Annotated in this window: 97 protein-coding genes and 1 pseudogene (1 of these 98 only partly in view); 60 read left to right on the top strand and 38 right to left on the bottom strand. The window is 66.0% G+C overall.

Translation table 11 applies throughout. The features are described 5' to 3' along the window. Window positions 1–515 precede the first annotated feature (515 nt). From DFO68_RS07920 to DFO68_RS07960, 9 genes are all read left to right on the top strand, one after another. Window positions 516–1,163, top strand: a complete 648-nt coding sequence (locus DFO68_RS07920) for a peroxiredoxin (protein WP_133483128.1) — start codon at window positions 516–518, stop codon at window positions 1,161–1,163. A 76-nt stretch (window positions 1,164–1,239) separates the two neighbouring features. Next, window positions 1,240–2,151, top strand: a complete 912-nt coding sequence (locus DFO68_RS07925; protein WP_133483129.1) for an MBL fold metallo-hydrolase — start codon at window positions 1,240–1,242, stop codon at window positions 2,149–2,151. A 184-nt stretch (window positions 2,152–2,335) separates the two neighbouring features. Further along, window positions 2,336–3,202 carry an MBL fold metallo-hydrolase gene (locus DFO68_RS07930; protein WP_133483130.1) on the top strand — a complete coding sequence of 289 codons (867 nt, stop codon included), beginning with the start codon at window positions 2,336–2,338 and terminating at the stop codon, window positions 3,200–3,202. A gap of 33 nt (window positions 3,203–3,235) precedes the next feature. Next, window positions 3,236–3,655, top strand: coding sequence for a TIGR01244 family sulfur transferase (locus tag DFO68_RS07935; protein WP_133483131.1), 420 nt, complete (start codon window positions 3,236–3,238; stop codon window positions 3,653–3,655). Window positions 3,656–3,700: 45 nt separating this feature from the next. Next, complete coding sequence (locus DFO68_RS07940) at window positions 3,701–4,681, top strand: NAD(P)/FAD-dependent oxidoreductase (protein WP_133483132.1); 981 nt, start codon at window positions 3,701–3,703, stop codon at window positions 4,679–4,681. A gap of 24 nt (window positions 4,682–4,705) precedes the next feature. After that, window positions 4,706–6,469, top strand: coding sequence for a SulP family inorganic anion transporter (locus DFO68_RS07945; protein WP_133483133.1), 1,764 nt, complete (start codon window positions 4,706–4,708; stop codon window positions 6,467–6,469). A 62-nt stretch (window positions 6,470–6,531) separates the two neighbouring features. After that, window positions 6,532–7,005, top strand: coding sequence for a YeeE/YedE family protein (locus tag DFO68_RS07950; protein WP_133483134.1), 474 nt, complete (start codon window positions 6,532–6,534; stop codon window positions 7,003–7,005). After that, window positions 7,002–7,430 carry a DUF6691 family protein gene (locus tag DFO68_RS07955; protein ID WP_133483135.1) on the top strand — a complete coding sequence of 143 codons (429 nt, stop codon included), beginning with the start codon at window positions 7,002–7,004 and terminating at the stop codon, window positions 7,428–7,430. The genes DFO68_RS07950 and DFO68_RS07955 overlap by 4 nt, the downstream gene beginning before the upstream one ends. 174 nt (window positions 7,431–7,604) lie before the next feature. Then, window positions 7,605–7,973, top strand: a complete 369-nt coding sequence (locus DFO68_RS07960; RefSeq protein ID WP_133483136.1) for a response regulator — start codon at window positions 7,605–7,607, stop codon at window positions 7,971–7,973. Window positions 7,974–8,082: 109 nt separating this feature from the next. On the opposite strand, the gene DFO68_RS07965 is transcribed toward DFO68_RS07960, so the two are convergent. The 3 genes from DFO68_RS07965 to dctP form a co-directional block, all read right to left on the bottom strand. After that, entirely contained in the window at window positions 8,083–9,411 is a 1,329-nt protein-coding gene (locus tag DFO68_RS07965) for a TRAP transporter large permease (RefSeq protein ID WP_133483137.1), read from the bottom strand. Further along, a complete protein-coding gene (locus tag DFO68_RS07970; RefSeq protein ID WP_133483138.1) occupies window positions 9,408–9,911 on the bottom strand; it encodes a TRAP transporter small permease subunit in 504 nt (167 codons plus the stop codon). The genes DFO68_RS07965 and DFO68_RS07970 overlap by 4 nt, the downstream gene beginning before the upstream one ends. A gap of 97 nt (window positions 9,912–10,008) precedes the next feature. Beyond that, complete coding sequence (gene dctP / locus DFO68_RS07975; RefSeq protein ID WP_133483139.1) at window positions 10,009–11,118, bottom strand: TRAP transporter substrate-binding protein DctP; 1,110 nt, start codon at window positions 11,116–11,118, stop codon at window positions 10,009–10,011. 337 nt (window positions 11,119–11,455) lie between these two features. Between dctP and DFO68_RS07980 the strand changes: the two genes are divergently transcribed. The 3 genes from DFO68_RS07980 to rmuC are packed head-to-tail and all read left to right on the top strand — an operon-like array spanning window position 11,456 to window position 16,572. Beyond that, on the top strand, window positions 11,456–13,639 hold the full coding sequence (locus DFO68_RS07980; RefSeq protein ID WP_243726466.1) for a tRNA(Met) cytidine acetyltransferase TmcA: 2,184 nt from the start codon (window positions 11,456–11,458) through the stop codon (window positions 13,637–13,639). Window positions 13,640–13,672: 33 nt separating this feature from the next. Beyond that, the gene (locus DFO68_RS07985; protein ID WP_133483141.1) at window positions 13,673–15,145 is read left to right on the top strand and encodes an aminoacyl-histidine dipeptidase; all 1,473 of its coding nucleotides are present in this window, start codon (window positions 13,673–13,675) and stop codon (window positions 15,143–15,145) included. Continuing rightward, complete coding sequence (gene rmuC, locus DFO68_RS07990) at window positions 15,142–16,572, top strand: DNA recombination protein RmuC (protein WP_243726467.1); 1,431 nt, start codon at window positions 15,142–15,144, stop codon at window positions 16,570–16,572. Before DFO68_RS07985 ends, rmuC begins: the two co-directional genes overlap by 4 nt. Before the next feature lie 97 nt (window positions 16,573–16,669). Here rmuC and DFO68_RS07995 read toward each other — a convergent pair whose 3' ends face one another. Further along, window positions 16,670–17,809 (bottom strand): glycerate kinase, encoded by a 1,140-nt coding sequence (locus DFO68_RS07995; protein ID WP_133483142.1) that lies wholly within the window; start codon window positions 17,807–17,809, stop codon window positions 16,670–16,672. Window positions 17,810–17,942: 133 nt separating this feature from the next. Between DFO68_RS07995 and DFO68_RS08000 the strand changes: the two genes are divergently transcribed. Both DFO68_RS08000 and DFO68_RS08005 read left to right on the top strand, forming a co-directional pair. Next, window positions 17,943–18,476 (top strand): hypothetical protein, encoded by a 534-nt coding sequence (locus DFO68_RS08000; RefSeq protein WP_133483143.1) that lies wholly within the window; start codon window positions 17,943–17,945, stop codon window positions 18,474–18,476. Further along, window positions 18,473–18,823 carry a hypothetical protein gene (locus DFO68_RS08005; RefSeq protein ID WP_243726468.1) on the top strand — a complete coding sequence of 117 codons (351 nt, stop codon included), beginning with the start codon at window positions 18,473–18,475 and terminating at the stop codon, window positions 18,821–18,823. Before DFO68_RS08000 ends, DFO68_RS08005 begins: the two co-directional genes overlap by 4 nt. Here DFO68_RS08005 and DFO68_RS08010 read toward each other — a convergent pair. Continuing rightward, window positions 18,812–19,243, bottom strand: coding sequence for an HIT domain-containing protein (locus tag DFO68_RS08010; RefSeq protein ID WP_133483144.1), 432 nt, complete (start codon window positions 19,241–19,243; stop codon window positions 18,812–18,814). The two genes, DFO68_RS08005 and DFO68_RS08010, sit on opposite strands and share 12 nt — an antisense overlap. A 137-nt stretch (window positions 19,244–19,380) precedes the next feature. Between DFO68_RS08010 and DFO68_RS08015 the strand changes: the two genes are divergently transcribed. Further along, entirely contained in the window at window positions 19,381–20,127 is a 747-nt protein-coding gene (locus tag DFO68_RS08015; protein WP_133483145.1) for a sulfite exporter TauE/SafE family protein, read from the top strand. A gap of 82 nt (window positions 20,128–20,209) precedes the next feature. Beyond that, window positions 20,210–20,341, top strand: coding sequence for an entericidin A/B family lipoprotein (locus DFO68_RS08020; protein ID WP_133483146.1), 132 nt, complete (start codon window positions 20,210–20,212; stop codon window positions 20,339–20,341). 22 nt (window positions 20,342–20,363) lie between these two features. Here the strand turns inward: DFO68_RS08020 and DFO68_RS08025 are convergent, their stop codons facing one another. From DFO68_RS08025 to DFO68_RS08045, 5 genes are all read right to left on the bottom strand, one after another. Then, window positions 20,364–20,873 (bottom strand): acyl-CoA thioesterase, encoded by a 510-nt coding sequence (locus DFO68_RS08025; RefSeq protein ID WP_133483147.1) that lies wholly within the window; start codon window positions 20,871–20,873, stop codon window positions 20,364–20,366. Between the two features lie 81 nt (window positions 20,874–20,954). After that, window positions 20,955–22,265, bottom strand: coding sequence for a short-chain fatty acid transporter (locus tag DFO68_RS08030; RefSeq protein ID WP_133483148.1), 1,311 nt, complete (start codon window positions 22,263–22,265; stop codon window positions 20,955–20,957). A gap of 208 nt (window positions 22,266–22,473) precedes the next feature. Then, window positions 22,474–22,722 carry a YfhL family 4Fe-4S dicluster ferredoxin gene (locus tag DFO68_RS08035; protein WP_133483149.1) on the bottom strand — a complete coding sequence of 83 codons (249 nt, stop codon included), beginning with the start codon at window positions 22,720–22,722 and terminating at the stop codon, window positions 22,474–22,476. Between the two features lie 68 nt (window positions 22,723–22,790). Then, complete coding sequence (coaD, locus tag DFO68_RS08040) at window positions 22,791–23,270, bottom strand: pantetheine-phosphate adenylyltransferase (protein WP_133483150.1); 480 nt, start codon at window positions 23,268–23,270, stop codon at window positions 22,791–22,793. Beyond that, window positions 23,267–25,159: a beta-ketoacyl synthase gene (locus DFO68_RS08045; protein WP_133483229.1), complete on the bottom strand. Its 1,893-nt coding sequence runs from the start codon at window positions 25,157–25,159 to the stop codon at window positions 23,267–23,269. Before DFO68_RS08045 ends, coaD begins: the two co-directional genes overlap by 4 nt. Window positions 25,160–25,368: 209 nt before the next feature. Between DFO68_RS08045 and trmB the strand changes: the two genes are divergently transcribed. From trmB to aroQ, 9 genes are all read left to right on the top strand, one after another. After that, a complete protein-coding gene (gene trmB / locus DFO68_RS08050) occupies window positions 25,369–26,085 on the top strand; it encodes a tRNA (guanine(46)-N(7))-methyltransferase TrmB (RefSeq protein WP_133483151.1) in 717 nt (238 codons plus the stop codon). Beyond that, window positions 26,082–26,414: a DMT family transporter gene (locus DFO68_RS08055; protein WP_208107390.1), complete on the top strand. Its 333-nt coding sequence runs from the start codon at window positions 26,082–26,084 to the stop codon at window positions 26,412–26,414. The genes trmB and DFO68_RS08055 overlap by 4 nt, the downstream gene beginning before the upstream one ends. A gap of 55 nt (window positions 26,415–26,469) precedes the next feature. Beyond that, window positions 26,470–27,879, top strand: a complete 1,410-nt coding sequence (dacB, locus tag DFO68_RS08060; protein WP_133483230.1) for a D-alanyl-D-alanine carboxypeptidase/D-alanyl-D-alanine endopeptidase — start codon at window positions 26,470–26,472, stop codon at window positions 27,877–27,879. A gap of 18 nt (window positions 27,880–27,897) precedes the next feature. Beyond that, entirely contained in the window at window positions 27,898–28,269 is a 372-nt protein-coding gene (locus DFO68_RS08065) for a diacylglycerol kinase (protein ID WP_133483153.1), read from the top strand. Between the two features lie 67 nt (window positions 28,270–28,336). After that, a complete protein-coding gene (gene glnE / locus DFO68_RS08070) occupies window positions 28,337–31,339 on the top strand; it encodes a bifunctional [glutamate--ammonia ligase]-adenylyl-L-tyrosine phosphorylase/[glutamate--ammonia-ligase] adenylyltransferase (protein WP_133483154.1) in 3,003 nt (1,000 codons plus the stop codon). A gap of 60 nt (window positions 31,340–31,399) precedes the next feature. After that, entirely contained in the window at window positions 31,400–34,678 is a 3,279-nt protein-coding gene (locus DFO68_RS08075; protein WP_133483155.1) for a site-specific DNA-methyltransferase, read from the top strand. A gap of 3 nt (window positions 34,679–34,681) precedes the next feature. After that, window positions 34,682–35,332, top strand: coding sequence for a hypothetical protein (locus tag DFO68_RS08080; protein ID WP_133483156.1), 651 nt, complete (start codon window positions 34,682–34,684; stop codon window positions 35,330–35,332). Further along, window positions 35,329–38,145: a BPTD_3080 family restriction endonuclease gene (locus tag DFO68_RS08085; RefSeq protein WP_133483157.1), complete on the top strand. Its 2,817-nt coding sequence runs from the start codon at window positions 35,329–35,331 to the stop codon at window positions 38,143–38,145. Before DFO68_RS08080 ends, DFO68_RS08085 begins: the two co-directional genes overlap by 4 nt. Window positions 38,146–38,295: 150 nt before the next feature. Continuing rightward, window positions 38,296–38,751: a type II 3-dehydroquinate dehydratase gene (aroQ, locus tag DFO68_RS08090; protein WP_133483158.1), complete on the top strand. Its 456-nt coding sequence runs from the start codon at window positions 38,296–38,298 to the stop codon at window positions 38,749–38,751. A 10-nt stretch (window positions 38,752–38,761) separates the two neighbouring features. Here the strand turns inward: aroQ and DFO68_RS08095 are convergent, their stop codons facing one another. Beyond that, a complete protein-coding gene (locus tag DFO68_RS08095) occupies window positions 38,762–39,712 on the bottom strand; it encodes an AEC family transporter (protein WP_133483159.1) in 951 nt (316 codons plus the stop codon). Between the two features lie 27 nt (window positions 39,713–39,739). Further along, window positions 39,740–40,519, bottom strand: a complete 780-nt coding sequence (locus DFO68_RS08100; RefSeq protein ID WP_133483231.1) for an IclR family transcriptional regulator domain-containing protein — start codon at window positions 40,517–40,519, stop codon at window positions 39,740–39,742. A gap of 172 nt (window positions 40,520–40,691) precedes the next feature. On the opposite strand from DFO68_RS08100, the gene DFO68_RS08105 reads away from it, so the two are divergent. From DFO68_RS08105 to DFO68_RS08115, 3 genes are all read left to right on the top strand, one after another. Then, on the top strand, window positions 40,692–42,050 hold the full coding sequence (locus tag DFO68_RS08105; RefSeq protein ID WP_133483160.1) for a class-II fumarase/aspartase family protein: 1,359 nt from the start codon (window positions 40,692–40,694) through the stop codon (window positions 42,048–42,050). 269 nt (window positions 42,051–42,319) lie between these two features. Continuing rightward, window positions 42,320–43,150: a 3-keto-5-aminohexanoate cleavage protein gene (locus DFO68_RS08110; protein ID WP_133483161.1), complete on the top strand. Its 831-nt coding sequence runs from the start codon at window positions 42,320–42,322 to the stop codon at window positions 43,148–43,150. A gap of 102 nt (window positions 43,151–43,252) precedes the next feature. Further along, window positions 43,253–44,431, top strand: coding sequence for an alpha/beta fold hydrolase (locus tag DFO68_RS08115; RefSeq protein WP_133483162.1), 1,179 nt, complete (start codon window positions 43,253–43,255; stop codon window positions 44,429–44,431). A gap of 71 nt (window positions 44,432–44,502) precedes the next feature. Here the strand turns inward: DFO68_RS08115 and DFO68_RS08120 are convergent, their stop codons facing one another. Continuing rightward, entirely contained in the window at window positions 44,503–46,227 is a 1,725-nt protein-coding gene (locus tag DFO68_RS08120; RefSeq protein ID WP_133483163.1) for a DUF262 domain-containing protein, read from the bottom strand. Window positions 46,228–46,340: 113 nt separating this feature from the next. Here DFO68_RS08120 and DFO68_RS08125 point away from each other — a divergent pair, with 113 nt between their 5' ends. The 4 genes and pseudogenes from DFO68_RS08125 to DFO68_RS08140 all read left to right on the top strand — a co-directional run bounded on the left by DFO68_RS08125 (window position 46,341) and on the right by DFO68_RS08140 (window position 49,587). Continuing rightward, window positions 46,341–46,916: a plasmid pRiA4b ORF-3 family protein gene (locus tag DFO68_RS08125; RefSeq protein WP_133483164.1), complete on the top strand. Its 576-nt coding sequence runs from the start codon at window positions 46,341–46,343 to the stop codon at window positions 46,914–46,916. A gap of 175 nt (window positions 46,917–47,091) precedes the next feature. Next, a pseudogene (gene pcaQ, locus DFO68_RS08130) lies at window positions 47,092–48,017 on the top strand (pca operon transcription factor PcaQ). A gap of 103 nt (window positions 48,018–48,120) precedes the next feature. After that, window positions 48,121–48,855: a protocatechuate 3,4-dioxygenase subunit beta gene (pcaH, locus tag DFO68_RS08135; RefSeq protein ID WP_133483165.1), complete on the top strand. Its 735-nt coding sequence runs from the start codon at window positions 48,121–48,123 to the stop codon at window positions 48,853–48,855. Between the two features lie 39 nt (window positions 48,856–48,894). Further along, on the top strand, window positions 48,895–49,587 hold the full coding sequence (locus tag DFO68_RS08140) for a protocatechuate 3,4-dioxygenase subunit alpha (protein ID WP_133483166.1): 693 nt from the start codon (window positions 48,895–48,897) through the stop codon (window positions 49,585–49,587). Window positions 49,588–49,705: 118 nt separating this feature from the next. Here the strand turns inward: DFO68_RS08140 and DFO68_RS08145 are convergent, their stop codons facing one another. From DFO68_RS08145 to DFO68_RS08165, 5 genes are all read right to left on the bottom strand, one after another. Then, window positions 49,706–50,515: a DODA-type extradiol aromatic ring-opening family dioxygenase gene (locus tag DFO68_RS08145; RefSeq protein ID WP_133483167.1), complete on the bottom strand. Its 810-nt coding sequence runs from the start codon at window positions 50,513–50,515 to the stop codon at window positions 49,706–49,708. A 165-nt stretch (window positions 50,516–50,680) separates the two neighbouring features. After that, entirely contained in the window at window positions 50,681–51,151 is a 471-nt protein-coding gene (locus DFO68_RS08150; RefSeq protein WP_133483168.1) for a MarR family winged helix-turn-helix transcriptional regulator, read from the bottom strand. A 142-nt stretch (window positions 51,152–51,293) separates the two neighbouring features. After that, a complete protein-coding gene (locus tag DFO68_RS08155) occupies window positions 51,294–52,553 on the bottom strand; it encodes a TRAP transporter large permease (RefSeq protein WP_133483169.1) in 1,260 nt (419 codons plus the stop codon). Window positions 52,554–52,557: 4 nt separating this feature from the next. After that, the gene (locus DFO68_RS08160; protein ID WP_133483170.1) at window positions 52,558–53,076 is read right to left on the bottom strand and encodes a TRAP transporter small permease; all 519 of its coding nucleotides are present in this window, start codon (window positions 53,074–53,076) and stop codon (window positions 52,558–52,560) included. Between the two features lie 59 nt (window positions 53,077–53,135). After that, window positions 53,136–54,131, bottom strand: a complete 996-nt coding sequence (locus tag DFO68_RS08165; RefSeq protein ID WP_133483171.1) for a TRAP transporter substrate-binding protein — start codon at window positions 54,129–54,131, stop codon at window positions 53,136–53,138. A 281-nt stretch (window positions 54,132–54,412) separates the two neighbouring features. On the opposite strand from DFO68_RS08165, the gene DFO68_RS08170 reads away from it, so the two are divergent. From DFO68_RS08170 to pobA, 5 genes are all read left to right on the top strand, one after another. Continuing rightward, complete coding sequence (locus DFO68_RS08170) at window positions 54,413–56,311, top strand: FAD-dependent monooxygenase (RefSeq protein WP_133483172.1); 1,899 nt, start codon at window positions 54,413–54,415, stop codon at window positions 56,309–56,311. A gap of 204 nt (window positions 56,312–56,515) precedes the next feature. Beyond that, window positions 56,516–57,544 carry a TRAP transporter substrate-binding protein gene (locus tag DFO68_RS08175; protein WP_133483173.1) on the top strand — a complete coding sequence of 343 codons (1,029 nt, stop codon included), beginning with the start codon at window positions 56,516–56,518 and terminating at the stop codon, window positions 57,542–57,544. A gap of 6 nt (window positions 57,545–57,550) precedes the next feature. Then, the gene (locus DFO68_RS08180) at window positions 57,551–58,078 is read left to right on the top strand and encodes a TRAP transporter small permease subunit (protein ID WP_133483174.1); all 528 of its coding nucleotides are present in this window, start codon (window positions 57,551–57,553) and stop codon (window positions 58,076–58,078) included. Window position 58,079: 1 nt separating this feature from the next. Further along, a complete protein-coding gene (locus tag DFO68_RS08185; protein WP_133483232.1) occupies window positions 58,080–59,369 on the top strand; it encodes a TRAP transporter large permease in 1,290 nt (429 codons plus the stop codon). A gap of 101 nt (window positions 59,370–59,470) precedes the next feature. Then, a complete protein-coding gene (gene pobA / locus DFO68_RS08190) occupies window positions 59,471–60,655 on the top strand; it encodes a 4-hydroxybenzoate 3-monooxygenase (RefSeq protein ID WP_133483175.1) in 1,185 nt (394 codons plus the stop codon). A gap of 2 nt (window positions 60,656–60,657) precedes the next feature. On the opposite strand, the gene DFO68_RS15490 is transcribed toward pobA, so the two are convergent. The 3 genes from DFO68_RS15490 to DFO68_RS08200 form a co-directional block, all read right to left on the bottom strand. Then, on the bottom strand, window positions 60,658–60,795 hold the full coding sequence (locus DFO68_RS15490; protein WP_166637542.1) for a hypothetical protein: 138 nt from the start codon (window positions 60,793–60,795) through the stop codon (window positions 60,658–60,660). Then, window positions 60,795–61,214, bottom strand: coding sequence for a hypothetical protein (locus DFO68_RS08195; protein ID WP_133483176.1), 420 nt, complete (start codon window positions 61,212–61,214; stop codon window positions 60,795–60,797). Before DFO68_RS08195 ends, DFO68_RS15490 begins: the two co-directional genes overlap by 1 nt. 223 nt (window positions 61,215–61,437) lie before the next feature. Further along, a complete protein-coding gene (locus tag DFO68_RS08200) occupies window positions 61,438–62,433 on the bottom strand; it encodes an LLM class flavin-dependent oxidoreductase (protein WP_133483177.1) in 996 nt (331 codons plus the stop codon). A gap of 233 nt (window positions 62,434–62,666) precedes the next feature. Between DFO68_RS08200 and DFO68_RS15495 the strand changes: the two genes are divergently transcribed. The 9 genes from DFO68_RS15495 (at window position 62,667) to DFO68_RS08240 (ending at window position 74,626) form a co-directional block, all read left to right on the top strand. Then, window positions 62,667–62,843, top strand: coding sequence for a hypothetical protein (locus tag DFO68_RS15495; RefSeq protein WP_166637541.1), 177 nt, complete (start codon window positions 62,667–62,669; stop codon window positions 62,841–62,843). A 41-nt stretch (window positions 62,844–62,884) separates the two neighbouring features. After that, the gene (locus DFO68_RS08205) at window positions 62,885–63,829 is read left to right on the top strand and encodes a cobyrinic acid a,c-diamide synthase (protein ID WP_133483178.1); all 945 of its coding nucleotides are present in this window, start codon (window positions 62,885–62,887) and stop codon (window positions 63,827–63,829) included. 45 nt (window positions 63,830–63,874) lie between these two features. Further along, window positions 63,875–65,050 carry a toxic anion resistance protein gene (locus tag DFO68_RS08210; RefSeq protein WP_133483179.1) on the top strand — a complete coding sequence of 392 codons (1,176 nt, stop codon included), beginning with the start codon at window positions 63,875–63,877 and terminating at the stop codon, window positions 65,048–65,050. A gap of 76 nt (window positions 65,051–65,126) precedes the next feature. Continuing rightward, on the top strand, window positions 65,127–66,434 hold the full coding sequence (locus DFO68_RS08215) for an ATP-grasp domain-containing protein (RefSeq protein ID WP_243726469.1): 1,308 nt from the start codon (window positions 65,127–65,129) through the stop codon (window positions 66,432–66,434). 49 nt (window positions 66,435–66,483) lie between these two features. Then, the gene (locus DFO68_RS08220; protein WP_133483180.1) at window positions 66,484–68,514 is read left to right on the top strand and encodes a CocE/NonD family hydrolase; all 2,031 of its coding nucleotides are present in this window, start codon (window positions 66,484–66,486) and stop codon (window positions 68,512–68,514) included. A 50-nt stretch (window positions 68,515–68,564) separates the two neighbouring features. Beyond that, the gene (locus tag DFO68_RS08225; RefSeq protein WP_133483181.1) at window positions 68,565–69,959 is read left to right on the top strand and encodes an MFS transporter; all 1,395 of its coding nucleotides are present in this window, start codon (window positions 68,565–68,567) and stop codon (window positions 69,957–69,959) included. 34 nt (window positions 69,960–69,993) lie between these two features. Next, the gene (locus DFO68_RS08230) at window positions 69,994–70,515 is read left to right on the top strand and encodes a retropepsin-like aspartic protease family protein (RefSeq protein WP_133483182.1); all 522 of its coding nucleotides are present in this window, start codon (window positions 69,994–69,996) and stop codon (window positions 70,513–70,515) included. A gap of 95 nt (window positions 70,516–70,610) precedes the next feature. After that, window positions 70,611–72,323, top strand: coding sequence for a VRR-NUC domain-containing protein (locus DFO68_RS08235; RefSeq protein ID WP_133483183.1), 1,713 nt, complete (start codon window positions 70,611–70,613; stop codon window positions 72,321–72,323). Beyond that, window positions 72,320–74,626 (top strand): ATP-dependent DNA helicase, encoded by a 2,307-nt coding sequence (locus DFO68_RS08240; protein WP_133483184.1) that lies wholly within the window; start codon window positions 72,320–72,322, stop codon window positions 74,624–74,626. Before DFO68_RS08235 ends, DFO68_RS08240 begins: the two co-directional genes overlap by 4 nt. A gap of 7 nt (window positions 74,627–74,633) precedes the next feature. On the opposite strand, the gene DFO68_RS08245 is transcribed toward DFO68_RS08240, so the two are convergent. From DFO68_RS08245 to DFO68_RS08255, 3 genes are all read right to left on the bottom strand, one after another. Then, a complete protein-coding gene (locus DFO68_RS08245) occupies window positions 74,634–76,451 on the bottom strand; it encodes a monovalent cation:proton antiporter-2 (CPA2) family protein (protein ID WP_133483185.1) in 1,818 nt (605 codons plus the stop codon). Between the two features lie 164 nt (window positions 76,452–76,615). Then, the gene (locus DFO68_RS08250) at window positions 76,616–77,218 is read right to left on the bottom strand and encodes a DNA polymerase ligase N-terminal domain-containing protein (RefSeq protein WP_133483186.1); all 603 of its coding nucleotides are present in this window, start codon (window positions 77,216–77,218) and stop codon (window positions 76,616–76,618) included. 32 nt (window positions 77,219–77,250) lie between these two features. Further along, on the bottom strand, window positions 77,251–77,466 hold the full coding sequence (locus DFO68_RS08255) for a DUF3565 domain-containing protein (RefSeq protein ID WP_133483187.1): 216 nt from the start codon (window positions 77,464–77,466) through the stop codon (window positions 77,251–77,253). Between the two features lie 325 nt (window positions 77,467–77,791). Here DFO68_RS08255 and DFO68_RS08260 point away from each other — a divergent pair, with 325 nt between their 5' ends. Then, the gene (locus DFO68_RS08260) at window positions 77,792–78,442 is read left to right on the top strand and encodes a rhomboid family intramembrane serine protease (RefSeq protein WP_133483188.1); all 651 of its coding nucleotides are present in this window, start codon (window positions 77,792–77,794) and stop codon (window positions 78,440–78,442) included. A gap of 87 nt (window positions 78,443–78,529) precedes the next feature. Here DFO68_RS08260 and DFO68_RS08265 read toward each other — a convergent pair whose 3' ends face one another. Together DFO68_RS08265 and DFO68_RS15810 are read right to left on the bottom strand one after the other, a co-directional pair. Further along, window positions 78,530–79,771: a ribonucleotide-diphosphate reductase subunit beta gene (locus DFO68_RS08265; RefSeq protein ID WP_133483189.1), complete on the bottom strand. Its 1,242-nt coding sequence runs from the start codon at window positions 79,769–79,771 to the stop codon at window positions 78,530–78,532. Between the two features lie 192 nt (window positions 79,772–79,963). Next, window positions 79,964–83,998, bottom strand: coding sequence for a ribonucleoside-diphosphate reductase subunit alpha (locus tag DFO68_RS15810; RefSeq protein ID WP_133483190.1), 4,035 nt, complete (start codon window positions 83,996–83,998; stop codon window positions 79,964–79,966). A 372-nt stretch (window positions 83,999–84,370) separates the two neighbouring features. Here DFO68_RS15810 and DFO68_RS08275 point away from each other — a divergent pair, with 372 nt between their 5' ends. Beyond that, entirely contained in the window at window positions 84,371–85,084 is a 714-nt protein-coding gene (locus tag DFO68_RS08275; protein WP_208107383.1) for a winged helix-turn-helix domain-containing protein, read from the top strand. A 3-nt stretch (window positions 85,085–85,087) separates the two neighbouring features. After that, window positions 85,088–86,689 (top strand): ATP-binding protein, encoded by a 1,602-nt coding sequence (locus DFO68_RS08280; protein ID WP_133483191.1) that lies wholly within the window; start codon window positions 85,088–85,090, stop codon window positions 86,687–86,689. Here the strand turns inward: DFO68_RS08280 and DFO68_RS08285 are convergent. Then, on the bottom strand, window positions 86,676–87,590 hold the full coding sequence (locus DFO68_RS08285; protein ID WP_133483192.1) for a LysR family transcriptional regulator: 915 nt from the start codon (window positions 87,588–87,590) through the stop codon (window positions 86,676–86,678). The two genes, DFO68_RS08280 and DFO68_RS08285, sit on opposite strands and share 14 nt — an antisense overlap. A 103-nt stretch (window positions 87,591–87,693) precedes the next feature. Here DFO68_RS08285 and metE point away from each other — a divergent pair, with 103 nt between their 5' ends. Together metE and DFO68_RS08295 are read left to right on the top strand one after the other, a co-directional pair. After that, complete coding sequence (metE, locus tag DFO68_RS08290) at window positions 87,694–90,000, top strand: 5-methyltetrahydropteroyltriglutamate--homocysteine S-methyltransferase (RefSeq protein WP_133483193.1); 2,307 nt, start codon at window positions 87,694–87,696, stop codon at window positions 89,998–90,000. Window positions 90,001–90,087: 87 nt separating this feature from the next. Further along, the gene (locus DFO68_RS08295) at window positions 90,088–90,852 is read left to right on the top strand and encodes an MliC family protein (protein ID WP_133483194.1); all 765 of its coding nucleotides are present in this window, start codon (window positions 90,088–90,090) and stop codon (window positions 90,850–90,852) included. Between the two features lie 25 nt (window positions 90,853–90,877). Here DFO68_RS08295 and DFO68_RS08300 read toward each other — a convergent pair whose 3' ends face one another. Continuing rightward, complete coding sequence (locus tag DFO68_RS08300; protein WP_133483195.1) at window positions 90,878–91,423, bottom strand: DNA-3-methyladenine glycosylase I; 546 nt, start codon at window positions 91,421–91,423, stop codon at window positions 90,878–90,880. 95 nt (window positions 91,424–91,518) lie between these two features. On the opposite strand from DFO68_RS08300, the gene DFO68_RS08305 reads away from it, so the two are divergent. Next, complete coding sequence (locus DFO68_RS08305; protein WP_133483196.1) at window positions 91,519–91,959, top strand: VOC family protein; 441 nt, start codon at window positions 91,519–91,521, stop codon at window positions 91,957–91,959. Between the two features lie 135 nt (window positions 91,960–92,094). After that, on the top strand, window positions 92,095–92,544 hold the full coding sequence (locus DFO68_RS08310) for an META domain-containing protein (protein WP_373190703.1): 450 nt from the start codon (window positions 92,095–92,097) through the stop codon (window positions 92,542–92,544). Between the two features lie 75 nt (window positions 92,545–92,619). On the opposite strand, the gene DFO68_RS08315 is transcribed toward DFO68_RS08310, so the two are convergent. The 4 genes from DFO68_RS08315 to DFO68_RS08330 all read right to left on the bottom strand — a co-directional run bounded on the left by DFO68_RS08315 (window position 92,620) and on the right by DFO68_RS08330 (window position 98,845). Continuing rightward, complete coding sequence (locus DFO68_RS08315) at window positions 92,620–95,481, bottom strand: valine--tRNA ligase (RefSeq protein WP_133483198.1); 2,862 nt, start codon at window positions 95,479–95,481, stop codon at window positions 92,620–92,622. Window positions 95,482–95,599: 118 nt separating this feature from the next. Then, on the bottom strand, window positions 95,600–96,058 hold the full coding sequence (locus tag DFO68_RS08320; protein ID WP_133483199.1) for a DNA polymerase III subunit chi: 459 nt from the start codon (window positions 96,056–96,058) through the stop codon (window positions 95,600–95,602). A gap of 10 nt (window positions 96,059–96,068) precedes the next feature. Continuing rightward, window positions 96,069–97,169: a branched-chain amino acid aminotransferase gene (locus DFO68_RS08325; RefSeq protein ID WP_133483200.1), complete on the bottom strand. Its 1,101-nt coding sequence runs from the start codon at window positions 97,167–97,169 to the stop codon at window positions 96,069–96,071. Between the two features lie 155 nt (window positions 97,170–97,324). Continuing rightward, the gene (locus DFO68_RS08330) at window positions 97,325–98,845 is read right to left on the bottom strand and encodes a leucyl aminopeptidase (RefSeq protein WP_133483201.1); all 1,521 of its coding nucleotides are present in this window, start codon (window positions 98,843–98,845) and stop codon (window positions 97,325–97,327) included. Between the two features lie 180 nt (window positions 98,846–99,025). On the opposite strand from DFO68_RS08330, the gene lptF reads away from it, so the two are divergent. After that, entirely contained in the window at window positions 99,026–100,099 is a 1,074-nt protein-coding gene (lptF, locus tag DFO68_RS08335; RefSeq protein WP_208107384.1) for an LPS export ABC transporter permease LptF, read from the top strand. Beyond that, a complete protein-coding gene (gene lptG / locus DFO68_RS08340; protein WP_133483235.1) occupies window positions 100,096–101,157 on the top strand; it encodes an LPS export ABC transporter permease LptG in 1,062 nt (353 codons plus the stop codon). The genes lptF and lptG overlap by 4 nt, the downstream gene beginning before the upstream one ends. A 127-nt stretch (window positions 101,158–101,284) precedes the next feature. Here the strand turns inward: lptG and DFO68_RS08345 are convergent, their stop codons facing one another. Continuing rightward, complete coding sequence (locus DFO68_RS08345) at window positions 101,285–102,001, bottom strand: hypothetical protein (protein WP_133483203.1); 717 nt, start codon at window positions 101,999–102,001, stop codon at window positions 101,285–101,287. Window positions 102,002–102,154: 153 nt separating this feature from the next. Next, on the bottom strand, window positions 102,155–104,578 hold the full coding sequence (locus DFO68_RS08350; RefSeq protein ID WP_133483204.1) for a mitochondrial fission ELM1 family protein: 2,424 nt from the start codon (window positions 104,576–104,578) through the stop codon (window positions 102,155–102,157). Between the two features lie 378 nt (window positions 104,579–104,956). Between DFO68_RS08350 and DFO68_RS08355 the strand changes: the two genes are divergently transcribed. The 5 genes from DFO68_RS08355 (at window position 104,957) to DFO68_RS08375 (ending at window position 110,651) form a co-directional block, all read left to right on the top strand. Then, a complete protein-coding gene (locus DFO68_RS08355; RefSeq protein WP_133483205.1) occupies window positions 104,957–105,952 on the top strand; it encodes a sulfotransferase family protein in 996 nt (331 codons plus the stop codon). Window positions 105,953–106,024: 72 nt separating this feature from the next. Continuing rightward, on the top strand, window positions 106,025–107,020 hold the full coding sequence (locus DFO68_RS08360; RefSeq protein ID WP_133483206.1) for a sulfotransferase: 996 nt from the start codon (window positions 106,025–106,027) through the stop codon (window positions 107,018–107,020). Further along, window positions 107,013–108,215 carry a glycosyltransferase gene (locus DFO68_RS08365; RefSeq protein ID WP_133483207.1) on the top strand — a complete coding sequence of 401 codons (1,203 nt, stop codon included), beginning with the start codon at window positions 107,013–107,015 and terminating at the stop codon, window positions 108,213–108,215. The genes DFO68_RS08360 and DFO68_RS08365 overlap by 8 nt, the downstream gene beginning before the upstream one ends. Before the next feature lie 74 nt (window positions 108,216–108,289). Then, window positions 108,290–109,339 (top strand): glycosyltransferase family 2 protein, encoded by a 1,050-nt coding sequence (locus DFO68_RS08370; protein ID WP_133483208.1) that lies wholly within the window; start codon window positions 108,290–108,292, stop codon window positions 109,337–109,339. A gap of 73 nt (window positions 109,340–109,412) precedes the next feature. After that, on the top strand, window positions 109,413–110,651 hold the full coding sequence (locus DFO68_RS08375) for a glycosyltransferase (RefSeq protein WP_208107385.1): 1,239 nt from the start codon (window positions 109,413–109,415) through the stop codon (window positions 110,649–110,651). 110 nt (window positions 110,652–110,761) lie between these two features. Here DFO68_RS08375 and DFO68_RS08380 read toward each other — a convergent pair whose 3' ends face one another. The 4 genes in view from DFO68_RS08380 to DFO68_RS08395 are tightly spaced (at most 54 nt apart) and all read right to left on the bottom strand, a layout consistent with a single transcriptional unit that may run on beyond the window. Beyond that, entirely contained in the window at window positions 110,762–112,474 is a 1,713-nt protein-coding gene (locus DFO68_RS08380; protein ID WP_133483210.1) for an ABC transporter ATP-binding protein, read from the bottom strand. A gap of 54 nt (window positions 112,475–112,528) precedes the next feature. After that, window positions 112,529–113,728: a serine palmitoyltransferase gene (gene spt, locus DFO68_RS08385; RefSeq protein WP_133483211.1), complete on the bottom strand. Its 1,200-nt coding sequence runs from the start codon at window positions 113,726–113,728 to the stop codon at window positions 112,529–112,531. Then, entirely contained in the window at window positions 113,728–113,973 is a 246-nt protein-coding gene (locus DFO68_RS08390) for an acyl carrier protein (protein ID WP_133483212.1), read from the bottom strand. The genes spt and DFO68_RS08390 overlap by 1 nt, the downstream gene beginning before the upstream one ends. Before the next feature lie 10 nt (window positions 113,974–113,983). Beyond that, window positions 113,984–114,750, bottom strand: partial view of an NAD-dependent epimerase/dehydratase family protein gene (locus tag DFO68_RS08395; RefSeq protein ID WP_208107386.1) — the 3' portion only. Its footprint extends 181 nt past the window's final position; the window shows 767 of its 948 coding nt (coding positions 182–948); the start codon falls outside the window, past its right edge; the stop codon is at window positions 113,984–113,986.

Below are 114,750 nucleotides of genomic sequence, written 5' to 3' on the forward strand. Positions count from 1 at the left end.
ATGTCATCGCATTGATGTACCGAAGGATCAGGCACACTATGCCAGAAGAATCAGGTGGTTGGCGACAGGCTATCCGCAGCTACCTGAATAGTTACGTCGAATCTTCGGCTACCCCGAAGCGCCCGACTCACCCGGTGAGTCGGGCGCTCTTTTTTTGGTTCTTCACAGACTGGCGTGATAGTTGACCGCCCGACATCGGCTGGCCACCCAACCTCCGTAGGCCCGGTAAGCGCCAGCGCACCGGGCGTGGAGAGGGCGCCATCGTCACGCCGGATGCGCCTTCGGCTTATCCGGCCTGGTATGGATTGATCCGTCAAGGGCTCGGTTGTCTCTACGCGAAATTCCCACCGTTTTCACGCCGAATTGCGAAGACCTTTTTTGTGAGGCGAAGCGATTCCGCCGGCGCTATCGGCACCATCGAGTGACTCAATTGGTTATATATGTGAAATAGGTATAAATTTATAACTGTAGAGGCAGTGAGATATTCTCACCCTAATCCCCAAAGGAGAACGATCATGGAAACTCAAGCTCAACAGCCCGCCATGCCCCAGCTGAACCGTCCGGCGCCGGACTTTACCGCCAAGACCACCCATGGCGAGAAGTCACTTGCCGACTACAAGGGCAGGTGGCTGGTGCTTTTCGCTCACCCGGCCGACTTCACGCCGGTGTGCACCACCGAGTTCTCGGCCTTCGCCACCCGTGCCGACCAGTTCAAGGCACTCGATACCGAGCTGCTGGGGCTCTCCATCGACAGCGTGCACGCCCATATCGCCTGGACGCGCAGCATCAAGGAGAATTTCGGCATCGAGATTCCCTTCCCGATCATCGCCGATCTGAGCATGCAGGTGGCCAACGCCTACGGCATGATTCAGCCAGGTGCTAGTGACACCGCTGCTGTGCGTGCCACCTTCGTGATCGATCCCGAAGGCATCCTGCGCGCCATGGTCTACTACCCGATGTCCAATGGCCGCTCCGTCGACGAGATCCTGCGCCTGGTCAAGGCCCTGCAGACCAGCGATGCTCATGGCGTGGCCACGCCCGAGAACTGGCAGCCGGGCGAGAAGGTCATCGTGCCGCCGCCCGCCACCGATGCCGAAGCCGAGACGCGCAAGGACCAGGGCTACGACTACGTCGACTGGTACTTCTGCAAGAAGGACCTGTAAGTCCAACACTCCAGGCCCCGGCATTCGCCGGGGCCCCCAGGCCATACACCACGTTTTCCAACGTCAGGAGGCCAACATGAAGACCTTTGAGCTCTCTCACAGCAGCGGTGCCAGCAAGCCCGACGTGGCCGGCTTCTTCGATCCGCGCACCTTCTCCGTGCAGTACGTGGTCAGTGATCCGGCGACCAGGAAGTGCGCGATCATTGACCCGGTCCATGACTTCGACGAGAAATCCGGCGCGACCGCTACTCACCATGCCGACGAACTGCTCGCCTATGTGCAGAAGCAGGGGCTCGAGGTGGAATGGGTGCTGGATACGCATCCCCACGCCGACCATTTCTCGGCGGCACAGTATCTGCGCGAGAAGACCGGGGCTCCCACCGCCATCGGCGACAAGGTGGTGGATGTCCAGAAACTGTGGAAGGAGATCTACCACTGGCCAGACTTTCCTGCCGACGGCTCCCAGTGGGATCGGCTGTTCGCCGAAGGGGATACCTTCCGCATTGGCGAACTGGACACGCGCGTGATGTTCTCGCCGGGCCATACCCTGGCCTCCATCACCTACGTGATCGGCGACGCGGCCTTTATTCACGACACCATCTTCCAGCCGGATTTCGGTACCGCGCGGGCCGACTTCCCCGGCGGCGATGCCCATCAGCTCTGGCAGTCCATCCAGGACATCCTGGCACTGCCCGACGAGACGCGCCTGTTTACCGGCCACGACTATATGCCGGATGGCCGTGAGCCCCAGTGGGAGAGCACAGTGGGCGAGCAGCGCGAGACCAACAAGCACCTGGCCGGTGGCGTCACCGAGGATGACTATGCGGCCATGCGTAACCAGCGTGACAGCGAGCTGCCGATGCCCAAGTTGATCCTGCACTCGCTGCAGATCAACACTCGCGGCGGTCGGCTGCCGGCGCCCGAGGCCAACGGCAAGCGCTACCTGAAGATTCCCCTTGACGCCCTCGAAGGCGACGCCTGGGAGTAAGCCAGGCGGGCTATCAATGCCAATGCCTGAAATGGACGGTACCAAAGGCGGCCTGTGCGCGCCGTTATCAACTCGCGGCGTGTCAGGCGGGCTTGATATTCTAAATCAATCTATCTTTAGAATTACATTTGCTTTACGCTGAGGACATCGCTGCAAGTCAGCACACTGACGGAGGACGTTTGCCATGTCTCATCCCATCGTGACCCATTTCTTCGACGAGCCCACCAACACCTTCAGCTATGTGGTGCAGGATCCCGCCAGTAAGGCATGTGCGATTCTCGACTCGGTGCTCGATTTCGATTACGCCGCCGGGCGCACCGACGTGCGCTCCGCCGACGCGATCATCGCCTTCGTGCAAGATAACGCCCTCGAGGTGGAGTGGATCCTCGAAACCCACGTCCATGCCGATCATCTCTCCGCCGCGCCCTATCTGCACGAGACGCTGGGTGGCAAGACCGGCATCGGCGCCAATATCACTGTGGTGCAGGACGTCTTCGGCAAGGCCTTCAATGCCGGCACCGAGTTCGCCCGCGACGGCAGCCAGTTCGACCGTCTCTTCGAGGAAGGCGACAGCTTCACCATCGGCAACCTGGAAGGGCGGGTGCTGCATACCCCGGGTCACACTCCGGCCTGCCTGACCTACGTGATCGGCGATGCCGCCTTCGTCGGCGATACTCTGTTTATGCCTGACTACGGCACCGCCCGCTGTGATTTCCCGGGCGGTGACGCACGCACCCTCTACCGCTCCATCCAGAAGGTGCTGGCGCTGCCGAGCGAGACGCGCCTCTTCCTGTGCCATGATTACAAGGCCCCCGAGCGCGAGGAATACCAGCACGAGACCAGCGTAGCCGAGCAGCGTGCCCACAACATCCATGTGCATGAGGGCGTCAGCGAGGAAGCGTTCGTCAAGATGCGCACCGAGCGCGACGCGACCCTGGATATGCCGCGACTGATCCTGCCCTCGGTGCAGGTCAACATGCGTGCCGGCCACATGCCTCCCGCCGAGGACAACGGCCAGGTCTACCTCAAGGTGCCCATCAACAAGTTTTGAGCCAACGTCGATCCAAAGAGGAGTTCTCCCCTGATGCAGATTCATGAACTCGAATCCGGCTTCGCCATCACCGATGCCGTGACCCCCGCCGATCTCGACGAGGTCGCCCATCGCGGCTTTCGCTCGGTGATCTGCAACCGCCGTCCCGGCGAAGCCGAGGACCATCCCGACGACCGCGCCCTGAGGGCTCGAGCCGCCGAACTGGGCCTCGAATGGTGCTGTATCCCGGTCACCCCGGGCGAATACTCGCAGGCCGACATCGAGGCCTTCAGTCAGGCACTGGAGACCCTGCCGGCGCCGATCCTCGCCTTCTGCAAGACCGGCAAGCGGGCCGTGCATCTCTGGGCCCACGCCCGCTCCCGGGAGGCCGGTTGCGACATTCCTGCGCTGCTGGCGGCAGCTCATGACGCAGGCCATGACCCCCAGCCTATCCGCGAGATGCTCCAGGTCTGACCGGCGTTTACCATCACAATGACAACCTCTCCTCTGGAGCACGCCATGCAACATTCGCCCCCTGAAACGACAACGCGCCACCACGACGTGGTGGTGATCGGCGGCGGTGCCGCGGGCATCGCGGTCACTGCCAGCCTGCTAAGGCGTCGCGGAGATCTAGATATCGCCATCATCGAGCCGGCCGAACAGCACAGTTATCAGCCCGGCTGGACGCTGGTGGGCGGCGGTGTCTTCTCCGCCGATATCACTCGCCGGCCGATGCGCGATGTCATGCCTGACAAGGCGACCTGGTACGCGTCGCTGGCCGAGATGATCGATCCGGAGCGTGCCACGGTCACGCTGGCCGACGGCTCCTGTCTGGGCTATCAGCGCCTGGTGGTGGCTCCGGGGCTGGTCGTCGACTGGGGCGCTATCGACGGGCTGGAGGCTACACTGGGCGAGAATGGCGTGACCTCCAATTATCGCGTCGATCTGGCCCCTTACACCTGGAAGCTGGTGCAGTCCCTCAAGCAGGGCAAGGCGCTATTCACCCAGCCGCCGATGCCCATCAAGTGTGCTGGCGCACCGCAGAAAGCGCCGGCCTTCATTGCTGGGTCCCGGCTGGGTAACGACGCCGGCTGGCTGGATATCGACGCCGAGACGCTGCAGCACGTTCGCCACCCGGCCATCTTCGGTCTGGGCGATGCCAGCGGCACGAGTAATGCCAAGACCGCGGCGGCAGTGCGCAAGCAGGCGCCGGTGGTTGCCGAGAATCTGCTGTCCTCGCTGGAAGATCAGCCGCTGAAGGCGGCCTACCTGGGCTATGGCTCCTGTCCGCTGGCCGTGGAGAAAGGGCGTGTTGTGCTGGCCGAGTTTGGTTACGGCGGGGTGCTGCAACCGACCTTCCCAAGCTGGCTCAACGATGGCACCCAGCCCACGCGCCGCGCCTGGTGGCTCAAGGCCAGGCAGCTACCCTGGCTCTACTGGAACGGCATGCTCAAGGGGCGTGAATGGCTGGCGGCCCCGGTATGCCGCGATGGTGCCTGATGGACCCGAAATAATGAGACACTCATGACCCTTTCACGCTGGATTCCCCTGATCGGTTGGTTGCGTGGCTATCGCCGCGACATCCTGGCCAGTGATCTGCTGGCCGCCGTCATCGTTACCCTGATGCTGGTGCCCCAGGCGCTGGCCTATGCGCTGCTGGCTGGTTTGCCTCCTGAGGTGGGGCTCTATGCCAGCATGCTGCCGCTGGTGCTCTATGCCCTCTTCGGCACCAGCGCCACCCTGGCGGTAGGGCCGGTGGCCGTAGCCTCGCTGATGACCGCCTCGGCGCTATCAGGCATCGCGGCGCCCGGCAGCGCCGAATACGTCGGTGCGGCCCTGGTGCTGGCCGCACTCTCCGGCCTGGTCCTTTTGACCATGGGGCTGCTGCGGCTGGGGTTTCTGGCCAACTTCCTGAGCCATCCGGTGATCTCGGGCTTCGTTACCGCTTCGGGCATCCTGATCGCTGCCAGTCAGCTGCGTCATATCCTCGGCGTGGAAGCGTCCGGTCACAACCTGGTGGAGATGGGGTCGGCGCTGATTGCGGGGCTTGATGACATCAATGTCATCACCCTGGTGATCGGCCTGGGCGTCTGGGGGTTCCTTCTCGTGTGCCGGCGCTATCTCAAGAGCGGCCTGAGGCGCCTGGGGCTGTCGGCGACCGTCGCCGACCTGGTGGCCAAGGCCGCGCCGGTCTCGGCGGTAATCGCCACCACCCTGCTGGCTTGGGGGCTTGGGCTCGGTGCGCAGGGCGTCGCCCTGGTCGGCGAGGTGCCCAGTGGCCTGCCGTCCCTGGCCCTGCCGAGTTTGGATCCCGAGCTGTGGTCGAGCCTGCTCCCGGCAGCGGTGCTGATCAGCCTGGTAGGCTTCGTAGAGTCGGTCTCGGTGGCTCAGACCCTGGCCGCCAAGCGGCGTCAGCGGATCGATCCCAACCAGGAGCTGATCGCCATGGGGCTGGCCAATATCGGGGCGGGGACGAGCGGCGGCTCGCCGGTATCCGGCGGTTTCTCCCGCTCGGTGGTCAACTTCGAAGCCGGCGCCGCCACGCCACTCGCCGGTGCCTTCACCGCGCTGGGTATCGCCCTGGCGACGCTGACCCTGACCACCCCTCTGGCCTTCCTGCCCAAGGCGACACTGGCCGCCACCATCATCGTCGCCGTGGGTACCCTGATCGACCTGCCGGCTATCAAGCGCACCTGGGCGTATTCCCGTGCCGACGGCGTCGCCATGCTGGCGACTCTGGCGCTGACCCTGCTGCATGGCGTGGAGAGCGGCATCCTGGCCGGCGTCGCGCTGTCGCTGGGGCTGCATCTGTATCGCACCAGCCAGCCGCACAGTGCGGTGGTGGGGCGGGTCCCCGGCAGCGAGCATTTTCGTAACGTGCGTCGCCACACAGTGGAAACCGACGACCGGCTGGCGATCCTGCGGGTCGATGAGAGCCTCTATTTCGCCAACGCCCGCTATCTGGAGGACACTGTCATGACTCTGGCGGCCCACCAGCCGGCGCTTAAGCACATCGTGCTGGCCTGCCAGGCGGTCAACGTCATCGATGCCTCGGCGCTCGAGAGCCTGGAGGCGATCAATGCGCGGCTCAAGGACGCCGACGTCGCCCTGCATCTAGCCGAGGTCAAGGGCCCGGTGATGGACCGGCTGCAGCACACCGAGTTCTGCCATGAGCTGACCGGACGGGTGTTTCTGAGCACCTATGATGCCTGGCGGGCATTGCACGAGAATGTCGACGCGGTCTCGAACCGGGTCTGCGGCGAAGCCGGGCTGGCCGCCAGCAAGTAGGGCTGGCGTGTGCAAGCGACCCGGATAGATGATCAATACCCTGATACTCGAGGAGATATGACGTGGATTGGACGGCAAGCCTTCAGGGGCTGATCGGCGGGGTGCTGATCGGCCTCTCGGCCACCTGGTTGATGGCCACCCTGGGCCGCATCGCCGGCATCAGCGGGATTATCGGCACCCTGCTTACCGCGCGGCCCCAGGGGGACAGCACCTGGCGCCTGGCCTTCGTGCTGGGGCTGATCAGCGGCCCTGTCGTGCTGATGCTGCTGGGTGGCAGCCTGGGCAATGTCGCCGGCAACGGGGTGGACGTCACCGGCGAGGTGATCGGCGAGCCCGCGGGCGGTGTGGCGCTGATGCTCGTCGCCGGCCTGCTGGTGGGCCTGGGCACGGGCCTGGGCAGCGGCTGCACCAGCGGCCACGGCGTCTGTGGCCTCGCCCGGCTGTCGGTGCGCTCGATGGTGGCGACCCTCACCTTCCTGGTGGTGGCGATCGTCACCGTCTTCGTGGTCCGGCATATGATCGGAGGTGGCGCATGAAGCGCGAAACCATCAAGACGATAATGGGCTATATCGCGGGGCTGATCTTCGGCCTGGGCCTGGCCATCTCCGGCATGACTGACCCGGCCCGGGTACTGGGCTTCCTGGATCTCGCCGGCGCCTGGGACCCGACCCTGATGTTCGTGCTGGGCGCCGCCGTAGTCACCAACTTCATCGGCTACCGGCTGGTGCTCAGGCGCCCCCACCCGCTCTTCGCCGAGCGTTTCCAGCTGCCCACCCGTCAGGACATCGACGGCCGCCTGATCGGTGGTGCCGCGCTGTTCGGCATCGGCTGGGGCCTCTCCGGCTACTGCCCGGGACCGGCCTTCGCCTCCATCGCCGGGCTCACCGGTCCGCTTGTCGCCATGCTGGTGGCCATGGTGGCCGGCTGGTTCCTGGCCCGGGCCATCCCTGCCAGGGGATGACACCGCCTGAACTCTCGCCATCGTCCCTCGTCGGCCGCTGCCAGCGGGGGGATGTTTTTTCCGGTCATGAATTTGCGACCAATGGACGAGCGCGAATCGTTCTAGCCTTATGACAGGCTTAATGCCTGTTCAATGGTCGAGTGACACGATGCCGCACCTCACGAGGATTCCCCCATGAGCGAGGCACGCTCGGCCATGGAAACGGTGTCGAGCGATGTGGTCGTCCTTGACCAGGGCCTGTCCAACGGCGACGGCATGCTACTCCTCGAGGGGTGGCGCCGGGCGGGTATCGATACCCCGGTGCTGATCCTCACCGCCCGCGACACGGTGAGCGATCGCATCGAGGGGCTGCAAGTTCAGCTTCCATCAGGCTGCCCACTGGCTCATGAGGGAGTTGACAATCCTGCCCTGCGTCTCGCCAGGACGTGTGCCCGGCTTGATTCAGTCGATGCTGGATATGGCACCGTCTTTCGTTTTACCAGAACGACGCGAGCATTCTTATCTCCGAGCGGCCAGGCGCCGACCACAGAAAGACCCCACTAAGAAAAATGCCAGTCAGCGTTATCTGACTGGATTACGCCGGAATGGCCGCTTAAAGATAAACGCCCGCCGCTCATCAAGCGGGGCGGGCGTCATGGGCATGGGCAGCGGCTCAGTAACCGATCAGCACGGCGGGCAGGCCGGTGATCAGCACCGGGAAGAAAGCCATCAGCAGACAGGCCAGCACGATCAGCGCACAGAAGGGAATCACCGCCTTGTAGAGGTCGAGGGTCTCCACACCGGGCGGTGCCACCCCCTTGAGGTAGAAGAGCGCATAGCCGAATGGCGGGGTGAGGAAGGAGGTCTGCAGCACCACGGCGACCATCACCACGAACCACAGCACGTCGACGCCCATGCTGTCGATGATCGGCAGCATGATCGGGAAGCTCAGCAGCACGATGCCGGTCCAGTCCAGGAACATGCCCAGGATGAACACCAGGAAGAACATCAGGATCAACGCGCCGGTGGTGCCGCCGGGCATCGCCATCACCACATTATGGATGACCTCCATGCCGCCACCGATGGAGAACACCCCGGTGAAGGCGGTGGCGCCCACCAGTACCAGCATCACCATGGTGGTGGTCTTGCTGGCCTCGATCAGGGTGCGATAGCAGGTCGAGGCCTTGCGGTCGCCGAAGATCAGGAACAGCAGGAAGGCAATGGCGACGCCGATGGCCGAGGCTTCGGTGGCGGTGGCGATGCCGGTGAACAGCGACCCCAGCACACCGAGGATCAGCGACATCGGCGGCAGCACGTACTTGGCCAGCATCACCAGCAGCTCGCGGGTGCTGGTCTCGGCGCGCTCGGCGGCGGGAACCAGGGGGCCATATTCGGGCTTGAGATGGCAGATGATCAGCACGTAAAGCGCATACATGGCACCCAGCATGAGCCCGGGGACGAGCGCACCGGCGAACAGCGCACCCACCGAGACTGGCGAGTAGCTGGCCATCAGGATCAGCATGATGCTGGGTGGGATGAGGATGCCCAGGCAGCCGCTGGCCATGATCACACCGGTGCTGAGCTGCTTGTTGTAGCCGTACTTGAGCATCGGTACCAGCGCGATCATGCCCATCACCGCGATCGAGGCGCCGACGATCCCGGTGGTGGCGGCCAGCAGCACGGACACCACGACGACCGTCAGGGCCAGCCCCCCGCGCAGGTTGGCGAGCAGCAGGCGCATCGACTCGAACATCTTCTCGGTGACGCCGGAATCGTTGAGGAAGCGTGCCATCAGGATGAACAACGGGATGGCCACCAGGACATAGTTGTCCATGGAATTGCCGTAGATGTTGTTGATCAGGATGCCCAGGGTATTGGCCCCGGGGCCGAGCCAGGCGCCCAGCACCGCTACGCCGCCGAGCACGAAGGCCAGCGGATGGCCCATGAACAGGCCGACCAGCAGGCCGCCGAACATGAACAGAGTGAGCATCTCGGCACTCATGCGCGCTCCTCCTCGCCCATTGCCTGCACGGCGCGGATGACGATAGCGATGGCCTGCAGCAGCATCAGTGCGGCGGCCACGACGATCACCGCCTTCACCGGATAGACGGGGATGGCGACCATTCCGTAGGTGGTTTCGCCGCGGCTGATGGAGCGCTCGAAGAAGGCCCAGCCGAAGGTCAGCAACATCCAGATGAAGGGTACGAAGAAGATCAGATAGCCCAGGATCTCGAGCGCGGCCTGCTTGCGGCGCGACAGCAGCCTCTTGAGGACGTCGACCTCGACGTGGGCGTGATGGCGCAGGCCGAAGGCGGCCATCAGCATGAAGTGGGCGCCGAACAGCATCTTGGTGACATCGAAGGCCCAGTCACTGGGGCGTCCGATGAAGAAGCGCATGGCGATGTCGTAGATCACGATCAGCGTGATCACGGCGAGCAGCGGAGCGATCAGGCGTCCGAATCCCTCGTTGAGGGCGTCTATGAGCCTGGCAATGGCATTCATGATGGGAGCTCTCGGAATCGGGCGAAGCGTTCGGAAGGGAGGTCATTGGTACGGTCGGCGGCAAGGCCGGCCCCCGGAGGAGGCCGGCCGCCAGCGCTTACTGGTTCATGCAGGATTCGAGGACTTCCAGAGACGGCAGGTTATCGATGGGTCGGCTCATGTTGAATGGCACGGTGATATCGCGCCAGTTGGCGTAGTGCTCCATGTAGCTGACCATGGAATGATAGACCTTGGCATGCATCGGATCCTCGCAGGCGCCGCGCTCGATCACCTCGTTGGTGGCCTCCTGGATGCGCGCCAGCTCCTCATCGGTAAGCTGATTGATCTCGACGCCGGCTTCCTGGAAATTGATGGTGCCTTCGGTGGCGCCGCGTTCGGACCAGGCCAGCGACCAGGCCAGGGTGGCATCGGCGGCAATCTTGAGCTTCTCCTGGGTTTCCTTGGAGAGGGCGTCCCAGGCGTCCTGGTTGATCATCACGCCGAAGACACTCGCCGACTGGTGCCAGCCGGGCATGGACCAGTATTCGACCACTTCGGCAAAGCCCGCATCGTAGTTCACCCCCGGGGTGGAGAACTCGCCGGCATCGATCACGCCACGTTCGAGGGCCTGGTAGATCTCGCCCCCGGCCAGGGTGACCTGGGAGCCACCGAGTTTCTCGAGCACACGACCCTGATCCCGTCCGGACAGGCGGATGCGCTTGCCCTTCAGGTCGGCCAGGCTCTCGATGGGCGTGCGGCCCATGAAGCCGGCCTCGTTATTGGTGATACCGTAGGGCAGGTAGACCATGTTGTAGTCGCCGTAGACTTCCTGATAAAGCTCGAAGCCCCCCCACTGCTGGATCCAGTTCAGATAGTCCACGCCGTTGAACAGGCTGGTAGTGGTGGCCAACGGCGAGAAGGCCGGACTCAGGCCTGCCCAGTAACCCGGCCAGTCGCCGGCGGCCTGGATGGCGCCGGTCTGGGTGGCATCGAACACCTCGGTGCCAGGCATCAGGGTACCGCCGGCGCGGAAGTTGATCGTGAGCTCGTCCCCGGTCAGGGTGTTAGCCAGCTCGACCCAGTGGCGGTCGATCTCGATCAGCGCCAGGTTGTCCGGCCAGGTGGTGGTCATGGTCCACTGCTCCTGGGCCTGGGCGGTGGAGCTCATGGCAGCCAGGGCGATGCCCGCGGCCAGCCCGGTGAGGGCGAACTTGGTCTTCTTCTTCATTGCGGTGCTCCCTTGGTGGGTTGTTCTGCTTGTCGAGACGTCGATGGAACAGCCGTCGGTGGCCGGAAGCGGCCGCCTGCGATGCGAGCCTGACCATCCGGGCAACTCGGCAACACGCATCAAGCTAGCATGGGATGATGGACAGGTTCGACTGGCACCATGAGCCCCGAGGTTTGCACACAGACCCGCAAGCTTCCTGCAAGAAGACCAGGAACTCATTGTTAGCCAAGGCGTTAAAACGATCGTATGGCAGCCATATTGCAGCGTCGAAATGTCCGGCAACATTGAAAATTCACGCCCCTCTTAGACCAAAGTTCAGCCTCGAATGGAGCCCCAGATGACCCACGACCGCCTCGCTTCTCTGTGGGAGACCCGGCGTTGGCTGCACCGATCCCGCTGGCGCAGCCTGGTGTGGCTGAGCGGCACGGCCGATGCCTGCCGCCGGGAGGCGCTGGCCCTGTGGTGGCAGGGCGGCTGGGCCTCGCCGCTGTGGATCGCCGCCGAGCCGGTGGAGGGCATCGAGGCGTCGTGCTGGCTGCCGGCGGCCAAGGCCCGCACGCGGTTGGGAGGCGAGCAGGATCTGGTGGTGCTGGACGCCGTCTCGGCCGGCAGCGGTTTCGATCCCGAGGCCTGCGGCGTCCTGGCCGGCACCCTGCGCGCCGGTGGGCTGCTGGTGCTGATGACCCCGCCCGACTGGGGGGCGCATCCCGATGCCGACTATCGTCGCTTGGCCGAGTACCCTTGGCGCGCCGAGCAGCTCAGTGCGCGCTACCTGGCCAGGCTGGCCCGCTTGCTCGAGGCCGACGCGCGGGTGATCCATTGGCCGGCGGGCCAGGTGCCGTCTCGCCCTCGGCTGCCCGAGGTTCCCCCCGCTGCCGTGTCATCGACCGGCGGCGACCCCGACTGTCTGACCCGCGACCAGGCGGAAGCGGTAGCGCGACTCACCCGGCTGCGTCGCCGGCGACCGCTGGTGCTGACCGCCGACCGTGGCCGCGGCAAGACGGCGGCCCTGGGCATCGCTTGTGCGCGATTGCTGGCGGCAGGGGAGACGGATATCCTGGTCACCGCACCGCGCCCTTCGGCCGTGGCAGGGCTCTTCGAACGGCTGGCGGCTCTGTGCCCCAAGGGGCAGCGGCACGACAACGCCTTCGTGGCGCCCGGGGGGCGAGTGCGCTTCCTGCCCCCTGACGCTCTGACCCAACTGGCCGAGCGGGGCGAGGTCGGAGGGCCCGGCCGGCTGCTGCTGGTCGACGAGGCGGCGGCGATTCCCGCGCCGCTGCTGGGCCGCTGGCTCGATGCTTTCCCTCGTATCGCCTTCGCCACCACGCTGCACGGCTACGAGGGGTCGGGGCGCGGCTTTGCGCTGCGCTTCCGGGAACGGCTCGCGCGCCAGACGCCCGACTGGCGGGAGTGCCACCTGGCCGAGCCGGTGCGCTGGGCCGCGGGCGACCCGCTCGAGGCGCTGATCGCGCGCCTGCTGCTGCTGGATGCCGAACCGGCCGTCTGCCCGCAGGCCGGTCAAGTTCCCGTCTTGCGGCGCCTGGATCGCGAGGCCCTGGCCCATGACGAGCCGCGGCTGCGGGCGCTGTTCGGCCTGCTGGTGCAGGCTCACTACCGCACCACCCCCGCCGACCTGCGCCGCCTGCTGGATGGCCCGACGATCACCCTTAGCGTCCTCGAGGCCGGGCGAGTCGTGCATGGGGTCGTGGTGAGTGGCGACGAGGGGGGCTTCCCGGCCGGGCTCGCCGAGCAGGTGGCGCGAGGCGAGCGGCGCCCGCGTGGTCATCTGTTGGCCCAGTCGCTGGCCGCCCATGCCGGTGAGCGTGAGGCGCTAACCGCGTGCCTGCGGCGCATCCTGCGCATTGCCGTTCCGGCCGAGCGGCGCCGCCACGGAATGGGGCGACGACTGCTCGAGGGCGAGATCAGGCGCGCCCATTGCGATGGCATCGACCTGCTGGGGGTGAGCTTCGGCGCCGAGCCGGGGCTGCAGGCCTTCTGGCAGGCGGCGGGCTTTCGGGCGGTGCGGCTGGGGCTGACTCGGGAGACGGCCACCGGCGAGCATGCGCTGATGGTGGTGCGGCCCATCGGCCCGGCGGGGGCGGGGCTTACCGAGCGCCTTCAGGCACGCTTCCAGCGTCAGTTGCCGGGGCTGCTAGCCTTTGAACTGGCCGAGCTGGCGCCGGCGGTGGTGGTGGCCCTGCTCGCCGAGGGGCCGGCGGCTCCGCTGGATGACACGGATCGTCGCGACCTCGATGACCTGGCCTTCGGCCACCGTGAGCCCGCCCTGGTCCGCCCGGCGATCCAGGCCCTGGTGAGGTGCCATGCTGCACGCCTGGCGGGCCGCCAGGACGAGGCGCTGGCGCTGCTCGCCGCCTGGGCCTTTCAGGGGCGAGCAACGACCTGGCTGGCAGCGCAGCTGGGGGTGTCGGGCAAGCGTGGCGTGCAGGCCTGGCTGCGTCAGCTCGTGGCACGGCTGCTCGATGGCGAGTACGGACTTTCCCCCGGTGCGGCCGGCCGGTAGAGTTCCCGGATCAATCGCGAGACAGAACCCGCCATGAATGCACATCTCGAGCAGCTCTCCCCCCGGGCGCTGTGGCGCCACTTCCGCACCCTGTGCAATACGCCGCGCCCTTCCGGCCACGAGGCCGCCCTGGTGGCGACTCTCGAGCGCTGGGCCGATGGCCTGGGGTTGGCCCACGACCGCGACGCCTTCGGCAACCTGCGCATCCGCAAGACGGCCACGCCGGGTTTCGAGGCGGCGCCGGGGGTGATCCTGCAGAGCCACCTGGACATGGTGGCCCAGGCCAATGCCGACTATCCCCACGACTTCACCTGCGATCCCATCGAGACCTGGGTGGGCGATGACGGCTGGCTGCATGCCCGCCATACCACCCTGGGGGCAGACAACGGCCTGGGGGTGGCGGCGGCGCTGGCGATCCTCGAGGACGAGACCCTGGTGCATGGCCCGCTGGAGGCGCTGTTCACCCTGGAGGAGGAGTCCTCCATGGGCGGAGCCCTGAACCTGGACGAGGACTGGCTCGAGGGGCGTCTGCTACTCAACCTGGACTCAGAGGATCGCGGCCAGGTCTACATCGGCTGCGCCGGCGGTGCCGACGTCATCGTCGAGGCACGGCTGCCCAGCGCACCGCTGGTCGACCACGAGGTCGCGCTGCGGCTGTCGCTGACCGGCCTCTCGGGCGGCCATTCCGGCATCGATATCGACAAGGGACTGGGCAACGCCAACCGGCTGCTGGTGCGCGTACTGCGCGCCCTCGAGCCCTTCGGAGCGCGGCTGGTCGACTACCACGGCGGCACGCTGCGCAATGCCCTGCCGCGGGAGGCCTTCGCCACCCTGGCGCTGCCCGACGACGAGCAGGCATCCGCCAGCAAGCGAGTGGCCGTGTTGCAGGAGGTGCTGCGCGCTGAGCTGGCCGGCGTCGACGAGGGGCTTACCCTGACGCTATCGCCTATGGCGACGCGCCCCGCCGAGGCGTTGACCGAGCCGGCCAGCCAACAATGGATACGCGCCCTGCATGTGGCACCTTGCGGGGTCGAGCGCATGAGCGTGGCGGTGCCGGGAGTGGTGGAGACCTCCAATAACCTGGGCGTGGTCAGTCTTGAGGGCGGACGCTTCCACCTCTGTGCCCTGGTGCGCTCGCTACGCGACAGCGCCACCCAGGACCTCGCCGACCGCTTCCGGGCGCTGTTCGAGCTGGTCGGGGCGCGCACCCGGGTCGAGAACGCCTACCCGGGCTGGACACCGAACCCGGATAGCCCGCTGCTGGCGCGCTTCTGTCGACTGCACCGCGAGCAGCTGGGCAGCGAGGCCGAGGTGAAGGTGATCCATGCCGGCCTTGAGTGCGGCATCCTCGGCGGCAAGTACCCCAAGCTGGACATGATCTCCTTCGGGCCGCTGATCCGCGGCGCCCACTCCCCCGACGAGCGGGTGGAGCTTGCCTCGGTGGCGGAGTTCTGGACGCTACTGCGCGCCCTAATCGAGGATCTGGCGCGGGACGATGCGTGGTGATCTCACCACTGCCGAACGACCTGCTGCAGGGAAGCGCCCCGGTCTGGCTGGTCTGGGGGCTGGCCGGGCTGCTGCTGGCGATGGCATGGGCGGGGCTATCCTGGCGCAGGCGCCTGGTCGTCGCCGAGACACGTCTTTTCGCCCGGGAGCAGGCGGTGGCCGAGGGCGAGGCCAGCGTGCGGCGCCTGGAGCAGGAATTGGCCCAGAGCGATGCGCAGCTGGACGCCAGCCGCGAGCGCCTGGCCGCCCTGGAGGTTGAGCTTTCCGCGACGCGTGAGCGGCTGGCCGAGCGGCGCGAGCATGCTGCCCGCCTGGAGGTCGAGCGCGAGCAGCTGGCCCTGCGGCATCGCGAGCAGCTGGCCCTGCTGGAGGAGGCCCGGGAGCGGCTCAAGGCGGAGTTCCGCGAGCTCGCCGGGCGCATCTTCGAGGAGCGCCAGCAGGCCTTCTCGGTGCATAGTCGCGACAGCCTTGAGGCCCTGCTGCGCCCCTTCCGCGAGCAGGTCGAGCAGTTTCGCCGCCGGGTCGAGGAGCTGCATGGTCAGCAGAGTCGCGACAGCGGCTCGCTCAAGGCCCAGCTCGAACAGCTCGCCGGCCTCAATGCGCGGCTCGGGGACGAGGCCGCTGGGCTCGCCCGGGCCCTAAAGGGTGACCAGAAGGCCCAGGGCCAGTGGGGCGAGCTGATGCTCGAGACCGTGCTAGAGCGCAGCGGCCTGCGCCGCGACATCGAATACCGCCGCGAGGTCTCGCTGCACGGCGATCAGGGACGTCAGCGCCCCGATGCGCTGATCTACCTGCCCGATAACCGCCATCTGATCGTCGACGCCAAGGTGTCGCTGGTCGCCTGGACCCGGGTGGTCAACGCCGAGGATGACGCACAACGCGAAGCGGCGATGCGGGCCCATCTGCAGTCGCTGCGCAGTCATGTCGCCAGCCTCGCGGCCAAGGACTATTCGGCGCTGCCGGGGCTCAACTCGCCCGACTTCGTGTTTCTCTTCGTGCCAGTGGAGCCGGCTTTCGCCGCCGCCTTCGAACGCGACCCCACGCTCTTCCAGGAGGCCTTCGATCGTCAGGTGGTGGTGGTCACCCCGACCACCCTGCTGGCCAGCCTGCGCACCGTGGCCGGCCTGTGGAGCCTAGAGCGACAGAACGAGAACGCGCGCCTGATCGGCGAGCGGGCCGAGAAGCTGCTGGCCAAGTTCTCCGGTTTCGTCGAGAGCCTCGAGGAGGTCGGCCGCCACCTGGAACGCGCGGGCGACAGCCATCGCCGGGCCATGGGACGGCTCTCCAGCGGGCAGGGCAGCCTGGTGGCCCAGGCCACCGAGCTGCAGCGCCTGGGGGTGCGCATGAAGAAGCCGCTGCCGACGGAACTGGTGCGCGCCGCCGGCGGGGAGAGTGGTGCGGACGACGAGGCGACGAGGGGGCGCTGAGCCCTGGTCGCGTGTCGCGGCCTGCAACCGACCATGCCGCCCCGAGGGGTGGCGTGGTGAGCCGTGGTCCTGCGATGCCGGTGATCGGGCGTGCGGTTCAAGGCCGGGAGGCGACCCGCCACAGCCGTACCAGGCTCTCGCTGCGCTCGGCCAGCAGCTCGGCGCAGCGCGCGAGGGCCTCGTCGAGCGCCATGGGGCCATCGGCTAGGGCGAAGGCCGCGGTGATGCCCTCGTCGAAGGCGGCCTGCCAGCCCGGGGCCAGGCGTCCGGCCAGCACCACCACCGGCACCCCGTGTCGATGGGCCAGCCGTGCCACGCCCACCGGGGTCTTGCCGGCCAGGCTCTGGCCGTCGAGCTGGCCCTCGCCGGTGATCACCAGCTCGGCATCCGCCAGCAGGGTCTCGACGCCGGCCTGGCCCATCACCAGCTCGATGCCCGGGCGCAGCTCGGCGCCGAGAAAGGCCCGGGCGGCGAAGCCCATGCCGCCGGCGGCGCCGGCCCCGGGCAGTTCGCTGTGATCCTCGCCCAGGGTTGCGGCGCTGACGTCGGCGAAGCGGGCCAGGGCTGCATCGAGACGCGTTACGTCGGCCGGCGTGGCGCCCTTCTGGGGGCCGAAGACCGCACTGGCGCCGCGCTCGCCGAGCAGCGGGTTGTCCACGTCCACTGCAGCCTCGACCTGCAGGCCGGTCAAGCGCGGGTCGAGGCCGTCCAGGTCGAGAACGGCCAGCTCGGCCAGGGCGGCACCGCCCGGGGTCAGGTCGCGGCCCTGGCCGTCACGCAGTCGCGCCCCCAGGGCGGCAAGCATCCCCGTGCCGCCATCATTGGTGGCGCTGCCGCCGAGGGTCAGCAGCAGCCGCTTGGCACCGGCATCCAGTGCCTCGCGGATCAGTTCGCCGACGCCGAAGGTGGTGCTGTGCAGGGCGCTGCGCTCCTCGGGCGCCAGCGCCTGCAGCCCACTGGCCTCGGCCAGCTCCACGTAGGCGGTGCGGCTTTCGGGGTGCCAGCCCCAGTCGGCGCGGCGCAGGCGACCCAGGGCGTCTTGGACCTCGGCCGAGCGGCGCTCGGCGCCGGTGGCGGCCAGCAGGGCATCGAGGCTGCCTTCGCCGCCATCGGCCAGCGGGCATTCCAGGGCCTCGATGTCATCGCCGGCGCGTCGCGCCCCTACGGCGATCGCCTGAGCGGCAGCGGCGGCAGGCAAGGCATCCTTGAAGCTGTCCGGGCAGATCAGGATCTTCATCGCGGTTCTCTCATGTGGCAGGCATCTTCAGCGTAACGGCAGCGTACACCGGACAGAACCCCGAAGGCGCGAAGGCTTCATCGCCGCCGGTTTCGGGCGTAGACTGTTGCTTACCTTCTGCGGAGATCATCCCATGCGTGCATGGCTGCTATTGCCGCTTGCGGCGGCGCTGGCCGGTTGCCAGGTGACACCGACCACCCTGCCTGTGGCCCAACCTGCCCCGTCCGAGGAGTGCCGCTGGCCGGCCGGACCCGACGACAGCCTGAACCGGGTGGTTACGGCCCTGGAGGAACAGGGCTTTCTGATACGCCATACCGATGCGTCGCTGGGGCTGGTCAGCGCCGAGCGTGCCCGTAACACCATCTATCACGACAATGGCGTCGAGCGCCTGCCGCGTCTTGGCGGCTTTGTGCTGGGCGGCAGCGGTGGCCATGTCTCCTCTGGCATGATGATCGGCTTCGGCGGCGGCGACCTGGGCGTCGACGAGGCCTCGCGCATCGAGCGGGTCTCGGTGGTGGTCGATGAAGAGCAGTTGCAGGTCACCCGCAACATCCGCCTGATCGACTGGCGCGGGGATCTTCGCGAGTCGCGCAGTGCCAGCGATGCCGATTTCTGCCGCGAGTTGCGCGCGGCCATCGAGGCCGTGCCGGCCAAGGAGGCGTCATGATGCGACCCACTCTCGTCATTTTGCTGGCCGCCTGGCTGGTCGGCTGTGCCACGTCGCCTTCACCCGAGCCCCGGGTGACGCAACTGGCGGCAGCGCCCGAGGTCACCCTGCGCGAGGCCATGGCGCTGCTGATGGAGCGCGGCTACGTAATCCGCCATGCTGACGGCGAACTGGGGCGCCTGGAGGCAGAGCTGGCGCGTATGCCAGGTTATGGCGTCGCGCTGCGCGTGGCTGGCCAGCAAAATGGCAGCCGGGTCAGCGTGATTGCTACCCGCGGCGGTCGACCCCTGCCCCCCAGCGTGGTGGACCCCCTGCTCACGGACCTGCAGGCGCGGCTACAGCCCTGAGGCGAGGTTCAGGCTCTCCACCACGGCCAGGATACGGGCCCGCATGTCGGCCAGGCGGTCTAGGTCGTAGGCTTCGGCCTGGCCATGGCCCCACACCGGCGCCGGCCAGGCAGCATCGCCACGACGCCGAACGATGACATGCACGTGCAACTGGGCCACGACATTGCCCAGGCTGGCGATGTTGAGCTTGTCACCGCCCAGGGCAGTCAGCATGGCCCTGCCGACCGCAGTGGCCTCCCGCCACAGTTGCTGCTGGGTCTCGGCGTCGAGCTCGAACACCTCGCTGACCTGGGGGCGCCGCGGTATCAGTACCAGCCAGGGAAAGCGCGCATCGTCCATCAGCCTCAGCTGGCACAGCGGCAGTTCGGTGACCGGGTAGCTGTCCTCCACCAAGCGAGCATCGGGTTCGAATTTCGACATCACGGCTCTCCTCTTGCCTAGGCTCTCTGTGTATCCGCCATCATGGCATACCCCACGCCCTCGGGGCAGATTCCCCCGGCAGCGCTGCCCCGGTATGCTGGGCTGCCTATCTTCTACCCGCCACAATGGATGTTGTCATGACGCTGCTTGAGGCACTTGCCCTGTTGGTGATCGGGGCCCTGGCCGGCTTCATCAATGTGCTCTCTGCCGGGGGCTCGATGCTGACCCTGCCACTGCTGATGTTTCTAGGCTTGCCGCCCCAGGCGGCCAATGGCACCAACCGGGTCTCGATCGCGCTGCAGAGCGTCTCCGCGGTGACCAGCTTCTTGCATGCCGGCGCCCGCTATGTGGGGCTTTCGCTGCGCCTCTCGGTGCCGGCGGTGGCCGGCTCGTTGCTCGGTGCCTGGCTGGCCCTGCAGACCGGTGATGCGCTCTTCAAGGCAATCCTGATCACGGTCATGGCCTGCTCAGCGGTGCTGATGCTGCTCCCCCAGCCACGGCTAGAGACCCGCACCCTGACCCCGGCACACCTCACGCCGACGGTCTACCTGGCGATGTTCGCGATCGGTCTCTATGGCGGCTTCATCCAGGTCGGGGTGGGCATCCTGTTCATCGTGGTGCTCTACCGCATGCTGAAGATCGACCTGGCCCAGGTGAACGTCTTCAAGGTGCTGATCGTGCTGGTCTATACGCTGCCGGCACTGGCCATCTTCCTGATCGACGACCAGGTGCGCTGGGGCTACGGCCTGGTGCTGGCCGCCGGCAGCATGCTGGGCGCCTGGCTGGCGGTGAAGGTCAACATGAGCCCGCGCGGGGCGTTCGTGGTCAAGTGGCTGACCATCGCGGTGATCCTGGCGATCATCCTGCGGCTGCTGCTGGGATGAGCAGGGTGGGCATCGCCGACGAACGTGCTAGATTGAAGGAGTCATTCCTGTATACCAACGTAACCATCACGAGGACGCGCCAATGAAACGGACGATTGCACTGATCCTGGTCTCCCTGTTCACCCTTTTCTTGCTCAGCGGCTGCAATACCCTCCGCGGTGCCGGGCAGGATATCGAAGAAGGTGGCGAAGCCGTTCAGGATGCCGCCAGCTAAGCTTCGAGGAACACCGTGCCGTTCAAGGATCGCCGTGCTGGGCCTGGGTACGGCGTTCCTCCTCTTCGGCCTGCTTGCGCAGTTTCTTGCGCAGCGCCGCCTTCTCGAAACGTAGCTTCTGGAGGCGCGTCTCTAGCTTCAAGGGCGGCACCCGCGCCGGCTTGCCGGTGTCGTCCACCGCCACCATGGTCAAGTAGCAACTGTTGGTATGGCGGATCACCTTCCGGCGGATATCCTCGGCGACTACCTTGATGCCGATCTCCATGGATGAACTGCCCACATGATTGACGCTGGCCAGAAAGGTGACCAGCTCGCCGACATGGATCGGCTGCTTGAACAGTACCTGGTCCACGGACAGCGTCACCACGTAATGGCCGGCATAGCGGCTGGCACAGGCGTAGGCCACCTCATCGAGTTTCTTGAGGATGGCGCCACCATGCACCTTGCCACTGAAGTTGGCCATGTCCGGGGTCATCAGTACCGTCATCGACAGCTCGTGCTGGCCGCTCAGCGGCTGGTCATCCATGGTCATGCTCCTTTGAGGTTTCCCATAGCATAACGCCTTGCCCCCACCAGGGGGGCAAGGCGTTAGATGTCGTGGTGGTGACCGGAATCAGAACCAGGTCAAGCCCACGGCGATGATGATACCGGTAATGAACAGCTGGATCAGGCAGAAGCCCATGATGTCCTTGGCCTTGAGGCCGGCGATGCCGAGCACCGGCAGGGCCCAGAAGGGTTGCAGCAGGTTGGTCCAGGCGTCTCCCCAGGCCACGGCCATGGCGATCCGAGGCATGTCCACGCCCAGCGCCTGGGCGGCGGGTATCATCACCGGCGCCTGCACGGCCCACTGGCCACCACCGGAGGGCACGAAGATATTGACGATGCCGGCACTGATGAAGGACCAGAAGGGCAGGGAGGCCTCGGTGGCAAAGGAGACGAGTGCCTGCGACATGCTCTCGGCCAGCCCCGACTGCACCATGATCGCCATGATCCCGGCATAGAAGGGGAACTGGATGACGATGCCGGCGCCGCCCTTGATCGCCTCATGGAGGCTTTCCAGCAGGCTGCGGGGTGTGCGGTGCAGCACGATGGCCAGGAACAGGAACAGGAAATTGACCACGTTCAGGTTGAGGCCGCCGCCACGAAAGACGAAATGGTCGACCAGGAAGAGCAGCCCGGGAATGCCCACCAGCCAGGCCAGGGTGGTGCTGTTCTCCAGTCGCTCGGCGGGACGAGTGATGCGAACGCGTGTCTCTTCGTCCTCACCCAGCAGCTTGGGATCGATATAGACGCTCTCGTTCTCATCAGGGAGCATCAAACGGTTGACCAGCGGTACCGCCACGAACAGGCACAGCACGATGGCGATGTTGAACAGCGAGAAGATCGTCTCGCCGGTGCCGATCACGCCGATCTGCTCGGCGGCGAAGTGCCCCTCGGTAGCGATCACCAGCGGCACGGAGCCGGCCAGGCCGCCGTGCCAGACGACGAAGCCGGAGTAGGCGCTGGCCACCAGCAGGCGATAGTCGACGCGCACCAGGCGGGCCAGCTCCTTGGCGAACAGCGCGCCAACCACCAGGCCGAAGCCCCAGTTGATCCAGCTGGCGACCAGCGAGACCAGGGTCACCAGCAGGATGGCGGCGCCGGCGTTGTTGGCCATGCCGGCCAGCTTCTGCAGCAGGCGCTTGATGGGCGGCGAGCTGGCCAGCATGAAGCCGGTGACCAGCACCAGCAGCATCTGCATCGAGAAGGTCAGCAGGTTCCAGAAGCCATCACCCCAGAAGCGCATCACCGCCAGAGGACTCTGGCGCTCCACGGCGATGGCGGCGGCGGCGGCGATGATCGTCAGCAGCAGGACGAAGATGTAAGGGTCAGGCAGGTACTTATCGACCAGCTTAACGGCTGGCCGCGATAGGGCCTTGAGCATGGGGTTTTCCTTCTTCTGTTGTTGAATCTTCATGTGCCTGACAGAAAGTAGCGCAACCTCAGAGGGTTGCGCTACCCAGCACGGGAGACTTCGTCAACGCACAGACCGCTATAGCCACTCCCTCGACCGGCTGTTTAGGCACGGTATCAGACGACAAGCGCCCCGCTCGATGAGCGGGGCGCCATTGGCCGTGCTAGCGTCGAACGGCTCAGGCCGCGGTGATGAGCTGGTACTTCTCCATCAGCGCGTCACGGCTCTCCTTGCGCGACGGGTCCAGCGGAATGCAGTCCACTGGACAGACCTGCTGGCATTGGGGCTCGTCGTAGTGGCCCACGCACTCGGTGCACAGGCCCGGGTCGATGACATAGATCTCCTCCCCTGGCGAGATGGCGCCGTTGGGGCATTCGGGTTCGCAGACGTCGCAGTTGATGCACTCGTCGGTGATCATCAGGGCCATGGGGGTACCTCACGGATGTCGCTGGCCGGCAAGCGGTCCCGGGATGGGGACAATCCCGAGCTTCATGGTCAGGTATTGTAATGGCTCTTCAGCGTCTCGGCGACCCTGGGATGCACGTGCTTGGAGACATCGCCGCCGAGTCGGGCGATCTCGCGCACCAGGGTCGAGGAGATGTAGGAGTTCTCCACTTCCGGGGTGAGGAAGACCGTCTCCAGCTCCGGCATCTGGGCGCGGTTCATGTTGGCCAGCTGCAGCTCGTACTCGAAGTCCGACACCGCCCTTAGCCCGCGCAGCAGCACGCGGGCCTGCTGCTGCTTCATGAATTCGGTCATCAGCCCCGAGAAGCCCACCACCTCGACGTTGTCAAGGCCCGCCACCACCTCGCGGGTCAGGGCGATACGGGTGTCGATGTCCAGCACAGGCCCCTTGCCGGGGCTGGTGGCGATGGCCACCACCACCTTGTCGAACAGCCGGGCGGCACGTTCGATCAGGTCGAAGTGGCCATTGGTGATGGGGTCAAAGGTGCCGGGATAGATGGCGGTGTTCATCGCGGGTCTCCGTCATCGAGTCGTCCGAAGGGATTGTCCACGGCCAGCGATACCGCCCTGGCATAGCCGGGAATGTGAATGGCGTCTCGGCCCACCTTGAGCTCGGGCCCTTCCAGCACGCCTTCACCGAAGCGGTAGCGGGCCACGAAGTGGCCGCGGTCGGCGGCCTGGTGATAGGCGGCGGCGGTCTCGCGGGTGGCCTCGCGGCGCGCCTGCCAGGCGGCTATGGCGGCCTGGCCGTGACGCTGCACCATCAGCCGCTCGGTCACCGCCGGGGAGAGCACCACGCCGGTGGCATTGTTGCCGCCGAAACCCTTGGCGTTGATGAAGGTGGCGTCGGCCACGAAGGGCAGTGGCTCGCGGAACAGTCTCAGGCGCTCGGCATGGACGTCGTCGGCCACCGCATCCAGGGTGAAGATGCCCGGCAGCAGCCCATGAGCGAAGCTGCCCAGCGCGCTGGCCAGCTGGTCGCCGGCGGCACTGCCCTGGGAGTGGCCGACGAACGCCTTTATCGCCACCACCGGCCACGCCGTGATGCCATGGGCACGGGCCACCTGGTCGAAGACGTGGGATTCGGTGATGCGGTTCTTGGGCGTGCTGGTGCCATGCGCATGCAGAAAAGTGCGCTCGCGCAGGGCCGTCTCGCCCAGCATGTCGCGCACCAATGCCGCCGCCTTGGCCAGCGAGATGTAGTTGCCGATGCCGGGAGCAGAGATCGAACGCTTCCAGCCGTCGGCATTGACGAAAACGCTCGGCACACTGCCGAGGATCTCGGCACCGGTCTCCAGGGCCAGGGCGTCGTCCATCAGCATGATGAACTGGCTAGCCTCGCCCATGGTGAAGCCGCAGTTGCGGGCGAAGGGCCGGCAGGCTCGCTGGTAGTCGGCGTCGGTGAGCAGCTCCAGGGCATCCAGGGCCTTGAGGCCGTCGTCATCGGCCAGCGCCCCCATGGTGCGAAAGCCCTCGATGACCTCGGGGGTGATCGGTGAGTCGGCGGTCCCCACCATCACCACCCGGCGGCGCCCGGCGCGGATGTCCTCGACCCCCAGACGCAGGTTATAGAGGAAGCTGGCACAGGCGCCCAGCGCCGCCCCGGTGCCCCCCACGCTGCCCAGCACATAGGCATTGATGAAGTCGGCGGGCATCTGGCCGTAGCCCAGCGGCATCTGCTTGGAGGTGGCGCGCTTGCCGGAGGTGAAGCTCTTGAGTAGGCCGCCCCAGCCCTCGTCGTCGAGTTGCCCGATGGAGTTGCCGGCATAGACGGCGACCTCGTCGGGGTCCAGGCGGTCGCGCAGGCTTTCCCAGGCCATGCCGCTATCGCCCAGGCAGTCGCTGGCGGCGAACACGGTCATCGCCAGCCCCCGCGGGTGATGCACGCTGCGGTAGAGATGGCTGGGCTCGAAGCCAGATGGCAGCTGGCCGGCGGTGCGTACCTGGGCCTGGCGTGTCTCGGGCAGCAGCACTTCCATGCTGCCGGCCGGAACGGTGACCTCGAGATTGTGGCGGTCCAGTTCCTTGATCTGCCAGGTGGGAGGCAGATCATCGGGCAGCTGGCGACGGCGGATACGGAAGGTCAGGGGGGAGTCCAGCACGAGGCTCGCCTTGCGGTTGCCAGGCAGCCCTTCCTCGTTGAAGCGGGGATCTTCGATGCGCCGGATCAGGGTGTGGTCGAGTACCTGTTGGCGGGTCTGTGCGACGATCCCGGCGGCGTCCAGCGGCCGGCCCTGGGCATCATGCCAGGCACCCTCTGCCTGGCAGTCGGCCAGGCGCATCATCGCCGCCAGGCCCAGCAGGGTGCGGGCCTGGAGGTCGTCGGGCAGGGCATCGAGCACGGTGCGGCGAAACGCCTGATGGCCCGAGGTTCGGCCGGCGGGATTCACGCCGCCCATGCCCACGATCACCGGTAAATGTGGCAAGCCGGGTTCCTCGTTGTGCGATGTCTATCGATGCGATGTATTTCGGGGCTAAATGGTTCGCTTTCTGGTCATGGATCATAGCATCCGGCTCGTGGCGGCGTCATGCCGGCGCTCCTGCGCGGCGGAGCCATGGCTGATAGAATGCGCCTACTTTCTTTGCTATCGCCGCTGAGCCCGCTGCCATGACTGCCTGTTCGCGATCCATCGTCAGCCGCCAGACCCTCCCCCACCAGGACCTGGCCCGCCGCGTCACCCGGGCTCTGGCGCATCCGCTGCGCAAGCCGCTCGCCGCGCACACCCGCGAGGCCTTTGCCCGAGCCCAGCAGTGGCGCCATCGGCGCGGCGCCGCGCCGCTGATCCTCGATGCGGGATGCGGCGTGGGGCTCTCGACGCGCCGGCTGGCCGCGCAACACCCGGCCGCCGCGGTGATCGGCGTGGATCGCAGCGCCGATCGCCTCTCCCGCGACCATGGCCGGCTGCCGGACAATGCCCTGCTGGTACGGGCCGAGCTGGTGGATTTCTGGCGCCTGGCACTGGCCGAGGGCTGGCGGCCGGCGCAGCATTACCTGCTTTATCCCAACCCCTATCCCAAGGCTGCCCACCTCAAGATGCGCTGGCAGGGCCACCCGGTGCTGCCGGTGATCCTGGCGCTGGGCGGACGCCTGGAGCTGCGCTCCAACTGGCGGCTCTACGTGGAGGAGTTCGCCCTGGCGGTGACCCAGGCCACCGGGGTGGCGGCCGAGGCGCAACCCTTCGCACCGGGCGAGGCCTGCCTGACCCCCTTCGAGCACAAGTACCATGCCAGCGGGCAGGCGCTGTGGCGGCTGGTGGTCGAGCTGCCCCACGCTCCCGGGCTGGTGCCCGGCGGCGCGCTGCCCAGCGTGGAGGAGCGCGACTGATGGCCTTCCTGTTCCTGGCCCTGGCGATCGTCGCCGAGGTCATCGCCACCAGTGCGCTCAAGGCCTCGGCGGGCTTCACTCGGCTGTGGCCCAGCGTGGCGGTGGTCATCGGCTACGGGCTGGCCTTCTACCTGCTCGCCCTGGTGCTGCGCAGCATGCCGGTGGGCATCGCCTACGCCTTCTGGGCGGGACTGGGCATCGTGCTGGTGACCCTGGTGGGCATCGTGGTCTATGGCGAGAAGCCGGACCTGCCGGCACTGCTGGGCCTGGCCATGATCGTTGGCGGCGTGGTGGTGATCCAGGTGTTCTCTTCCGTCTCGTCCCATTAAGCTGAGCACTTCCCATCTCGCTGGAGGTTTTGTGCCACGCCGCCCGCTGCTCTGCATGCTGCTGACGCTGCTGCCGCTGTTTGCCCAGGCGAACGGCTTCACCCACCTGGCCAAGCTGGCCGACAAGGGCTTCCTGCTCGGTGCCGAGGCCCGCTTGCTGGACAGCGGCGAGACCCTTGGCGCCATCGCGCCCGAGCGCCAGCTGTCACCGGCCTCGGTATCCAAGCTCTACCTGGCGGCGGCGGCGCTGGATCGCTGGGGGCCGCAGCACCGCTTCACCACCCGGCTGGTGAGCCTGGCCGAGCCCGATGCGCACGGCGTGCTGAACGCCGACCTGGTGTTCGACGGCGGCGGCGACCCGATGCTGACCAGCGAGGATCTGTGGCGGCTCACCCAGCGCCTGCACCAGGCCGGCGTGCGCCGGGTCGCGGGGCGCCTGGTGGTCAGCCAGTGGCGCTATGGCCCGGTGGAGTGCATCACCACCGACCGCTGCCAGGCCCACTCCCGCGCGGCCAATGCCTACAGCGCGCTGCTCTCCTCGGCGGGGGTCAACTATGGCAGCTGGTGTGTCAGCGTGGCGCCCGCCGCCGTGGCCGGCGCGCCTGCCCGCATCACCAGCTGCGACAGCCAGGCGCCGATCGTGGGAGTCGACAACCGCGTCGAGACCCAGCCCGACGACAGCGGTACCCGGATCACGGCCGAGCGCGTGCTGCGCGACAGCGGCGACGTGATGGTGGTGAGCGGGCAGATCTCCACCAATGCCCAGCCCCGCACCCTCTACCGGGCCAGTTCCGACCCGGCGCGCCAGGCGGCGTCCACCCTGCTGGCGATGCTGGAACAGGCGGGTATCGAGGTGCGCGACGGCAGCGCCGTGGCGGCCACCGAGCCACCGGCCGGCGCCCGCTCCCTGGCCGAGGTGGACAGCGAGCCGCTGCAGGAGCTGCTGCTGCGCACCCTCAACTACTCGAACAACTTCATGGCCGACCAGCTGGCGCTCAACCTGGTGGCGTCGCCGCGAGCCAGCCTGGTGCAGGCTGGCGGGGTGCTGGAGGCCTTCGTGGCCGGCCTGCCCGGCCATGGCCCCGTGACCCTGCGCAGCGGCAGTGGCCTGACCCCGGAGAATCGCACCTCGGCGGCGGGCATCACCGTGCTGCTGGAGAGCATGTACCACCGGCCGGCGCTCTTTCCCAGCTTCGTCGCCGCGCTGCAATCGCCGGCCAACGGCGTGATGCGCTTCCTGCGCCGCGGCTCGATGACCTTCCAGCGGCAGGTCATGATCAAGACCGGCACCCTCAACCAGCCGGTGGCGGTACGCGCCGCGGGCGGCTACTTCCGCACCCGCAGCGGGCAGTGGGGCGTGTTCGCCGCGCTCGTCAACGGCACCTCGACGACCCCCTGGCTCAACTGGCAGCAGGTGCTCGATCCGCTTTCCGCCGACCTCGAGGCGATGATCGATGCCCACTGATAGCGCGGAGCGTTCGGCATGAAGTCAAGTCACACCGGCTGGCAGCACCTGTTGCACTCCACTCGCTACTCCCTCAAGGGGCTCGGCGCGGCCTTTCGCCACGAGGCGGCCTTCCGCCATGAGCTCGCGGCTTGCGCGGTGTTGCTGCCGTTCACCGGGTGGCTCGGCCAGGGGCCCGTGGAGTGGATTCTGCTGGTCGGCAGCTGCCTGCTGGTGCTGATCGTGGAGCTGCTCAACAGCGCCATCGAGAGCGTCGTCGACCGCATCGGCAGCGAGCATCACGAGCTCTCGGGCCGCGCCAAGGACATCGGCTCGGCGGCGGTGATGCTCTCGCTGTGCGTCGCCGGCCTGACCTGGGGGCTGCTGGCCTGGCAGAAATTCCTCGCCTAGCCCGGGTTATGGGGCGCGGTCGGCTTCGCTATGCTGGAAGCATCCGCAAACCTGATACGAGACGCCCATGGCCCTGCCCGATGACTTCCTGCCGCTGGATGACATTCCCCAGCCCCTGAGGGCGCCCCTGGCGCACGCCCGTGACCGGCTGGCGAGCGCGCTGGAGCAGGCCGACAACCTGGCCGACATGAACGGCAGCGACTCCCCGCTGGAGGATTGGCTGGCGCTGTCGGATTCACGGCGTCATCAGCTGGCCCGGGTGCTGGCCGTGTCGAGCTTCGCCGTCGAAACCCTGGTGCGCTACCCGGAGTGGCTGCTGTACCTGGATGCCAGCGGCGAGCTGGACGCCACGCCCACCGCAGAGGCGCTGCGCGAGTGGCTTAACGAGCGCCTCGAGGCCGCCGAGGACGAGGCGACCCTGCAGGGCGCCATCCGCCGCTTTCGCCGTGCTCGCCTGCTGGGCATCGTCTGGCGCGACCTGACCCGCCCCCCGGGGATCGACATGTGGGCCACCGGCGCCGCGGTGTCGCGCCTCGCCGAGACCTGCCTGGAGGCGGCCCTGGCCTGGCTCGAGGCCCATGTTGCGCCACGCTGGGGGCGGCCCGCCCCGCGCCGCGACGGCAGCGAGCAGCGGCTGGTGGTGCTGGGCATGGGCAAGCTCGGCGCCGGCGAGCTGAACCTCTCCTCCGATATCGACCTGATCTTCGCCTTCCCCGAGAAGGGTGAGACCGAGGGCGGGCGCAAGTCGCTGGATCACCAGGAGTATTTCACCAAGCTGGGGCAGAAGCTGATCACCGCGCTGGACGCGGTGACCGCCGACGGCTTCGCCTTCCGCGTCGACATGCGCCTGCGCCCGCTGGGCGACGGCGGCCCCTTGGTGGGCAGCTTCTCCTCGCTCACTGGCTACTACCAGGACCAGGGGCGCGAGTGGGAGCGCTACGCCATGCTCAAGGCCCGACCCGTCGCCGGCGACCTGGGCGCGGGCGCCGAGCTGCTCTCCAGCCTGCGGCCCTTCGTCTATCGCAAGTACCTGGACTTCGGCGCCATCGAGTCGCTGCGCGAGCTCAAGTCGATGATCAACCGCGAGGTGCGGCGCAAGGGCATGCAGAGCAACATCAAGCTCGGTCGCGGGGGCATCCGCGAGGTGGAGTTCGTGGTCCAGGCCTTCCAGCTGATCCGCGGCGGTCGTGACACCGAGCTGCAGGTCACCTCGCTGAAGAGCGCCCTGGAGCGTCTGCCCGAGCTGGGCCTGCTGCCCGTGGAGGTGGTCGACGAGCTCGAGCCCGACTACGTCTTCCTGCGCGACCTGGAGCATGTGCTGCAGGCCCTGGAGGATCGCCAGACCCAGACCCTGCCCGACGATGACATCGACCGCGAGCGGGTGGCCCTGGCGCTGGACATGGAGGACTGGCCGGCAGTGATCGCGTGCCTTGACGAGGTGCGCGAACGGGTGCGCCGGCACTTCGATGCGGTGATCGCCGAGCCCGAGGAGGCGCTGGACGAAGGCGCGGACGCCGACCAGGCTTCCGGCGCCGTCGCCCTGGAGGAGTGGCGCGCGCTGTGGCGCGGCGAGCTGGAAGACGACGAGGCCCGGGCACTGCTGGAAGAGGCCGGCCTGGCGGAGCCGCAGGCCGCGCTGCGGCGGCTCGAGGCGCTGCGCCAGTCCCGCCAGGTGCAGGCCATGCAGCGCATCGGCTTCGAGCGACTCGAGGCCCTGATACCGCTGCTGCTCGATGCCGTGGCCGCCAGCGAGACGCCGGACATCGCCCTGGAGCGGGTGCTGCCGCTGGTCGAGGCGGTGTTGCGACGCACCGCCTACCTGGCGCTGCTGCGCGAGAACCCGGATGCCCTGGGACACCTGATGAAGCTGTGCAGCGCCAGTCCCTGGATCGCCGCCCAGCTTGCCCGCCATCCCATCCTGCTCGACGAACTGCTGACGCCCGAGACCCTCTACACCCCGGCCGACAAGGAGCGCCTGGCCGACGAGCTGCGCCAGGCCCTGGGGCGGCTTCCCGAGGATGACGAGGAGGCCCAGCTCGAGGCCCTACGGGTCTTCAAGCATGCTCAGGTGTTGCACGTGGCGGCCTCCGACATCGCCGGCACCCGCCACCTGATGAAGGTCAGCGATTATCTCACCTATATCGCCGAGGTGGTCCTGGAAGCGGTGCTGGCCATGGCCTGGAAGCATCTGACCCGCAAGCACGGCTTTCCGGAACGTCGCGAGGAGGGGCGCTGCGGCAGCGAGCCGGAATTCCTGGTGGTCGGCTACGGCAAGCTCGGCGGCATCGAGCTGAGTTACAGCTCCGACCTGGATCTGGTGTTCCTTCACGACGGCGCGATCCAGGGCACCACCGACGGCCAGCGACCCATCGACAACGCCGTCTTCTTCACCCGGCTGGGCCAGCGCATCATCCACCTGCTCACCGCCGTGACCCCGGCGGGCAGCCTCTTTGATGTGGACATGCGCCTGCGCCCCTCGGGCAACTCGGGGCTGCTGGTCTCGACGCTCTCGGCTTTCGCCGACTACCAGCGCGAGCAGGCCTGGACCTGGGAGCACCAGGCCCTGGTGCGCGCCCGGGTGGTGGCTGGCCAGCCGCGCCTGGCCGAGCGCTTCGACGCGCTTCGCGGCGAGATTCTTGGCCGAAAGCGCGACCTCGAATCGCTGCGCGAGGAAGTGGTCAAGATGCGCCACAAGATGCGCGACCACCTGGGCGGCAAGCGCGGGGAGGGGGAATTCGACCTCAAGCACGACCCCGGCGGCATGGTCGACCTCGAGTTCCTCTGCCAGTACGCCGTGCTGGCCATGGGCCACGAGACGCCGGAGCTGCTGGTCTACAGCGACAACATGCGCATCCTCGAGACTCTCGAGGCCACCGAGCGCCTGCCGGCCGAGACCTGCCGGCGATTGCGCGAGGCCTACCTGGCCCTGCGCAGCGCCGCCCATCGGGCCGCCCTGACCCGCGAGCCCGCCCGCGGCCATAACGAGACCTTCCAGGCGCACCGCCAGGTGGTAATCGAGGCCTGGCAGCAGCTGCTCGAGCCGCAAGCTCGCTCTGCCGATTCACCATGATGGCCTGTATCATCAGCCGGCCAAGCGCATTCATCGCCGCCAGAACGACAGGGACGCCCCATGAGCCAGACCGACGCCCAGCTACGTGAGCTGATTCTCGCCCTCGTGCCCGATGACGGCAGCACCATCGGCAACGCCAGGCTGCTCAAGCGGCTCGGCGAAGAGGCAGGCGAGGTCGACAAGCTCGACTACGAGCAAGTCCGCGACGGCTTGATCGAGGAGGGCGTGCTGGGCAAGGGGCGCGGCCGGGGCGGCTCGGTGTATCGTCTCGCTGCTTCGGCCCCGCAAGAAGCGCCGGCCCCTGAATCCGCGGCCCCCGACCTCACCCTGCAGATGCAGGAGGTCCCCGCCGAGCTGCCGCTGAGCCAGCAGCAGGCCAAACCGAGGCGGACCACCAAGCCGCGCCAGAACAAGCCCGACCACGCTGAGGTGCTCTCCTACCGCTATGACGAGAAGCGCAAGAACAACCCTCACGTGGGCATGGTGGATACCGCCAGCGACGGGGTTGAGGAGACTACCACCTGGGCCTACGACCCCCACCTGGACCCGGAGCTGCAGTTCGACTCCTCCGCCAACCGTGCCCAGGTCGAGGCGCTGATCGACGATGCCCTGGCCTCCGGTGACCAGGAGCAGATGAAGGCCGCGCTCGAGGAGCTCAAGCGTCGGCAGTCCCCCTACCTGCAGTGGAGCGGCAAGGCCGAGCGCACCAGCTTCGAGGTGGATACCGTCTCCCTGCACGTCCACGAGCGCATCGACCCAGCCACCATCCTCGGCGAGGTGCAGAAGCGCATGAAGGCAGGCAAGAAGGGGGGTAGTGCCTTCCAGCCCGACATGTTCCACGCCCCCTTCGAGAATCTGCCGCTGCGTGAGGCCATCGACTTCTACAAGCACGAGCGCGACTGGGCCAACCGCCTGATCGCCGGGGACTCGCTCTTGGTGATGAACTCCATGCTGCAGAAGGAGGGCATGGCGGGGCAGGTGCAGATGATCTATATCGACCCGCCCTACGGCATCAAATACGGCTCCAATTTCCAGCCGTTCACGAACAAGCGGGATGTGAAGGATCGCAAGGACGAGGACCTGACCCAGGAGCCGGAGATGATCAAGGCCTTCCGGGATACCTGGGAGCTCGGCATTCACTCCTATCTCACCTATCTGCGCGACCGGCTGCTGCTGGCGAGGGAACTGCTGAGTGATAGCGGGTCCGTATTTGTGCAGATTTCGGATGAGAACCTGCATCATGTAAGAGAGCTGATGGATGAGGTTTATGGCTATGCAAATAGGGTATCTATCATCCCGTTTGTGAAGACATCGAGCAGTAATAGCCCAGAAGGAAAAACAACCAACCTTCCTGAGGTTGTTGACTACATTGTCTGGTATGCGAAGAATTCAGAAAATGTGAAATTCCGTCACATATTCAGGAAGAAATCAGATAGCAAATCATTTGTGGATTCTTATTCTCTAAAAATTAGCGATAAAGGACAAGTCGTTAGGGCTGAAGAATCTGATGTTGACGGGTTGTTAACTCGATCGGATCTAACTTCCCAAAAGCCTACCACTGTTTATGACTTTCCATGCTTTGGGCAAGAATTTAGCCCATTGCCTAGAGGGTGGAGAACTATTGAGATAGGCCAGGAAAGATTGCGAAGAGCTGGTAGGCTTTGTCAGGCAGGAAACTCTTTAAGGTTTATACAGTTTGCGGATGACTACCCGGCTATTTCCTATACCAACCTTTGGGAAGATACCGGGATTGCTGGTTTTTCTAGTGATAAGAAATATGTTGTAGAGACTTCGCCAAAAGTCGTAGAGCGTTGCCTATTAATGTCTACCGACCCCGGCGATCTAGTACTGGACCCTACCTGCGGCTCCGGCACCACCGCCTATGTGGCCGAGAAGTGGGGCCGCCGCTGGGTCACCTGCGATACCTCTCGGGTGGCCGTCACCCTGGCCAAGCAGCGGCTGATGACCGCCAGCTACGACTATTACGAGCTGAAGTATCCCCACGAGGGGCTGGGTGGCGGCTTTATCTACAAGACGGTCCCGCATATCACCCTGAAGTCGATCGCCAACAACCCGGAGATCGATGAGCTCTACGAGCAGTACCATCCAAGCATCGAGAAAGCTCTGGCCGATCTGAACCTGTCTCTTAAAGACGAGCCCATCACCTTCACCGTGACCGAGGGCGGCCGCAAGGGGGACAAGGTCGACTTCGCCGCACCCGATAGCAAGACGGTCACGCTTCCCTCGGGTGAGACTGCCAAGGTCAACGAGCTGCTCGAGTGGGAGGTCCCTTTCGATTATCCCGACGAGTGGCCGGAGGCCACTAAAACGTTCTTTGACGCTTTCCACAGCGCCCGCCAGGCCATGCAGCGCCGCATGGACGAGAGCATCGCCAACCACGCCGGCCAGGAGGTGCTCTACGACCAGCCCGAGGTGAGCCGCGACAAGCTGCGCATCACCGGCCCCTTCACCGTGGAGGCAGTGCCCTTCGCCACCGTGCTGGGCCTGGACGAGGCCGAGCAGCCCAAGGAGGCCGACGTCGCCGTGGCGCGCTCCGGGGCCACCTCCCGCCATGCTCAGTGGCGTGAGGAGCTGCTCAAGGCCGGCATCCGCGGCAAGGGGGGCCAGCACCTCAAGCTGATGGATCTGGAGACCCTGCCCGGCGCCAAGTACCTGCATGCCGTGGGCACCGTCGCGGAGACCGGTGAACGGGTCGCCGTCAGCTTCGGCCCTGAGTACGCCGCCCTGGAACAGCGCCAGGTGGAGATCGCCAAGAACGAGGCCGGCGACCTCTTCCCGCTGCCCAAGCTGCTGGTGTTCTGTGCCTTCACCTTCGATCCGGAGGCGGCCAAGGATATCGACAGCATCAAGGGCATCCAGGCCCTCAAGGTACAGATGAACACCGATCTGCTCACCGAAGACCTCAAGAAGAACGCGCGCAGTAACGAGTCCTTCTGGCTGATGGGCCAACCGGACGTCGAGGTGCATACCCTCATGGACGGCAAGCTGCAGGTCGAGGTGCATGGTTTTGACTACTTCGATACCAAGAGCGGCGAGCTCAAGTCCGGCGGCAAACGCGACATCGCCGTGTGGGAGCTGGATACCGACTACGACGACCGTTCCCTCTACCCGCGCCAGGTGTTCTTCCCCATGGCTGGCAAGAAGGATGGCTGGTACAAGCTCAAGAAGGATATCCGCGCCGAGCTCAACGAGGAGCTGCTGGGCCAGTATCACGGCACCAGGTCGCTGCCCTTCGAGCCCGGCGACAACCGCTGCATCGCGGTGAAGATCGTCGATAACCGCGGCATCGAATCGCTGAAAGTCGTTCGGCTGGACTGACCCATGACACAGCACACCAGCCTCTTCGAGGTGCTGGCCCTGCATCGGGTCGATATCACCCAGATGCTCAGCGGCCTGGTGGAGAAGGGCATGCTGGTGCCTCATGGACGCAACAGAGGAGCTTACTATACGCTGCCTCTGGTGGCGCCAACGATCCTGCAAGTGGAGGCCAGCTCCCCCCACGAGGACACTAGCTCCCCACACTCCGACACTAGCTCCCCACACTCCGACACTAGCTCCCCACACTCCGACACTAGCTCCCCACACTCCGACACTAGCTCCCTACACTCCGACACTAGCTCCCTACACTCCGACACTAGCTCCCTACACTATGCGGAGCCTGGCCACCCCTTGTGGGAGGAGCTGGCCCAGCAGCTTGGCGCCGACACCGCGGCAAGCCTGCTGGCAGAGACGGCCCATGTGCGCGGTCACCGCCCCTCGGGAGAGGAGATCCGTCGGATCCTCAAGGTGTTGTGCCAAGGTCGCTACCTGAGCCTGGCGCAGCTGGCCTATCTGATGGACCGCAACTCTGAAGGACTGCGCACCCGCTACCTGACGCCCATGGTGCGTGAGGGCCAACTGCAACTGCGCTACCCCAATGTCCCGAACCACCGGCAGCAGGGCTATCGCACGGTAGAAGGAACCACCGCATGACGGCCAACTCCCTGATCATCAATTCGCCCTACGATGCCCCCTCGGCCTACTGGGAGCGCGACGGCAAGCAGATGACCCTCCAGCAGGGCCGTCGCCCGGCGGCCTACGAGATCTTCGATACCCGCAACAACACCCAGCGCAGCGAGCCGCTGGAGCAGGTCAACAAGATTCGCCAGCGCGTCGATGAGTGGCGGGCGGATGGCTACCCCGGCGTTACCAGCGTCACCCGTCAGCTGCTGGAGCACTGGCACGCCCGGGGTGACTGGGACCCGGAGGCCTGTCGCTGGGAGGGCGGGCCGCGTCAGTACCCGTTCTACTTCTGCCAGCTCGAGGCCATCGAGACGCTGATCTGGTGGCTGGAAGCGCAGCAATCCTACCGCCAGGGCATCTTCCTCAGCGGGGATGGCGGCCCCTGGGGGCGCATCTGCAACAAGATGGCCACCGGCTCCGGCAAGACCTCGGTGATGTCGCTGATCATCACCTGGCAGACCCTCAACGCCATCCACTACCCCAAGGAGCGCCGCTTCTCCAAGGCGGTGCTGATCGTCACCCCCGGCCTCACGGTGAAAAGCCGCCTGCAGGTCTTGAAGCCAGGCCACCCCCAGAACGTCTATGACGAGTTCAACCTCTGTCCCAACGAGGCCATGCGCCAGCAGCTCAACCGGGTCGAGCTGGTCATCGAGAACTGGCACACCCTGATGCCGCTCAAGGAGCAGGCCCGCTCCGTGGTCAAGAAGGGCAAGGAGAGCGATGAGGCCTTCACCCGCCGGGTGCTGGGGTCGCTGGCCAGCGAGCGCGACCTTATCGTGATCAACGACGAAGCCCACCACGCCTACCGAAAGCCCGCCGAATCCAAGGTCAGCAAGAAGCAGGCCGAGGAACTGGGCATCGACCTGGAGGAGGCCACCCGCTGGATCGAGGGGCTGGACCGCATCCACAAGACCCGACGCATCCGCCGCTGCTTCGATCTCTCCGCCACGCCCTTCGCTCCTACCGGCAAGAGCAATACCGATGCCGGCCTGTTCGAGTGGGTCGTCTCCGATTTCGGCTTGAACGACGCCATCGAGGCCGGGCTGGTCAAGACGCCACGGGTGGTGGTTCGCGACGACGCCCTGGCTAACGCCAAGACCTACGCCAGCAAGCTCTATCACCTCTACCGCGAGGACGAGGTGAAGGAAGACCTCAACCGCCGAGCCGAGCCCACCGCCCCACTGCCGGACCTGGTGCAGAAGGCCTACGCCCTGCTGGCCTACGACTGGAATGAAACCGCCCAGCAGTGGCAGGAGGCCGGGCACAGCATTCCCCCGGTGATGCTCACCGTCTGCAACCGCACCGAGACCGCGGCGCGCATCGAGCACTTCTTCAACGGCGGCGACTGCCTGATCCAGGAGACCCAGGCCCCCGACGCCACCCTGCGGGTCGATTCCAGGGTGCTCGAAAAGGCCGAGCAGGGCGAAACCAGCAGCAAGGACAAGCAGTATGCCGCCCGGCTGGAGGCCCTCATCAAGGCCGCCGAGCTCCCCGCCGACAAGCAGGCCGACCTGCTGGCCATGAAGCAGGAGGAGCAGCTGCGTGCCCTGGTCGATACCGTCGGCAAGCGCGGCCAGCCGGGGCAGTATCTGCAGAACGTCATCTCGGTGGCCATGCTCTCCGAGGGCTGGGACGCCGCCAACGTCACCCACATCATGGGGCTGCGCGCCTTCACCAGTCAGCTACTGTGCGAGCAGGTGATCGGCCGCGGCCTGCGCCGCGTCTCCCACGACATGGACGCCGACCGCCAGTTTCTCCCTGAATACGTCAACGTCTTCGGCGTGCCGCTCTCGATCTTCCAGGACGCCAGCGAAGGCGGCGAGGCACCGCCGCCACCCAAGCCCAGCGTGCGCATCGAGGTGGAGCCCGGTCGCAATCACCTGGAAATCCGCTGGCCCAACGTCGATCGCATCGACAATGTGCTCAAGCCGGCGCTGGTGATCGACTGGCAGAGCGTGCCTACGCTGACCCTCGACCCGGCCCAGACCCCGCTCAACGCCGACATCGCCCCCTCGCTGACCGGCTCCCCCAACCTGGCCATGGTCACCGAGATCGACCTGGAGCGGGCGGTGGAGGCATTCCGGCTGCAGAATCTGATCTTCCGCGCGGCGCGCAAGCTCTACCTGCAGAACCAGGCTGGCTTCGGGGGCGACAAGCAGTACCTCGCGGTGCAGCTGATCCGCCTGGTCGAACAGTTCCTGGAAAGCGACAAGCTGGATATCCCCAGCCTCTGGCATCAGGACCCGTTGCGCCGCCGCCTGCTGTTTGCCCTCAACATGGATACCGTGGTGGGCCATGTGAATCGCCACGTCACCGAGCAGAACGTGGAGCGTCAGGAGCTGATCTTCGATGAGCACCAGCCCATCGGCGCCACGGCCTACATGCGGCCCTGGCTCACCACCAAGCCCTGCGCCCCGACGGAGCGCTCGCAGATCAGCCACGTGGTCTACGACAGCACCTGGGAGAAGATGGTCGCCGATATCTGTGAAGGCCATTCAGGCATTACCGCCTGGGCCAAGAACGACCACCTCGACTTCAAGGTGCGCTACCTGTGGCGCGGCTCATCGCGCAACTTCGTGCCCGACTATCTGATCCGCCTCGCCAACGGCAAGACGCTCGTGCTCGAGGTGAAGGGCCAGGACAGCCAGCAGAACGCCGAGAAGCGCACCGCCATGGAGACCTGGGTGAAGGCCGTCAACGCGCAGGGCGGCTTCGGCCAGTGGGCCTTCGATAGCGTGTTCGAGCCAGCGCAGACCCGCGACGTCATCGAAAGGCATCTGTGATGAAGAATGAGAAGCCTGCGGGCTGGTCTATGAACCCGCTTGAACAGCTCGATAACCACAGGGAGTTTGCCAAGCGCTACTCCCGACGACGGAGTAATCCCATGAAACTCGCCCTGATCAACAAGGCAGTCATGAACTGGAGAACGAGGCATGAGCCAAGGCAAGGTACTGGTACTTCACGGCCCCAATCTCAACCTGCTGGGCACCCGGCAGCCGGAGATATACGGCCTTGAGACCCTGGAGGACATCAACAACGCCCTCCACGAGCAGGCGGCGCTGGGGGGCTGGGAGATCACCTGTCGACAGAGCAATCACGAGGGCGAGCTGATCGACTTTATCCAGGCGGCCCGCCTGGATGGCACCGCGGCGATCATCATCAACCCGGCGGCCTACACTCACACCTCTGTTGCCATTCTGGATGCGCTCAACGCCTTCGACGGCAGGGTGATCGAGGTGCATCTCTCCAACGTGCACAAGCGCGAGAGCTTCCGCCACCACTCCTATGTCTCGCTGCGCGCCGACGGGGTGATCGCGGGCCTGGGAAGCCGCGGCTATGCCAGCGCCCTGGCGGCGGTGATGGCCGCCGGCGAGGGGTCAGGCTCCTGATCGCCGGCGCTCAGACCGGCAGCAGGCCGAACTGCGTCAGCAGCCAGATCACCAGGCTGATGGTGAGGAAGGAAGCCAGGGTGCTGACCATCAGTCCCGCGGCACTGGTGTCGCCCTGGCCGTATTGCTTGCCGAACAGCGGGTAGACGCTGATCATCGGGGCGCAGGCGAACAGCATGGCGCCGGCGATCAGCATCGGGTCCGGGTCGGGCAGCAGCAGGAAGGCGACCAGCACGAACAGCGGGTGCAGCAGCAGCTTTCCCAGCACCACCTGTCCGACATCCATGGCCATGCCCCGCACCTTGAGGCCATGCAGCATGCCGCCGATGGTGAACAGTGCCGCGGGGCCCGCCGCGTCGGCCAGCATGTCGACAGCCTTGGCCAACGGGCCTGGCAGCCTCAGCCCGCTCAGGGCGAGGAGCATGCCGATCAACAGCCCGATCAGTACCGGGTTGCGTGTCAGGCGGGCGAGGGTCTGGCGTGCCACCTGACCAATGCCGTTGCCGTTCTGGCGGCTGGCCTCGGCCAGTGTCAGCGCCATGGGGATGATGAACAGCGTCTCCACCACCATGTTCAGCGCCATGAAGATCGCCGCCGGTGGGCCGATCGCCATCAGCGCGACCGGGTAGCCGATGAAGCCGCTGTTGGAGGCCGACATGCCCAGGGCGTGAATGGCACTGGCATCCAGGCGCTTGCCGCGCAGCCCCATGGAGAGCGCCAGCCCCAGCAGGAAGGTCGCCAGCGACCCCAGCCCATAGGCCAGCAGATAGGTCGGGTTGAAGACCTCCGCCAGCGGGTGGTCGGTCAGGGCGCGGATGATCAGCGAGGGCAGGGCCAGGTACATGACGAAGGTGCCCACGCCCTGCATGTTGTCGCGACTCAGCAGGCCGGTGCGAGCCGCGGTGAAGCCGGCGCCGATCAGCAAGAAGATCGGCAGCGTGATTGCCAGTATCTCTAGCACTTCGCCGTCCTTGGGGTGGCAGGTGGATCAGCGGACGCTGGCGCGGATCTGTCGGGCCTTCTCCTGCAGCAGCGGCAGGTACTGGCGCATCAGGGTGTCGAAGTCGACCCGGGCGGCATTGGTACTGATGTTGATCGCGCCCAGCAGCCGGCCGCTGGCATCGAAGGCCGGCACGGCCACCGAGCGCAACCCGGAGTCGAGCTCCTGGTCGGCGATGGCGTAGCCCTGCTGGCGCACTTTCAGGATGCAGCGCTTGAGCTCGGCCTTGTCGGTGATGGTCTTGTCGGTATGCGGCTCGAGGAGCACCCGCGCCAGGAAGGCGTCGAGTTGGGCATCCGGCAGCTGGGCCAGCAGCACCCGCCCCATGGAGGTGTGGGCCGCGGGCAGGCGCGTGCCCACCGAGAGGGTGATGGCCATCAGCCGGTGGCGCGCCGAGGAGCGCGCCACATAGGTGACGTCGTCGCCGTCCAGCACGCCCAGCGACGAGGACTCGCCACACTCGGCAGTGATCTCCTCGAGAATCTGCTGGATCACGCTGCGGTAGTTGTTGGCGGAGAGAAACGCATAGCCGAGGTTCAGCACCTTGGGGGCCAGCTCGAAGTGGCGCTGCTGCTTGCGGACATAGCCCAGCGCATGCAGGGTCAGCAGGAAGCGTCGCGCCCGGGCACGGTTCATGCCGGTGCGCGCCGCCACCTCGCTGAGCGTCATTCGCGGGTGGGCCTCGTCGAAGGCCAGGATGACCTCGAGGCCACTGGCCAGTGCGGTGACGAAGTCACGATCGTCGGGGCTCAGGGCCTCGTCCTGCATTGCCGTTTCCATCCGTCGTGATCCTTGCTCGTGTTGCCGGAGAAGCTGTTTAGTTATCGAACTCCCGTCTAATCTAGCATATTTGTTCGAAATGCGAACATATGTGCGACCATAGGGGAAGCCCCCTGGCCGATGCCCACGCCACCATTCACGTACTCCCGGAGAGACCGTCATGCCTGCCGCTTTCATCCAGCATCCCTTCATGAGCCAATCGGCGCTGGCCGAGTGCACTGCCCGGGCCATGGTCGACGCCATGCTGACCTTCGAGCTGGCCCTGGCCGAGGTGCAGGAGGCCCATGGGGCGGTCCCCGAAGGCGCCAGCCTGACCATGCGCCAGACCCTCGAAGCGCATGACTTCGACCTGGAGGCCATCGCCGCCGGCGTCGCCAGCGGCGGCAATGCGGCCATCCCCTTCGTCAAGCAGGGGCGCGCGGCCTTGCCGGCGACGCTCAAGCGCTACTGGCACCAGGGCGCGACCAGCCAGGATGTGGTCGACAGCGCCCTGATGCTGCTGCTGAAACCTCGGCTGGCCGCCCTCGATGCCCTGCTGGTGCGCTGTCGCAGCGCGGCCATCAGTCTGATGCAGGCCCATGACCAGACCGTGATGGTGGGCCGCACCCTGATGCAGCAGGCGCTGCCGATCACCTTCGGCGTCAAGGTGGCCCACTGGGCCATCGGCCTGGAGCAGGCGCGCCGACGCCTGGCCGGGTTCCAGCTGCCGGTGCAGTTCGGCGGTGCCGTGGGGGTGCACTCTGGTCTGGAAGGGCCGGGCCAGGACAACCTGGGCCTCGCCTTCATGGATGCCCTGGCCGAGCGGCTGGGCCTCGCCACAGCCGTGCTGCCCTGGCACACCGATCGCCAGCCGATCCATGCCCTGGCCACGGGGCTGGATGCCGCCGCCGGTGCCGCCGAGAAGCTGGCCCTGGACGTGTCGCTGCTGACCCAGACGGAGCTCGGCGAGGTGGCCGAGCCGGCGGCTCCCGGCATGGGCGAGTCCTCCTCGATGCCCCACAAGCGCAACCCGGTGCGCTGCGCGCTGATCCGCGGGGCGGCTCGCCAGGTGCATGGCCATGCCACGGTGATCCTCAACGCCGCGGCCCAGCCCCTGGAGCGGGGCCTGGGGGAGTGGCACGCCGAGTGGGCGCCGCTGCTCGATAGTGCCCTGCTGCTGGAGGGCGCGCTGGAACAGGCCGCAGTGCTGCTCGATGGCCTGGTGGTCCACCCCGAGGCGATGCGGCGCAACCTGGCGGCGACGGGCGGCGGCATCATGGCCGAGCCGGTCTCGCGCCTGCTGGCCCCGCTCGTGGGCCAGGACGCCGCCAGGCGGATCAGCGCCGAGGCCGCCGAGGCGGCGCGCCTGGCGGGGCGCCCCTATGCTGAGATGCTGCATGAGCAGCTGCTCGCGGGGCACAAAGAGCTGGCGGGTCGTGTCGAGCGTGCCGAGCTCGAGCGGGCCAGTGATCCAGCCTTATACCTTGGCAGTAGTCGTGCCCAGGTGCGGCGTGCCATCGCCTGGCTGGAGGGCGAGTAAGCGATTGAAAGTTCGATATTGACGCGGAGTGATGGTGAAGGGAGGTCTGGTCTGCCCTCTTGCGTGTGGGCTTGGCGGAATTTGACGGCCGATCGCGATGGCGCTAGTTTTGTTCGTAACACAAACCTATGTACACATAGCGAACTCATGAGTGCCAGGTCGGCCGGCTTCTCGTCGCTGTCATAGCGGTCATACCCGGCACTCACGCATCCTCCTCGAGGCTCCTGTATATCTTGCCTACGAGCCCTCCTTCATGACGTGAGGTTCCCATGTCGAATCCCTGTATTATCTGCGTTGCCATCACCGGCAGCCTGCCACGCAAGGAGAACAACCCGGCGGTACCGATTACCGTCGAGGAGCAGATCGAGAGCACCCAGGCGGCCTTCGAGGCCGGGGCAAGCATTGCGCACTGCCATGTCCGCAACGAGGATCAGACTCCGACCTCGGATCCTGAGAAGTTTGCCCGCCTGCTCGAAGGGTTGCGCAAGCACTGCCCGGGCATGATCGTCCAGTTCTCCACCGGCGGCCGCTCCGGCGCCGAGCGTGAGCGCGGCGGCATGCTACCGCTGAAGCCCGACATGGCCAGCCTGTCGGTGGGCTCCAACAACTTCCCTACACGCGTCTACGAGAATTCCCCCGAGCTGGTGGACTGGCTCGCCTCCGAGATGTTGACCTACGGCATCAAGCCCGAGATCGAGGCCTTCGACCTCTCGCATATCCATCAGGCGGTCAACCTGATGAAGCAGGGCAAGATCCAGGCGCCGCTGTACGTTCAGTTCGTGATGGGCGTGAAGAATGCCATGCCGGCCGACAAGCCGACCTTCGATTTCTATATCGAGACCCTCGAACGCCTGGCGCCGGGTTCCCAGTGGTGCGGGGCCGGTGTCGGCGCCAACCAGCTGGTGCTCAACGAGTGGTCGATCGCCGCCGGAGGCCACACGCGCACCGGCCTCGAGGACAACGTGCGTTGGGACAAGCACAGCCTGGCCCCCTCCAATGCCGCCCTGGTCGAGCGGGTGGCGGCGCTTTGCGAGAAGCACGAGCGCCCGGTGGCCACCTGGCAACAGGCGCGCGAGATCCTGGGACTCGAAGCGGTTTAACGACTCGCCATCGGTTCCTTTCGGGGCCACCGAAGGGCGATATGGTCCGCCGTCGAGGGGGACAGCCTTGAATGTTGACGTTAGGCGTCAGGAGAGACTTACATGGCATTTTTGACCATCAATGGCCGCAGTGTGGCCTATCGCCTGCTCGGCGCCGAGGCCAATCCGCTGGTGATGCTGGCTCATCCGCTGGGCATGAGCCAGGCGGTGTGGGACGGCGTCCTGCCGGCGCTGCTGCCGCGCTACCGCGTGCTGACCTGGGACCTGCCTGGCCATGGCGCTAGCCAGGCCTGGGGCGAGGGAGCGATCACCCCGGCCGACCTGGCCAGCGAGGCGCTGGCGCTGGCCGACCACGCCGGTGCCGGCCGCTTCCACTTCGCCGGCACCTCCATCGGCGGGGTGGTGGGCCAGCAGCTGATCAGCCAGCACGGCGAGCGGCTGCTCTCCGCCACCCTGACCAACACCGGGGCGGTGATCGGCACCCCCGAGCTGTGGAACACCCGTGCCGGCCGCGTGCGTCAGGAGGGCCTGGCGGCGATGTCCGAGGAGATCGTGCCGCGCTGGTTCGCCCCCGCCCGCTTCGAGGCCGAGCCGGCCCTCAAGGCGGGCTGGTGCACCCAGATGGGCCGCGGTGATGACGAATCCTACGCGCTGCTGTGCGAAATGCTGGCTCGCGATACCTTCGACGGCAAGCTTGCCGGCAAGCAGGTGAAGGTGCAGCTGTTCGGCGGCAGCGAGGACCTGGCGACCCCGCCGGCGACCCTCGAGGCCCTGGCGGACGAGCTCGACGGTGCCCCGCTCGAGATCCTCGAGGGCGTCGGCCACATGCCCTCCGTGGAGGTGCCGGAACTGTTCGCCGAGAAGCTGCTGGCGGTGATGGCGGTGGACCTGGGTGACGTGGGTGCCGAGGGCGTGAACTACGCCACCGGCCTCGCGACCCGCAAGCAGGTGCTGGGCGAGGAGCACGTGGCGCGCTCCACCGAGAATGCCACCAGCCTGGATGCCCCCTTCCAGCAGATGATCACCCGCCTGGCCTGGGGCGAGCTGTGGAGCAACGACGACCTGACCCGTCGCGAGCGCAGCATGATCACCACCGGCATCCTCGCCGCCCTGGGTCGCGAGGAGCTGACCCTGCACCTCAAGACCGCCAAGCGCATCGGCCTGACCGAGGCGGAGCTGCGCCAGGTGCTGATGCACGTGGCCATCTATGGCGGCGTGCCGGCGGCCAACCACGCCTTCTCGCTGGCCAAGCAGCTGGGCTGGGGCAGCAGCGAAGCCTGACGGGTCTTGCTTGTCGAGAAGCCTCCGTCCCCCATGGGCCTCCGGCGTGGAGACGCAAGCCTGAAGCCAGGTTAATAATCGACAAAGTCGACCCGCCATATCCCGGCGGCGATGTCGGCCAGCCGCTTCTGGCGGGCCTCGATACGGCTCTCGTCCCAGTGGTCATTCTGTTCGGCAATGGACCGTGTGATCTGGAAGTCGCTGGCGAGAAAGGCACGGCGTTTCTCATCGAAGTCGGCATGGCCGATATCCCGATTCACCCGGCTTTCCAGAGGCGTCATGTTGCCCAGACGGTAGATCAGCCCTTCCAGCTTCCCGTCTGGGATATGCGCCCAGGTCTCTGGCGGATGTTCAGGCAGTACATGCTCCAAGCTATAGGCGGGGCTCTCGAAGTCCAGGGACTGACCGCTACGCTGGCGCTCGATCTCGAACAGCATGTAGCGCACCACCTTGCGGTTGCGACTGCTGGTGGTGCGCAGTGCCTTCTCGGTGAAGGCAGCCTTGAACCGGCGATCATCGGGATAGACGCCACGCAACGCTGCCAGTACCTGCCGGAGGTTGCCGATCTCGCCTTCCGCCAGTTTCCAGGCCACCTCGTTGTAGGTTCGCTCCTGCTCATGGGTCGGCAGGCTGCAGATCACGTTGTAGCGCAATGCGATCACGGCGATTGCGCGCAGGATACGGATGAACACTTCCCGTTCCTGCTCGAAGAAACGCCGGTGGCAGGCCAGCAGCATGGCAAGCGGCTGGCGCACATCGAACATCTGCAGCTGTTCCAGGGCGCGCTGCTCCGGCTCGTTCCAGCCCGGGTCCTGGGGATCCCGCAGAGCCGCATAGAGTCCCGCATGGTGATCGAGTTCGCGGATCAGGCCAAAGGCACCTTCCCGGTCGCTGACGCGGCGGCGTATGGTCTTGAACAGCTCGGCCTTGCGCACCAGCCGATGCCGGCTGTTCCAGTAGACGCGCAGGAATTCGGGGAAGCTCTCGCTGCCAAGAAGACCCACGATGCGTTCCCAGCGGTCCTCCAGGGCCTTCAACTCAGTCTCATGGGTCGAGGCGGAGCTGACCAGCGAGAACAGGTAGTTCTTCAACAGGTCGGTGGAGGAGAGCCGAACGCCGCGGGCGTTGAGCGTCTCGAACACCTTGAAGGCGTTGAGCTCGTCGGTGACCGTGATCACCGTGAAGAACAGCTTGTCGACCAGGCTGTCGATGAAGGCGGCCAACCGCTGGCCGCCGCCGTCTTCGCTGCCGATGTGCTCCTTGAGGTGTTCCCGGAACCAGCCATATGCTTTGCGCAGCTGGTGTTCCGAGGCATGCAGGCCGCGTTGGGGCAGGCGCTCCAAGGGAACAAGGTAAGTCTGGTAGAAGCGGTCATTGTGGCGGTTTAAGGTCAGCTTGGATTGTGGAATCAGCGAAACCGGATCCATGTAGCCGATGTAGCTGTTGCGCAATTGCTCCTGGCGACGGCGATTGTCATCGGCATCCTGTCCTGCCTCGACCAGCATCTGCAGGAGCCCCAGCCCCGCTAGGATCATCACGCTCAGGGTGGTGATGCGCTGCTGACCGTCGATGATGTCGAAGTGCTTGCTATCGGCGGATTGGAGCACCAGGTAGCCCATGTAGTGGGCCGGCTCGCCGTCCTCCTCGAACAGACCCAGCACATCTTGCCAGAGGTCATCCCACTCATCCTCTCCCCAGGAGTAGTCGCGCTGGAAGGGCGGTACCCGGTAGGTGAGGCCATTGCCCAGCAGCTGGCGCAGGGTCTGGTTGGCGGTATTGAAATTCATTGTCGCCATGGCGTACCGTCGCTGATCATTGGGCTTAACTTATCACGTCTACCTGCCGCTACAGTGTCTGTAGAGCCAGTCAGCATCCACCATACAACACGGCAACCACGGCTACTCTCACCATGCCAGATATCCGCCTGCGTATTGAACTGCTCGACACTGATCCCCTGGTCTGGCGCCGCGTGCTGGTGCCGGAGCAGATCAACCTGCACCGTCTGCACGAGGTCATCCAGGCCGCCATGGGCTGGGAGAATTGTCACCTCTTCGAATTCGAGTGCAATGGCCGCTACTACGGCGAGCCGGACGACTGGAGCGACCGGCCCATCGCACTGGCGCGCAACGCCAAGCTCAAGACCATCGCCGTGCGGCTGAAGGACAACATCTTCCACTACCTCTACGACTTCGGCGACGACTGGATACATCGCATCGTGGTGGAAGCAACCGACCTCGCCGAGACCAACCCCTGCCCGCGGCTGATCGACGGCGCCATGGCCTGCCCGCCGGAGGATATCGGCGGCATCGCTGGGTTCGAGGCGCTCAAGGAGGCCGCCGCCGGCCGCGGCGATGAGCACGGTAAGATGCTGCTGGACGCCGAGGACGGCCACTTCGATCCGGAAACGCTGGACGAGGCGGAGATCAATTTCATGCTGGCGCCGATCCAGGCCGGCTTTCGACGGGGCGGGCGCTGCCACGGCTGATGGGCGGCATGCCCTTCTTCGGCTATCTTCTGGTCTTCGTCATCACCGTGGTGGGGGCGGGCTCTATGACCTCCCGGGGGTCGTGGCGCTGGCCTTCCTGCCGACCCTGGCGATCAGCCTGGCGGACATGGCCTGCACCCGCCGACTGCTCGCATCCCGCCAACCGGAGGCCTGAATGCTCAATGCCCGCATCAAGCTGCGCCACCTCCAGGCCTTCCTGGAGGTGGCCCGACAGCGCAGCTTCGCGCGTGCCGCCGAGCGCCTGGCGATCACCCAGCCGGGCATGTCCAAGACCATCAAGGAGCTCGAGGAGATCCTCGGCACCGCGCTCTTCGAGCGCACCTCCCGCGGGGTGGCGCTGACCCAGGCCGGCCTGACCCTGCTGCGCCACGCCGGCCCGGCGATCCGCGCCCTGGAGGAGGGCGTCAGCGCGTTGGGCGAGGCGCATGCCGCGGTGCGCTGGCTCAGGGTGGGGGCGCTCTCCACGGTGGAGAGCCGCCTGTTGCCCGAGGCGATCCGGCGCTGGCAGCAGGCCGAGGCCGATGAGGCCGGTGTCAACGTGGTGACCGGGCCCAGTGCCTTCCTGCTCTCCCGGCTGCGACGCGGCGAGCTGGACCTGGTGGTAGGGCGCATGACCGAGGCTCGCGAGATCCGCGACCTGGCCTTCGAGCACCTCTACTACGAGCGCCTCGTTCTGGTGGTGAGATCAGGGCACCCGCTGGCCGGGGTCGAACCCCTCGAGCCCCCCGGCTGGGGGACTTCCCCTGGGTGCTGCCACCGCCCCGGACCACACTGCGCCAGCAGGTCGACAGCTTCTGCGTGCGTCACTCGCTGCGCCTGCCGGGGCGTCAGCTGGAGACCCTGTCGCTGCCGTTGAGCCACCGCTACACCCTGGAGAGCGACGCCGTCTGGGTGGCGCCGGAAGAGGCGGTGCGCGATGCCCTGGACGAGAGCCGGCTGGTCGAGCTAGTCCTACCGCTGGAGCAGCAGGGCGGCTCGGTGGGGCTCTGCACCAACGCCAGCCTGGCGCCGTCGCTGGCCCTGGAGGGGTTCTGCGAGACGCTCAGGGAGGTGGCGGCAAACCTGGTGGGCGGCAGGTAAGGCATAACCCAGAGGTTATGCAAGGCGGTGGAGACGTCAATTGGCAGGCCTGCGGCTGGACGCCACACTGGCCGAGATCCATCACCCTTGGAGACGAATCTAAATGCAGGACGACAGCAAGCGCTTCGTGGAGCGCGACCGCAACTGGCATCCGCCGGCCTATGCGCCCGGCTACAAGACCTCCGTGGCCCGCTCCCCGCGCCAGGCACTGGTCAGCATGCAGCATGCCACCGCCTCAGAGCTCACCGGCCCGGATTTCCGTGGCCTGCGCATGGGCCCCCACGACAACGACCTGCTGCTCAACTTTCGCCAGGATCCGAGCCAGGGCCAGGGCCTGCCGGTGGGGGAGCGCATCATCATGTTCGGTCGCGTGGTCGACCAGTTCGGCAAGCCGGTGCCGCATACCCTGGTGGAGATGTGGCAGGCCAACGCCGGCGGCCGCTATCGTCACCGCAACGACAACTACCTGGCGCCGCTGGACCCCAACTTCGGTGGCGTGGGGCGCTGCCTGACCGACGAGGCGGGCTGGTACCGCTTCCGTACCATCAAGCCGGGCCCCTATCCCTGGCCCAACGACGTCAACAGCTGGCGCCCCTCCCACATCCACGTCTCGGTGATGGGCCCGGCGATCTCCACCCGCCTGATCACCCAGATGTACTTCGAGGGCGACCCGCTGATCCCGCTGTGTCCGATCGTCAACACCCTCAAGGATCCCGAGGCCGTCGAGACCATGATCGGTCGCCTGGACATGGCCCGCAGCCGGCCCATGGACTGCCTGGCCTACCGCTTCGACCTGGTGGTGCGCGGCGAGCTGCAGACCTATTTCGAAAACCAGTAACCGGTTCGAGAACCAGTGACAGGACGGGGTAACCAGACCATGAAACAGCCCAATTCCCAGCCCGCCAGCGAGCTGATGCTGCGCGAGACCGCCTCCCAGACCGCCGGGCCCTACGTCCACATCGGCCTGGCCCTGGCCGCGGCCGGCATCCCGACACGTGACGAGGAGATCTGGAACGAGATGGCCAGACCCGAAGCCGAGGGCGAGCACATCGAGATCGTCGGTACCGTGATCGACGGCAACGGCGACCTGGTGCGCGACGCCTTCCTCGAGGCCTGGCAGGCGGACAGCAAGGGCGTCTACCAGCGCGAGTACGACCTCGCGAAGCCGTTCAACAGCTTCGGGCGCACCGCCACCACCTTCGAGCATGGCAGCGAGTGGACCCTCAGGACCGTCAAGCCCGGTCGCGTGCGGGTGGATGGCATCGACGAGGAACACGGTGCCATCGACGACAAGGAGAACGACCTGGCGAGTGCCCGCAGCGCCCTGCTGATGGCCCCGCATATCAACCTGACCCTCTTCGCCCGCGGCATCAATATCCACCTGCAGACCCGCCTCTACTTCGAGGATGAGCCCGAGGCGAATGCCGAGTGCCCGGTGCTCTCGCGCATCGAGTCACCGGCCCGCCGCCAGACCCTGATCGCCAGGCGCGAGGAGGCCGACGGCAAGGTGCGCTATCGCTTCGACATTCGCCTGCAGGGCGAGGGCGAAACGGTATTCTTTGATATCTAGACGCGTTGACGCCTGATCGGGCGCGCGCCCCACACGAGGCCCCGCCATCCCGATGAGGAGGACGGGGCCTTCTCCTTCTGCGCGCATCATGGATGATCATCTTCTGCTTGTGCCTTTCTCAGTGGGTCACTCGCCAGTAGAACATTCCCGCTTGCTTGCCGAGGATGGTGGCCGATATATGGCACTCACTGGGCTTGGCCGCCAGGCCGTAGCAGACGTGCAGCGGCAACAGATGCTCTTCCCGGGGATGGCAGAAACGGGCATGGGGCGCGCGCTCCCAATGGCGCAGCCGCTCGGTTCGCTCGGTTTCCTCGATTCGTGTATCGCGACAGGTCGCCTCGAGCCATTCTTCGAAGGCCTGGTTACGCACTTGCGTGTCCGGGGTGCTGGGTGCGAAGAACGCCTGCATGTTGTGGAACGAGAATCCAGAGCCGATCACCAGCAGGTTGTCGACCTCCAGCGCCTGCAAGGCACGGCCCATCGCCAGGTGCGTCTCGGCGTCCAGGCTGTCGACCAGGGAGAGCTGCACGCAGGGAATGTCCGCCTCCGGATACATCAGCTTGAGGGGGACGAACAGCCCGTGGTCGAAGCCGCGCCGGTCATCGAGCCGCGCCGACATCCCGGCCTGCTCCAGCGCCTGGTGGATCTGCTGTGCCAGCGCCGGCGCACCGGGGCAGGGATAGGTGATTTCGTAGGACTCGGGCGGAAAACCCGAGTAGTCATGGATCAGGGTCGGATTGGCCCCCGAAGTGATTGTCGGGACCGGCGCTTCCCAGTGGGCGCTGATGACCAGGATGGCGGACGGCCTGCGCAACTGACCGGCGATCACTTGGAGACGCTCTACCATCTCGCGGTGGCCCGGATCCCCCAATAGCGGCATCGGACCGCCGCCATGGGAGATGAAGAGAACATCGGTGGGGGTGGTCATGGTTGTCGCTCCCTGGTTCACGTCTGAACTCGCTGAAACCCTGACGGCAAAACGATGCGCATGCACTGCCGGTTGCGCTTGTTATCGATGATTCCGTTCATGCTGCCCCTGGGGCTGCTGGCCGGCAAGGCATGGTGCGTCGTCGTCGCCTAGGTGGCAGCTCCTTTACCCCGCCTGGCGTATCGGCACTCGGCTGAGGTGGTTGTTCTCGTCGGCAATGCGTGTCAGCAGTCGGCACAGGGCCTCCCGCTCGCTCTCGCTCAAGGGCGCGAGGATCTCCTCTTGTACCTCGTCCACGGCCGGCTCGGCGGCGTGGCGTAGCCGTTCGCCCTCCGCGGTCAGGGTCACCAGCATGGAGCGGCGATCCTCCGGGTTGCGGCGTCGGGTCACCAGGCCACGCTCCTCCAGCTTGCGCACCACCACGGCCACGGTATTGCGATCCAGTGCCGTATGGCCGCCCAGGGTGATCTGGTCGACCGGCCCCTTCTCCTCGAGCGCGCAGAGCAGGATGTACTGCAGTTGGGTCAGGTGGTAGGCCTCGCACTTGCGCAGGAAGATGGCGACGCTGATCTGGTGGCAGCGCCGCAGCAGGTTGCCGGGCAGGGCGCTGGCCTGGGAGAGGGGGGCTCCGGTCATGTTCTCGCTCGTCTCGCAGGGGGGAAGGAAACCGGCGCGGTCGCGTTCGTGGCGCCGGCCGCCTCGGGCATGCCACCTTAGCAGAGGGTGCCCTGCTGGGCATCTGGCACCGGTGGCTCCTCGGGTGCGCCGGGAGGCAAGGCTAGCGGAAGACGCTGACCAGCCAGGGATTGAAGATGGTCGCCAGGATCACCAGGCAGGCCGCCAGCACGAAGGGAAAGATCCACTTGGTGATGCGCGGCAGGCTGACGTTGCTGATCGCCGAGGCGACGTAGAGGCCGGCCCCCACCGGCGGGGTCAGCAGCCCCAGGCTCAGGGTCATGCAGGTGACGATGCCGAAGTGGATGGGGTCGATGCCGTAGCTCTGCTGGGCCACCGGCAGCAGGATCGGTACCAGGATGATCAGCGCGGCGATGCCGTCGAGCACCATGCCCACCACGATCAGCATCACAAATACCAGCAGCATGAACACCAGTGGGCTCTCGGTGGTGCCCTGCATCAGCCCGGCCACCTGCTGGGGAATCTGGTTGTAGATCAGCACCCAGCCGAAGGCCTTGGCGGCGGCGATCAGGAACAGCACGATGGACGTGTTACGCGCCGTCCGTCTGAGCACGCCGGGGAACTGTCCCCACCTGAGCTCACGGAAGAACAGGCCGCCGAGGATCAGCGCCATCAGGGTCGCCACGGCGGCGGATTCCGTCGGTGTGACGATGCCGAAGGCGATGCCGCCGACGATGACCAGCGGGATGCTCAGGGTGAGCAGGGCGCCGCGTGTGGCCTTCCACAGCGGGATGCTGGCCCGCTCCTCGACCGCCTTGCTGCGTGCCCGCCCGGCGAGCAGGGCGATCAGGCCGTTGATCAGCACGAACAGCACCAGGCCCGGGAGGATGCCCCCCATGAACATCGCGCCGATCGAGACCTGGGCGATGACCCCGTAGATGATGAAGACCATCGAGGGGGGGATGATCGGGCCCAGCAGGCCGGACCCCGCCGTCAGGGCGGCTGCGAAGCCCTTGTCGTAGCCGTCGCGTTCCATCTCCGGGGTCATCACCCGACTCATGATGGCGATCTGTGCGGTCGCCGAACCCATGATCGAGGCCAGCATCAGGTTCGAGGTCAGGGAGACATAGGCGATGCTGTGGGGAACCCAGGAGAACCAGGCGCGGGCTGCGGTGATGATCCGCCGGGTGATCCCTCCCTCGTTCATGATCTCGCCGAGCAGGATGAAGAGCGGGATCGCCAGCAGGTCGAAGACCTCCAGCGAGCCGAAGATCACCTGGGGCAGGTTCTCCAGCAGCCGGTAGTTGCCGGACGCGACGACGAAGGTGAAGGTCGAGGCGAGCAGCACGAAGGCGATGGGCATGCCGAGCAGCATGAACAGCAGGAAGGCAGCGAGCGTCATGCGGTCAATCCTCGTCGCTGACCAAGGTGAAGACCGTGCGTGAGCGGTCCGACAGCCTGGCGATGAGGTGGAAGATCGAGGTGGCGCAGAAGATCGGCACGATCAGGTAGAAGTGCCACTTGGGCCAGTCGAGGGTGATGGCGATGTCGTAGCCCACCGAGGGCGAGCGCAACCAGCCGATGGCGTACCACAGGATCACCGCCAGCATCGCCACGCAGACCAGTTCGGTCAGCCAGTAGCAGGCCCGCTGGGCTGGTGTGGGCAGCAGCCCCACGAGCATGGTCAGGCGCACATGCTGGTCGTGGTGGATCGAGATCGAGATGGCCAGGAAGGCCATCCAGATCAGGATGTAGACGGCCAGCTCGCTGGCGAAGAAGATCGGGCTGTTCAGCACGTAGCGGGCGAAGACGTTGGCGATCAGCAGCACGCCGAAGGCCGCGATCAGCACGCTGCAGACCAACTGCTCCAGCCCGGCCAGCCGGCGGCTCGCCTGGCTGAGCCAGGTGTCGTGTCGTGCGCTCATGGGGATCTCCTCTCTGTCCGGGCGGGGCGCCGTCGCGCCCCGGTCGGTCTCACTCGGCGTCAGAGCTCGGCGGACTGCTGCTGGAAGGCCTGGATCACCGGATGCTCGCCGAAGCGCTCGTCGAAGGCCTGGTTGGCCTCGGCGAAGACGCCCTCGGCGTCCTCGAGGGTGAACACATCGATGGCCTCCTCGAGGGTGGCGAGGTTTTGCTCCTCGGCCTCGATCTGGGCCTCGATGCCCCAGGCCAGGGCCTCGTCCATGGCCTCGTCGATGATCCGGCGCTCCTCCTCGGAGAGGGCGTCACGGGAGACTTGGCTCATCACCGAGACGGCGGGGAAGGCCATGTGGTTGGTGAGGGTGAGGTGCTCGGCGACCTCGTAGAAGCCGGAGCCCACCAGGGCGTCCAGGTCGATGTCCACGCCGTCGAGCATCTTGTTCTGCAGGCCCTGGTAGACGTCGGGCAGGCTCACCGGGGTGGGGCTGGCACCGGTGGCGCGCCACCAGGTGTTCATGGCGGCGAAGGGAATGATGCGGATCTTCTTGCCATCGACATCCGCCAGGCGCTCCACGCGACCATCGCGCATCAGGATGTGGCGCATGCCGGCGAAGGTGTAGCCGAAGGCGTGCAGGCCCTTTCTCTCGAGGTTCGTCAGCATCTGCTGGGCCGCCTCGGTCTCGGTGGCCTGGGCCGCCTCGGCGACGCTGTCGAACAGGAAGGGGGTGAACCAGCCGACGATGGAGGGTTCACGCTGGCTGGTCAGGGCCGCCGTCATGAGGCCCATGTCGAGCAGCCCGGTCTCCATCTGTGAGAACATCGCCGACTCATCGCCCAACTGGCCGGCGGGGAAGATGGCGACGGTCAACTCGCCGTCGCTCTGTTCGGCCACCGTCTCGGCGAAGCGTTCGGCGGTCTGGGTCCAGTTGTGCTGGGGCGGAGTGATGATGCCCAGGCGGAGTTCCTTGGCCAGCAGTGGTGTGCTCGCGGCCAGCAGAGAGGCGCAGAGCAGGGCCAGAGCCAGGGGACGATAGAAGACGTGGCGTGTGGTGTTTGTCATTGTCGGCTCGTGAGTTGGGGTCAGGGAGGTGAGCATTCTTTGATCTGCGTCAGTATTGTGATCATCACAGTAATGAGCAATCATCCGAAGGTCGATACCGTGACAGCTTCCAGAACATCGAAGCGGTGGTACTGGACACGGGGGATTGGCGGAAAGTCGTATTGTCCGTCGCGACAATGATCACAATACTGATTATTATCGCCGTGGCGTATTGCCGCAGCGGACTCTACCCCTGATGGTTTCTCAATAATGACCCGTGGCAGGCGGGATGGAGCGAACAAATGCAGTACTTCCTCGACGGTTACCGCAGTGGCGACCCGCGAATTCAACCCCTGGCAAAAGGGCGCAGCGAGGAGCAGCAGGGGCCGCTGCCGGAGGAGGTGGATGTACTGATTGTCGGTACCGGCCCGGCGGGGCTGCTGCTGGCCGCCCAGCTATCGACCTTCCCGGAGATCGTCACTCGCGTGGTGGAGAAGGCCGACGGCCCCCTCGAGGTGGGCCGTGCCGACGGTATCGCCTGTCGCACGGTGGAAATGTTCGAGGCCTTCGGCCTGTCCGAGAAACTGACCACCGAGGCCTACTGGGTCAACGAGACCCACTTCTGGGGACCGGCCGCCGAGGACAAGTCGCGGATCGCCCGGCTCGGCCGCGTGCAGGACGTGCGTGATGGCCTCTCCGAGTTCCCCCACGTGATCGTCAACCAGGCCCGCCTGCTCGACTTCCTGCTGGAGTACATGCATAACTCGCCCAGCCGTCTGCAGGTCGACTATAGCCACGAGACGCTCGAGGTGGAGGTGCCCGAGGCCCCCGACGAGCGCGTCACGGTGAGGCTCAATACCCCGGATGGCGAGAAGAGCGTCCGCGCCAGGTACGTGGTCGGCTGCGACGGCGCGCACAGCGTGGTGCGCGAGTCCATCGGCCGCCTGCCTCAGGGCCATGGTGAGGACAAGGCGTGGGGCGTGATGGACGTGCTGGCGGTGACCGACTTCCCCGACATCCGCTTCAAATGCACGATCCAGTCCGCCGCGGCGGGCAACATCCTGCTGATCCCCCGCGAGGGCGGCTACATGGTCCGGCTCTACGTCGACATGGGCAACATCGCCCCGGACGCCTGGCTGACCAAGGAGCAGGTGCTGGCCAAGGCCCAGGCGGTACTAGCGCCCTACAGCTTCGAGGTGAAGGAGACCGCCTGGTTTTCCGTCTACCGGGTCGGTCACCGGGTTACCGACAAGTTCGATGACGTCGACGACGACCAGGTGGAGAGTCGCACGCCGCGGGTCTTCATTGCCGGCGATGCCTGCCACACCCATACCGCCAAGGCCGGTCAGGGCATGAACGTGTCGATGCAGGACACCTTCAACCTCGGCTGGAAGCTGATCTCGGTGCTCGAGGGACGCAGCCCGGCCAGCCTGCTCCACACCTACAACGCCGAGCGCCACGTCATCGCCGAGAACCTCATCGAGATGGATACCCGCTGGTCGCGGGCGATCGGCGCCGCCCAGGATGCCGACGACTCGCAGGCCGCGATGAAAGGCCTGGCCGAGGTGCAGCGCCAGTTCGTCACCAACAGCGAGTTCACCGCGGGGTTCGCTACCCACTATGCGCCGGACCTGCTCACCGGCGACGACCGCCACCTGCACCTGGCGACCGGCTTCCCGCCGGGGCGCCGCTTCCATTCGGTCGAGGTGATCCGGCTCGGCGATGCCAAGCAGGTCCACCTCGGGCATGTGCATCGCGCCGACGGCCGCTGGCGGTTCTATGCCTTCGCCGACATGGTCGACCCGAGAAGCCCGGGCTCGCGCTTCAACCAGCTGATGGACTTCCTGGCCAGCGAAGCGTCACCGATCGGCCGTTTCACCCCGCAGGGGGCCGACCCGGACGCGATCTTCGACGTCCACGGCATCATCCAGCAGTCGCACCTCGAGGTGGACTGGGCCGACATGCACGAACTGCTCAAGCCGCACAAGGGGGCTCTTGGGCTGCAGGACTACCAGAAAGTCCACGCCCCGGTGCTGGGTACCGACCAGGATATCTTCGACCTGCGGGGCATTGATCGCGGCGCTGGCGCGCTGGTGGTGGTGCGCCCGGACCAGTACGTCTCCCTGGTGCTGCCGCTGGATGGCTTTGATGAGCTTAATGAGTTCTTTTCCCGCTTCATGGTGGCGCCGAGCCGAGACTGAGGTAATTGCGCGTCACCTGTGGTAATCAAGGGTGGACTGATGGCGGCGTATGCCGGTCCACCCGTTTGCGCTCGGTATGCCCCAGTAAGACCAAAGTCGCTTTTCGTCATGGAAAAGGGGGTTTACCTTCGAGTCAGTTACTCGAACTGATGTTCACTCTGCGAACGGATGCGCGAACACGATAACGATACCCGGAGGATGACCATGAAGACCCAGTTCACCGCCTGTCTGCTGGCCGCGTCCATCGCCGGCCTGAGCGCCACTTCCGCCCAGTCGGCCACCACCCTGCGCATGGCACACTTCTGGCCGGGCGCCTCAGGCGTCAACCAGGATATCTTCGAGGCCTGGGCGGCCACCGTCGAGGAGGAGTCCGGCGGTGAGCTCCGGGTCGAGATATTCCCCGCCGGGACCCTGGCCAAGCCCGACTCGCTCTACGAAGCGGCGGCCAACGGCATCGCCGACATCAGTGCCACCGCCCAGGGCTATACCGCCGGGCGCTTCCCGCTGTCGCAGGTCGTCGAGTTGCCGGGAGTGGCGACCACCGCGACCCAGGGCGCCTGCGTGCTGCAGACCCTCTATGACGAGGGCCGCCTGGACGAGGAGTACGCCGATACCAAGCCGCTGTTCATGTTTACCACCGGGCCGGGTGGCATCCACACCATCGATACCGACGTCCAGGTGCCGTCCGACCTCGAGGGGTTGCGCATCCGTCGCCCCACCGCGGTGGCGGGTGAAATGCTCGAGAACATGGGGGCGAGCCCCGTGGGCATGCCGGCGCCGGACATCTACACCGCCATGCAGCGCGGCGTGATCGATGGCCTGAGCTTCCCCTGGGAGGGACTCAAGGGCTTCCGCATCAACGAGCTGGTCAACTACCACACCGAGGTGCCGTTCTACACCCTGATCTTCGTGGCCACCATGAACCAGCGCGCCTACGACAACCTGAGCCCCGAGCAGCAGGCGGTGATCGACGCCAACGCCGGCATGCGGTGGGCCGAGAACGCCGGCGTCGTCTTCGATCGCCTCGATGTGGAAGGCAAGCAGGAGGCCAAGGACGCCGGCCACACCATCCGCGAGATCGACAACCCCCTCGAGCATCCGGACTGGCAGAAGCCGCTCCTGGACGGCATCGAGAGCTACCTGACACGGCTCGAGGAGCGCGGCCTGCCGGGGCGCGAGGTCTACCAGGCGGCGCTCGCCGCCAGCGAGTCCTGCGTCGCCACCCAGGAGTAACGGCTGATGCGCTCCTTCCTGGAACGGGCTAGTCAGTGGCTGGCCCTGTTGTGCAAGCTCGTCGCGGGCATCGCCCTGCTGGCGCTGTTGGCGGTGACCATCGCCGATGTCGGCACCCGCTATCTGTACCGGCTCACCGAGGGGGCCATCACCCTGCGTGTCTCCGGCAGCGTGGAGCTGGTCAGCTACCTGATGCTGTTCTCGCTGCTGGCGGCGATGGCGGCCAACGTGGAGAAGAGCCAGGTGGTGGTGGAGGCCTTCTCCCATGGCCTCTCGCCCACCATCAAGAACCGCCTGCATGGCGTCTATTTGCTGGGGTTCACGGCACTCGGCCTGATTCTCTTCCTCGGCCTGCTGGACTCCGCCAGTGCGGCGGCCCGCCATGGCGAGGTGACCCAGGACCTGCGCCTGCCCATGGGGCCCATCTACTCCGCGGCCGCGGGGCTGAGCCTGCTGCTGGGGCTGCGCAGCCTGGTCCATGCCGTGCTGAGCGCCGTCTTCGGTGTCGAGGGGGAGGTCTCCAGTGGGGATTGATCTGTCGAGTGAGATGATCGGCGCCATCGGCCTGGCCCTGCTGCTGGTGCTGATGGTGATCAGGGTGCCGGTAGCGCTGACCATGCTGGTCGTCGGGGTGGCGGGTTTCGCTCAGATCATCAGCTGGGACGCGGCCATCGCCCAGCTCAAGACCGTGCCGGTGGAGGTGCTCTCCAATTACAGCTTCAGCGCCGTGCCGATGTTCATCCTGATGGGCGTGCTGGCGGCGCATTCCGGCATGGCCGGCACGTTATTTCAGTCGGCGCGTACCATCTGCGGCGGCTGGAAAGGGGGGCTGGCCATCGCCGCGGTGGGCTCCTGCGGGATCTTCTCGGCGATCTCTGGCTCGTCGCTTGCCACTGCCAGCACCATGACCCGGGTTGCGCTGCCGGAGATGGAGCGCTACGGCTATAACCGTGGTCTGGCCACCGGCGCGCTGGCGGCCGGCGGCACCCTGGGGATCATGATCCCGCCCTCCATTGCGCTGCTGATCTACGCCATCCTCACCGAGCAGTCGGTGGGCGACATGTTCATGGCCGGCCTGGTGCCGGGGCTGATGGGGCTCTTGATGTACGCACTCACCGTCACCGTGGTGATGCGCCTCAAGCCCTCGCTGGCGGTGGCCGGCGAGCCGACCTCATGGCGAGAGAAGCTGGCCTCGCTCGGCGGGCTGGTGCCGTTCTTCGCGGTCTTCCTGGTGATGATCCTGGGCATTTACTTCGGCGCCTTCACACCTACCGAAGGGGCCAGCGTCGGTGCCTTCGCCACCCTGCTCTATGCGCTGGTCAAGGGTATGCGTGGCCGCGAATTGTGGCGCAGCGTGCAGGAGACCCTGGCGCTCTCCGCGGTGGTGTTCTTCATGCTGGTGGGAGCCGAGACCCTGGGTTACTTCATCTCGGTGTCGCGGATCTCCTTCTCGATCACCGACGTCCTCTACGGCATGAACCTGGCGCCGATCGTGGTGGTGCTGTGCATCCTGCTGCTCTACTTCGTGCTGGGGATGTTCATGGACGCCATCGCCATGCTGGTGATCACGGTGCCGGTGGTGTTCCCGATCATCCAGTCGCTGGGCATCGACCCGGTATGGTTCGGCATCATCACCGTGCTGACCGTGGAGCTCGGGCTGATCACCCCGCCGGTGGGCATGAACGTCTTCGTGATCAAGGCCATGGCGCCCCACGTGGGGCTGGGCGAGATCTTCAAGGGTGTGGCGCCGTTCATCGTCTCGGACTTCCTGCGCCTGGCGCTGCTGATCGCCTTCCCGGTGCTGACCACCCTGTTCCTGCTCTGAGCGGCAGCCGCCGGCTGTCTTATACAGGCGTGGGTTTCAGTGAAAAATACAATCCACATAGCGAACAGATGTTCACCACTGCCTGACAACGGAGTCTCCCCATGAAGACACAGGTCGCGATCATCGGCGCCGGTCCCTCGGGCCTGCTGCTCGGCCAGCTGCTGGCCCGCCAGGGCATCGACAACGTCATCCTCGAGCGCAGGTCCGGCGAGTACGTGCTGAGCCGTATCCGTGCCGGCGTGCTGGAGCAGGGCATGGTCGACCTGCTGCGCGAGGCGGGTGTCGACAAGCGCATGGACGAGGAGGGTGAAGTCCACGACGGCGTCGAGCTGGCCCTGGACAAGCGGCGTGTGCGCGTCGACCTGGCCGGGCTGACCGGTGGCAAGACGGTGATGGTCTATGGCCAGACCGAGGTGACCCGCGACCTGATGGAGGCCCGCGAGTCGATCGGCGGCACCACGATCTACGAGGTCGACAACGTCCAGCCCCATGACCTCGAGACCGATCGCCCCTATGTCACCTTCGAGAAGGATGGCGAGACCCACCGCCTCGACTGCGACTACGTGGCCGGCTGTGATGGCTTCCACGGCATCTCGCGCAAGTCGATTCCCGAGGGACGCATCAAGGAGTTCGAGAAGGTCTACCCCTTCGGCTGGCTGGGCCTGCTCGCCGACACCCCGCCGGTGGCCGAGGAGCTGATCTATGCCCGCCACGCGCGTGGCTTCGCCCTGTGCAGCATGCGTTCGTCGACCCGCAGCCGCTACTACCTTCAGGTGGGGTTGGACGAGAAGGCCGAGGAGTGGTCCGACGAGCGCTTCTGGGAGGAGCTCAAGCGACGGATTCCCGACGACCTGGCCGAGAAGCTGGTCACCGGTCCTTCCATCGAGAAGAGTATCGCGCCGCTGCGCAGCTTCGTGGTCGAACCCATGCAGTATGGGCGGCTGTTTCTGGTCGGTGATGCTGCCCATATCGTGCCACCCACTGGCGCCAAGGGGCTTAACCTGGCGGCCAGCGACGTCAACACCCTCTACCGGTTGATGGTGAAGGTCTACCAGGAGGGGCGCACAGACCTGATCCCCTGCTATTCGGCGACCTGCCTCAAGCGTATCTGGAAGGCCGAGCGCTTCTCCTGGTGGATGACCTCCATGCTGCACAAGTTCTCCGAGGAGGAGGACTTCAATACCCGCATGCAGCAGGCCGAACTGGATTACGTGACCAACTCCGAGGCGGGGCTGACCACTATCGCCGAGAACTACGTGGGCCTGGCTTACGAGCCCCTCGAGTAGCCTCAGGGATGGCGTCCGCTACGGCGGTTTTCCACCAGTACCTCGAGGATGGCGCTGGCCGCCCGGCGCCCGACAGGCCGTTTTCCTCCTTGGCCGGTGAGGGCTTCGGCAGCACGAGTCTTTCCCATCAGGCTGGCCATCAGCGATGCTCGGGGCCCTTTTGCGCCTCGTCTCTCTCCTTCACCTCGTAGTCGCCTTCCAGCACCTGCTGCTCGCGGTAGCGGCCGCCGGCATCGCGCCCCTGACGGTAGCGGGTCTCGCGGTAATAGTAGACACTGCCGTCGACATCCTCGGCCCGGTCGGCGCGCATCTGCTCCATGCGCTTCTTCATGCGGTGGCGCAGAAAGGGCATCATCGCCCAGCCGACTAGCAGCAGGAACAGCCCCAGCACCATGGCAACGATCATCATGGCGCCAAACAGCAGCCAGGTGAGCAGCAGCTTGAGACCGCTCAGGGGGCCGTCGGCACGGGTCTGGCGGGCGCGGGCCTGCCACTCTCGGGCGGCGCGCCAGGCGGCATTCTGCTGGGCGTCGCGGTGCGGGTCATGGGAATTGGGCATGGGGCACTCCAAGGTCTTGGAAGTCGCGCAGTATTGGCTCGGCGCGGCATGGATGACGGCTCATTGGAAAGCGCGCGGGGCGCTTGGTTCCGAGACGGGCTCAGGAGGCGACCCTCGCCATGATCGCGATGATCAGCAGTGCCCCTGGCGTTGCGGCCGCCACGGCCATGCGCCAAAAGCCGTCGAGCAGATGCCCAGGGTCGGTCGTGAATCGTCGGCGGGGCTATGAGCGCCATATCTCGGCGACGATCTCGTAGCTTCTCAGGCGGTCTTCGGCGGCATAGACGTCGGTATTGAGCATCAGCTCGTCAGCGCCGGTCAGTTCCAGGAAGTGCTCTAGGCCCTCGCGGATGGTCTCGGGGCCACCGATCACGGCGGCGCCCAGGAACTGCTCCACCTGGGCCTGCTCCCAGGGCGACCAGTCCAGCGCCTCCACCGGGGGCAAGGCCTTGATGCGCTGGCCGCGGATCATGCCCAGGAACTTCTGGCGGGCCGTCGAGGCAAGAAACTCCGCGCGCTGGTTGCTTTCGGCGGCGATCACCGGCAGGCCGACCATGGCATAAGGATGGTCGAGTACCGCCGAGGGGCGGAAGTTGTCGCGATAGAGCGTGAGGGCCTCGAACAGCTGGGCCGGCGCGAACTGGGCGGCGAAGGCGAAGGGCAACCCCTCTCGAGCCGCCAGGCGGGCGCTGAAGTCGCTGGAGCCGAGCAGCCATAACGGCACCTTGGTGCCCTGGCCGGGAACCGCCCGCACCCGCTGGCCTGGCCGCTCGTCGTCGAGGTAGCCCTGGAGCTCGGCCAGCCGCTTCGGGAAGTCATCGACGCCGGCGTAGGGGTCGCGGCGCATGGCGGCCATGGTGTGGCTGTCGGCGCCTGGCGCACGCCCCAGCCCCAGGTCGATGCGCCCGGGGTAGAGCGTCTCCAGGGTGCCGAACTGCTCGGCCACTACCAGTGGCGGGTGGTTGGGCAACATGATACCGCCGCTGCCCACCCGGATGTGCTGGGTGGCGCCGGCGATATGCCCGATCAGCACTGCCGTCGCGGCGCTGGCGATGCCCTCGATGCTGTGGTGTTCGGCCAGCCAGTAGCGGGTGAAGCCTAGCCGTTCGGTGAGCTGCGCCAGCGCGACACTCTCGCGGAAAGTGTCGGCGGCGCTGCCCCCCTCGCGGATCGGGGCCAGGTCGAGCACGGAAAGTGGCGTATCGGCGAGTCGGGACATGGCGTGGAGAGCTCCGGAAACAATTAGCCTGCTGAGTTTATCCTAGCATCAGGGCGTCCGAGCGGGATTGCAACGCCCGCACGCTCGGCGTGCCTACCCAGGGCGCCGCACGAGGTTAGCCGGCACGTCACACGTGAAAGCCGAGCCGTGCTGGCGAGCTTGGCCGATGGTAGTGGCCAGCCGTCGCAGCAGGTCGTAAGCTCTGGGAACAATGGTGAAATCGGACTTCGACCATGAGCCTCATGCGCACCGGCCGTGGCGCGTCGCGTCGCGGAGCCACGCGCCGTCGCCAGCGGCGCCGGTTCGACTGGAGCCGCTTCGATCGCTGGCTCGACCGGGTGGTGGTGGCGGCGGTGAGCATCGCCCTGCTGGTGGGCGTTGTGGCCCTGGTTCTCACCTTGCTGTTCTAGTAGCGTGCCTTCCCGTTGACGGATAAAGGATGGTCAGCCCCATGCTGGGATTCCTGCAGGGATTTTCCTATGGCCTGTTCCTGACCTGCCTGCCCTGGCTGCTGGTGGGGCTGGTCAATCCGCGCCTGGCCGTGCCGGTCGAGCCGCCCGGCCGCCTGCAGGTCATCCTGCGCTATGCCCTGGTGGTGCCCTTCATCAGCATGTTGCTGTGGCTGACCTCGCTGTGGGGCGGCTTCGGGCCGACCCTGACAGGCTGGCTGGCGGGGCTGGTGGCGATTCCGGTGGCTCTGCCGCTGGAGCGTCGGCTGCGTGGCTGGCTTGCTCGGCGGCGTGACAGGCGCCGTCAGGCGAGCCTGGCGGCCCAGGTCGCGCGACGCCGTGCCGAGCAGCAGCGTGATGCCCACGAGGCTGACCTGGCGGTGCTCGATCCGGCACGGCCGCCGGCGGATGCCGACGACCTGGTGCTGGCCTTGTGCCGGGCCAAGCAGAGGTTGATCGATGTCCGACGCCCCGACCTGGCAGTCCAGGCCGACCGGGTCTACAGCCGCTACCGTCATGTGCTGGGCGTGCTGGGGAGCCGCTTCGACAGCGGCGAGCTGGCCTATGTGCGTGCCCGGGATCTGGTGGTCGAGGTCTGCTGCGCCGCGGTGGATACCCTCGATGCCATGGCCTCCCGAGCCAGCGGCGTGGCTAACGTGGATGGCGACTTCGTGCGGCGCCGCTTGAGTCGCGGTGGACAGCCGCTGGGGGCGCAGGAGCGCGCCGCCCTGGTGCGGCGCCTGGAACTGCTCGAGGAGACCGAGAAGGGGCTGCGCGAGCTGGCCGCGCGCAACGAGTCGGCGCTGACCGTGCTCGACGACACGGCCGTCTCCCTGGCGCGCATCGAGACCGGGCGCCCGCAGGCCTCGGTCACTACCGAGCAGGCGCTGGAGGAGCTGCGCCGCTTCGTCTCCCGCGCCGACCGCTACGGGCGTGGCAGATCCTGAGGCCGATCTTTCCCACGCCCTGACCCGATTCTTCGAGAGGTACTCATGACCCAGCAACCCGAACGTGGCCCCCGCCTGTCGCTGCCCCCGGTGGAGGAGATCGCCCATCAGCTGGATGGCAGCGGCTCGGCGGGTAGTCCACATGACCCGTCGCTGGCGGCCGAAGCCGATGCCTTCGTCGATGAACTGGAGGGCGGTGGCGATGCCGAGTCGCTGGCGCAACAGCGCCGCGCTATCGATGAGCTGGGCCTCGAGCTGCAGCAGCAGGCCGCTCACCAGAGTGCCATGCTACAGGCTCCGCTGCGCCAGCTGGCTCACCACGGCGACGAGGGCGGGCCGGTGGCCAAGGCGCTGGTTGACCTGCGCGGTCGAATGCAGGCGCTGGACCCTGCGCGGCACCGCCTGTCGCCGGGTCCGCTGGATCGCCTGCTGGCGCTGCTTCCGGGCGCCGGGAGTCGCCTGCAGCGCTATTTCCGCAAGTTCGAGACCGCCCAGCAGGCGCTGGATGCGATCATCGCCGACCTGGAAGAGGGGCGCGATATGCTGCATCGCGACAACCTCACCCTGAGTGACGACCAGCAGTCGCTGCGCGAGAGCCTTTTCGAGCTCCAGCGCCAGGTCGAGCTGGGTCGGTTGATCGACGAGCGACTGCAGGCCGCCATCGCCCGCCGCGACGAGGAGGACCCCCAGCGACGCTTCCTCGAGGAGGAGCTGCTGTTCCCGCTGCGCCAGCGCATTGTCGATCTTCAGCAGCAACTGGCGGTGTGCCAGCAGGGCGTGCTGGCGCTGGAGGTGATCATCCGCAACAACCGCGAGCTGATGCGAGGCGTCGACCGGGCCATCAACGTCACCGTCTCGGCGCTGACCGTGGCGGTCACGGTCGCTCTGGCCATCGCCAACCAGCGGCTGGTGCTGGACAGTGTCGAGGCGCTCAATGCCACCACCTCGGAGATGATCGGCGGCACCGCCCGGGCGCTGCGCCAGCAGGGCGTGGACATCCAGCAGCGGGCATCGTCGGCGATGCTCGACATGCAGGCCCTGGAGCAGGCCTTCGGCGAGGTGATGGGCGCCATTGATGACTTGTCGCGTTATCGCCGCGAGGCCCTGCCACGGCTGGACGAACAGATCGACCGGCTGGCGGCTCTGGCGGGCCGAGGCGGCGAGGCCATCGATCGCCTGCAGCGCGGCCGGCAGGGGCAGAATACCGCGGAACGCGACTGACATGGTCACCCTTTCAACGCGCGCACTGGACTATGCTGCTCAGATGCGTCGAGTTCGGCGCGCAACAAGAGGTGGAATGATGGACCAGGTCAACAACATCTTCGTGATAGGGCTTAACGACTTCAATCGGCAGCGTCTCGAGACGCTGCACGGTGCCGGGCAGTGGCGATTCCACGGGGTGATCGCCCCCGAGGCGGTCTATGACACCGAGGAATTCGACATCGACGCCATGCTGGGGGAGGCCACGGCGCAGCTCGAGGCCTTCGAGGGCTCCATCGATGCCATCGTCGGCTACATGGACTTCCCCGTCTCGACCATGCTGCCGATCCTCTGCGAACGCTTCGGTACCACGACCACCTCGCTGGAAAGCCTGCTCAAGTGTGAGCACAAGTACTGGAGCCGCCGGGTACAGCGTGAGGTGATTCCCGATCATATCCCGGCCTTTGCCGCCTTCGATCCCTTCGATGACGAGGCGATGACCCACATCGGCGAGGCGGGACTCTACTTTCCCTTCTTCATCAAGCCGATCAAGTCCTCCGGCTCGCGGCTGGGCTTTCGCATCGACACCCCCGAGGACTTCTACCAGGCCATCGAGCAGCTGCGTGCCGCCATCGGCCTGATCGCCGACCCCTTCAATAGCGTGCTAGAGCAGGCCCAGCTGCCGCCGGAAATCGCCGCGGTGGACGGACATTTCTGCATGGCCGAGGAGATCATCGGCGGCTGGCAATGCACCGTGGAAGGCTACGTCTACAACGGTGAAGTGGTCAGCTACGGTATCGTCGATTCGCTGCGCTATCCCCAGGTGCTGAGCTTCTTCCACTACCGCTACCCGTCGGGACTTCCCGATGACATCCAAGCGTCCATGGTTGAGCTCACTGACAGAATCATGACCCATATCGGCTATGACAATGCCGCCTTCAACATCGAGTACTTCTGGGACGAGGTGCAGGGACGCATCTGGCTGCTGGAGATCAACACCCGCATCTCCCAGTCGCACTGCGACCTCTTCGAGAAGGTCGACGGGGTCAGCAACCAGCAGGTGACCATCGACCTGGGACTCGGCCGGCGCCCCGATATGCCGCATCGCGAAGGTGCCTTCCCGATCGCCGCGAAGTTCTTCTATCGGGTGTTCTTCTCCGACGCCCAGGTAACCCGCGTTCCCTCGTCGCAGGAGGTCCGCGCGCTAGAGGCCGACTTTCCAGGCACCAGAATGGATATCCAGGTGGAGGAGGGGCAGTGGCTGTCGTCGCTGCCCGAGCAGGACAGCTACAGCTATGCCCTGGCGCATATCTGGATGGGAGCGTCCAGCGCCGAGCAACTGCTCGAGAACTACGAGCGGCTGGCGTCGCGCATGGCGTTCGAGTTCGATAATATCCAGGGCTGAGGTGCCACCGGCCATAAGCGGGGCTCCAACGGACAAGGAGAGCACGACCATGCGTATCGTCAACGACTTCCCCCGCCGCGTCATGGAGGAGGAGACCTGGATCCCGCTGCCCGACGGCAGCCGGTTGGCGGCGCGCATCTGGCGACCGGTGGATGCCGAGAGCCATCCCGTGCCGGCGATACTGGAGTACCTGCCCTACCGCAAGCGCGACCTCACCGCCGAGCGCGACGTCCAGACCCATCCCTACTGGGCGGGCCATGGCTATGCCGGGGTGCGGGTCGACATCCGCGGTACCGGCGAGTCCGACGGCGTGCTCACCGACGAGTACCTGCCCAGCGAGCTCGAGGACGGCGTGGCCATCCTCGAGTGGCTCGAGGCCCAGCCCTGGTGTACCGGTGATGTCGGCATGATCGGCATCTCCTGGGGCGGCTTCAACGGCCTGCAGATCGCCGCCCTGCGCCCCCCGCAGCTCAAGGCGGTGATCACGCTATGCTTCACCGATGACCGCTACGCCGACGACATCCACCACATGGGTGGCTGCCTGCTGGGCGATAACCTGTCCTGGGCCTCGACCATGTTCGACGGCAATGCCTGTCCCCCCGACCCCGAGCTGGTCGGCGAGCGCTGGCGGGAGATGTGGCTCGAGCGCCTCGATGGCAGCGGCATGTGGCTCGCCCAGTGGCTCGAGCACCAGCGCCGCGATGACTACTGGAAGCACGGCTCGATATGCGAGGATTACTCGCGCATCCAGTGCCCGGTGTATGCCGTCAGCGGCTGGGCCGACGGCTACTGCAACGCCGTCTTCCGTGTCCTGGAAGGGCTCGAGGTGCCGCGCAAGGGGCTGGTCGGGCCCTGGGCCCACAAGTACCCGCATCTGGGCGTGCCGGGACCAGCCATCGGTTTCCTGCAGGAGTCGCTGCGCTGGTGGGACCAGTGGCTCAAAGGCGTCGATACCGGGATCATGGACGAGCCCATGCTGCGTGTCTGGATGCAGGAGTCGATGCCGCCCTCGGCGCGCTACGGCGAGCGCCCCGGGCGCTGGGTCGCCGAGCCCAGCTGGCCGTCCCCCAACATCATGGCCGAGGCCTGGCGGCTCACGGAGGGGCATGACCTGGTGCCGGACGATGAGGCGGGAGAGGACGACGGCGCCACGCTGGATATCCGCTCGCCCCTCTCGGTGGGGCTCTATGCCGGCAAGTGGTGCTCCTACAATGCGCCCCCGGACCTGCCCCACGATCAGCGCGACGAGGACGGTGGCTGCCTGATCTTCCAGACGGCGCGCCTGACGGCGCCACTGGAGATCTGTGGATCGCCCGTGGTGGAACTCGAGCTTTGTGCCGACCAGCCGGTGGCCATGGTGGCGTTGCGTCTTTCCGACATTGCCGAGGACGACAAGGCCACCCGCGTCTCCTATGGGCTGCTCAACCTGACCCACCGCGACAGCGACGAGCACCCCGAGCCGCTGGAGCCCGGCCAGCGCTATCGGGTTCGGATTCCCCTCAAGCACATCGCCCAGCAGTTCCCGGCGGGTCATGCCATCCGCCTGGCGCTCTCCACCAGCTACTGGCCGCTGGCCTGGCCCGCGCCGCAGCCAGCGCGGATCACCGTATGGCCCGGCGCCAGCCGGCTGCTGCTGCCGCGACGCGAGCCGCGTCCTGCGGAGGAGGCCGCGCTGCCCGACTTCGATGAGCCGGAAGGCGCGCCGCCCCTGGCCAAGACCCTGCTGCAGCCCAGCCAGGAATCGTGGCGGGTGATCCGTGACCTGGCCCAGGATCGCACCACTCTGGAAGTGATCAATGATGAGGGTCGCTACCGAATCGATGATATCGACCTCGAGATCGCCGCTCGGGTCACTGAGCGTTATGCTTACGCCTACGGCAGCTACGATAGCGTCAGCGGCTGGACGGAGTGGCAGCGCAGCTTCAAGCGCGGCGACTGGGAGGTCAGCACTCTGACCCGCACCCTGCTGACCAGTGACGACGACAACTTCCGCATCCGGGCCACCCTGGACGCCTGGGAGGGGGAGACCCGGATCTATGCGCGCACCTGGGACGAGACCATTCCCCGCGATCTCGTCTAGGGCAGGGGAGGCTGCTATCGTGAGCGCCTGACTCTCACAAGGATGCGCCCATGAGCCTCACCCCCGCCGCCGCGGCATCGACACCGCGCGCCTCGCGCAAGGAGATCCTGGGCTGGGCGATGTTCGATTTCGCCGGCCAGGCCTACACCCTGCTGATCATTACCGTGGTGTTCGGCGAGCTGTTTACCACGGTGATCGTCGGCGACCGCGGCGATGGCTACCGCCTGGCCAACTTCCTGTGGAGCCTGGCGCTGGCGGTGAGCTACCTGCTGGTGGTCCTCACCGGGCCGCTCTGCGGGGCGGTGATGGATTATCGGGCCGAGAAGAAAGGTTTCCTGTTCATCAGCTACCTAGCCACCGTGGCCACCACCGCCATGCTCTACTTCGTGGCGCCGGGCTACGTGGTGCTGGGCGTGGTACTAATCGTGATCGCCAACTACGCCTACTCCATGAGCGAGTCTTTCATCGCCGCCTTCCTGCCCGACCTGGGCCCCCCGGAGGACCTGGGCAAGATCTCCGGCTTCGGCTGGGCGCTGGGCTATGTGGGTGGGCTGTTCGCCGCGGGCTTCTCGCTGGTGGCGCTGGGCGAGGCCACTGCGGAGAACTTCGAGCGCGTCCGCTGGGTCGGGCCCTTCGCGGCCGGTTTCTTCCTGGTCGCCGCCGTGCCCACCTTCCTGTGGGTGAAGGAGCGCGGCACGCCCCAGCCGCCCGGCAAGCCCTACCGCGAGATCGCCCTGGAGCGCGTCTCGACGACCCTGCACGAGCTCAAGCGCTTTCGCGACCTGGGGATCTTCCTGGTCTCGCTGCTGTTCTCCATGGCGGGCGTCTACATCATCATCGCCTTCGCCTTCATCTATGGCGCCCAGGTGATCGGCTGGGACGAGTCGGTGCGCAACCTCATGTTCATCATCGTGCAGATCACCGCGGCGGCAGGCGCCCTGGGCTTCGGCTTCCTCCAGGACCGTATCGGCACCCGGGTCACCTACCTCTTCACCCTGGGGCTCTGGGTCGCGGCGATACTCGCCATCTGGGCCACCCCGGAGGTTACCGCCTTGCTGCATGCCCGTCTCGGGCTCGACTGGCAGGCCCAGCACCTCTTTCTGGTGGTGGGTTGCCTGGCGGGGCTCTCCTTGGGCTCCAGCCAGTCCGCCAGCCGCGCGCTGGTGGGGCTCTTTTCGCCGAGCCGCAAGGCCGCCGAGTTTTTCGGCTTCTGGGGGCTGGCCAACAAGCTCGCCGGGGTAATCGGCATCATCGGCCTGGGGCTGCTGCAGTCGCTGGTGGGGCTCAAGGGGTCGATCCTGCTCTGCGCGGTGCTCTTCGTCATCGCCATCCTGGTCTGCCTGTTCGTCGACCAGGCCCGGGGCCAGCAGGCGGCCCGTGATTGGGATATCCGCAACCCTCGCCAGGACGCCCCGGCTTCGGGGCGGAATCCCCCTGTGGCATGATGCTCGCAAAGGGCAGACGCCGGGAGGGAAGGTCATGAGCGAGGAGCGCGCCACGCGCCGTGCGGGGCTGGGCATGATGCTGCTGTTCTGGGTGCTATTCCTGGGCGGCGGGGCCTGGTGGCTTCACGGCTACCTGGAGGCGCAGCGCAACCCCAACGCCCATCTCGCCAGTGTGGCGGGCACGGACGAGCCGCTGGTGCTGGAGCGCAATCGCGCCGGCCACTTCGTGGCCACCGGGCGCATCAACGACCAGCCGGTGGAGTTCCTGCTCGATACCGGCGCCACCTATGTCGCGGTACCGGCCGACATGGCCGAGCGGCTGGGGCTCGAGAGTACCGGCAGCGCCTGGTTCAATACCGCCAACGGTCGCGTGCGCGGCGAGCTGGCTACCCTCGAGACGGTGAGCCTGGGCGGGTACGAGGCCCACGGCGTGCGCGGCTCGATCAGCCCCGCTCTCACTGGTGACGCGGCGCTGCTGGGGATGAGCTTTCTTAACCGCTTCGACATCGAGATCCGTGATGAGCGTATGGTGCTGCGCCCCGCACAGCGGCGCTGAGGTGGTCATGGCGAGATCCCGCGTCGTCCCTGCTGGCAGCTCGAAGAGACCAACGCAAGATGCCGTTGTCGTGTCGGCCCTGATACCATGGATGCATGAACAGTATTCCTGCCGCAGCCCCGGTCACCGCGTCCCTGGACGACCCGCGCTACTACCTGGCGAACTTCCGCTTCGTGCTGGCGTGGGTGGCCGAGCGCCACGCTGATCTGCTAAACACCGCCGAGCACCGCTTCCTGGCGGACTTCGCCGCCCTGCCCGAGGCCTCCCAGGCGCTGCTGGTGCGCATGGTGATGCGCAAGGGCGAGCACTTTCGCACCTCGCGCCTGCGCTATCCCGAGATCGGCGACACCGAGGCGGCGCTCGCGCCCCTGGTCGAGGCGGGCCTGGTCGAGGCCGCCCCCGCGCTCGACCTGGCAGAGCTCTTCGGTCAGTTGCGCCTTGCCGAGCTGCGCCGTGCCCTGGCCGGCGAGATCGCCGCCGCGGGGTTGCCCGCTGCCACCAGCAAGGCCGTGCTGTTCGAGGCGCTGTCGCCGCGGCTTACCAAGGCCCTCCCGCTCGCCGACTGGTGGCCCGCGGCGCCGGATAGTGTCGTGCATCTCGTCGTGATGGCAACCTGCGAGCGGCTGCGGCTGATGTTCTTCGGCAACCTGCGCCAGGACTGGGCCGAGTTCGTGCTCACCGAGCTCGGCTTGCAGCGCTTCGAACGGGTGGCGATCACCGCCGACTCCCGGGCCTTCCGGCGCCGCGCCGAGGTGGATGCCTACCTGGCGCTGCACCGCCTGCGCGAGCGGCTCGAGGCCGGGGAGGCGGTATCGGTATTGCAGGCCGAGCTCCCCACGCCACTGGCCGACAATGCCTGGCTGGCGGAGCGCCATCGGCGGCTCTGCGTGGCGCTGGGTCGCCAGGCGGAGCGCGAGGGGTTGGGCGAGTCGGCCCTGGCCCTCTATGCCGCTGCCGGCTGGCCGGAGACGGGCCATACCGGCAGCGTCGAAGCGCGCATCCGCCACCTGCGCCTGCAGGAGCGCCGCGGGGAGCACGCCGCGGCCCTGGCCCTGGCCGAGCCCCTCGCCGCGGCCCCGGCCAGCGAGGAAGAAGCCCAGGCGCTGGGCCGGCTGGTGCCACGGCTGCGCCGCCGGTTGGGCCTGGCCCCGCCGATGCCTCGCCGCGCCCCGGCATATCGGCAGTGGACCCTGACCCTGCCGCCCGGCCCGGTGGAGGCCGTAGTGCGCGACCACCTGCATGGCGAGGCGGCGCCGGTGCACTACGTGGAGAACACCCTGCTCACCGGCCTCTTCGGGCTGCTGTGCTGGGAGGCGCTCTTCTCGCCACTGCCCGGCGCCTTCTTCCACCCTTTTCACCACGGCCCAGCAGATCTCTACCGAGAGGACTTCGTGGCCCGTCGCCGCGAGCGCTTCGCGGCCTGCCTGGCCCGGCTCGACGATGGCAGCTATCGCCAGGCGATCCGCGCCACCTGGCGGGCGAAGCAGGGGCTGGCCTCGCCCTTCGTGCATTGGGGGGCGCTCGATGAGGTACTGCTCGAACGGGCACTGGCCTGCCTGCCGGCCACCGATCTGCGCGCCTGCTTCGAGCGGCTGCTCGGCGACCTCAAGGCCAACCGCGCCGGCCTGCCGGACCTGATCCAGTTCCTTCCCGAGGCGCCGCAGGGCGAGCCGCGCTACCGGCTGATCGAGGTGAAGGGCCCCGGCGACCGGCTGCAGGACAACCAGCGGCGCTGGCTGGCTTTCTTCCAGGCCCGGGGCATGCCGGTCGTGGTCTGCCACGTGCGCTGGGCGACGGGCGAGGCATGAGCGAGGGGCTGCGCTATCGGGTGACGGTGCGCACGCTGTGCGACTTCACCGCCCGGGAGGGGGACCTGGACCACCGCTTCACCCCGGCGCCCAGCGCCCGGGAGGGCATCGCCGGCCATGCCCTGGTAGCAAGGCGGCGGGGCGAGGGATACGAGGCCGAATTGCCGCTCTCCGCTTCCTTCGAGGGGCTGACAGTGGGCGGCCGGGCCGATGGCTTCGACCCGGCGTCCAACCGCCTGGAGGAGATCAAGACCCATCGCGGGCGCCTGGAGCGCATGGCCGCCAATCAGCGAGCCCTGCACTGGGCGCAGGTCAGCGTCTATGGCGCGCTGCTGTGTGCCGAACGTGGCCTGACCTCGTTGACCCTGGCGCTGGTCTACCTGGACATCACCACCGGCCACGAGACCTTGCTGACTCGCGAGGCGAGCGCCAGCGAGCTCTCGGCCTTCTTCGCGTCCCAGTGTCGTCGCTTCCTGGCCTGGGCCGAGCAGGAGGCGATGCATCGCCAGCGCCGTGACGAAGCCCTCGGCGAGCTCGCCTTTCCCCACGACGCCTTCCGCGCCGGCCAGCGCGACCTGGCGGAGAGCGTCTACAAGGCCGCCAGCACCGACCGCTGCCTGCTGATCCAGGCCCCCACCGGCATCGGCAAGACCCTCGGCACCCTCTTCCCGCTGCTCAAGGCCATGCCCCGCCAGGGACTCGACCGCGTGGCCTTTTTGACCATGAAGACGCCGGGACGCCGGCTGGCGCTGGATGCCCTGGCCGTCCTCGGGGCCGGGGCGGGGGCCGCCGGGAACGCGGACGCCGCGCCCGCACCGCTGCGGGTGCTGGAGCTCACCGCCCGGGACAAGGCCTGCGAGTATCCCGGCCGCGCCTGCCACGGCGCGGCCTGCCCCCTGGCGGCGGGCTTCTACGACCGGCTGCCGGCGGCGCGCCAGGCCGCCGTGGCCCAGGGCTGGCTCGACCGCGAGGCGTTGCGCGAGGTGGCCCTCGAGCATGGCGTCTGCCCCTACTACCTGGGGCAGGAGCTGGCGCGCTGGTGCGACGTGGTGGTCGGCGACGTCAACCACTGGTTCGACGCCAACGCCCTGCTGCATGGCCTCGCCCGGGCCAACAGCTGGCGCCTGGGGCTACTGGTCGACGAGGCGCACAACCTGGTGGAACGCGCCCGGGGCATGTACAGCGCTGAGCTCGACCAGCGCCGCCTCGCCCGACTGCGCCGTGAGGCGCCCGAGGCCCTGGCGCGCCCCCTGGGACGCCTGGTCCGGCAGTGGCAGGCCCTGGTCCGGGAGGCAGGGCTGGGCGAGGCCGGTGAGCCGGGCCGGCCGGCCTACCGGGTGCTCGATGGCCTGCCCGAGGGGATGGTCGCCGCCCTGCAGGGGCTCGCCAGCGCCATCACCGAGCATCTGGGCGAACACCCGGACCAGGCCACTCTGGCGCTCCAGGAGCTGCTCTTCGAGGCGCTGGCCTTCACCCGCCTGGCGGCGACTTTCGGTGAACACTCGCTATGCGATCTGACTCGCCACGGCCGCGGGCGCGCGGTGCTGGGGCTGCGTAACCTAGTGCCGGCGGACTTCCTGGCGCCACGCTTCGCGGCGGCCCGTTCGACCGTGCTGTTCTCGGCGACCCTGAGCCCCGCCCACTACCACCAAGACCTGCTGGGCCTGCCGGCCGATACGGTGTGGCGCGAGGTCGCTTCGCCGTTCGCCGCCGAGCAGCTGGAGGTGCGCATCCGCGCCGACATCTCCACCCGGCTGCGCGATCGGGAGGCCTCGCTTGCGCCCATCGTCGCCGAACTGGCCGGGCAGTACCGCCGCCGGCCAGGCCACTACCTGGCCTTCTTCAGCAGCTTCGCCTACCTGGAGGCGGCTCTGGCACGGTTGCAGGCGGCCCATCCGCAGATTCCCGTGCGCGCCCAGGCCCGCGGCATGCGCGAGGAGGCCCGCGACGCCTTCCTGGCCGGCTTCGCACCGGGCGGGCGGGGAATCGGCTTCGCGGTACTCGGCGGGGCTTTCGCCGAGGGCATCGACCTACCAGGCGAGCGGCTGATCGGCGCCTTCATCGCCACCCTGGGGCTGCCACCCTTCGATCCCTTCAACGAGGCGCTCAAGGCACGCCTGGCCGCGCGTTTCGGGTGTGGCGACGACTACGCCTATCGCATCCCCGGGCTGATCAAGGTAGTGCAAGCGGCGGGGCGTGTGATCCGCGGCCCCGGCGACGAGGGCACGCTGGTGCTGATGGATGACCGCTTTGCGCGCCGCGAGGTGCGGGCCCGGCTGCCGGGGTGGTGGGCGATCGATTGATCGCGCCTCAGCGCTGCCCCTCGGGGATCTCCTCCACCCGGGTGGCGATGTCCTCGTCCGCCTCGTAGAGCGCCTCGAGCTCTCGAGCGGCCTCCTGGATGGTCTGGATCTGCTGCGTCTCGTTGCCGAACACCTCGAGCTGGCGCAGCAGCGCTTGCTCGTCGTGGTGGCGGAAGGTGTCGATGGTGTGCTGGGCCTGCTCGCGGGGGATGCCCAGGCCGATCAGCACATCGCGGGTCAGCTCGAGGCTGGCGGGCAGCAGCTCACGCACGATGTGGGTGATGCCGGTGCGCATCAGCAGGTGGACATGGTGGCGGTTGCGCGCCCGGGCATAGAGTTCGAGGTGTGGAAACTGGCGCCGCACCTGGCCGACGATGCGCATCGAGGCCTCAGGGTCGCCCACCGCCACCACCAGCACTCGCGCCCGGTCGGCCCCGGCAGCCTTGAGCAGGTCGATGCGCGAGGCATCCCCGTAGTAGACCTGGTTGCCGTAGCGGCGCACCACCTCGACTTGGTCGGCGTTGATGTCGAGCACCGTGTAGGGGATCTTCAGCCCCTGCAGGGCGCGCGCCATGATCTGCCCGAAGCGGCCGAACCCGGCGATGATAATCTGCGGGGCGTCATCGGGCAGGGAGTCAAAGTCGCGCTTCGCGGCAGGGGAGGTGAAAAGGCGCCGCAGGCCCCGCACATGCAGCTGGAAGAGCAGCGGGGTGGTCGCCATGGAGAGCGAGATCACGAGTATCAGCAGGCTGACCAGCGACGGGTCGAGCAGCGCGGCGCTGGCGGCGGCGGAGAGCAGCACGAAGCCGAACTCGCCGCCCTGGGAGAGCAGCACCGCGAGGTTGAGTCCGTCCTTCCAGCCGGTGCCATAGCGCTTGGCGGCGACCAGCATGGCCAGCGCCTTGATCAGCACCAGCCCCAGGGTCAGGCCGAGCACGGTCAGGGGCATTTCACTGAGCAGGCCGATATCGGCCGTCATGCCCACGGCCATGAAGAACAGCCCCAGCAGCAGGCCTCGGTAGGGTTCGATATCGGCCTCGATATTGTGGCGGTAGTTTGAGTCGGCGAGCAGCACGCCGGCGATGAAGGCCCCCAGGGCCATGGAGAGCCCGGCCAGCTCCATCAGCAGTGCGGCGCCGATCACCACCAGCAGCACGGTGCCGGCGAACACCTCGCGGCTGCGGGTGGCCGCGGCATAGTAGAACAGCGGCCGCAGCAGGTAGCGGCCGCCGACGATCAGGCCGAGGAAGGCGCCGAGCGCCATCAACACCTCTCGGAGCAGCGCTGGCAGTCCGTCGGCCAGCAGGCTGTCGGTGGCCAGCATGGGAATCAGGGCCAGCACCGGGATCGCGGCCAGGTCCTGGAACAGCAGCAGGGCGAAGGCGTTGCGACCGTGGCGGGTCTGCAGCTCCTTGCGCTCGCCGAGCAGCTGCAGCACCAGCGGCGTAGAACACAGCCCCAGGCTGAAGCCCACCACCAGTGCCGCCGCGGGGGAGAGCCCCAGCCACCAGGCGGCCAGCGAGAGCACGGTGGTGGTGATGGCCACCTGCAGGCTACCGAAGCCGAACACCGGCTTGCGCATCACGCGCAGGCGCGAGGGCTTGAGCTCCAGGCCGATCACGAACAGCAGGAAGATGATGCCGAGCTGCGAGAACTGCAGCACTGCCTCGGCATCGCCCACCAGAGCCAGCACCGAGGGGCCGATGACCACCCCTGCGACGAGATAACCCAGTACCTCGCCGAGCCCCAGGCGCTTGAAGAGCGGCACGATCAGCACCGCGGCAGCGAGAAAGATCAGCGCATTGAGCAGCAGGTCGATGGCCAAGGGCGACTCCTTGCGAATGGCGGTGGGGAGCCCCATTCTAACCGATGGAGCCCTCACCATGGGCATGCAAGCGTCAGGCCAGGTCAGCGGACTCGGCATCGAGAGGCCCTGTCAAGAGGAAAGCGTCATGCGAGTCAATGCCGATTTCAGTCGTCGTGCGGCGGTCACTGCGGCTTGTCTTCTTCCTTGGCAGCCATCTCCTTCAGGGTGCGCCCCGTCACCACGGATTGTGGTTCGGTGGAGGTGGGGTTGCGCCTCGCATCGGCAGCCTCGTCGTCCATCTTCATCAGCAGCCAGCCCTCGTCCTGCGCCAGCCGCGTGCGGATCAGCGCATAGCCGCCGCGCAGCTTCGTGCCCTCCAGCCAGACGCTGACATGGCCGTCCTCGAGCTGTTCGGCGACTGAGGACCGGTTGTCGCCCTCCTTGAGGTGGCGGTAGTGGCCGCGATCCCAGATCAGCACGGTGCCGGCGCCATACTCGCCCTCCGGGATCACCCCTTCGAAGTCGGCGTAGGCCAGGGGATGATCCTCGGTGGGAATCGCCAGGCGCTTGTCGCGGGGATCGGTGGAGGGCCCCTTGGGTACGGCCCAGGACTTCAATACGCCATCGACCTCGAGGCGGAAATCGTAGTGCAGGCTGGAGGCGGCGTGTTGCTGGATCACAAAGCAGGGCCGGTCGCCCTCCCGGCCCTCCTCCCTGGGCTCGGGCGTGCGCCGCGGGTCGCGCTTGTCTCGGTAGTCGGCCAGGGACGGGCGGGATGCGGGCATGGGTCGACCTCCGGTGGGTGGCTATCTCCAGTCTAGTCGTTGACCGGGTTGTCCCGCGGCTCGCCCCGATCACACTTGACGCACTCGAGCGCCAGGCCGAGTCGCGAGCGCCGGCCCGCCTCGCTGGTTACCCAGGGGCGCTCGGTCCAGGGTGGCTGATGGCGCACGTGCTGGTGATGGCCGCAGATAAGCTCCGCCACCCAGTGACCCTGCTCGTCGCGGTGATAGCCGATGATGGGCTGCTGCATGGGGAGGCTATCGCCGGGGCGGCGGAGCCTTGTAGTGGCCGGGTACCGTCACCCGTTCGCCGTTGGGCGGTGTTCTACTCGGGTCGGTACATAGACACGCGTGACGATACTCTTGCGCTTGTACATGGCGATCTCTTCCTGATGGGCATCCACATGGCTATTCTTCTTCAATCTAGCGCCAGAAGGCCATCCAGGGCAATCCGGACCCTCCAAGCACATGACGGGGATCAATCCGCAGAGGCGGCCATGGATATCCAGCGTTATGACATCGGGTCCTGTCTGGGTCCATGCTGTGCGGAGATCATGATCTACAGGGAGAGCATCCATGCGGCGAGATGTCGAGCAATTCACTGTCGGTCGGCCACAGGGGCTATCGGTGATCAGCCTGCTGCTGCTGGCCAATGGCCTGACCTTCCTGGTCGAACTGGTCATGCCGCAAGCGATGTTTCAGTATTTCGCGCTCTGGCCCCTCGCTGCGGCTCCCTCTGGTCTCGCCCTCCCCGACGGCCTGCCGATGGGCGAGTTCCATCTCTGGCAGCTGCTGAGCTACGCCTTCCTGCATGGCAGCCTGTTTCACCTGTTGATCAACATGTTCGTGCTGTGGATGTTCGGCAGCCCCCTGGAGCGCGTGTGGGGCGCCCAGCGCTTCGCGACCTACTACGTGCTCTGCGTACTGGGCGCAGGGGCGGTGCAGCTGGTGGTGGTCTCGATGGGCGAATTCGCCCCCACGGTTGGTGCCTCCGGCGGCGTCTACGCTATTCTGCTGGCTTTCGGCTTGCGCTATCCCAACGAGTACATTTTGCTGCTGATCCCGCCGATTCCCATGAAGGCCAAGTACTTCGTGATCGTGATCGGTGCGATCGAGCTATGGTTCGGCATCACCGGCACCCGTCAGGGCGTGGCGAGCTTTGCCCACCTGGCGGGCATGCTGGTGGGACTCTTGCTGATACTCGGCTGGCGGCGGGGGAGAGGGTAGCAAGAAGACTCAGTGGACAGGAAAATGGCCGATACCCGGGGGTATCGGCCATTGCGGGCTCGGGTGCCCCAGAGGGGCTTGCCGCGCTCAGTCCCAGTTCAGCGCACCGCCCACCTGGTACTCGGTGACGCGGGTCTCGAAGAAGTTTTTCTCCTTGCGCAGGTCGATGATCTCGCTCATCCACGGGAAGGGGTTCTGCGCGCCTGGGAACTGCTCCTTCAGGCCGATCTGCGCCAGGCGGCGGTTGCAGATGAAGTGCAGGTACTCCTCCATGATCGCCGCGTTCATGCCCAGCACGCCGCGGGGCATGGTGTCGCGGGCGTAGGCGATCTCGAGCTCGGTGCCCTGGAGGATCATCTGGGTGACCTCGTCCTGGAACTCGGCCGTCCAGAGGTGCGGGTTCTCGATCTTGATCTGGTTGATCATGTCCACGCCGAAGTTCAGGTGCATGGATTCGTCGCGCAGGATGTACTGGAACTGCTCGGCCACCCCGGTCATCTTGTTGCGCCGGCCCATGGAGAGGATCTGGCTGAAGCCGCAGTAGAAGAAGATGCCCTCGGTGACGCAGTAGAAGGCGATCAGGTTGCGCAACAGCTCCTGGTCGGTCTCGGTGGTGCCGGTGTTGAAGTCGGGGCGGGCCAGCGACTGGGTATGCTTGAGGCTCCAGGCGGACTTGGCGGCGACGGACGGCACCTCGCGGTACATGTTGAAGACCTCGCCCTCGTCCATGCCCAGCGACTCCACGCAGTACTGGTAGGCGTGGGTGTGGATCGCCTCCTCGAAGGCCTGACGCAGCAGGTACTGGCGGCACTCGGGGTTGGTGATCAGGCGGTAGAGCGCCAGCACCAGGTTGTTGGCCACCAGCGAGTCGGCGGTGGAGAAGTAGCCCAGGCTGCGCTCGACGATGCGCCGCTCGTCGGCGGTGAGGCCCTCAGCGCTTTTCCACAGCGCGATGTCGGCGTTCATGTTCACTTCCTGGGGCATCCAGTGGTTGGCGCTGCCGTCCAGGTACTTCTGCCAGGCCCATTCATACTTGAAGGGCACCAGCTGGTTGAGGTCGGCGCGGGCATTGATCATCTGCTTGTCGTCGACCTCGATGCGCGCCGCGCCCATCTCCAGCTCCTCGAGGCCGGCGGCCACGTCGAGCTCCTCAAGCGACCGGCGGGCACGCGCCAGGCGCTCGCCCTCGGCGGCTTGGTAGTTGCCATGGCTCTCGGCAACGGCCGCGTTGTCGGCCTGGGGCTCGGCAGCGGGCTGCGGAGCGGGAGCCGGCTTGGGTTGCTCGGCGACGGTTGTCTCGTCCTCGTGGAACTCGTCCCAGTTCAGCATGTCACTTACCTCGAGTTAATTGGGGGCCGTAGATGGATTCATCGCTCGAGGCTCATCCGGCGGCAAGCCTGCGAGGAGGCGCTGTGAACCCATCCCTGGGCGCTACCGACGCCATCCCTGGCGTAGGACCTCCTCTTCGGCTTGTCCCCGGTGCCTCTCGCTTCACCGGCGGCAATGCGTGTCTGGTTGGGCTTACTGGCAGGCCTCGCAGCCCAGCTCGTCGATCTCGCCGGCACTCGGTGCGCGCTGGCCGCCCTTGCCCTGCAGGAAGTCCTCCACGCCGCGCGGATCGCGGCGGGTGGGCTCGGCGGCCGGTTCAGGGCTGGCCGGGGGCGCAGGAGCGCCATTGCTCACGGCATTGAGGGTGCCGCGGTCGACGGTGGACTTCTCCACCGAGGTGGCGCCCAGCGCCCGCAGGTAATAGGTCGTCTTCAATCCGCGCAACCACGCCATGCGGTAGGTCACGTCGAGCTTCTTGCCGGAGACCCCCTTGATGTAGAGGTTCAGCGACTGGGCCTGGTCGATCCACTTCTGGCGCCGCGCGGCGGCCTCCACCAGCCACTTGGGCTCCACCTCGAAGGCGGTGGCGTACTTGGCCTTGAGGTCGTCCGGGATGCGGTCGATGGGCTGGGCCGAGCCGTCGTAGTACTTGAGGTCGTTGATCATCACCTCGTCCCACAGCCCACGCGCCTTGAGGTCGTTGACCATGGGCGCGTTGACCACCGTGAACTCACCGGAGAGGTTCGACTTGACGAAGAGGTTCTGGTAGGTCGGCTCGATGGACTGGGTCACGCCACAGATGTTGGAGATGGTGGCGGTCGGGGCGATGGCCATCACGTTGGAGTTGCGCATGCCCTGGCCGGCGATCTTGCCGCGCAGGCGGTCCCAGTCCTGGGTGGCGCTCTCGTCGAGCTCGATGTACTTCTCGCCACGTTCGATCCTGAGCTTCTGGATGGAGTCGATGGGCAGGATGCCCTGGCTCCACAGCGAACCCTCGAAACTCTCGTAGCGGCCGCGCTCGGCGGCGAGATCGCTGGACGCCTCGATGGCGTGATAGCTGACCAGCTCCATGGAGCGGTCGGCGAACTCGACGGCCGCGTCACTGGCGTAGGCGATGTCTTGGGCGTAGAGGGCGTCCTGAAAGCCCATGATGCCGAGCCCCACCGGCCGGTGCTTGGCGTTGGAGCGCTTGGCCTGGGGCACCGCGTAGTAGTTGATGTCGATGACGTTGTCGAGCATGCGCACGGCGGTGCGCACGGTCTTCTTGAGCTTCTCGCCGTTGAGTCTGCCGTCGACCACGTGCTGGGCCAGGTTGACCGAGCCCAGGTTGCACACCGCGATCTCGTCGGCGCTGGTGTTGAGGGTGATCTCGGTGCATAGGTTCGAGGAGTGAACCACGCCGGCGTGCTGCTGCGGGCTTCTCAGGTTGCACGGGTCCTTGAAGGTGATCCAGGGGTGGCCGGTCTCGAACAGCATCGAGAGCATTCTGCGCCACAGGTCCTTGGCGCGCACGCGCTTGTAGAGCTTGAGCTCGCCTGTGCGGGTCATCGCCTCGTACTCCGCGTAGCGCTGCTCGAAGGCCGCGCCGTAGAGGTCGTGGAGGTCGGGGCAGGTGGAGGGCGAGAACAGCGTCCACTCGCCGTCATCGAAGACCCGCTTCATGAATAGGTCAGGCACCCAGTTGGCGGTGTTCATGTCGTGGGTGCGACGGCGGTCGTCGCCGGTGTTCTTGCGCAGCTCTAGGAACTCCTCGATATCCAGGTGCCAGGTCTCCAGGTAGGCGCAGACCGCCCCCTTGCGCTTGCCGCCGTTGTGCGCCAGTCCTGCCGTGGTCATGTAGGACTCGTCACCTTCGACTTCCAGATCATAAACAAACGGAAGCGTCGTGATGGTGTCCACGCTGCGCACGCGAGAGAAAAGATGGCCGTTGTAGGTGAGCCAGTTGCGCTTGACAAGGGGGCGACAGCCGACCCATTCGGCAATCTCGGCAACGGCGGGTACGCGAATGTCATAGGCCTTGCAGACGCCGTCGAAGCGGATCTCGCTGCCATCGACGCGACGCCCCGTATGTGCCTGTTCGCGCTCACGGTACTGTCCGGCCGTGGGAATGCCGATGCGCAGGAGTTGATAACGCAGGCTTTCGGCCAGGGCACGCGATGTGCTGGTAAAATAGATTTCCGTGCCCTGCGAGACGCCACCGTCGGTTTCCAGCAGGCCCTGAATCAGGGCCAGTGTCTGGGCTTTCGGCAAATGAGCAAAGCGACGGCTGATGTGCTTGTCATGCTGGGCGTCGTAGATATCGTCCTGGCGGAACGGAAGCGTCGAAGCACCGGCCCCGGCAATTCTTCCCGTGGTGGCATCTCGCCGAACGCCATGACCCGATGCCCAATGAATCTGGGCATAGTGATCGTTGCGCGAGGTTTCCCAGAAGTGGATGCCGCGGTCTTCAAGGTAGTGACGCACGAAGTCGAGATGAGAATCGCGACCAGGGTGGCCGGACACGCCCCACTGCATGCCGTCTTTCGAGAGATGACCATCGCCCAGCAGGATACCGTAAAGGCGCGCATCTTCCGCCGTTAAGCCGTCGACAGGGACGACTTCGGTGGGAATGACCTGGGCGACATAGTCCCCTTTCTGGAGGCGACCCGCGTCCACCCAGTCGGGGGATACCTTGCCTTTCTGCAGCCAGTCAAGCGTGCGCTCTGCGGATTGCTCCAAGGGTACGCCGCGCAGTGCATAGAAGGGATGACCGGCGGTGACGCGCACTGACTCGATGGCATGCTTGATGTCGAGCGCTACCATCGTCTCCCTCTGATTGTAGACATGCCGCTGTTTGACCTGGCGGTAGGTGCCGGAAATGCCCAGGACCAGGTCGCCGGCCTCGATCCATTCGATGGGGCGAGGGCCTTCAGCGGTATGGACCAAGGTGTCGGGCGCAAAGCATTGGTTGACCGCCACGGCGGTGTCGTTGACCACCTTGAGGAAGGGAACGACGCCCTGGGACTTGCCGTTGGTGCCCTTGATCCAGGAGCCGAGCGCGCGCACCGGCGTCCAGTCATTGCCTAGACCGCCGGCCCACTTGGAGAGCAGGGCGTTGTCGCGGATGGCGCTGTAGATGCCGTCGAGCTCATCGGGCACGCTGGTCAGGTAACAGCTGGAGAGCTGGCTGCGCACGGTGCCGGCGTTGAACAGGGTCGGCGTGGAGGCCATGTAGTCGAAGCTCGAGAGCAGTTCGTAGAACTCGATGGCGCGCGCCTCGCGCTCATCCTCGTTCAGCGCCAGGCCCATGGCGACGCGCATGAACATCACCTGGGGCAGCTCGTAGCGCACCTCGTCACGGTGGATGAAGTAGCGGTCGTAGAGGGTCTGCAGGCCGAGATAAGTGAAGGCATTGTCGCGGGTATGGTCCAGCGCCGCGGCCAGGCGCTCGAGGTCGAACTCGGCCAGTGCCGGGTCGAGCTGCTCGAACTCGATGCCGCGGGCGATATAGGCCTTGAAGGCCGGCGCGTAGAGCTCGGCCATCTCTGCGTAGGTGGCCTCCTCGGCGATGCCCAGGAAGGAGAGCGCCTCGCGGCGCAAGTTGTCCTGCAGTAGGCGGGCGGTGACGTAGCTGTAGTCGGGATCCTTCTCCACCAGGGTGCGGGCGGTCATCATCAGCGCCTGGGAGACGCCATCCACGGTAACCCCGTCGTAGAGGTTTTTCAGCGCGTCGTCGACGATCTTGCCGGCCTCGACGTTGGCCAGCCCCGCGCAGGCCTCCGCCACCAGGGTCTCGATGCGGCCCAGGTCCAGCGGTCGGGTGGTGCCGTCGGCGAGGGTTACGTTGAGGCTGGGGTGCGGCTTGACGATGTCTCCGCCGACCGCGGCCCGCGCCCGGGCGTGCGCCTCGCGGTAGAGCACGTAGGCGCGGGCGACCCGTTGCTCGCCGGCGCGCATCAGCGCCAGCTCGACCTGGTCCTGGATGTCCTCGATGTGCAGGGTGCCGCCATCGGGCATGCGGCGCAGGAAGGCCTGCTCGATGCTCTCGGTGGACTGGCGGACGAAGTCGCGCACCCGCGAGGAGGTGGCAGCGTTGTCGCCTTCCACGGCGATGAAGGCCTTGCTCATGGCAACAGCAATCTTGTCACCGTCGAAGGCCACGACGTCGCCGTTGCGCTTGATGACGCGCAGGGCCTTGGGTGCGGTGACGGAAACGGACGTCTCGTCCGGTGTGACAATGGTATCCATGGCGCCGAGGGTCCCTGATGGGTGAGTTGAATGTGGGTGAGTCTATGGCCGCCTCGCGGGCGACGGTTGACAGGCATGGTGCCGGTGGGTAAAGCACAGCATGTAGTGTTCGTTTCGGTTCGAGGCACAAGATAATGTGCTTTTGGCACTCCTTCAAGTGGACAACCTGTGGATCGGCTGTGGCCATCCAGGGGGCAGAATGGTGCCTTTCACCAGACCCCCATCGATGGGTCGCGCAGCCACCTCCTGTCACCGCGTGGCAACGGGCAGGCGGAGTGCCGGATTTCGGGTATCCTTTAGCCATTGGCGTTGGCTCCCGACCGCGGGAGCCTCGCGACCGCTCACCTGCCCGGCAGGATGGAACAACAGAGGATGGACGACAGCTTGCAAACTCAGGAACAGGAGCATGTGCTGATCATCGAGGATGACGAGCGGCTAGCTGACCTGACCCGTGACTATCTGGAGGCCAACGGGTTTCGGGTCACGGTGGAGGCCGACGGTGCCCGCGGCGTGGAGCGTATCCTCGCCCTGCAGCCGGAGCTGGTGATCCTTGACCTAATGCTGCCGGGCGAGGATGGGCTGTCGATCTGCCGCCGAGTGCGCAGCGAATATCCTGGCCCGATCATGATGCTCACCGCCCGCACCGACGACATGGACCAGGTGCTGGGCCTGGAGATGGGTGCCGACGACTATGTGCCCAAGCCGGTGCAGCCGCGGGTGCTGCTGGCGCGCATGCGCGCCCTGCTGCGCCGCGCCGAGCCGGCCGAAGCCAGCGAGGAGACCTGCCTGACCTTCGCCGACTTGGTGATCGACAACACCACCCGTGAGGCCTGCATGGACGGCGAACGTGTCGACCTGACCAGTGCCGAGTTCGACCTGCTCTGGCTGCTGGCCAGTAACGCCGGTCGGGTGCTGACCCGCGAGGAGATCTTCGAGCGCCTGCGCGGCATCAAGTATGACGGCCAGGACCGCTCCATCGATGTGCGTGTCTCGCGCATTCGCCCCAAGATCGGCGACGATCCCAACCAGCCACACCGGATCAAGACGGTGCGCAGCAAGGGTTACCTGTTCGTCAGGGATGGCTGAGCCATGCGTCGGACCCTGGCCGACAGCTCCTTTCTGCGCATTTATGCGCTGCTGGCAGTGGCGCTGCTGCTGACCTTCGGCGTGACCCTGCTGGGGCTGGCCATGGTCGACCAGGTGCGGCGTGAACACTATCGCGAGCAGCTGGTCGAGCCGCCCATGCGGCTGCTGACTGCCTGGATCGACTCCTTGCCCGACGCCAAGCGCGAGGCGTGGTTGGCGAGCCGCGCCGAGCAGCTCGACATGACCCTGCGGCGGGTAACGCTCGATGACCTCTCGCTGAACTACTTCTCACGTTCGCGCCTCGAGCGCGGTCGTGTGCTAGTCCTCCCCCGCGGCGCGCACGGCTGGCGCCTGCTGCGCCGGCTGCCCAGGGGCGAGAATCTGCTGGAGGTCGACGTGATGAGTCTCAGCGAGCGGCAGCTGCGCGGGCTCGCTGAGTTGCTCGCCGAGTGGCTCGCCCAGACCACGGGCGAGACGCGCCGGGCCCGGCTGGAGCGGGTCGCCGGGGATAGCATGCCCCTGCAGCTGAGCGAGTCCCCGCCCGAGGGGCTGGATGCCCGCCAATTGGCCCGCCTGGCCGCGGGGGAGGTGGTGATCCGGCTGCGGCCCGGGCGTTGGTCGATGGCGATGTACTGCCTGCTGCCCGGCAGCGCCCCGCAGACTCGATGGCTGACCATCGGCCCGCTGCAGGCCTTCGAGCCGCTGCCGGCGGCGTTGCCGCTGCTGGTGCTGCTGCTCGGCGTGCTGGCGGCGATCATCTACCTGATCATGCGCCGCCTGGAGGCGCGCATGGCGCGGCTGGAGCTGGCAGCGACCCGCATCGCCGGCGGACGGCTGGATACCCGCGTCAAGGTCGAGAGCGGCGACTTCCTGGGGCGCCTGGGGATGGCCTTCAACGGCATGGCCGCCCAGGTGCAGTCGCTACTGCGCGCCCAGCAGGACATGATCCGCGCCGTCTCCCACGAGCTGCGTACCCCGGTGGCGCGCATCCGCTTCGCGGTGCAGATGGTCGAGGACATGACCGACGATCCGGCGATTCGTCGGCAGCTGGAGGGCGTCGATGGCGACATCACTGAGCTCGACGAGCTGATCGACGAAATGCTCAGCTATGCCCGACTCGGCAGCGAGACCGCCAATGGCGCCGAGCTCGAGACCTCGCCGGTCGACTGCCGCGCCATGGCCGAGCGGGTCATCGAGGCGCTGCGGCCGCTGCATCGCACTATCCGCATCGAGCTCGAGGCGGGGCCGGATGTGGAGGTTCAGGCTGAGCCGCGCTACCTGCAGCGGGCACTGCAGAACCTGGTGGCCAATGCCTGCCGCCATGCCCGCAGCCGGGTGGTGATCCGCCTGCAGAGCGAACCCCAGCGGGTGCGCCTGGAGGTGGAGGACGACGGCCCCGGCATTCCCGTGGCGGCGCGCAGCGAGGTCTTCAAGCCCTTCGCGCGCCTGGATGACAGCCGCTCCGGCGGCTACGGGCTGGGGCTCTCCATCGTGCAGAAGGTCATGGCCTGGCATGGCGGCAGCGTGATGGTGGATGCCAGCGCCACGCTGGGCGGGGCGCGTTTCACCCTGCTGCTGCCGCGGCGCAACGCTACGCCGGCTTGATTCCTTCCAGCACCGCGAAGGAGGTCTCCCGGGCGGTGCGCAGGAAGTCCTCCATCCAGGGCGCGCCGCGGGTCTCCTCGCGGATCGCCGCGAACAGCGTGCTCCATACCCCCTTCTCGCCCAGGGCCACGGCCTTGACGTAATCGCGCTCCAGGTACTCGGTGAGGGCCCAGTTGGGCAGGGCGCAGATGCCGCGTCCGCTGGCCACCAGCTGCATCATCATGATCGTCAGCTCGGCGGTGCGCACCTCCTTCGGACGCACTCCGGCGGGGTCAAGGAACTGGGTGAAAACGTCCAGCCGGGCATGTTCCACCGGATAGGTGATCAGGGTCTGCTCGGCCAGTTCCTCGGGGGTGACGAAGGGGCGCCCCGCCAGGGGGTGCTGGCGAGCCACGGCCAGCAGGCCCTCATAGCGGAACAGCGGCTCGTAGTGGATGCCGGGCAGCGGTTGGGGGTCGGCGGTGATTACCAGGTCGAGCTGTTCGCGGGCCAGCGCCGGCAGGGGGTCGAAGTGGTGGCCGCCGGGAATGTCGATTTCCACCTCCGGCCAGTGATTGCGGAAGTGGTCGATGGTGGGCATCAGCCACTGGAAGCAGCTGTGGCACTCGATGGCCATGTGCAGCCGCCCCTGCTTGTTGCCGGCCAGCCGCGCCAGGTCGCGCTCGGTCATGCGTACCAGCGGCAGCACTTGCTCGGCCAGGGTCAGCAGGCGCGTGCCGGCCCGGGTGAATTCCACCGGGCGGGTCTTGCGCAGGAACAGCGGGCTGCCCAGGCGCTCCTCCAGGTCCTTGATCTGGTGGGAAAGCGCCGACTGGGTCAGATGCACGCGTTCGGCGGCTTCCACCAGGGAGCCGGCATCGCGCAGGGCAACCAGGGTGCGCAGGTGGCGGAGTTCAAGCATTCGAGTGAACCTGATTCATCTTTAAGATTAGAAAGTTTAGTTTGATTCACATCGACTGGCCAGCGAGACTTCCCGGCATCATTCATGCAGAAAGGACGTCATCATGACGCTGGCTCATGTCATCGGCTATCCGCGCATCGGCGCGGATCGCGAATTGAAGCGCGCCACTGAAGCCTACTGGCAAGGCGACAGCGACCGCGAGGCCCTGGAGGCCACCGGACGCGCCCTGCGCCTGGCGAACTGGGCGGCCCAGCGCGAGGCCGGACTCGATCTGGTGACGGTGGGGGACTTCGCCTTCTACGACCAGGTGCTCGATGTCTCGGTGCTGCTGGGGGCGGTGCCGGGGCGCTTCGGGGCCGAGGCGGAGGTGGCACGCGGCGATGTGTCGCTGGACACCGCCTTCCGCATGGCCCGGGGCCGGGCTCCCGACGGCGAGCCGGCCGCCGCCTGCGAGATGACCAAGTACTTCGATACCAACTATCACTATCTGGTCCCCGAGCTGCACGCCGGCCAGACCTTTCGCCTGGCCAGCCGTCGTCTCTTCGACCAGGTGGACGAGGCTCGGGCCGCCGGCCACCCGGTCAAGGTGGCGCTGACCGGTCCACTGACCTGGCTGTGGTTGGGCAAGGGGCGCGGCGAGGCCGGCGAGGGCTTCGACCGGCTGTCGCTGCTCGACGGCGTTCTCGATGTCTACGCCGAGGTGCTGGAGCGCTTGGCCGGGCAGGGCGTCGAGTGGGTCCAGCTCGACGAGCCGGCGCTGGTGCAGGACCTGCCGCTGGCCTGGCGACAGGCCTACGAGCGTGCCTACCATCGGCTGCAGGCCGCCCCGGTCAAACTGTTGCTGGCAAGCCCCTTTGGTGGCCTGGGCGACAACCTCTCCCTGGCGGTGGGTCTGCCGGTGGCGGGTCTGCACATCGATGTGGTGCGTGCCCCGGCGCAGCTCGACGCGGTACTGGATCGCCTGCTGCCCCACAAGGTGCTCTCGGTGGGGGCCATCGACGGGCGCAACGTCTGGCGGGCCGACCTGGCGCTGTGGCGCGAGCGCCTGGCCACGGCGCGCATGCGCCTGGGCGAGCGGCTGTGGGTCGCCACCAGTTGTTCGCTGCTGCACGTGCCGGTGGACCTGGCCGCGGAGACCACGCTGGATGCCGAGCTCAGCAGCTGGCTGGCCTTCGCCCGGCAGAAGCTCGACGAGACGGCGACCCTGGCACGCTTGCTGGATGGCCGCGCCAGCGCCGCCGACCGGGATCGCGTCGAGGCCGCCAGCCGGGCTCTGCAGTCGCGTCGCCAGGCGCCTCGCCTGCATCGCCCCGCGGTGGCCGAGCGGCTGGCCGGGGTCACGGCCGCCGATACCCGGCGCCGGTCCCCCTTCGCCGAGCGTGCCGTGACCCAGCAGCGCCATCTCGCGCTGCCGCTGTTCCCCACCACCACGATCGGCTCCTTCCCCCAGACCGCGGAGATCCGCGCCGAGCGGCGCGCCTTCAAGGCCGGTGAGCTCTCTCGCAAAGCCTACGAGGCGCGGATGCGCGAGGAGATTGCCCGGGTGGTGGCCCGCCAGGAGGCGCTGGGCCTCGACATGCTGGTGCATGGCGAACCCGAGCGCAACGACATGGTGGAATACTTCGGCGAGCAGCTCGATGGCTACGCCTTCACGCGCTTCGGCTGGGTGCAGAGTTACGGAACGCGCTGCGTCAAGCCGCCGATCCTGTTCGGTGACGTAGTGCGCCCAGCGGCGATGACGGTGCGCTGGAGCGAATATGCCCAGTCGCTCACCGAGCGGCCGATGAAGGGCATGCTCACTGGGCCGGTCACCCTGTTGCAGTGGTCCTTCGTGCGCGACGACCAGCCTCGCGAGACCACCTGCCGGCAACTCGCCTTGGCGCTGCGCGACGAGGTTCTCGACCTCGAGACAGCGGGCATCCGCGCCATCCAGATCGACGAGCCGGCGCTGCGCGAGGGGTTGCCGCTGCGCCGTGCCGAGTGGCAGGGCTACCTCGACTGGGCGGTGGCCTGCTTCCAGCTGGCCGCCTCGGGGGTGCGCGACGAGACCCAGATCCACACCCACATGTGTTATGCGGAGTTCAACGACATCATCGAGTCGATTGCCGCCCTGGACGCCGATGTGATCACCATCGAGACCTCGCGCTCAGCGATGGAACTGCTCGACGCCTTCCAGGATTTCGCCTACCCCAACGCCATCGGCCCGGGCGTCTACGACATCCACTCGCCCAACATCCCCGAGGTGGCCTGGATGGTGGCGCTGATGGAGAAGGCCGCCGAGCGCATCCCGGTCGAGCGGCTCTGGGTAAATCCGGACTGCGGCCTCAAGACCCGTGGCTGGGCCGAGGTGGAGCCGGCACTGGCCAACATGGTCGAGGCGGCACAGGAGCTGAGGCGTCGCCATGGCTGACGCCCAGCGTTGAGCCGGGTGCCAGCGCGCCGGGGCAGGGTGGCTGGTATGCTGCCGGAGAAGATCGCCGACACGCAAGGAGCCGCCATGTCCCGTTACACCCTTTCCGCCGTCCGCTCCCTCGCCCTGCTGGGCGGGGCCCTGTGGCTTGCCGGCTGCGCTGTCACCCCGGACGGTGCGGCGACACGCCCCGAGGTCAGCGATAGCGGGGTATCCCGCGCACCGGAGGCGGCAAAAGCCCAGCCCACGGCACCGCTGATGCCCTCGCTTTTCTTCCCCGGCGATGCCGCGACGTTCACCGCCTGGCGCTGTACGCCGGCCCAGGATCTGGTCACCGCGGCGACCCAGGAGGAGCTGCGCCTGTGGTCCGCCCATGGCGCCTATCGGCTGCCGCCGGCGGTGGTGGCCAGTGGTGCGCGCTACCAGCAGGGCGAGCTCAGTTTCTGGAACAAGGGAGACCAGGCAATGGTGGAGAGCGCCACCGGGCGACTCGAGTGCATCTGCGACCAGGCGCGGGACGTGCTCACCCGTCGCCAGCGGCCGGGTACCATGTTCCACGCCCGCGGCAATGAGCCGGGCTGGGTGGTCAACCTGGCCAGCGACCGGCCCGAGGCGACCCTGGTGCTGGACGACGGCGAGCGCAAGATGACCCTGCCCTACCGGGTGACCGCCCTGGATAACGGCGAGGGGCGGATGATCCTGGCCAGTGGCCGGGCCGACACGCCCTTCGAGCTGCGCCTGGAGGCGCGGGCCTGCTTCGACAGCATGAGCGGCCAGCCCTTCCCGGCGCGGGTCACCCTACGCATCGACGGCGAGCGGTACTTAGGTTGTGGCCAGGGCATCGCGCCCTGACACGCCTGGGCACTCTTGGTGATTCTCATTGGGTGTCCGGGTGTGCCCAGGGCGGCGCGGCGGCCAGGATGCGTGCCTGCACCGGGCAGTCGTCACGGTGGGCGCCTGGCAGGTAGCCGGTGCTCATCAGCAGCTCGCCGACGATCTCCGGCCCGGTAAAGCGGAAGGTGCGCTTGAACAGCCGCACCCAGGCGGCATGGTCCAGCGGATGGTGGAGGTCGAGCCAGGCGCGCAGGCTGCCGTGCTCGGCCTGCAGCGCCTGCACCACGCCGGCGTTGTGGATCACCGCATCGACCTTGCGGCGGTTGCGGATGATGCCGGCGTCCGCCAGCAACCTTGCCCGCTCGGCCTCGCCATAGCCGGCGACGCGCTCGATGTCGAAGCCCTCGAAGGCGACGCGGAAGGCCTCGCGCTTCTTCAGCACGGTGAGCCAGGAGAGGCCCGCCTGGTTGATCTCCAGCACCAGGCGTTCGAAGAGGGTGCGGTCGTCGTCCACCGGGAAGCCGTATTCGTGGTCGTGATAGGGCCCGTGGAACGGATGCCCGGGGGCCAGCTCGCAGTAGTGGCTCATGGGGCTGCTGTCTCCAGGTTGGGGTTGGCAGGGGAGTCGTAACTTGCCAGGATGGAGCCATCCTTACCTTATCAACTGTAAACGGGAGAACGTCCATGCAGTACCTACACACCATGGTCCGCGTCAGCGACCTCGACGCCTCGCTGCACTTCTACTGTGACCTGCTCGGCCTGACCGAGGTGCGCCGCAAGGAGAGCGAGAAGGGCCGCTTCACGCTGGTCTTCCTAGCCGCTCCCGAGGACGAGGCGCGCTCCGCCGAGCTCAAGGCGCCGGAGCTGGAGCTGACCTGGAACTGGGACCCGGAGGAATACACCGGGGGGCGCAACTTCGGCCATCTGGCCTACCGGGTGGACGACATCTACGCCCTCTGCGAACACCTGCAGGCCAATGGCGTGACCATCAACCGCCCCCCTCGCGACGGCCACATGGCCTTCGTCAGGAGCCCGGACAACATCTCCGTCGAGTTGCTCCAGAAGGGCGAGGCGCTGCCACCCAAGGAGCCCTGGGCTTCCATGGAGAACACCGGAACCTGGTGAACAGCAGCACCCGGCGACCCACATGGAGGTGAAACGGCGCTGGTTCGTCGGGAACGAACCTAGACACGCTGGCTGCCGGCGTCGATCAGGCGAGGTGCCTGGGCAATCGCCTCGCGCCTCAAGGAAGATACCATGATGATCAAACTGTTACGCAACATCTTGCTGCTCGCGGCCGGCGCCCTGCTGCTGGCCGCCTGCGGGGGTGGTCCGGCGCCACAGGTGACCGACGAGCCCATGGCGCGCCTCGAGGGGCCGGTGGTCGACCAGCGCTGGAACCTGCTGCTGGTGGGCACCAGCGAGCGCCTCGAGATGCCGGAGCGTCCCCATTTCGTGATCGACCGCAATGGCCGGGTGAGCGGCAGCGACGGCTGCAACCGACTGACCGGCCGGGCCGCGCTGGGCGACAACAACCGCATCGCCTTCTCGGAGCTGGCCACCACCCGGCGCGCCTGCCCCCGGGCCGAGGACGCCGCCCGGGTGCGTGGCATGCTGAAGAACGCCTACCGCTACCTGATCGACCACGACCGGCTGGTATTTTTCGGCCCTGATCAACGGGTATTGGGCGGCTGGCGCCGCGTGGACTGATCCCATGGCTGTCGATCCCTGAACGACAAGGGCCCGCTAATGGCGGGCCCTTGTCGCTTGGGGAGCGGGCAACGATCAGAGCACGGCGATCTTATCGCGCTGCTCGACCAGCAGGCGGCGAGTTGCCTGAAGGTCCGACAACTTGTCGCGCTCCTTCTCGACCACTGCTGCGGGGGCCTTGGCGATGAAGCCCTCGTTGGCAAGCTTCTTCTCGACGGCGCCGATCAGCTTGTCCTGCTTGTCGATCTCCTTGGCCAGGCGGGCGAGCTCGGCCTCCTTGTCGATCAGGTCGGCCATGGACACCAGCACCTCCATCTCGCCCACCAGCTGGGTGGCCGACAGCGGTGCCTGCGCAGGATCGTCGAGCCAGGTGATGCTCTCGAGCTTGGCCAGCTTGGCGAGAAACGGCCGGTTGGCCGCCAGGCGCCTGGTGTCTTCCGCGCTGCCCTTGGTAAGCAGTACTTCCAGCGGCTTGCCCGGGGCGATGTTCATCTCGGCACGGATGTTGCGCACCGCGACGATCACCCCCTTGAGCCACTCGATATCCCGGGTGGCGGCCTCGTCGAGACGGCTGTCATCGGCCTGCGGCCAGGGCTGGACCATGAGGGAATCCCCCTCGCCCTGCCAGGTGCCGGCCAGCGGGGCGACACGCTGCCAGATCTCTTCGGTGATGAAGGGCATCATCGGGTGGGCCAGGCGCAGGATCGCCTCTAGCACGCGCACCAGGGTGCGGCGAGTGCCGCGCTTGGCCTCGGGGTTCGCATTGTCGTCCCACAGCACTGGCTTGGAGAGCTCCAGGTACCAGTCGCAGTACTCGTTCCAGACGAACTCGTAGAGCGCCTGGGAGGCATGGTCGAAGCGGAACTCCTCCAGCGCCCGGGTTACCTGGGCTTTGGTCTGCTGAAGGCGCGAGACGATCCAGCGGTTGGCCAGCGAGAGCTCGACCGGCGCGGCGCCCTGTTCGTCGTCAGAGAGGCCGGTGTCCTCGCCTTCGGTATTCATCAGCACGTAGCGCGAGGCGTTCCACAGTTTATTGCAGAAGTTGCGGTAGCCCTCCAGGCGGCCCATGTCGAACTTGATGTCGCGCCCGGTGGTGGCCTGGGAGAGGAAAGTAAAGCGCAGGGCGTCGGTGCCGTGGGGCTCGATGCCCTCGGGGAACTCGGCGCGGGTGGCCTTCTCAATTGCCCGTGCCTTCTGCGGCTGCATCATGTTGCCGGTGCGCTTCTGGACGAGGCTCTCCAGGTCGATGCCGTCGATCAGGTCGATGGGATCGAGCACGTTGCCCTTGGACTTGGACATCTTGTGGCCCTGGCCGTCGCGCACCAGACCATGCACGTAGACCTGCTTGAAAGGCACCTCGCCCATGAACTTGCCGGTCAGCATGATCATCCGCGCCACCCAGAAGAAGATGATGTCGAAGCCGGTGACCAGCACGCTGGTGGGGTGGAAGGTGGCGAGTTCTTCGGTCTGCTCGGGCCAGCCCAGCGTGGCGAAGGTCCACAGCCCGGAGCTGAACCAGGTGTCGAGCACGTCTTCGTCTTGGGTCAGCTCGACCTCGGCGGGCAGGCCATGCTGCTCGCGGGCTTCGGCCTCGCTGCGTGCCACGTAGACGTGGCCCTCGGCGTCGTACCAGGCGGGAATGCGGTGTCCCCACCACAACTGGCGGGAGATGCACCAGTCCTGCAGCTCGCGCATCCAGGCGAAGTACATGTTCTCATAGTTTCTAGGCACGAACTGGATATCGCCCTTCTCCACGGCCTCGATGGCAGGGCCGGCCAGGCTCTCCACAGCCACGAACCATTGATCGGTGAGCAGCGGCTCGATGACGTCGCCGCTGCGGTCGCCATAAGGCAGGGTGTTGTTCACCGTCTCCACCTGCGCGAGCAGGCCCGCAGCATCCATGTCGGCGACGATTGCCTCGCGCGCCGCGAAACGGTCCAGACCGGCATAGGCCTCAGGCAGGGTCGGGTCGATCTCGGGCAGTGGCCGGCCTTGGATGTCGAAGGCCTCGGCCCGGGCGAGGATGGCGGCCTCCTGGCTGAAGACGTTGATCAGCGGCAGGCCCTGGCGGCGGCCCACCTCGTAGTCGTTGAAGTCGTGGGCCGGGGTGATCTTCACGCAGCCCGAGCCCTTGTCCATGTCGGCATGTTCGTCCGCCACGATCGGTATGCGCCGGCCGACCAGCGGCAGTTCCACGAATTTGCCGACCAGCGACGCATAGCGCGGGTCCGCGGGGTTGACCGCCACGGCGCTGTCGCCGAGCAGGGTCTCGGGGCGGGTAGTGGCGACCACTAGGTGGTCGCGGCCCGCATCGGTGGTCACGCCGTCGGCTAGCGGATAGCGGAAGTGCCAGAATTGGCCTTGCTGGTCACGGTTTTCGACCTCGAGATCCGAGATGGCGGTGTGCAGGGTGGGGTCCCAGTTGACCAGCCGCTTGCCGCGGTAGATGAGACCCTCCTCGAACAGGCGCACGAAGACTTCCTGTACCGCCCGGTAGAAGCCATCGTCCATGGTGAAGCGCTCGCGTGACCAGTCGACGCTCGCCCCCATGCGGCGCAGCTGGCGGGTGATATGCCCGCCGGACTCGCGCTTCCACTCCCATACCCGGTCGATGAAGGCCTCTCGCCCCAGGTCGAAGCGGGTCTTGCCCTCCTCGGCGGCGATCTTGCGTTCGACCAGCATCTGGGTGGCGATACCGGCGTGGTCGGTGCCCACTTGCCAGAGGGTATTGTGCCCCTGCATCCGCCGCCAGCGGATCAGGGTGTCCATGATGGTGTCCTGGAAGGCGTGGCCCATGTGCAGGCTGCCGGTCACATTGGGCGGCGGAATCATGATCGCGTAGGGCTCGCCCTGGCCGGAGGGCGCAAAGCGACCGTCTGCCTCCCAGCGCTCGTACCAGCGGGATTCGATCTGCTCGGGTTGGTAGGTCTTGTCCATGGGCGTTCCAGGTCGAGAAGGTGGCACCGACCCATGGCAGGGCGCGTCGAAAGGCGCTGCCAAGGGGCCGGGGGATGCTGAAAAATGGGCCTGATTATAGCGTGACGGGGGGTAGGCGTCAGCCCGCGTGTCCGCGGGTCTGGCCCTTGAGATGGTGGGGGGTGACCGGGTAGCCGCGCTTGCGATAGGTCTGCCAGCATAATCGCTTGGCGGTGAGCACATCCTGGTGCTGGTTGATGATCTCGGCGACCCGTTCGAAACGCGAGAACCATTCGGGGATCCCGGGATGCAGGTTGAGCAGCGCCTGGGGCGGCTCGCCGGTCATCGGCAGATCCTGCCAGCCGATGGTCACCGACACGCTCTTCGCCGCCTCGCTTGTCGAGAGGGCATGAGGCACGTAGGCATCGGCACGAAAGGTCCAGAGCCGTTCGTCCAGCTCCCGGGCCATGGCCTCGTCCTCGGCATGCAGGTGCAGCCGAAAGCCCTTGCGGTAGATCGTCTCGGCCAGCCGGCAGGCGAAGTCGAGGCGAGCCTCGAGCGTGGTATCGGGGAGGATATAGAAGTCGACTTGGGTCATGGGGCCCTGTTTATGTCAGGCGCGTCAGCCAGCCGCGGGTATCCTCGCGGCGACCATACTGCAGGTCGAGCAGGCGGGTGCGCAGGCGCTTGGCGATCTCGTTGTCGCCCTGAGCGGAGAGGCGGATGCGGTCGCTCTCGGTGACCAGCTCGCCCACCGGGGTGATCACCGCCGCGGTGCCGCAGGCAAAGACCTCGCTGATCTCGCCGGAGGCGGCGCCCTCACGCCACTCCTCGATGCTGATCGGGCGCTCCTCCGGGGTTAGGCCTTCTTCCTTGGCCAGGGTCAGCACTGAGTCGCGGGTCACGCCTTCGAGGATGCTGTCGGTGAGGTGCGGGGTGACGATGCGGCCGTCACGGAACACGAAGAACAGATTCATCCCGCCGAGCTCCTCGACCCATCGATTTTCGGCGGCATCGAGGAAGGCGACCTGGCTGCACTCGTGGGCCGCGGCTTCCTTCTGGGCGGCCAGTGAGGCGGCATAGTTGCCGCCGCACTTGGCAAAGCCGGTGCCGCCGGGGGCGGCGCGCTTGTAGTGCGAGGAGAGCCAGATGGAGACCGGCTTCACGCCGCCCTGGAAGTAGGCGGCCGCCGGCGAGGCGATGAGGTAGTAGTCGACCTCATGGGAGGGGCGCACGCCGAGGAAGGTCTCGCTGGCGATCATGAAGGGGCGCAGGTAGAGGCTCGATTCGTCGGCCTCGCTGGCCGGGGTGGGTACCCAGGCGTGGTCCTGGGCGAGCAGGGCCTTGAGCGAGCCGATGAAGTCCTCGTCGGAGAGCTCCGGCAGCGCCAGGCGACGCGCGCTGCGACGAAAACGCTCGGCGTTCTTCTCGGGGCGGAAGGTCCACACAGAGCCATCGGCGTGGCGGTAGGCCTTCACGCCCTCGAAGATTTCCTGGCCGTAGTGCAACACGGCCGCGGCCGGGTCTAGGGTCAGTGGGCCGTAGGGGCGCACCTGATGGCCGTGCCAGCCGGCATCGAGGGTCCAGCGCACGTGGACCATATGGTCGGTGAAGTAGCGCCCGAAGCCTGGGTTGTCGAGGATGTCATCGCGGATCGTTGCCGCGGTGGGGCGAGTGGAAGGGCTCACGGAAAAGCGTTCGATGGACACGGCAAGGGGTCTCCGCTGCTGGCGGGGCGCATCCAGGCGCCCGGATCATGAAAGAAAAAACAGCTAACCGAGCCCGCCTAGGCTCGGTGCATGTGAGTCGACACTTCACATGAAAAGGTCACCACCGTAAAAAGGCAACTCTGCCGGGAGTGAAATCAGTCGTCGTTGATCTCGACCTCGTGGTCGGTCTCGCGGTCCAGCAGGTACTGGGTCAGCAGGCCCACGGGGCGGCCGCTGGCGCCCTTCTGCTTGCCGGAGCTCCAGGCCGTGCCGGCGATGTCCAGGTGCGCCCACGGGAACTCGTCGGCGAAGCGCGACAGAAAGCAGGCGGCCGTGATGGTGCCCGCCGGCTTGCCGCCGATGTTGGCCAGGTCGGCGAAGTTGGACTCGAGCTGCTCCTGGTACTCGTCCCACAGCGGCAGGTGCCAGGCGCGGTCCCAGGCGGTTTCGCCGGCATCCAGCAGGTTCAGCGCCAGGTCGTCGTCGTTGGCCAGCAGCCCGGTGGCATGGTGGCCCAGAGCGATGATGGCGGCGCCGGTAAGAGTGGCGATGTCCACCACGCTTGCCGGCTCGAAGCGCTCGGCATAAGTCAGAGCGTCGCACAGCACCAGGCGCCCCTCCGCGTCGGTGTTGAGCACCTCCACGGAGAGTCCCTTGAGGGTCTTGATGATGTCGCCCGGCTTGGTGGCGCGGCCATCGGGCATATTCTCGGCGGCGGCGACGATGGCCACCAGGTTGACACGCGGCTTGATGGCCAGCACCGCGCTAACGGTGCCGAATACGCTGGCTGCCCCGCACATGTCGAATTTCATCTCGTCCATGGCCTCGCCGGGCTTGAGCGAGATGCCGCCGGTATCGAAGGTGATGCCCTTGCCGATCAGCACGTGGGGCGCCTCGTCGGGGTTCTCGGCGCCTTGATAACTCATCACGATCAGCCGTGAGGGCTGTTCGCTGCCACGGCCCACGGAGAGCAGGCTGTGGGCGCCCAGCCGTTCCAGGGCCTTCTCGTCAAGGATCTCCACGGACAGCGCGCCGTTGGAGCTCCGCCCTAGCGCCTCGGCCTGCTCGGCCAGATAGCTCGGGGTGCAGACGTTGCCGGGCAGGTTGCCCAGGGTGCGAGTGGTGGCCACCCCCCGGCCGATGGCGTCGCCGATGCGTCCGCCCTCGCGAGCTCCCTCGGCGTTCCCCTGCTGGCTCACCAGCAGGGTAATGCGCTTGAGTCGGGAGGCAGGAGGCTTGTCGGACTTGAAGGCATCGAAGCGGTAGACGGCGCGATGAGCGGCCTCGGCCACCATGCGGGCCTTCCACTGGCAGTCACGCTCGGGCAGCGGCACGTCGGTGAAGGCTACCGCGACGTCCTCGACGGGCAACGCCGCCAGGGCGGTGAAGGCGGCATCCAGTGTCTTGCGGAAAGCACCTTCCCGGCACTTGTCGCGCTCGCCGAGGCCCACCAGCATCAGGCGGTCGGCATTGAGCCCCGGGGCGAAGGGCACCATCAGCACATTGCCCAGCTTGGCATCGAAATCGCCGCGATCGATCAGCTGGCCGATCAGTCGCTCACTGACATCGTCGAGCTTGGCGGCCGCCGGCAGCAGCTCACCGTCCTTGAAGACCGGCACCACGACGCAGGCCGTCTCGGTCTTGGCGGGGTTGGCCGTCTGAACAGGGAATTCCATGGTGTCTCCACAAGACAAGCGAAGGGGGATTCTGGATAATGCCGGCACGTTGTCGGCGCCGAAGGTTTCTCAGTGTACGCAAAGCCTCGCCGCAATGCATGACGGTGAAGGATGGCCATGCCGTTGCGGTGTCTGTGGGTCGAGCCATCTTGGGTGCCGCCCGTCGATCGGGAGAGAACATTGATCGTATTTCGTTATCTGACACGCGAGATTCTCACCACCATGGCTGCGGTGGCCGGGGTGCTGCTGCTGGTTATCATGGGTAACCGATTCATTCGATACTTTACCGATGTCGCTCAGGGAGAATTCCCCGCGAGCCTGCTGGGCAGCCTGATGCTGTTTCACTTGCCCAGTTTCGTGCAGTTGATTCTGCCGTTGGCCTTCTTTCTCGGCATCATGCTGGCCTATGGGCAATTGTATCTGAATAGCGAGATGACCGTGCTGATCGCTTGCGGGGTCAGTCCCAGGCGACTGCTGGGGATAACCTTCTGGCCATCGGCGCTGGTCGCGCTGCTGGTAGGCGCATGCAGCCTGTGGCTGACGCCGGCGGGCCTGGTGCATAACGAACGTGTCCTGGCTGAGCAGGCATCCCAGGCCGATTTTGGTGCGCTGGTCCCGGGACGCTTTCAGGAACTGAATGACCTGACCGTCTACGCCGAGTCGATCACTCGCAGCAACAGCCTGATGCGCGGTGTCTTCATTGCCGACATGAGCCGTCAAGGCGCACAGGATCAGCCGACCGTGACGCGTGCCGAAAGCGGCTATCAGGTCAATGACGATGAAGGCAATCGCTACCTGACACTTTCCAATGGCGCCCACTATGCAGTCAATCCCGGTGATGCCAGGGCCGAACGCTTGATCTTCGATACTTATGCCATGCTGCTGCAGCAGAAAAGCCCAGACATCAATTTCGATGATACCGAACTATTGACCACGCCTGCGCTGCTGACCAGCGATACACCGGATGCCATGGCGGCCTTCCAGTGGCGGGTCAGTCTGGCGCTGATGGTGCCGATTCTTACCTTGATCGCATTGCCGCTGTCGCGGGCCAATCCCCGTCAGGGGCGTTTTGCTAAGCTGCTGCCGGCCATCTTTCTTTATATCAGTTACATGAGCCTGCTGCTGGCGGCTCAGGATGCCGTGGGTGGCGGGCGCCTGCCTGTCGAGGTGGGCGTGTGGCCGGTTCATGTCGGCTTCGTGCTGATTGGTATCTGGCTGATGCGCCGTGGCGGTGTGGTGGGAGGACGTCACTGATGTTCGATCGTCTCGACCGCTATATTGCCCGCAATGTGCTGATGGCCATGCTGGTGGTGCAAGCATTGCTGCTCGGCCTCGATCTGGTGATCAATTACATCACCGATCTGGAGGACGTCGAGGGCAGTTACGGGGCTCTGCAGGTCTTTCTCTATGCGCTGATGCGCTTGCCGTGGCGCTTCTATCAGTATGCACCGGTCAGCGTGCTGATCGGTGCGTTAGTTGGGCTGGGCGCGATGGCCTCGAGCAATGAGCTGACGGTGATGCGTGCGGCTGGGCGCTCCTTGACACGTATCCTGTGGGGCGTCATGCAGCCACTGGTGATCGTGATCGTGATTACCATGGCGGTCGGCGAGTATGCCGCGCCAGTGACCGAGCAGTACGCCAAGTCCTGGCGGGCCGAGCTCCAGCAGCAAGGGGGAGTCGCCGACCGCGGAGGTGGCTGGCAGCGGGAAGGGGATAACTTCTATCGGTTCGGCTCGATCCGTACCGACAATACACTGATCGACATGACCCGTTATCGTTATGACGGGAAGCGGCTGGTGTCGGCCACCCATGCCGCCCGGGCGGTGCGCAATGAAGGGCACTGGCAGTTGCAGGACGTACGTACCACGCGCTTCAAGGCGGATCGCACGCTCACCGAGCAGCATGCCACCCAGCCATGGCAGACCTCGCTCGATCCCGAACTGCTGCGCCTGATCATCACCGATCCCGACAGTCAGTCGATCAGCGACCTTTGGCGTTATGCCCACTACCTCGGCGATCAGGGCTTGGCGGCTACCGACTCATGGCTCTATTTCTGGCAGAAGCTACTGTTGCCGTTGACGCTTGCCTCACTATTATTGGTAGCAGCCTCGTTTGTCTTTGGTCCCCTGCGCACGGTCGCTGCCGGCACGCGCGTGTTCTACGGCGCTATCGTTGGCCTATCCTTCAAGTATATCCAGGATCTGCTAGCGCCGGCGGCGACCATTTTCGGTTTCTCGCCGATCTGGGCGATTCTGACCCCGACGCTGGCCAGCTTCGCCCTTGGCTTCGTGCTGCTTCGGCGGGCGGGGTAATAACAAGAGCGCTACTCCCGCGGATCGGCACCTTATGCGGCGCTGATTGATATATGCCATATCTTGACGATACGGCTGTCGAGGGGTCTGAGCCCCGCCCGAGATTATGCCATGTTCATCCTGTTATTCAGCTAGAGCGCGTCATGAGGCGCTTGAAGGACTGCTTGAGCGACTGGAGCGGCTCGCGCGAGCGAATGACCACGATAAATACCTTGCGGTAGTAGCCGGGTGGACTGGTGATTTCGCGCACACCGTGCCAGGAGTTGCCGCGCCGCGTGAACAGGAAGCTGTAGTTACCGGTGGCCGTCGACTCGATTTGATTATCGAAATCCTCGAAGGCAGGCGCGCTGCGATAGTTGAAGCGGCCACCGTCGTCGAGTACCACGGTTTGCCCGCCCCATTCGGGACGCCAGTCGTCTTGGGTATTGAAGTAGAAGATATGCGAGCCGAGCTTGTACTTGGCGTCGCAGTGCGGCGAGACCGAGCAGCTCTGCGGCGTGTAGTGCCAGTGAAACTGTAAATCGAATCTGTGCGATCCCAGCATGCGGCTCATGAACTGGCGATAGCGTGGCCCCTGGAGCTCTTCCATGAAGGCTTGCCAGTGCGGCGATAGCGCCATGTCGGGCGTATATTCGAGCGCCAGGCGATCATGCGGCTGCTGGCCGTGGCGTCGTGGCTTGCCGAATACTTGCTCGAAGCGTGACGCCTCGGGCAGTGTGTCACGCAGGGCATTGAAGCCCTCTGCAGTGAGCAGGCCGTAGGGATTGATCCATGGATAGGGGTGCTGCGTCTGGAACGCACGGGCATCCAGGCGCTCCAGTGCGTCGAAATCCAGATAGGACATTGAGCCGTTCCTCCGGTCACGTCATCGGATAGTAAGCTGAATAGACAAGCTGAATGGAGTAGCTGGCGCCGCCGGGCCGGAGTGGTCTGGCGTGTCAACGTGGCATGGGATGATGCGCCGCGCAATTCGATTCAATGGAGCGATATTGTAACACTAACCGCCGAGGCGGCGCGTGTCAGCTTGCTGTCGCCAGTGACGTTCGCCGAGGCGACGGCGGATCTCTTCAACCGTGGCCTGCATTTCATCGGGGAGTGGCAGGTGGCGCATGACGTCGTTCTCGGCGCCGCTCAGCTCGGTCAGCAGGCCGCGCACCTTCAGCGTCTCGCTTAATCGCTTGAGATCACGCGGCACGGCGAGCATGCCTCGCGTGAAAGCCCAGTCCCTGGCGCGCCCTTTCCAGTCCTGCTGGCGCGGTATGCCGCGTGAGCCGGTCTCACGTGTGTGGCCCTGCAGATAGCTGTCCAGGCGCTGTCGAAAGGGGTTCAGGCGGGTGACAAGAGAGGCCCGCAGGGAATAGACGAATGTAGGCCGGGCGGTCTTGATCGCCTCGGCCAGCATCGAGGCGCTGTCATCGGACACCACGAAGGCATCGCACAGGTCAAGGTAGGCCGGGTAGGGGTTGTTGGCGCCCCGGTCATCGTGCCAGTTGTAGCCATGATACGGTACTTCCAGCGCGGCGAAGAAGGCGCTGGCCGCGGCGGCGGGGGTGCGCGGGCTGGTAGTGACAAGCAGTGCGCCGCCGCGTGTCCTGGCCAGGCGGTTGGCTGCCCGCGCCATCTCGGCGGCGTCTGCCTCATCGAAGCGCTGCAGGGCGGTGGAGCCGCCGATCAGCACGCCGATCCAGGGGTGCGGCAGCGCGTCGAAGCGGGCGCGCCAGGCGTCTGCGGCTTGCTTGCGCAGGCTTGGGCTGCCGGCGTTGAGCGGCAGAAGGTTGTGAATGATGTTATCGCGTGCCGGCAGTCCATACTGCGGGGTGGTGACGATCAGGTCGAACCAGTGCAGCGGCGCACGCGGCCGGCCGAGATAGATGAGCTGCGTGTGATCATGCGATTGCGCCTTGATCCAGCGAGCGACGATCACGCTGCGCCAGCCGATGCCGAGCACCAGGTCGGGCCAGGGCGGCTGGAGCGTGGCGGCGCTTTCGGGAGTCAGGCAGTTCAGCGATGGGCGGCCCTGCCATGCCGGCTTGCGCGGTTTGTATCGGTAGAGAAGCTGTTTCTCTTCGCTTGGCCAGCCCAGTTCGCGGGCGAGCAGGCGCAACTGGGCATTGTCACCATGATGACCGCCCAGCAGCAGCCAGACGCGGGGGAGGGGGGCTTGATCGCTGGGCGCGTGGGTTAGTGCCGACTGGGTACAGAGGAGCTGGCGGCTGTGGTCGGGGCGGATATCGAGATGCCATGCCAGCTGTGGGTAGCGGTGAGTGGCTATGCGCAGCTGACGGCGCCACCAGTGGGTGGCGGGCGCCGTTGGGGGGGTGTCGCGCGTTGCCGGTAGGCTGATGGCCACGTAGAGCAGCCGCCTGGCGGCATTCGCCAGATTCTCCAGTAGCCAGGGAACGTCCTCTACCGGCAGCTGCTCCAGCACGCCGGTGACGGCGATCCCGTCGTATGCCTGCGTCGGTGCCGGAGCAGCAAGGGAGGGGGGCCAGGCCGTGATCTCGGCGGCATGCAGGGGCTCTGGTGCAGAACGCCACGATGGGGGCCGACACCAGCCCAGGTGGGCAATGGCGAGCCTCTGTGCGAGTCGGTCTGCTTCTGGGTTAAAGTGGCCTTCCAGGCCGGGGCGGGCGTCGAGCGCAGCCAGCGCCGCGGCGAACCAGGGGCTGGGCGTGGACCTGTTGAAAGGTCCGTAGCCTTCGCGATCGGCGGCACGTTCTCGCTCAAGCCAGAGATCGCCCAGCGGGTGAGGGTGATACGAGTAGACGTCGGGCCTGGGCTGCCAAGGCTGCAGGTGCAGGGCAGTATAATCCAGCAGGTTCGCCTGGACGTGGGCATATTCGCTGTCACGCGTGTTCCAGCTATTGTCCAGCGCGCCCCACAGGTCTTCTTCGGTCGGCAGCTGCTCCAGCGTATCCTTGGCGAGGGTTTGCGCGCATGCCAGGTTCCACCACGGTGCCATGCGGGCACAGTCGATCAGCATCACCGAGGTATCACGGCGAGAAAGCGCCAGATAGCCGTGAGCCTGCATGGGCAGGTCGAAGAGAAGGGCTGGATCCTCGAGATAGAGCTGGCCGACATCGTTGTAGATGGCGCGTCCCTGGCATCCGGCGAACTCGGGCACGGCGTAGCGATAGGTGGTGAAACCGGTACGCCACTGGGTACGGTCGAATCCTGAAAGATTCTTCATCAGATAGATGCGATATTCGCGAGATACGTCACGCACCTGCTCGATGGCATAGCAGAATATCCGCTGAGCGCGGATCTGAGCCGGCTCGGTGCCCACGAAGATGCGCACGGGGGGGCGCGGCGTCTCCGGCTGCGTCAGGGCCGGCAGCACTAAGCATGGCGGATGATCTGGCTGGCTGGCGGCCATCACGGTGATAGGGCGCGAGGCGGGGGGGGGTACGACATCTGCCATCACGGCTGATCCTTCGTCGTCATGAGGGTGGCAGGACAGGGGCTGTATCGACAACAATATCGCCCATGGTAGGCGTAGTGGACGGGGGCGGAGTTTGCCCAAGGGTATACGAATAAAATCCCCAGGTTAAGGCGTCGGTAGGTATTTCCTGAGAACGCAGCGAGCGTGGGACAATAGCGGCTTGTTCACGTCTGTGCTTGCCGCGCTGAGCGTGTGTCGACCCGTTTTCCGGACTCGAAGGCACGGATGGATGACCCGGTGCTTATGGAAGGTTATCCTCGTCTGTCTCGCGGAGCCGCTCAGCGTTTCCTACCGGACTTGTACAGCGATAGACGCCCTATCGGTTGTAAAACGAAATGAATGCCAGGAGAGAGAGGAATGGCGAACGATTCAGAAGCGGACGGTGCAGCCGGTACCGCCGGGCATGTCGTGGTGGTCATCGGTGCCGGACGCAGCGGGACCAGTACCCTGACGCGGGGTATTCAGGCGCTGGGCATCGAGCTGGGAAATAACCTCAAGCCGGGCACGTCAAAGAATCCGAAAGGGTTTTTCGAGGATGAGGAGCTGCTCGCGCTCAACAAGCGCTTGCATCACGCCTTCGGTCTGCGCGGGACGGGCGCGAGCCTGCGTCTGATCGAGGAGGATGAGTGGCAGGCGGTCTTTCTGAACGAGCATATGCAGGCCGTGACCGCTGCGATTCAGAAACGTTTCGGCGCTTTCCCGCTGTGGGGCTTCAAATCGGGCGGTGTCATGCGCCTGTTGCCTTTCTGGGAGCAGGTGTTCGAACAGCTTGGGCTGAAGGTAAGCTACGTGGTCGCCGCCAGACATCCGCTGGCGGTGGCGCGTTCGCGAGCCAAGCTGAATGCGCTGCGTGGTGTCCAGGAAAAGAGCGACCTGGAATGGCTGGTGCGCGTCGTGCCATACTTCCACCTGATGCGACGCCACCCTTTTTCCGTGGTGGACTACGATCGATTGATGGCCGAGCCGCAGATTCAGCTGCGGCGCGTGGCCGGCGCGCTCAACCTGCCGCTGACGAGCGACGTGGAACGGGAAATCAACGCATTTGGCGAGCAGTTCATCAACCCTTCCCTGCAGCATCATCGTGGCGATGCCAACGAGGGGGCCGAGCGCCTCAACCCGCTGGCACGAGATGCCTATCGTTGGCTGCACGCGCTTGCCTGCGATGAAATTGCCCCCGAAAACCCAGAGCTCTGGCGCGACTGGGCGCGCATTCGCAGCGAACTCTACGCCATGCGTCACGCGCTGCGTCACATCGATTTCCTGGAAGACGAGGTAGAACGTCGCCAGACGCAGGGCTGGAGAAGACTTTTCGCGCCGCGCTCCAACCGCATCAGTCAGGCCGACAGCGATTGATGCGCCGGTGCAGGCATGTAGTTCATGCCCGTCATATCATGGTTCCACTCATTCCGGTAAGTTTCCTCAGGCATGCCGCTTATTAAAAAATTGCGCAAGGTTGCGCGCACGACGAGCGAGATCACGCGAGGCTCGCTCTGGCTGGCACGCGGATTACGACAACAGCGCCGCCAGCAGTATGCCGCCGCACTGACCCACTACGCGCAGCTGGTACGCGGTGTACAGCCGGCGCGCGAATCGATGAAGACCTATGCGGCGGTCGAGCGGCTGTTTGCCCGTGCCGGTGACAAGCTGGCCGATCAGTGCCCCGACGATCAGCCGCCGCAGCGTTTCGTTTTCTTCGTCGGCTACAGCCGCAGCGGCCATTCGCTGGTCGGCTCGCTGCTCGATGCGCATCCCCATGTCACTATTGCCCACGAGATACATGCCCTCAAGCATCTGCGCCGAGGCCATGCGTTCGCCGAAGTCGTCACGGCGATCAAGTACAACGCGATGCTGTTCGATTATCTCGGCCGTGAATACACTGGCTACGATTATCACGTGCCGGGCCAATCCCAGGGGCACTACACGCGCCTGTTGGTGGCGGGCGACAAGAAGGGCAACGGTACGCTGCGCGAGCTGCGTCGCTACCCGCACTTGCTAGGAAAACTGGAGACGTTGCTGCCGGTACCGTTCTCCTTTGTCCATGTGATTCGCAATCCCTACGATAATATCGCCACGCGCGCACGGCGTACCGGCACCAGCCTGGAACAGGCGGCGCAGGGGTACTTTGCCAACGCCGAGCTGATGGAGAAATTGAAGGCTCGCTATCCCGACAGCGTGCTGGATATTTATCTCGATGATCTGATCGCTGCCCCGGCACCTGAGCTGGAGAGGTTGCTGCACGCACTGGGGTGTGAAGAGGTCTGCGAAGATTACCTCGCCGCCTGCGCCGCCATCGTCTTCAAGAAGCCCAGCCGCACGGCCCACAGCGTGAGCTGGGAGCCGGCCCTTGTGGAACGGATCAACGCACGTTTGAGGCGCCATGCGTTTCTGAATCGTTTTGCTGACAGGGCGTGGCATGAGTGACATGAATAGTTCGGCTATGGAGCGTTCGGGCAGCGGATCGCCGTCGCAAGGCAAGCATATCGCGCTGCTGGTCGGGGCTCTGCCGCTGGGGTCGCGCGAGCGCATGATCGTCAGCGTGGCGCAGGCGCTGCTCGACCAGGGGCACCGGGTGGATTTTATCATGCCGGGCAAGAGCGCCGCATGGCGCGAGGCGGTGCCCGCCGGCGCACGGCTGCTGGAACTGGGAAGCCGCTGGCTCGACAATTCCTTTGTGCGGATCAACAACAAGCGGCGTCTGCTGCTAGTCGTCCCCCTGCTGGCGGCCTATCTGCGCCGTCAGTGCCCGGATGTGCTGTTCACCATGTCGATTCCGCCCAATCTGACGGGGCTCGCCGCGGCGCGTTTGGCCGGTTCAGATGTGCCGGTGATCGTGCGCCAGAGCAATGTGGTGTCTATGCCCGATCAGGCCGACTACCAGCAGGTGCGCACGCGCTGGCGAGATCGTCTGATTCCCCGACTCTACCCACGTGCAGCCGCAGTGATCGCGGTATCACACGGCGTCGCGGATAACGTCGCCAAGCTGATGCCTATTCCCAAACAGCGCATTCATGTCGTGTATAACCAGATCGTGACGCCCGATATGGCCGAGCGGGCGACACAGCCGGTACCTTGCGCATGGCTGAACCTGCGTGAAAAGCCGGTGATTCTGGCCGTGGGCCGTCTGGTGCCCAAGAAGGATTATCCCACGCTGCTGCGGGCGTTTGCCCGGCTGCGCAAACATCTCGACGCGCGCCTGGTGATATTGGGCGAAGGGCCACGGCGCGGGGAAATCGAGCAGCTAGTGAGCGAACTTGAGCTGACTCGGGTCGTGGCGCTGCCGGGACGGGTCGACAATCCGTTTGCCTACATGGCCAGAGCCAGTCTGCTGGTACTGTCCTCGATCTCCGAGGGCATGCCCAGCGTGCTGATCGAGGCGCTGGCCTGCGGCTGCCCGGTCGTATCTACCGACTGCCCGGCGGGACCGGCGGAGATCCTGGAGCAGGGACGTTACGGTGCGCTGGTGCCGGTAGGGGACATCCAGGCCTTGGCCAGCGAGATGCAGGCAACGCTGGAATCGCCTCCCGATCCAGCGCTCTTGAAACAGCGTGCCAACACGTTTGCCGTGGGCGGTGCCGTGGATAGCTATATCGAGGTACTGCTGGCCCATGTTCGCTGAAAGTAATGGACTGTTATCCAGCATTCGGCAGCACTGTTATTGCCCTCCAACATTGATGTTATAGCGAGTTACCTATGGCCGCCACTCCGAGAATCACGGTATTGATCCCAGTTTATAACCGCGAACGGTATATTGCGGCGGCGATCGACAGCGTGCTGGCGCAGTCATTTACCGATTTCGAACTGCTGATCGTGGATGATGGGTCGACGGATCGCAGCATGGAGATTATCTCGAGCTACACCGACGCCGACTCGCGCATTCGTATCGAGCGCAGTCCCAGTAATAAAGGCGGGCCGTGGGCCCGCAATCGCGGCCTGGATCTGGCACGAGGCGAGTATGTCGCGATGCTTGATAGTGATGATGCCGCGGCACCCGAACGCCTGGCACGTCAGGTGACCTTTCTCGATGCGCATCCCTCATATGCGCTGGTCGGTACCGGTAAACAGACCATGGATGCGTCAGGTGCCAGGATCAAAGGTTTCAAGCCGCGTCCCGTCACGGCGGCAGAAATCAAGGCGCAGCTGCTTTTTCGCTGCTGTATCGCACATACCTCGATCATGGCACGAACCGCGATCATGCGCCGCTATCGCTACGATGAACGGTTTGTCGTCAGTCAGGACTTTGAGCTGTTCGCGCGTTTAAGTCACGCTTACCCTTTGGCCAATCTGCCTGAAGCTCTGGTTTCGTTTCGGCGTCACGACGCCCATGTATCCAGCGACCGTGAGCGTGTCACCACCTATCAGTTGCTCATTCTTAAGCAGCAGATCGAGACACTAGGTATCACAACTGTGGATGACGATGTGCAGCGCCACTTCATGCTGTCAAGACCGCGCTCTTGGTTCGTCCCCGACGCGTTCTATCTGGAGTGGGCGCAAGACTGGTTATGTCGTCTGCGGGAGGCCAATCGCCGCCAGCAGCGCTTCGAGCCGCAGGTCTTCGACCGTATCCTTGGTCATCTCTGGATAAACCAGTGCACCAAGGCGCGTCTTCGTATCACTGACATTGCGCAGAAGACGTTGACTCGCCAAGACCTGCGTGCCTGCGTATGGTCTGCTGCGTGCAGACGTCTTCGGCAAGCTGTGCCGCTCGTGCCTGGATCAAGGCATGCACGTCTCGCTGATTGAATGAGCGCCATGTCGAATTTCTCCCTACTCTTGTGCTCCGTTAGCCGGGGCATACCCTATGGCGAGGTGTCACTTGGCTACGTCTACTGAACGGCCTCTTATTGCGTTGCTCAGTCGTGGCATTACCGGCGGTGGCGTGCAGCATATGATGCTCAACTTGGCCCGCGAGCTGGTCCATTATGGCTACCGAGTGGATCTGCTGGTCCGCGAGGAAAACCATGGTGATACGATGGCGGTGCCTGACGGCGTGCGACTCGAGGTATTGACCCGAAGCAGCCGATGGCAAGCCCACCTGTTGGCGATGCGCGCCGATCCCAAAGGGATCATGTCCATGGCACGCCCCGTGCTGTTGCCGATAACGCCAGCATCAGTGCTGACTTATTTGCCAGCTTTGCGGCACTACCTAGTCCACGAGCGGCCCTCTGCGCTCATCGCGGCTACCACCTACCTCAATGTGGCTGCCGTCTGGGCGGTGGCATTGGCCAACACGCAGACGCGGCTAGTGCTGAGCGAACGGGATAATCTTTCTACCTCTATTTTCGCAGCAGACAAGCGTCGCAAATGGCGCTGGCGCTTTGTACCGTCTCTGGTGCGACGAGCCTATTCCCGTGCCGATGCGGTGGTCTCCGTCTCCGATGGGGTAGGCGATGATCTGGCGCAGGTGACCGGGCTGGCCCGGCAGGCCATTACCACAATTTATAACCCGGCGGTAACCGTCGACCTCGCCAAGCGTTGCGCAGCCCCGGTCACCCATCCATGGTTTATCTCCTCAGGCCCTCCCGTCGTACTCGCTGCCGGCCGGTTAGTCGAAAAAAAGGATTACGCTACGCTGCTGCGTGCAATCGCGATAGCGCGTCGTCATCGAGATATGCGCTTGATCATTCTCGGTGACGGGCCTGAACATGGACATCTTGAGCAGCTCTGCCGCGAGTTGGCGATCACCGATATCGTCGATATGCCCGGCTATCAAGCCAATCCCCATGCCTATCTGGCGCGTGCTGCGGTGTTTGCCCTTTCCTCGCGCCGGGAAGGGTTTCCCAATGTACTGCTCGAGGCATTGGCCTGTGGTTGTCCTGTGGTCAGTACAGATTGCCCCAGCGGTCCTGCAGAGGCCCTGGCAAGTGGCAAATTCGGTAAGCTAGTGCCGGTTGGGGATGCATCTGCGCTAGCAGAGGCTCTACTGCAGACGTTGCAAGCTCCAATGAACCGGGAGTCTTTGCAAGCGCGCGCCGCTCAGTTCACGCTGGCGCGCACGGCGAAGCGCTATCTTGAATTGCTCTGTTTGGACACTGGGCAGACCGAGACGACATGAGCGCAACGAGGTTGGGCTGCGGCGGAGCGCCTTCAGTCATGATGCCGTTTTAGGGGTGTCCTCAATGCACAGGGCTGCTGCTAGGCAGCTTGTTCAATTTCCGTGGTCATTCAGGCTGGGACATGAAGCGGCTCGATGTCGGCAACGCGGCTCAATTGGCCCTTTTCCAAGCGATACACATGGTCGGCAGCATGCACCAGCGCGGGTTGGTGGGAGACAGCCAGGATGGTCAGCTCGTTTTTCAGGCCACGCAGCGTCTCGCTAATGGCTGCTTCGGCAGCCGGGTCGAGCGCGCTGGTCGCTTCGTCGAGGATCAGCAGCTTGGGTCGATGTGCCAGGGCGCGGGCAATGACGATACGCTGACGCTGACCGCCGGAGAGTCGCGCACCGCGCTCGCCCACCGAGCTATGAATCCCTTTGAACATCTGGCTGACGAATGCCCAGGCATCGGCCTGGCGCAGCGCGCGTTCGGCATCCGCTTCGCTCAGCGTAGGGTCGCCAAGGGTGACGTTAGCCAGCACGCTGTCATGCAGCAGCAGCGTTTCCTGGGGAACATAGCCGATCATGCGCCGCCAGGCGAGCCGGTCGATCTGGCTGCCAGGTATGCCATCGATGGTGACGTCGCCCGAGGTGGGTTCCAGCAGCATGCACAGTAGATCAAGCAGCGTGGTCTTGCCGGCACCGGATGGACCGATCAGGGCGACGAACGAGTAGGCCGGAATCGTTAAATCGGTTTCGTTCAAGATGGTGTGGTCGCCATAATGAAAATGCACGCCACGAAATAGGATGGCCTTCTCGAGCGTCGGCGTTAACGAGCCGCCCGCGGGCTCCGCGTTGTCCTGGGCGCTCTTGACCGCGTCCTTGAGCGCCCAGTAGGCGCTTTCCTGGGTTTGCATCTGCTGGTAACGGCGTTGCAGTTGATTGAGCTGGATGACCACGCGGGCCAGCAGAAAGATCATCACCATGACCGACGGCAAGGACAAGCCCCATACCACCAGGGCGAGGTACAGGCCGACGGCAATGAACAGCGTGAGGATCGGCTCCTGAATGGCTTTCATGCCTTCGCGGGCCAATACCTGACGTTCCATCGCCCGGTTGAGGCGATGAGTCTGACGCTGCAGCAGGGCGTCGGCGACATTGTAACGCGCCATCGCCTTGAGCGGTTTGACCGAGCCCAGCGTATCGGTCAGGCGCGAGAGCAGATCGCGCATCAGGCGGGTCTGCTGTTTGCCGGCACGCTTGGAGGCACGTACCAGCCGAAACAGCATTAGCGACATCAGCACGCCCAGGGTCAGCGAGACCAGCGTTGCCTGCCAGCCGATCATCAGCGCCACGATGGCATATACGACCACCTGAATGAATAGCGCAATGACGTTGGCGCAGTGCTCATAGCCGGTGGCGGCACGAGTGGCTTCGGTGGCCACCGAGTTGGCCAGGCTACCGGCCGGTTGGCGCAAATAGTGCTCCCAGCGACTGGCCAACAACGAGCGGATCAGCTCCAGACGTAGATCGGTAGCGACACGTGCCACGGTATAGCCGACCTGGCGGTTGGCCAGCAGCACCAGCGCACTCTTGACCGTCATGCCGAGCACAATGATCGTCAGGATGACGCCTACCGTCGTGGGTAGGCCGATGGCCTCCATGATCGACAGAACCTTCACGGAAAAGGCGTTGCCTTGTCCGTCTTCGCCTAAAGCCACGCTGAGCAACGGCAGGATGGTGGTCAGCCCTATTCCTTCGGCGATGCCGGCGAACAGCAGGCAGATCAGCATGAGGACCGTGCGTCGGGGATAGAGGCGGAAAAAAGCGGAAAGAAGTCGCATGGTCTACATCCGTTGATCGTCCGGTCGGTGGCTGACGCTGGCCGAACGCACGTATCACGGCTTCGCGGACGAACTCAGCATGGGTTTCAAGGTGGTGAACGCTTCGATGATGCGGTCGATCTGCGTGGTGTCATGGGCGGCGCTGACGCTGACGCGCACCAGCGCCCGCCCGCCGGGCGTAGCCGGTGGCAGCACGAGATTGACATACACGCCATGCTCGAGAAGCGCATGCCAGAAGGCGACCGCCTGTTGCGGCGAATCGAGCAGTGCCGCGGTGACCGGACCGGACTGAGGGCCGAGCTCGTAGCCTGCGTGAGCCAGGCCGGCATATAGCCGCTCGGCGTTGCTCCATAGCTGGTGTCGCAGTGCCGGGCGATTGGCAACGATATCGAGCGCGACGCGTACCGACGCGATAGTGGCCGGCGAGGGTGACGCCGTGAAGATATAGGGACGGCTGGCCAGACGGACGGTATCGAGTTCGCGATGATGGCTGACGGCAAAGCCGCCGATGGCGCCGAGACTCTTGCTGAAGGTGCCGACCACGAAGTCGACGTCCGCTTCGACGCCTTCGGCCTCGGCAAGGCCACGGCCATGTTCGCCCATGACGCCCATCGAGTGCGCCTCGTCGACCACCAGATAACCGCCATGCTGACGTTTGACCGCGACGATCTCCTTCAGCGGTGCGCGGTCGCCGAGCATGCTGTAGATGCCTTCGACGATGATCAGCGTACTGTCGATCTTGTCGCCGAGACGACCCAACCGCTTGTCGAGATCCCGTGGGTCGTTATGGCGGAAACGGATCACATCGACACCGGCCAGACGACAGGCATCGTAGATGCTGGCATGACAGTCGGCGTCGAGCACCACGGTATCGCCGGGGCCGACAAGGGTGCCGATCAGGCCGAGATTGGCCATGTAACCGGTCGAGAAGACGATCGCCGACGGCCGCTCGAAAAAGCGCGCCAGTTCGATCTCGAGCGCCTGATGCCCGCTATAGTTGCCATTGGCCAGGCGCGAGCCGGTGGTGCCGCTGCCTTCCGCGTCCAGTGCATGATGGGCGGCGGCGATGCAGTCGGAATTGAAGGTCAGGCCCAGATAGTTATTGGTGCCGGCCAGAATGACTTCCTGGTCACCGATGCGTCCCTGGGTGGGCGAGAAGACTTCATCGATACGCGTGCCTAGCGGGCAGGGTTCCGTCGCCATGAGGGCGGCGCGGGCATCGGCGAGTTTCTTGAACTTGTCGAATAGTGCCATTACGCGGCCTCGATCTTTTCGATGGCGCTGGCCAGCTGGCGTGGCGTATGGATATCGGCGATGACATTGACCGGAACGGAAATATCGAATTCGTCCTCGACTTCCAGTAGCAGGTCCATGACATTGACCGAGTCCAGCCCGAGTTCGTTGGCCAGGTCGGCATCGGCATGCAGCTTGCCACCCTTGGGTGAAAGCCGTTCGAGATGCACCATGAGGCAGTCGAGAATCTGTTCGTGTCGCGTCATTCGTTATTGCTCATGTCCTGGGAGAGCGGGAGGAAGTGGCGGAACCGGCCCACAGACGCCGCTCCTTGAGCGCATCGGCGAAGGTGATATGCGGCTGCCAGCCGACTTCATGCGTCAAGGCCGCGTTGTTGCATGTCCAGTCTCGGTGACGAAGCTCGCGGACCTTGCCTGGCGTCAGCATGGGGGCGCGGCCCGAACAGCGTGCGAGCATCAGGTTGGCCCAGGCGAGCATTCGCAACATGAATGCCGGAACGGGAAGACAGCGAACGGGTGCGCCACGTGCCGAGGCGCCGATAGCGGCGATTTGGGCCCAAGTATATCCTTGCCTCCGGCCATCGTGAAGCTCGAACGGCCCCGGGCCGGCATGCTCGACGTCGAGCCAGCGCAGTATCGCCTCGATCAGATCGAAGACGTGCAGGAAGCTTAGCCGCGCCTGGCGTGTTCCCGTGACGGGCAGGACGCCGCGCATTAGCGCCTCGAGCAGAGGGCGCAGTTCGCGGTCGCCAGGGCCAAACACGGCTGTGGGACGAAACAACGTGATAGCGGGGCCCGCAGCGGCCGCCATCAGGCGCTGTTCCGCTTCGTGCTTGGAACGGGCATACCAGGAGAGCGCCGGATGTCGGGCCGCCAGCGATGACAGCATCAGCAACCGCGCGCATGAGCTGCGCCGCACCGCTTCGTGGAGGTTGAGCGTGCCATCGACATTGGCGGCCATGAATTCACCTAACGAGGCGCCACGCACGCTGCCCGCGCAATGCACCACGGCATCCGCTTGTG

Source organism: Halomonas ventosae (genome assembly GCF_004361885.1).
In the GTDB taxonomy this organism is placed as follows: Bacteria; Pseudomonadota; Gammaproteobacteria; order Pseudomonadales; family Halomonadaceae; genus Halomonas; species Halomonas ventosae_C.

Bases quoted from the DNA above. Each gene is read 5' to 3' on its own strand.
- DFO68_RS08115 (WP_133483162.1), top strand. From the start codon at position 43,253: ATGGCATTTTTGACCATCAATGGCCGCAGTGTGGCCTATCGCCTGCTC.
- DFO68_RS08125 (WP_133483164.1), top strand. From the start codon at position 46,341: ATGCCAGATATCCGCCTGCGTATTGAACTGCTCGACACTGATCCCCTG.
- DFO68_RS08020 (WP_133483146.1), top strand. From the start codon at position 20,210: ATGAAACGGACGATTGCACTGATCCTGGTCTCCCTGTTCACCCTTTTC.
- coaD (WP_133483150.1), bottom strand. From the start codon at position 23,270: ATGAACACCGCCATCTATCCCGGCACCTTTGACCCCATCACCAATGGC.
- DFO68_RS08205 (WP_133483178.1), top strand. From the start codon at position 62,885: ATGCTGGGATTCCTGCAGGGATTTTCCTATGGCCTGTTCCTGACCTGC.
- DFO68_RS08045 (WP_133483229.1), bottom strand. From the start codon at position 25,159: ATGGGCGGCGTGAATCCCGCCGGCCGAACCTCGGGCCATCAGGCGTTT.
- pcaH (WP_133483165.1), top strand. From the start codon at position 48,121: ATGCAGGACGACAGCAAGCGCTTCGTGGAGCGCGACCGCAACTGGCAT.
- DFO68_RS08120 (WP_133483163.1), bottom strand. From the start codon at position 46,227: ATGGCGACAATGAATTTCAATACCGCCAACCAGACCCTGCGCCAGCTG.
- DFO68_RS07940 (WP_133483132.1), top strand. From the start codon at position 3,701: ATGCAACATTCGCCCCCTGAAACGACAACGCGCCACCACGACGTGGTG.
- DFO68_RS08220 (WP_133483180.1), top strand. From the start codon at position 66,484: ATGCGTATCGTCAACGACTTCCCCCGCCGCGTCATGGAGGAGGAGACC.
- DFO68_RS08225 (WP_133483181.1), top strand. From the start codon at position 68,565: ATGAGCCTCACCCCCGCCGCCGCGGCATCGACACCGCGCGCCTCGCGC.
- DFO68_RS08295 (WP_133483194.1), top strand. From the start codon at position 90,088: ATGTCCCGTTACACCCTTTCCGCCGTCCGCTCCCTCGCCCTGCTGGGC.
- DFO68_RS08350 (WP_133483204.1), bottom strand. From the start codon at position 104,578: ATGGCAGATGTCGTACCCCCCCCCGCCTCGCGCCCTATCACCGTGATG.
- DFO68_RS08180 (WP_133483174.1), top strand. From the start codon at position 57,551: ATGCGCTCCTTCCTGGAACGGGCTAGTCAGTGGCTGGCCCTGTTGTGC.
- DFO68_RS08300 (WP_133483195.1), bottom strand. From the start codon at position 91,423: ATGAGCCACTACTGCGAGCTGGCCCCCGGGCATCCGTTCCACGGGCCC.
- DFO68_RS07965 (WP_133483137.1), bottom strand. From the start codon at position 9,411: ATGAGTGCCGAGATGCTCACTCTGTTCATGTTCGGCGGCCTGCTGGTC.
- DFO68_RS08025 (WP_133483147.1), bottom strand. From the start codon at position 20,873: ATGACCATGGATGACCAGCCGCTGAGCGGCCAGCACGAGCTGTCGATG.
- DFO68_RS07935 (WP_133483131.1), top strand. From the start codon at position 3,236: ATGCAGATTCATGAACTCGAATCCGGCTTCGCCATCACCGATGCCGTG.
- DFO68_RS08170 (WP_133483172.1), top strand. From the start codon at position 54,413: ATGCAGTACTTCCTCGACGGTTACCGCAGTGGCGACCCGCGAATTCAA.
- DFO68_RS08330 (WP_133483201.1), bottom strand. From the start codon at position 98,845: ATGGAATTCCCTGTTCAGACGGCCAACCCCGCCAAGACCGAGACGGCC.
- DFO68_RS08345 (WP_133483203.1), bottom strand. From the start codon at position 102,001: ATGTCCTATCTGGATTTCGACGCACTGGAGCGCCTGGATGCCCGTGCG.
- glnE (WP_133483154.1), top strand. From the start codon at position 28,337: ATGGCCCTGCCCGATGACTTCCTGCCGCTGGATGACATTCCCCAGCCC.
- DFO68_RS08160 (WP_133483170.1), bottom strand. From the start codon at position 53,076: ATGAGCGCACGACACGACACCTGGCTCAGCCAGGCGAGCCGCCGGCTG.
- DFO68_RS08080 (WP_133483156.1), top strand. From the start codon at position 34,682: ATGACACAGCACACCAGCCTCTTCGAGGTGCTGGCCCTGCATCGGGTC.
- DFO68_RS07930 (WP_133483130.1), top strand. From the start codon at position 2,336: ATGTCTCATCCCATCGTGACCCATTTCTTCGACGAGCCCACCAACACC.
- DFO68_RS08210 (WP_133483179.1), top strand. From the start codon at position 63,875: ATGACCCAGCAACCCGAACGTGGCCCCCGCCTGTCGCTGCCCCCGGTG.
- DFO68_RS08000 (WP_133483143.1), top strand. From the start codon at position 17,943: ATGCGTGCATGGCTGCTATTGCCGCTTGCGGCGGCGCTGGCCGGTTGC.
- spt (WP_133483211.1), bottom strand. From the start codon at position 113,728: ATGGCACTATTCGACAAGTTCAAGAAACTCGCCGATGCCCGCGCCGCC.
- DFO68_RS08280 (WP_133483191.1), top strand. From the start codon at position 85,088: ATGCGTCGGACCCTGGCCGACAGCTCCTTTCTGCGCATTTATGCGCTG.
- DFO68_RS08370 (WP_133483208.1), top strand. From the start codon at position 108,290: ATGGCCGCCACTCCGAGAATCACGGTATTGATCCCAGTTTATAACCGC.
- DFO68_RS08140 (WP_133483166.1), top strand. From the start codon at position 48,895: ATGAAACAGCCCAATTCCCAGCCCGCCAGCGAGCTGATGCTGCGCGAG.
- DFO68_RS08065 (WP_133483153.1), top strand. From the start codon at position 27,898: ATGAAGTCAAGTCACACCGGCTGGCAGCACCTGTTGCACTCCACTCGC.
- DFO68_RS08100 (WP_133483231.1), bottom strand. From the start codon at position 40,519: ATGCAGGACGAGGCCCTGAGCCCCGACGATCGTGACTTCGTCACCGCA.
- DFO68_RS08235 (WP_133483183.1), top strand. From the start codon at position 70,611: ATGAACAGTATTCCTGCCGCAGCCCCGGTCACCGCGTCCCTGGACGAC.
- DFO68_RS07945 (WP_133483133.1), top strand. From the start codon at position 4,706: ATGACCCTTTCACGCTGGATTCCCCTGATCGGTTGGTTGCGTGGCTAT.
- DFO68_RS07920 (WP_133483128.1), top strand. From the start codon at position 516: ATGGAAACTCAAGCTCAACAGCCCGCCATGCCCCAGCTGAACCGTCCG.
- metE (WP_133483193.1), top strand. From the start codon at position 87,694: ATGACGCTGGCTCATGTCATCGGCTATCCGCGCATCGGCGCGGATCGC.
- DFO68_RS15490 (WP_166637542.1), bottom strand. From the start codon at position 60,795: ATGGCCAGCCTGATGGGAAAGACTCGTGCTGCCGAAGCCCTCACCGGC.
- DFO68_RS07955 (WP_133483135.1), top strand. From the start codon at position 7,002: ATGAAGCGCGAAACCATCAAGACGATAATGGGCTATATCGCGGGGCTG.
- DFO68_RS08255 (WP_133483187.1), bottom strand. From the start codon at position 77,466: ATGCAGCAGCCCATCATCGGCTATCACCGCGACGAGCAGGGTCACTGG.
- DFO68_RS07995 (WP_133483142.1), bottom strand. From the start codon at position 17,809: ATGAAGATCCTGATCTGCCCGGACAGCTTCAAGGATGCCTTGCCTGCC.
- DFO68_RS08380 (WP_133483210.1), bottom strand. From the start codon at position 112,474: ATGCGACTTCTTTCCGCTTTTTTCCGCCTCTATCCCCGACGCACGGTC.
- DFO68_RS08005 (WP_243726468.1), top strand. From the start codon at position 18,473: ATGATGCGACCCACTCTCGTCATTTTGCTGGCCGCCTGGCTGGTCGGC.
- DFO68_RS08240 (WP_133483184.1), top strand. From the start codon at position 72,320: ATGAGCGAGGGGCTGCGCTATCGGGTGACGGTGCGCACGCTGTGCGAC.
- DFO68_RS08195 (WP_133483176.1), bottom strand. From the start codon at position 61,214: ATGCCCAATTCCCATGACCCGCACCGCGACGCCCAGCAGAATGCCGCC.
- DFO68_RS08155 (WP_133483169.1), bottom strand. From the start codon at position 52,553: ATGACGCTCGCTGCCTTCCTGCTGTTCATGCTGCTCGGCATGCCCATC.
- DFO68_RS07985 (WP_133483141.1), top strand. From the start codon at position 13,673: ATGAATGCACATCTCGAGCAGCTCTCCCCCCGGGCGCTGTGGCGCCAC.
- dctP (WP_133483139.1), bottom strand. From the start codon at position 11,118: ATGAAGAAGAAGACCAAGTTCGCCCTCACCGGGCTGGCCGCGGGCATC.
- DFO68_RS07970 (WP_133483138.1), bottom strand. From the start codon at position 9,911: ATGAATGCCATTGCCAGGCTCATAGACGCCCTCAACGAGGGATTCGGA.
- DFO68_RS08165 (WP_133483171.1), bottom strand. From the start codon at position 54,131: ATGACAAACACCACACGCCACGTCTTCTATCGTCCCCTGGCTCTGGCC.
- DFO68_RS08310 (WP_373190703.1), top strand. From the start codon at position 92,095: ATGATCAAACTGTTACGCAACATCTTGCTGCTCGCGGCCGGCGCCCTG.
- pobA (WP_133483175.1), top strand. From the start codon at position 59,471: ATGAAGACACAGGTCGCGATCATCGGCGCCGGTCCCTCGGGCCTGCTG.
- DFO68_RS08200 (WP_133483177.1), bottom strand. From the start codon at position 62,433: ATGTCCCGACTCGCCGATACGCCACTTTCCGTGCTCGACCTGGCCCCG.
- DFO68_RS08215 (WP_243726469.1), top strand. From the start codon at position 65,127: ATGATGGACCAGGTCAACAACATCTTCGTGATAGGGCTTAACGACTTC.
- DFO68_RS08105 (WP_133483160.1), top strand. From the start codon at position 40,692: ATGCCTGCCGCTTTCATCCAGCATCCCTTCATGAGCCAATCGGCGCTG.
- DFO68_RS08145 (WP_133483167.1), bottom strand. From the start codon at position 50,515: ATGACCACCCCCACCGATGTTCTCTTCATCTCCCATGGCGGCGGTCCG.
- DFO68_RS08260 (WP_133483188.1), top strand. From the start codon at position 77,792: ATGCGGCGAGATGTCGAGCAATTCACTGTCGGTCGGCCACAGGGGCTA.
- DFO68_RS08150 (WP_133483168.1), bottom strand. From the start codon at position 51,151: ATGACCGGAGCCCCCCTCTCCCAGGCCAGCGCCCTGCCCGGCAACCTG.
- DFO68_RS08075 (WP_133483155.1), top strand. From the start codon at position 31,400: ATGAGCCAGACCGACGCCCAGCTACGTGAGCTGATTCTCGCCCTCGTG.
- DFO68_RS15810 (WP_133483190.1), bottom strand. From the start codon at position 83,998: ATGGATACCATTGTCACACCGGACGAGACGTCCGTTTCCGTCACCGCA.
- DFO68_RS15495 (WP_166637541.1), top strand. From the start codon at position 62,667: ATGAGCCTCATGCGCACCGGCCGTGGCGCGTCGCGTCGCGGAGCCACG.
- aroQ (WP_133483158.1), top strand. From the start codon at position 38,296: ATGAGCCAAGGCAAGGTACTGGTACTTCACGGCCCCAATCTCAACCTG.
- DFO68_RS08110 (WP_133483161.1), top strand. From the start codon at position 42,320: ATGTCGAATCCCTGTATTATCTGCGTTGCCATCACCGGCAGCCTGCCA.
- DFO68_RS07925 (WP_133483129.1), top strand. From the start codon at position 1,240: ATGAAGACCTTTGAGCTCTCTCACAGCAGCGGTGCCAGCAAGCCCGAC.
- DFO68_RS08275 (WP_208107383.1), top strand. From the start codon at position 84,371: ATGGACGACAGCTTGCAAACTCAGGAACAGGAGCATGTGCTGATCATC.
- DFO68_RS08015 (WP_133483145.1), top strand. From the start codon at position 19,381: ATGACGCTGCTTGAGGCACTTGCCCTGTTGGTGATCGGGGCCCTGGCC.
- DFO68_RS08320 (WP_133483199.1), bottom strand. From the start codon at position 96,058: ATGACCCAAGTCGACTTCTATATCCTCCCCGATACCACGCTCGAGGCT.
- DFO68_RS08035 (WP_133483149.1), bottom strand. From the start codon at position 22,722: ATGGCCCTGATGATCACCGACGAGTGCATCAACTGCGACGTCTGCGAA.
- DFO68_RS07960 (WP_133483136.1), top strand. From the start codon at position 7,605: ATGAGCGAGGCACGCTCGGCCATGGAAACGGTGTCGAGCGATGTGGTC.
- DFO68_RS08010 (WP_133483144.1), bottom strand. From the start codon at position 19,243: ATGTCGAAATTCGAACCCGATGCTCGCTTGGTGGAGGACAGCTACCCG.
- DFO68_RS08175 (WP_133483173.1), top strand. From the start codon at position 56,516: ATGAAGACCCAGTTCACCGCCTGTCTGCTGGCCGCGTCCATCGCCGGC.
- DFO68_RS08085 (WP_133483157.1), top strand. From the start codon at position 35,329: ATGACGGCCAACTCCCTGATCATCAATTCGCCCTACGATGCCCCCTCG.
- DFO68_RS08030 (WP_133483148.1), bottom strand. From the start codon at position 22,265: ATGCTCAAGGCCCTATCGCGGCCAGCCGTTAAGCTGGTCGATAAGTAC.
- DFO68_RS08250 (WP_133483186.1), bottom strand. From the start codon at position 77,218: ATGCCCGCATCCCGCCCGTCCCTGGCCGACTACCGAGACAAGCGCGAC.
- DFO68_RS08360 (WP_133483206.1), top strand. From the start codon at position 106,025: ATGCCGCTTATTAAAAAATTGCGCAAGGTTGCGCGCACGACGAGCGAG.
- DFO68_RS08230 (WP_133483182.1), top strand. From the start codon at position 69,994: ATGAGCGAGGAGCGCGCCACGCGCCGTGCGGGGCTGGGCATGATGCTG.
- DFO68_RS08265 (WP_133483189.1), bottom strand. From the start codon at position 79,771: ATGCTGAACTGGGACGAGTTCCACGAGGACGAGACAACCGTCGCCGAG.
- DFO68_RS08355 (WP_133483205.1), top strand. From the start codon at position 104,957: ATGGCGAACGATTCAGAAGCGGACGGTGCAGCCGGTACCGCCGGGCAT.
- trmB (WP_133483151.1), top strand. From the start codon at position 25,369: ATGACTGCCTGTTCGCGATCCATCGTCAGCCGCCAGACCCTCCCCCAC.
- DFO68_RS08315 (WP_133483198.1), bottom strand. From the start codon at position 95,481: ATGGACAAGACCTACCAACCCGAGCAGATCGAATCCCGCTGGTACGAG.
- DFO68_RS08365 (WP_133483207.1), top strand. From the start codon at position 107,013: ATGAGTGACATGAATAGTTCGGCTATGGAGCGTTCGGGCAGCGGATCG.
- DFO68_RS08390 (WP_133483212.1), bottom strand. From the start codon at position 113,973: ATGACGCGACACGAACAGATTCTCGACTGCCTCATGGTGCATCTCGAA.
- DFO68_RS08305 (WP_133483196.1), top strand. From the start codon at position 91,519: ATGCAGTACCTACACACCATGGTCCGCGTCAGCGACCTCGACGCCTCG.
- dacB (WP_133483230.1), top strand. From the start codon at position 26,470: ATGCTGCTGACGCTGCTGCCGCTGTTTGCCCAGGCGAACGGCTTCACC.
- DFO68_RS08285 (WP_133483192.1), bottom strand. From the start codon at position 87,590: ATGCTTGAACTCCGCCACCTGCGCACCCTGGTTGCCCTGCGCGATGCC.
- DFO68_RS07980 (WP_243726466.1), top strand. From the start codon at position 11,456: ATGACCCACGACCGCCTCGCTTCTCTGTGGGAGACCCGGCGTTGGCTG.